105 protein-coding genes and 1 riboswitch (1 of these 106 running past the window's edge) are annotated in these 115,343 nt (G+C 57.0%); of the genes, 19 read left to right on the forward strand and 86 right to left on the reverse strand.

All coding sequences use genetic code 11. The annotated features are described in order from the left end of the window. Positions 1-55: 55 nt before the first annotated feature. The 8 genes from spoIVB to dxs form a co-directional block, all read right to left on the reverse strand. Positions 56-1,675 (reverse strand): SpoIVB peptidase, encoded by a 1,620-nt coding sequence (spoIVB, locus tag GTO89_RS09295; RefSeq protein WP_161261814.1) that lies wholly within the window; start codon positions 1,673-1,675, stop codon positions 56-58. A 280-nt stretch (positions 1,676-1,955) separates the two neighbouring features. Further along, complete coding sequence (gene recN / locus GTO89_RS09300) at positions 1,956-3,647, reverse strand: DNA repair protein RecN (RefSeq protein ID WP_161261815.1); 1,692 nt, start codon at positions 3,645-3,647, stop codon at positions 1,956-1,958. Positions 3,648-3,675: 28 nt separating this feature from the next. Beyond that, positions 3,676-4,131: an arginine repressor gene (gene argR, locus GTO89_RS09305; protein ID WP_161261816.1), complete on the reverse strand. Its 456-nt coding sequence runs from the start codon at positions 4,129-4,131 to the stop codon at positions 3,676-3,678. After that, a complete protein-coding gene (locus tag GTO89_RS09310; RefSeq protein WP_161261817.1) occupies positions 4,128-4,802 on the reverse strand; it encodes a class I SAM-dependent methyltransferase in 675 nt (224 codons plus the stop codon). The genes argR and GTO89_RS09310 overlap by 4 nt, the downstream gene beginning before the upstream one ends. Before the next feature lie 3 nt (positions 4,803-4,805). Continuing rightward, positions 4,806-5,657: an NAD(+)/NADH kinase gene (locus tag GTO89_RS09315; protein WP_161261818.1), complete on the reverse strand. Its 852-nt coding sequence runs from the start codon at positions 5,655-5,657 to the stop codon at positions 4,806-4,808. 80 nt (positions 5,658-5,737) lie between these two features. Next, positions 5,738-6,196 carry a hypothetical protein gene (locus GTO89_RS09320; protein WP_161261819.1) on the reverse strand — a complete coding sequence of 153 codons (459 nt, stop codon included), beginning with the start codon at positions 6,194-6,196 and terminating at the stop codon, positions 5,738-5,740. 116 nt (positions 6,197-6,312) lie between these two features. Beyond that, a complete protein-coding gene (locus GTO89_RS09325) occupies positions 6,313-7,185 on the reverse strand; it encodes a TlyA family RNA methyltransferase (protein ID WP_161261820.1) in 873 nt (290 codons plus the stop codon). Further along, positions 7,186-9,129, reverse strand: coding sequence for a 1-deoxy-D-xylulose-5-phosphate synthase (dxs, locus tag GTO89_RS09330; protein ID WP_161261821.1), 1,944 nt, complete (start codon positions 9,127-9,129; stop codon positions 7,186-7,188). Positions 9,130-9,352: 223 nt separating this feature from the next. Between dxs and GTO89_RS09335 the strand changes: the two genes are divergently transcribed. Next, positions 9,353-11,473 (forward strand): FHA domain-containing protein, encoded by a 2,121-nt coding sequence (locus tag GTO89_RS09335; RefSeq protein ID WP_161261822.1) that lies wholly within the window; start codon positions 9,353-9,355, stop codon positions 11,471-11,473. A 120-nt stretch (positions 11,474-11,593) separates the two neighbouring features. Here the strand turns inward: GTO89_RS09335 and GTO89_RS09340 are convergent, their stop codons facing one another. The 3 genes from GTO89_RS09340 to hcp all read right to left on the reverse strand — a co-directional run bounded on the left by GTO89_RS09340 (position 11,594) and on the right by hcp (position 16,634). Further along, on the reverse strand, positions 11,594-14,455 hold the full coding sequence (locus GTO89_RS09340; protein ID WP_161261823.1) for an FAD-binding and (Fe-S)-binding domain-containing protein: 2,862 nt from the start codon (positions 14,453-14,455) through the stop codon (positions 11,594-11,596). Positions 14,456-14,620: 165 nt separating this feature from the next. Beyond that, positions 14,621-14,767: a hypothetical protein gene (locus GTO89_RS09345; protein WP_161261824.1), complete on the reverse strand. Its 147-nt coding sequence runs from the start codon at positions 14,765-14,767 to the stop codon at positions 14,621-14,623. A 232-nt stretch (positions 14,768-14,999) separates the two neighbouring features. Next, the gene (gene hcp / locus GTO89_RS09350) at positions 15,000-16,634 is read right to left on the reverse strand and encodes a hydroxylamine reductase (RefSeq protein ID WP_161261825.1); all 1,635 of its coding nucleotides are present in this window, start codon (positions 16,632-16,634) and stop codon (positions 15,000-15,002) included. Positions 16,635-16,889: 255 nt separating this feature from the next. Between hcp and GTO89_RS09355 the strand changes: the two genes are divergently transcribed. Next, positions 16,890-17,024, forward strand: coding sequence for a desulfoferrodoxin family protein (locus GTO89_RS09355; protein ID WP_204758262.1), 135 nt, complete (start codon positions 16,890-16,892; stop codon positions 17,022-17,024). 197 nt (positions 17,025-17,221) lie between these two features. Here the strand turns inward: GTO89_RS09355 and GTO89_RS09360 are convergent, their stop codons facing one another. The 10 genes from GTO89_RS09360 to GTO89_RS09405 all read right to left on the reverse strand — a co-directional run bounded on the left by GTO89_RS09360 (position 17,222) and on the right by GTO89_RS09405 (position 25,576). Next, a complete protein-coding gene (locus GTO89_RS09360; protein WP_161261827.1) occupies positions 17,222-17,452 on the reverse strand; it encodes a hypothetical protein in 231 nt (76 codons plus the stop codon). 224 nt (positions 17,453-17,676) lie between these two features. Continuing rightward, positions 17,677-18,567 (reverse strand): polyprenyl synthetase family protein, encoded by an 891-nt coding sequence (locus tag GTO89_RS09365; protein WP_161261828.1) that lies wholly within the window; start codon positions 18,565-18,567, stop codon positions 17,677-17,679. 3 nt (positions 18,568-18,570) lie between these two features. Beyond that, on the reverse strand, positions 18,571-18,819 hold the full coding sequence (gene xseB, locus GTO89_RS09370; RefSeq protein ID WP_161261829.1) for an exodeoxyribonuclease VII small subunit: 249 nt from the start codon (positions 18,817-18,819) through the stop codon (positions 18,571-18,573). Continuing rightward, positions 18,789-20,162 (reverse strand): exodeoxyribonuclease VII large subunit, encoded by a 1,374-nt coding sequence (xseA, locus tag GTO89_RS09375; RefSeq protein WP_161261830.1) that lies wholly within the window; start codon positions 20,160-20,162, stop codon positions 18,789-18,791. Before xseA ends, xseB begins: the two co-directional genes overlap by 31 nt. 285 nt (positions 20,163-20,447) lie before the next feature. Next, positions 20,448-21,827, reverse strand: a complete 1,380-nt coding sequence (gene gltA / locus GTO89_RS09380; protein WP_170294462.1) for an NADPH-dependent glutamate synthase — start codon at positions 21,825-21,827, stop codon at positions 20,448-20,450. 20 nt (positions 21,828-21,847) lie between these two features. Next, complete coding sequence (locus GTO89_RS09385; RefSeq protein ID WP_161261832.1) at positions 21,848-22,702, reverse strand: sulfide/dihydroorotate dehydrogenase-like FAD/NAD-binding protein; 855 nt, start codon at positions 22,700-22,702, stop codon at positions 21,848-21,850. A gap of 212 nt (positions 22,703-22,914) precedes the next feature. Next, positions 22,915-23,961, reverse strand: coding sequence for a Kae1-like domain-containing protein (locus GTO89_RS09390; protein ID WP_161261833.1), 1,047 nt, complete (start codon positions 23,959-23,961; stop codon positions 22,915-22,917). Between the two features lie 3 nt (positions 23,962-23,964). Beyond that, on the reverse strand, positions 23,965-24,507 hold the full coding sequence (nusB, locus tag GTO89_RS09395; RefSeq protein WP_161261834.1) for a transcription antitermination factor NusB: 543 nt from the start codon (positions 24,505-24,507) through the stop codon (positions 23,965-23,967). Positions 24,508-24,540: 33 nt separating this feature from the next. Further along, on the reverse strand, positions 24,541-25,101 hold the full coding sequence (gene amaP / locus GTO89_RS09400) for an alkaline shock response membrane anchor protein AmaP (RefSeq protein ID WP_161261835.1): 561 nt from the start codon (positions 25,099-25,101) through the stop codon (positions 24,541-24,543). Between the two features lie 88 nt (positions 25,102-25,189). Continuing rightward, positions 25,190-25,576 (reverse strand): Asp23/Gls24 family envelope stress response protein, encoded by a 387-nt coding sequence (locus GTO89_RS09405; protein WP_161261836.1) that lies wholly within the window; start codon positions 25,574-25,576, stop codon positions 25,190-25,192. A gap of 244 nt (positions 25,577-25,820) precedes the next feature. Here GTO89_RS09405 and bfr point away from each other — a divergent pair, with 244 nt between their 5' ends. Further along, on the forward strand, positions 25,821-26,288 hold the full coding sequence (gene bfr / locus GTO89_RS09410; protein WP_161261837.1) for a bacterioferritin: 468 nt from the start codon (positions 25,821-25,823) through the stop codon (positions 26,286-26,288). Between the two features lie 258 nt (positions 26,289-26,546). On the opposite strand, the gene GTO89_RS09415 is transcribed toward bfr, so the two are convergent. The 4 genes from GTO89_RS09415 to GTO89_RS09430 form a co-directional block, all read right to left on the reverse strand. After that, entirely contained in the window at positions 26,547-26,924 is a 378-nt protein-coding gene (locus GTO89_RS09415) for a response regulator (protein WP_161261838.1), read from the reverse strand. A 79-nt stretch (positions 26,925-27,003) separates the two neighbouring features. Then, positions 27,004-29,058, reverse strand: coding sequence for a hybrid sensor histidine kinase/response regulator (locus tag GTO89_RS09420; protein WP_161261839.1), 2,055 nt, complete (start codon positions 29,056-29,058; stop codon positions 27,004-27,006). A 75-nt stretch (positions 29,059-29,133) separates the two neighbouring features. Continuing rightward, entirely contained in the window at positions 29,134-31,203 is a 2,070-nt protein-coding gene (locus tag GTO89_RS09425) for a hybrid sensor histidine kinase/response regulator (RefSeq protein WP_161261840.1), read from the reverse strand. 21 nt (positions 31,204-31,224) lie between these two features. Continuing rightward, complete coding sequence (locus tag GTO89_RS09430; protein ID WP_207708923.1) at positions 31,225-31,659, reverse strand: response regulator; 435 nt, start codon at positions 31,657-31,659, stop codon at positions 31,225-31,227. A 131-nt stretch (positions 31,660-31,790) separates the two neighbouring features. Here GTO89_RS09430 and GTO89_RS09435 point away from each other — a divergent pair, with 131 nt between their 5' ends. Continuing rightward, entirely contained in the window at positions 31,791-32,510 is a 720-nt protein-coding gene (locus GTO89_RS09435; RefSeq protein WP_161261841.1) for a LytR/AlgR family response regulator transcription factor, read from the forward strand. Between the two features lie 489 nt (positions 32,511-32,999). Further along, positions 33,000-33,329: a rubredoxin-like domain-containing protein gene (locus tag GTO89_RS09440; RefSeq protein ID WP_207708924.1), complete on the forward strand. Its 330-nt coding sequence runs from the start codon at positions 33,000-33,002 to the stop codon at positions 33,327-33,329. Between the two features lie 58 nt (positions 33,330-33,387). Here the strand turns inward: GTO89_RS09440 and GTO89_RS09445 are convergent, their stop codons facing one another. The 41 genes from GTO89_RS09445 to GTO89_RS09645 form a co-directional block, all read right to left on the reverse strand. Next, positions 33,388-35,820 (reverse strand): hybrid sensor histidine kinase/response regulator, encoded by a 2,433-nt coding sequence (locus GTO89_RS09445; protein ID WP_161261843.1) that lies wholly within the window; start codon positions 35,818-35,820, stop codon positions 33,388-33,390. Between the two features lie 188 nt (positions 35,821-36,008). Further along, positions 36,009-38,657: a hybrid sensor histidine kinase/response regulator gene (locus GTO89_RS09450; protein ID WP_161261844.1), complete on the reverse strand. Its 2,649-nt coding sequence runs from the start codon at positions 38,655-38,657 to the stop codon at positions 36,009-36,011. Between the two features lie 53 nt (positions 38,658-38,710). Beyond that, on the reverse strand, positions 38,711-39,334 hold the full coding sequence (locus tag GTO89_RS09455; protein ID WP_161261845.1) for a hypothetical protein: 624 nt from the start codon (positions 39,332-39,334) through the stop codon (positions 38,711-38,713). A gap of 152 nt (positions 39,335-39,486) precedes the next feature. Then, positions 39,487-40,848 carry an acetyl-CoA carboxylase biotin carboxylase subunit gene (accC, locus tag GTO89_RS09460; protein WP_161261846.1) on the reverse strand — a complete coding sequence of 454 codons (1,362 nt, stop codon included), beginning with the start codon at positions 40,846-40,848 and terminating at the stop codon, positions 39,487-39,489. A gap of 15 nt (positions 40,849-40,863) precedes the next feature. Beyond that, positions 40,864-42,792 carry an acetyl-CoA carboxylase biotin carboxyl carrier protein gene (gene accB / locus GTO89_RS09465; RefSeq protein ID WP_161261847.1) on the reverse strand — a complete coding sequence of 643 codons (1,929 nt, stop codon included), beginning with the start codon at positions 42,790-42,792 and terminating at the stop codon, positions 40,864-40,866. Positions 42,793-43,040: 248 nt separating this feature from the next. Next, positions 43,041-43,730, reverse strand: coding sequence for a SpoIIIAH-like family protein (locus GTO89_RS09470; protein ID WP_161261848.1), 690 nt, complete (start codon positions 43,728-43,730; stop codon positions 43,041-43,043). Then, the gene (locus GTO89_RS09475) at positions 43,727-44,326 is read right to left on the reverse strand and encodes a stage III sporulation protein AH (RefSeq protein ID WP_161261849.1); all 600 of its coding nucleotides are present in this window, start codon (positions 44,324-44,326) and stop codon (positions 43,727-43,729) included. The genes GTO89_RS09470 and GTO89_RS09475 overlap by 4 nt, the downstream gene beginning before the upstream one ends. Before the next feature lie 35 nt (positions 44,327-44,361). Next, entirely contained in the window at positions 44,362-44,961 is a 600-nt protein-coding gene (locus GTO89_RS09480; RefSeq protein ID WP_161261850.1) for a stage III sporulation protein AF, read from the reverse strand. A gap of 42 nt (positions 44,962-45,003) precedes the next feature. Next, on the reverse strand, positions 45,004-46,314 hold the full coding sequence (gene spoIIIAE, locus GTO89_RS09485; protein WP_235920368.1) for a stage III sporulation protein AE: 1,311 nt from the start codon (positions 46,312-46,314) through the stop codon (positions 45,004-45,006). Continuing rightward, positions 46,311-46,712, reverse strand: coding sequence for a stage III sporulation protein AD (spoIIIAD, locus tag GTO89_RS09490; protein WP_161261851.1), 402 nt, complete (start codon positions 46,710-46,712; stop codon positions 46,311-46,313). The genes spoIIIAE and spoIIIAD overlap by 4 nt, the downstream gene beginning before the upstream one ends. Before the next feature lie 17 nt (positions 46,713-46,729). Then, positions 46,730-46,927 carry a stage III sporulation protein AC gene (gene spoIIIAC / locus GTO89_RS09495; RefSeq protein ID WP_012281657.1) on the reverse strand — a complete coding sequence of 66 codons (198 nt, stop codon included), beginning with the start codon at positions 46,925-46,927 and terminating at the stop codon, positions 46,730-46,732. Between the two features lie 16 nt (positions 46,928-46,943). Continuing rightward, a complete protein-coding gene (locus tag GTO89_RS09500; protein WP_161261852.1) occupies positions 46,944-47,462 on the reverse strand; it encodes a stage III sporulation protein AB in 519 nt (172 codons plus the stop codon). Further along, positions 47,435-48,559: a stage III sporulation protein AA gene (gene spoIIIAA, locus GTO89_RS09505; protein WP_235920369.1), complete on the reverse strand. Its 1,125-nt coding sequence runs from the start codon at positions 48,557-48,559 to the stop codon at positions 47,435-47,437. The genes GTO89_RS09500 and spoIIIAA overlap by 28 nt, the downstream gene beginning before the upstream one ends. A gap of 114 nt (positions 48,560-48,673) precedes the next feature. After that, the gene (locus GTO89_RS09510; protein ID WP_204758260.1) at positions 48,674-49,147 is read right to left on the reverse strand and encodes a CD1247 N-terminal domain-containing protein; all 474 of its coding nucleotides are present in this window, start codon (positions 49,145-49,147) and stop codon (positions 48,674-48,676) included. 143 nt (positions 49,148-49,290) lie between these two features. Beyond that, positions 49,291-49,851: an elongation factor P gene (gene efp / locus GTO89_RS09515; protein ID WP_161261853.1), complete on the reverse strand. Its 561-nt coding sequence runs from the start codon at positions 49,849-49,851 to the stop codon at positions 49,291-49,293. A 158-nt stretch (positions 49,852-50,009) separates the two neighbouring features. Beyond that, the gene (locus GTO89_RS09520) at positions 50,010-51,089 is read right to left on the reverse strand and encodes an aminopeptidase P family protein (RefSeq protein WP_161261854.1); all 1,080 of its coding nucleotides are present in this window, start codon (positions 51,087-51,089) and stop codon (positions 50,010-50,012) included. Then, entirely contained in the window at positions 51,086-51,529 is a 444-nt protein-coding gene (gene aroQ, locus GTO89_RS09525; protein ID WP_235920370.1) for a type II 3-dehydroquinate dehydratase, read from the reverse strand. Before aroQ ends, GTO89_RS09520 begins: the two co-directional genes overlap by 4 nt. Before the next feature lie 73 nt (positions 51,530-51,602). Then, positions 51,603-52,949 carry a TldD/PmbA family protein gene (locus tag GTO89_RS09530; RefSeq protein WP_328793892.1) on the reverse strand — a complete coding sequence of 449 codons (1,347 nt, stop codon included), beginning with the start codon at positions 52,947-52,949 and terminating at the stop codon, positions 51,603-51,605. Between the two features lie 98 nt (positions 52,950-53,047). Then, positions 53,048-54,556, reverse strand: a complete 1,509-nt coding sequence (locus GTO89_RS09535) for a TldD/PmbA family protein (RefSeq protein WP_161261978.1) — start codon at positions 54,554-54,556, stop codon at positions 53,048-53,050. A 38-nt stretch (positions 54,557-54,594) separates the two neighbouring features. Next, positions 54,595-54,912 (reverse strand): late competence development ComFB family protein, encoded by a 318-nt coding sequence (locus GTO89_RS09540; protein ID WP_161261855.1) that lies wholly within the window; start codon positions 54,910-54,912, stop codon positions 54,595-54,597. Positions 54,913-55,002: 90 nt separating this feature from the next. After that, positions 55,003-55,551 carry a PulJ/GspJ family protein gene (locus GTO89_RS09545; RefSeq protein ID WP_161261856.1) on the reverse strand — a complete coding sequence of 183 codons (549 nt, stop codon included), beginning with the start codon at positions 55,549-55,551 and terminating at the stop codon, positions 55,003-55,005. Continuing rightward, positions 55,551-56,111 (reverse strand): GspH/FimT family protein, encoded by a 561-nt coding sequence (locus GTO89_RS09550; protein WP_161261857.1) that lies wholly within the window; start codon positions 56,109-56,111, stop codon positions 55,551-55,553. Before GTO89_RS09550 ends, GTO89_RS09545 begins: the two co-directional genes overlap by 1 nt. Then, a complete protein-coding gene (locus tag GTO89_RS09555; protein ID WP_161261858.1) occupies positions 56,054-56,560 on the reverse strand; it encodes a hypothetical protein in 507 nt (168 codons plus the stop codon). The genes GTO89_RS09550 and GTO89_RS09555 overlap by 58 nt, the downstream gene beginning before the upstream one ends. Beyond that, positions 56,515-56,985, reverse strand: a complete 471-nt coding sequence (locus GTO89_RS09560; protein WP_161261859.1) for a hypothetical protein — start codon at positions 56,983-56,985, stop codon at positions 56,515-56,517. Before GTO89_RS09560 ends, GTO89_RS09555 begins: the two co-directional genes overlap by 46 nt. Beyond that, positions 56,982-57,893, reverse strand: coding sequence for a type II secretion system protein GspM (gene gspM, locus GTO89_RS09565; RefSeq protein ID WP_161261860.1), 912 nt, complete (start codon positions 57,891-57,893; stop codon positions 56,982-56,984). Before gspM ends, GTO89_RS09560 begins: the two co-directional genes overlap by 4 nt. Then, positions 57,877-58,491, reverse strand: a complete 615-nt coding sequence (locus GTO89_RS09570) for a hypothetical protein (RefSeq protein ID WP_161261861.1) — start codon at positions 58,489-58,491, stop codon at positions 57,877-57,879. Before GTO89_RS09570 ends, gspM begins: the two co-directional genes overlap by 17 nt. Before the next feature lie 27 nt (positions 58,492-58,518). Continuing rightward, positions 58,519-58,977: a type II secretion system protein GspG gene (locus GTO89_RS09575; protein WP_161261979.1), complete on the reverse strand. Its 459-nt coding sequence runs from the start codon at positions 58,975-58,977 to the stop codon at positions 58,519-58,521. A 202-nt stretch (positions 58,978-59,179) separates the two neighbouring features. Beyond that, positions 59,180-60,412: a type II secretion system F family protein gene (locus GTO89_RS09580; protein WP_161261862.1), complete on the reverse strand. Its 1,233-nt coding sequence runs from the start codon at positions 60,410-60,412 to the stop codon at positions 59,180-59,182. Between the two features lie 3 nt (positions 60,413-60,415). After that, positions 60,416-61,741: a GspE/PulE family protein gene (locus GTO89_RS09585; RefSeq protein WP_235920371.1), complete on the reverse strand. Its 1,326-nt coding sequence runs from the start codon at positions 61,739-61,741 to the stop codon at positions 60,416-60,418. A 248-nt stretch (positions 61,742-61,989) separates the two neighbouring features. Then, entirely contained in the window at positions 61,990-63,135 is a 1,146-nt protein-coding gene (pilM, locus tag GTO89_RS09590) for a type IV pilus assembly protein PilM (protein WP_235920384.1), read from the reverse strand. Between the two features lie 48 nt (positions 63,136-63,183). Further along, positions 63,184-64,473, reverse strand: a complete 1,290-nt coding sequence (locus tag GTO89_RS09595; RefSeq protein WP_161261864.1) for a type IV pilus inner membrane component PilO — start codon at positions 64,471-64,473, stop codon at positions 63,184-63,186. After that, a complete protein-coding gene (locus GTO89_RS09600; protein WP_161261865.1) occupies positions 64,470-65,105 on the reverse strand; it encodes a PilN domain-containing protein in 636 nt (211 codons plus the stop codon). The genes GTO89_RS09595 and GTO89_RS09600 overlap by 4 nt, the downstream gene beginning before the upstream one ends. 87 nt (positions 65,106-65,192) lie before the next feature. Beyond that, positions 65,193-65,966, reverse strand: a complete 774-nt coding sequence (locus tag GTO89_RS09605; RefSeq protein ID WP_235920386.1) for a prepilin peptidase — start codon at positions 65,964-65,966, stop codon at positions 65,193-65,195. Between the two features lie 8 nt (positions 65,967-65,974). After that, the gene (locus GTO89_RS09610) at positions 65,975-66,499 is read right to left on the reverse strand and encodes a type II secretion system protein (protein ID WP_204758257.1); all 525 of its coding nucleotides are present in this window, start codon (positions 66,497-66,499) and stop codon (positions 65,975-65,977) included. 80 nt (positions 66,500-66,579) lie between these two features. Next, complete coding sequence (locus GTO89_RS09615; RefSeq protein ID WP_161261867.1) at positions 66,580-67,824, reverse strand: type II secretion system F family protein; 1,245 nt, start codon at positions 67,822-67,824, stop codon at positions 66,580-66,582. A gap of 179 nt (positions 67,825-68,003) precedes the next feature. Continuing rightward, the gene (locus GTO89_RS09620; RefSeq protein WP_161261868.1) at positions 68,004-69,095 is read right to left on the reverse strand and encodes a type IV pilus twitching motility protein PilT; all 1,092 of its coding nucleotides are present in this window, start codon (positions 69,093-69,095) and stop codon (positions 68,004-68,006) included. A gap of 17 nt (positions 69,096-69,112) precedes the next feature. Next, positions 69,113-70,843: a GspE/PulE family protein gene (locus GTO89_RS09625; protein WP_235920372.1), complete on the reverse strand. Its 1,731-nt coding sequence runs from the start codon at positions 70,841-70,843 to the stop codon at positions 69,113-69,115. 33 nt (positions 70,844-70,876) lie between these two features. Beyond that, positions 70,877-71,977 carry a 3-dehydroquinate synthase gene (gene aroB / locus GTO89_RS09630; protein WP_161261869.1) on the reverse strand — a complete coding sequence of 367 codons (1,101 nt, stop codon included), beginning with the start codon at positions 71,975-71,977 and terminating at the stop codon, positions 70,877-70,879. After that, positions 71,977-72,561, reverse strand: a complete 585-nt coding sequence (locus tag GTO89_RS09635; protein ID WP_161261870.1) for a shikimate kinase — start codon at positions 72,559-72,561, stop codon at positions 71,977-71,979. Before GTO89_RS09635 ends, aroB begins: the two co-directional genes overlap by 1 nt. A gap of 24 nt (positions 72,562-72,585) precedes the next feature. Beyond that, the gene (aroC, locus tag GTO89_RS09640) at positions 72,586-73,767 is read right to left on the reverse strand and encodes a chorismate synthase (protein ID WP_328793893.1); all 1,182 of its coding nucleotides are present in this window, start codon (positions 73,765-73,767) and stop codon (positions 72,586-72,588) included. Between the two features lie 122 nt (positions 73,768-73,889). Further along, entirely contained in the window at positions 73,890-74,783 is an 894-nt protein-coding gene (locus GTO89_RS09645; RefSeq protein WP_161261871.1) for a shikimate dehydrogenase, read from the reverse strand. A gap of 200 nt (positions 74,784-74,983) precedes the next feature. On the opposite strand from GTO89_RS09645, the gene GTO89_RS09650 reads away from it, so the two are divergent. Beyond that, entirely contained in the window at positions 74,984-75,124 is a 141-nt protein-coding gene (locus GTO89_RS09650) for a hypothetical protein (protein WP_161261872.1), read from the forward strand. A gap of 62 nt (positions 75,125-75,186) precedes the next feature. On the opposite strand, the gene GTO89_RS09655 is transcribed toward GTO89_RS09650, so the two are convergent. From GTO89_RS09655 to GTO89_RS09705, 11 genes are all read right to left on the reverse strand, one after another. Next, the gene (locus GTO89_RS09655; RefSeq protein WP_161261873.1) at positions 75,187-75,681 is read right to left on the reverse strand and encodes a YqeG family HAD IIIA-type phosphatase; all 495 of its coding nucleotides are present in this window, start codon (positions 75,679-75,681) and stop codon (positions 75,187-75,189) included. Positions 75,682-75,751: 70 nt separating this feature from the next. After that, complete coding sequence (gene pyrE / locus GTO89_RS09660) at positions 75,752-76,363, reverse strand: orotate phosphoribosyltransferase (RefSeq protein ID WP_235920373.1); 612 nt, start codon at positions 76,361-76,363, stop codon at positions 75,752-75,754. An 89-nt stretch (positions 76,364-76,452) separates the two neighbouring features. Beyond that, complete coding sequence (gene pyrF, locus GTO89_RS09665) at positions 76,453-77,199, reverse strand: orotidine-5'-phosphate decarboxylase (protein ID WP_161261874.1); 747 nt, start codon at positions 77,197-77,199, stop codon at positions 76,453-76,455. Positions 77,200-77,359: 160 nt separating this feature from the next. After that, entirely contained in the window at positions 77,360-80,485 is a 3,126-nt protein-coding gene (locus tag GTO89_RS09670) for a carboxypeptidase regulatory-like domain-containing protein (protein WP_161261875.1), read from the reverse strand. A 144-nt stretch (positions 80,486-80,629) separates the two neighbouring features. Then, the gene (locus GTO89_RS09675) at positions 80,630-81,343 is read right to left on the reverse strand and encodes a hypothetical protein (RefSeq protein ID WP_161261876.1); all 714 of its coding nucleotides are present in this window, start codon (positions 81,341-81,343) and stop codon (positions 80,630-80,632) included. Positions 81,344-81,356: 13 nt separating this feature from the next. After that, positions 81,357-82,205: a prepilin-type N-terminal cleavage/methylation domain-containing protein gene (locus GTO89_RS09680; RefSeq protein ID WP_161261877.1), complete on the reverse strand. Its 849-nt coding sequence runs from the start codon at positions 82,203-82,205 to the stop codon at positions 81,357-81,359. 5 nt (positions 82,206-82,210) lie between these two features. Then, positions 82,211-82,705 (reverse strand): type IV pilus modification PilV family protein, encoded by a 495-nt coding sequence (locus tag GTO89_RS09685; RefSeq protein ID WP_161261878.1) that lies wholly within the window; start codon positions 82,703-82,705, stop codon positions 82,211-82,213. A gap of 191 nt (positions 82,706-82,896) precedes the next feature. Next, positions 82,897-83,586 carry a spore coat protein GerQ gene (gene gerQ, locus GTO89_RS09690; RefSeq protein ID WP_235920374.1) on the reverse strand — a complete coding sequence of 230 codons (690 nt, stop codon included), beginning with the start codon at positions 83,584-83,586 and terminating at the stop codon, positions 82,897-82,899. Between the two features lie 15 nt (positions 83,587-83,601). Further along, entirely contained in the window at positions 83,602-84,033 is a 432-nt protein-coding gene (locus GTO89_RS09695) for a cell wall hydrolase (RefSeq protein ID WP_161261879.1), read from the reverse strand. A gap of 141 nt (positions 84,034-84,174) precedes the next feature. Beyond that, positions 84,175-84,930 carry an ABC transporter permease gene (locus tag GTO89_RS09700; protein ID WP_161261880.1) on the reverse strand — a complete coding sequence of 252 codons (756 nt, stop codon included), beginning with the start codon at positions 84,928-84,930 and terminating at the stop codon, positions 84,175-84,177. After that, positions 84,920-85,852: an ABC transporter ATP-binding protein gene (locus tag GTO89_RS09705; RefSeq protein WP_328793894.1), complete on the reverse strand. Its 933-nt coding sequence runs from the start codon at positions 85,850-85,852 to the stop codon at positions 84,920-84,922. The genes GTO89_RS09700 and GTO89_RS09705 overlap by 11 nt, the downstream gene beginning before the upstream one ends. Before the next feature lie 198 nt (positions 85,853-86,050). Between GTO89_RS09705 and GTO89_RS09710 the strand changes: the two genes are divergently transcribed. Both GTO89_RS09710 and GTO89_RS09715 read left to right on the forward strand, forming a co-directional pair. Then, positions 86,051-86,770 (forward strand): TrmB family transcriptional regulator, encoded by a 720-nt coding sequence (locus GTO89_RS09710; RefSeq protein WP_161261882.1) that lies wholly within the window; start codon positions 86,051-86,053, stop codon positions 86,768-86,770. Between the two features lie 133 nt (positions 86,771-86,903). Then, on the forward strand, positions 86,904-88,106 hold the full coding sequence (locus GTO89_RS09715; RefSeq protein ID WP_161261883.1) for an aminotransferase-like domain-containing protein: 1,203 nt from the start codon (positions 86,904-86,906) through the stop codon (positions 88,104-88,106). A 63-nt stretch (positions 88,107-88,169) separates the two neighbouring features. On the opposite strand, the gene GTO89_RS09720 is transcribed toward GTO89_RS09715, so the two are convergent. After that, a complete protein-coding gene (locus tag GTO89_RS09720; RefSeq protein ID WP_161261884.1) occupies positions 88,170-90,218 on the reverse strand; it encodes a methyl-accepting chemotaxis protein in 2,049 nt (682 codons plus the stop codon). 411 nt (positions 90,219-90,629) lie between these two features. Here GTO89_RS09720 and GTO89_RS09725 point away from each other — a divergent pair, with 411 nt between their 5' ends. Then, the gene (locus GTO89_RS09725) at positions 90,630-92,201 is read left to right on the forward strand and encodes an L-lactate permease (RefSeq protein WP_161261885.1); all 1,572 of its coding nucleotides are present in this window, start codon (positions 90,630-90,632) and stop codon (positions 92,199-92,201) included. Positions 92,202-92,278: 77 nt separating this feature from the next. Here GTO89_RS09725 and GTO89_RS09730 read toward each other — a convergent pair whose 3' ends face one another. Then, positions 92,279-92,491, reverse strand: coding sequence for a DUF3006 domain-containing protein (locus GTO89_RS09730; protein WP_161261886.1), 213 nt, complete (start codon positions 92,489-92,491; stop codon positions 92,279-92,281). A gap of 64 nt (positions 92,492-92,555) precedes the next feature. After that, complete coding sequence (locus GTO89_RS09735; RefSeq protein WP_207708925.1) at positions 92,556-92,741, reverse strand: hypothetical protein; 186 nt, start codon at positions 92,739-92,741, stop codon at positions 92,556-92,558. Between the two features lie 503 nt (positions 92,742-93,244). Between GTO89_RS09735 and GTO89_RS09740 the strand changes: the two genes are divergently transcribed. Continuing rightward, the gene (locus GTO89_RS09740) at positions 93,245-94,315 is read left to right on the forward strand and encodes a DUF4352 domain-containing protein (RefSeq protein ID WP_235920375.1); all 1,071 of its coding nucleotides are present in this window, start codon (positions 93,245-93,247) and stop codon (positions 94,313-94,315) included. Positions 94,316-96,383: 2,068 nt separating this feature from the next. On the opposite strand, the gene sigK is transcribed toward GTO89_RS09740, so the two are convergent. Further along, complete coding sequence (gene sigK, locus GTO89_RS09745) at positions 96,384-97,085, reverse strand: RNA polymerase sporulation sigma factor SigK (RefSeq protein WP_161261888.1); 702 nt, start codon at positions 97,083-97,085, stop codon at positions 96,384-96,386. Positions 97,086-97,464: 379 nt separating this feature from the next. Between sigK and GTO89_RS09750 the strand changes: the two genes are divergently transcribed. Continuing rightward, entirely contained in the window at positions 97,465-98,880 is a 1,416-nt protein-coding gene (locus GTO89_RS09750) for a leucine-rich repeat domain-containing protein (protein WP_161261889.1), read from the forward strand. A gap of 149 nt (positions 98,881-99,029) precedes the next feature. On the opposite strand, the gene GTO89_RS09755 is transcribed toward GTO89_RS09750, so the two are convergent. Then, entirely contained in the window at positions 99,030-99,788 is a 759-nt protein-coding gene (locus tag GTO89_RS09755; protein ID WP_161261890.1) for a slipin family protein, read from the reverse strand. 427 nt (positions 99,789-100,215) lie between these two features. Between GTO89_RS09755 and GTO89_RS09760 the strand changes: the two genes are divergently transcribed. Next, a complete protein-coding gene (locus tag GTO89_RS09760; RefSeq protein ID WP_161261891.1) occupies positions 100,216-101,748 on the forward strand; it encodes a Ppx/GppA phosphatase family protein in 1,533 nt (510 codons plus the stop codon). A gap of 143 nt (positions 101,749-101,891) precedes the next feature. On the opposite strand, the gene GTO89_RS09765 is transcribed toward GTO89_RS09760, so the two are convergent. Then, the gene (locus GTO89_RS09765; protein ID WP_161261892.1) at positions 101,892-104,117 is read right to left on the reverse strand and encodes an RNA degradosome polyphosphate kinase; all 2,226 of its coding nucleotides are present in this window, start codon (positions 104,115-104,117) and stop codon (positions 101,892-101,894) included. Between the two features lie 333 nt (positions 104,118-104,450). Continuing rightward, a riboswitch (Lysine riboswitch) is annotated at positions 104,451-104,624 on the forward strand. Positions 104,625-104,817: 193 nt separating this feature from the next. Here GTO89_RS09765 and GTO89_RS09770 point away from each other — a divergent pair. The 3 genes from GTO89_RS09770 (at position 104,818) to GTO89_RS09780 (ending at position 109,101) form a co-directional block, all read left to right on the forward strand. Further along, positions 104,818-106,281, forward strand: a complete 1,464-nt coding sequence (locus GTO89_RS09770) for an amino acid permease (RefSeq protein WP_161261893.1) — start codon at positions 104,818-104,820, stop codon at positions 106,279-106,281. Between the two features lie 398 nt (positions 106,282-106,679). After that, entirely contained in the window at positions 106,680-108,188 is a 1,509-nt protein-coding gene (locus tag GTO89_RS09775) for a hypothetical protein (RefSeq protein ID WP_161261894.1), read from the forward strand. Between the two features lie 40 nt (positions 108,189-108,228). After that, complete coding sequence (locus GTO89_RS09780) at positions 108,229-109,101, forward strand: dolichyl-phosphate beta-glucosyltransferase (RefSeq protein ID WP_161261895.1); 873 nt, start codon at positions 108,229-108,231, stop codon at positions 109,099-109,101. Positions 109,102-109,113: 12 nt separating this feature from the next. Here the strand turns inward: GTO89_RS09780 and GTO89_RS09785 are convergent, their stop codons facing one another. After that, the gene (locus GTO89_RS09785; protein ID WP_161261896.1) at positions 109,114-110,031 is read right to left on the reverse strand and encodes an MBL fold metallo-hydrolase; all 918 of its coding nucleotides are present in this window, start codon (positions 110,029-110,031) and stop codon (positions 109,114-109,116) included. Positions 110,032-110,209: 178 nt separating this feature from the next. Between GTO89_RS09785 and GTO89_RS09790 the strand changes: the two genes are divergently transcribed. The 4 genes from GTO89_RS09790 to GTO89_RS09805 all read left to right on the forward strand — a co-directional run bounded on the left by GTO89_RS09790 (position 110,210) and on the right by GTO89_RS09805 (position 114,025). Continuing rightward, entirely contained in the window at positions 110,210-110,941 is a 732-nt protein-coding gene (locus tag GTO89_RS09790; protein WP_161261897.1) for a (Fe-S)-binding protein, read from the forward strand. Between the two features lie 3 nt (positions 110,942-110,944). Then, positions 110,945-112,354, forward strand: a complete 1,410-nt coding sequence (locus GTO89_RS09795) for a LutB/LldF family L-lactate oxidation iron-sulfur protein (protein ID WP_161261898.1) — start codon at positions 110,945-110,947, stop codon at positions 112,352-112,354. A gap of 3 nt (positions 112,355-112,357) precedes the next feature. After that, the gene (locus tag GTO89_RS09800; protein ID WP_161261899.1) at positions 112,358-112,999 is read left to right on the forward strand and encodes a LutC/YkgG family protein; all 642 of its coding nucleotides are present in this window, start codon (positions 112,358-112,360) and stop codon (positions 112,997-112,999) included. A 225-nt stretch (positions 113,000-113,224) separates the two neighbouring features. Continuing rightward, positions 113,225-114,025, forward strand: coding sequence for a YwaF family protein (locus GTO89_RS09805; RefSeq protein WP_204758256.1), 801 nt, complete (start codon positions 113,225-113,227; stop codon positions 114,023-114,025). Between the two features lie 137 nt (positions 114,026-114,162). On the opposite strand, the gene GTO89_RS09810 is transcribed toward GTO89_RS09805, so the two are convergent. Both GTO89_RS09810 and GTO89_RS09815 read right to left on the reverse strand, forming a co-directional pair. Further along, complete coding sequence (locus GTO89_RS09810) at positions 114,163-115,113, reverse strand: nitronate monooxygenase (RefSeq protein ID WP_161261900.1); 951 nt, start codon at positions 115,111-115,113, stop codon at positions 114,163-114,165. Positions 115,114-115,240: 127 nt separating this feature from the next. Next, positions 115,241-115,343: the end of a DHA2 family efflux MFS transporter permease subunit gene (locus tag GTO89_RS09815; protein WP_161261901.1), read on the reverse strand. 1,448 nt of this gene lie beyond the right edge of the window; only the last 103 of its 1,551 coding nucleotides appear in the window; its start codon lies beyond the right edge, outside the window; its stop codon occupies positions 115,241-115,243.

Genomic DNA, 115,343 nt, shown 5'->3' on the forward strand with positions numbered 1-115,343 from the left:
TCAATCGAATGTTCTTTAACATTTTTTGTCCCGCCTCCCAGCATTTTCACTGCACTTAGCTTTTCGACAAGCCGATAGGATATCCTTCTGGGTCACCCGTAAAATCGTTCGCAAAAAAACGGTTAATTTTGACATTTATTACCATAGTTAAGGATGGCCGAAGCGCTTGTTTTTCGGATAATGAGGGAACTCCTCTGATTCTCGTTCGAATCTGAATGAAAGCATCTGAAAAAAATAAAGAACGCAGAGGAATGAGGCGAATGCTGGAACAAAAACGGAGACTGATCGTTGCAAAAAATCCTGAAAGGCAAAAAAATGCCCTGCCTTTTGGCAGAGCACCAACCTGCTGATTCCCAGGCCTCCACAGACCGGCTTCTTCCAACATCTTTTCGATAAGACATCCATATCCTGTAGTTGGAGAATTTATGAATACGTGGGTCACCGCCCCGACAATCTTCCCGTTCTGAACGATGGGGCTGCCACTCATGCCCTGGATGATGCCGCCGGTAATATTCAAAAGCCGCGGATCGGTTACCCGGATGACCATCCCCTTCCCGTCGGTGCGGTGGGGCATGACCCGATCGATGGTGATCTGAAATCGCTCCAGCTTGTCGCCTTCGACGACGGTGATGATCTCGGCCGGGCCTTCCTGCACCTGGGCCGAGAGGGCGATGGGCAGGGGATCGGGGTAGTAGGGATTGTTCAGCTTGCCCTCCAGACGGCCAAAGATCCCCACCATCGTGTTGTGCTGGATCGTGCCGGTGAAGGGAGGGTCGTCTTCCTGAAAGACACCGACCTTCTCGCCCGGAGCGCCCCGTTTGCCTTGCTGGATCGACTTGACCAGGGCCGGGATGATGCGTCCTTCGGCCACATCGATGCGCTGATTCGTATCGGCGTCATTGATCACGTGCCCAAGGGCGCCGTAGGTCTTGCTCTTCGGCTCGTAAAAGGTCAGGGTGCCGACACCGGAGGCGCGGTCGCGCACATAGAGACCGACGCGGAAGCGCTTCGTTTCGGCGCAACGGACCGGATCGACAGCGACCATCGTCAACTGTCCGTTGCGGGACATCTCGATCTCCAGCTTTTTCCCCGCTCTGCCCGCTTCATCGATGACGCGGGCCAGTTCGGCGTCGCTCTTGATCGGCTGGCCGTTCACCTTGTGGATCACGTCGCCCAATTGGATCCCGGCATCCTTCCCAGGGTAGTGCTTGGCGCCCTGTTCGTCAGTGATGGGCGCCTGTCCGACGACGATCACCCCCTGGGAGTGCAGGAGCACCCCGATGGAGTGGCCGCCAGTCAGCAGTTGCATCGGCGGGAGCACATCAACGACGATGTGTTTTAGAGGAATCCAGCCCAACAGGCGCAGGCTGATGTCGAGCCGGCCAGGTTCTTCCGTCGCGTTGGCCGGTGTGACGGCGATGGCGCCGGGAAACTCGTCAGGGGTCCATTCCGGTGACCGCTGGAGAGCGGCCAGATTCATCCGTCGCAGTTCCAGCGTAACATGTCGCAGCATGTTTTGGGGAAACATGCTGTTGATGGGGATTTCCTCACCGACCGTCGTGCGCAACCGTGACGGTGTCAGCCAGAGGCTCAGCGCCTCATCGGTGAGGCTTCCGGCAATCAACGACAGGGCCAGGAGCAGACCGATGCACCGTTTCAACCGCTCTCTTGCCATCCGCCACCTCCTCGGGGCATACTTACGGATTTTACAGGGCGCGCCACCAGAGCGCAGAGGACGCCGCCCATCGTTCGTTTACCGGTTTCTGGAGCGCTTTTTCATTGGGGCGTCTCTACTTTCTCCCCAATGAGCCGACCGTATCCCGCTAAGCCGTGGGTATCCCGAAAACCCTTGGGTATGACGAAATCTGCCTGCCAGAAAAACCAGCCGGCAGGAGAAAAAAGCGGCCCCGCCATCATTCGGCGGGGCCGCTCCGTTCCCAGAAATCCTTCTCTTTTTAGGAACTTTTTTTCGCCTGAGCAAACATCTCCCGGGCATGGCTGTGGGTCAGCGCGCTGGCCCGGTCGCCGCCGAGCATGCGTGCCAACTCCTTCACGCGCTCCTCTTCGTCAAGGGCGTCGATCCGAGTCATCGTCCGTTGGCCGCGAACCGTCTTCAAGATACGGAAATGGCTGTCAGCGTAGGCGGCCAGTTGGGGCGCATGGGTCACACAGATCACCTGCACCGCCTCGGCCACCTCGGCCATCTTCTGGGCCACCGCCTGCAAGGCTTGTCCGCCGATGCCGGCGTCGATCTCGTCGAAGATCAGCGAAGGGATGCCTTCCACACGGGCCAAGAGCGTCTTAAAGGCCAACAGAATCCGCCCCGTCTCACCGCCTGAGGCGATCTTGGCCAGCGGCTTCGGCGGCTCGCCCAGGTTCGGCGTAAAGAGAAACTCGATCTCTTCGGCGCCCGATGCCGAAGGTTCTGTTCGAGCATCGAGTCTCACCTCCAGCTTGGCCCGGTTCATGCCGAGAAAAGCCAGTTCCTTGCCCATCGACGTTTCCAACTTGGCCGCCATTTTCTTGCGCAGCGCCGACAGCTTGGCCGCCGCCTCCTGGTAGATCTTCCGGCTTCGTTCCGCCTGGGCCTGCAGTTCGGCAATCCGCTCGTCACGGTGCTCCAATTCCCCCAGTTCCCGGGCGATTTCCTCCCGGTAGGCCAGGATCTCGCCGATCGAGCCGCCGTACTTGCGCTTCAGCCGCCGGATCGCATCGAGTCGATCATCCACCGTCTCCAGCCGATCGGGCTGATACTCCAGATCCTGCCGGTAGTCGCGCAAGCGTTCCGCCGCATCTTCCGCCTGGTAGTAGGCGGTCTCCAGGTTCTGCACCAGCGCGGCCAGCACCGGATCAAAGGCGGCCGCTTCCTCGACGGCGCCTCGCGCCCGGTCGAGCAGTTCCAGGGCGCCGCCGGCCTGTCCCCCGAAAAGGGCGTCATAGGCGGCGCTGGCCTTATCGGTCAGCTTTTCCATGTTTTGCAGGCGCTTGCGCTCCTGCTCCAGTTCCTCTTCCTCTCCCTCGGCCAACTGCGCCCCGTCGATCTCTTTCACCTGAAAGGAGAGCATGTCCTGGCGCTGGATCCGGTCACGCTCACCCTGCTGCAACCGTTCCCGTTCCTTTTCCACCGCATCAAGGGCCCGGTAGGCCGCCTCGACAGCGGCCAACGCCTTTTCCCCGTCAGCGCCGGCCAGCCGGTCGAGGAGCACCCGGTGCTTGCGCGGGTTCATCAGCGACTGCTGTTCATGCTGCCCTTGCAGGTCGATCAGCCGGCCGCCGACCTCGCGGTAGAGCGCCAGCGGGGCGCTGCGGCCGTTGATGCGGCAGACGCTCTTGCCGCTGCGGGCGATCTCCCGCGTCAAGAGCAGGCTGTCATCCTCATCGACGTCGACGCCCAGTTCTCCCAGTTCCCGCCGCAGCTTGCCGCTATCGCCTGCCGGCAGCCGGAAAAGCCCCTCCATGCGGGTTTTATCTGCGCCGGCGCGGACCACATCGGCGGTGGCGCGTCCGCCGATCAACAGCCCCACGGCATCGATGACCAGCGACTTGCCGGCGCCCGTCTCGCCGGTCAAGAGGTTCATCCCCGGCGATAGTTCCAGTTCCGCCTCTTCAATCAGCGCAAAGTTTTCCACACGCAACCGTTCCAGCAAGGCGCTCCCCCCTTTGCCCGCCTGTCCTTCACTCGACCCAGCCCTGAATCTTGGCCATCAAGGCCGCCACCGCCTCGACCGGTTTGACGACGATGAAAATCGTGTCGTCGCCCGCCACCGTGCCCAGCACCTCGGGCCAGTGGCTGTAATCGATGGCGCCGGCTACGGCATGGGCATGGCCCGGAAGGGTGCGGATGACAACGATATTCAGACTGGAATCGACATGGGTCACCGTGTCCCGCAACAGGCGGCGCAACCGATCCGGCGCCTGGGGAACCTGAGCGGCTTCCGACGGCGGCGCATAGCGCGATTCGTCCTTGCTGACGGGCACCTTGATCAGGCCCAATTCCTTAATGTCTCGAGAGATGGTGGCCTGGGTGACCTCCATGCCTCGCTCGCGCAGAAGCTGGGCCAGTTCGTCCTGTGTCTGGACCACTTCGGCGCCGATGATCTCCAGAATCGCTCGCTGACGCCTGCTCTTCACGTCGATGGCACCCGCCTTTGAACGCCTTTTTTCTCCGCCACAAGCACATAGGGCGGATGGCCTGTCCGGTTGGGGAACCGGACTGACACTGTATCCCATCGCTGCGGCGGCAACTGCCGCCACCAATCGTTGACTGCCGCCACCTCGGCCTCTGCCCCGGCATGGCCCACATAGACGACGACGACAAGGCGACCGCCCTCTGCCAGCGCCGCCGCCAGGGCGTTCAGAGCGTTGAGGGTCGAATCGGCTCGGGTGACGAGGTGGTGATCGCCGCCCGGGAGGTACCCGAGGTTGAAAACGGCGGCCTTCGGCTTTTGATTGGTTCTCTGGAGCCACAGTCCCAACTGGCCGTGATCCCCTTGGACCAGGCGGATCGGGCGCTCTAAAGCCAGCGTTGACAGTCCGTTCACAGACAGCGTCTCTGACGAGAAGGGATCTTCGATCCTTACCATTTCGCCTAAGCCGGCTTCGGCCAATCGCCGGTTTGTGGCGACAATGGCCGCCTCTTGAATGTCGACCGCCAAGAGGGCGCCGCCAGGCAGCACCTGCCGCGCCAGAAAAAGGGCGTCATGACCGTTGCCGGCGGTGGCGTCGACAGCAAGGTCGCCTTGTTCGAGAACTTCGGCCAAAAAGCGGCGGGACCATTCCACCGCCGATGTGAGGGAGTTCATCCTTTACCTCCCCTGTTGCATTTTTTCCCTGAGGATGCGGAAAAAGGTGCGTTCACCCAGCCGGATCAACCGGCAGGCGACTGCCGCCTTTTGAATCAAAACACTGTCCCCGCAGACCATCGGCTGCCCCGGCTGCCCGTCGACGGTGACGACCGCATGGGAGTGTGAGGAGATGACGGACAACCGGACAGTCTGGCTTTGGGGGATGACAAGGGGTTTCGCGTCGAGAGCGTGGGGACAGATCGGGGTGAGCAACAGCGCGTGCAGCTCCGGCGAAACGATCGGACCGCCGGCGGAAAGGGAATAGGCCGTCGAACCGGTCGGCGACGAGACGATCAGACCGTCAGCCGAATAGGTCCAGACGACCTCCTCGCCGATGGCGGCTTCGACGCGGATCATCCGCGGATGATCGCCCTTGGTGACGACAACATCGTTAAGGGCATAATAAGGGGGCTGCAGCACGCCGTTGCGGACAAGACGCGCCTCCAGCATCATCCGCTCTTCGATCCGGTAGTCGCCGGCGACGATCCGCTCCAGCGCCGGAAACAGTTCGGACACCTCCACCTCGGTCAAAAAGCCGAGACGACCCAGGTTGACGCCGACGACAGGGATGCCGAAGGGCGCCACCAGCCGCGCCGTATTGATCAGCGTCCCATCGCCACCGAGAACAACAATCAAATCGAGTTGGGCCAGGCGGTCGCGCAATTCCGGCGACGGCGAATGGACCAGTTCGGTCACGCGGGTCAGCGGAATCCCCATGGGCACATTCCGCTGGGACAGCCATTGCGCCATCTGACCGGCTACCTCAAGGGCTTGCGGTTTGTCATCATTGAGCACGACGCCTACCGTTGGCACGAGACCCCTCCTAACTCCGGAAAACCCCTTTGCAAGGGCGAAACATTCGAACATAACGGCCATGACGGCGGCCGGGTCCGTCAACGAGGAAACTCAAACTCGATGCGGTGGATCTTTTGGGCGGCCATGTCGACCAACAACACCCCGTCAGTCTTGTAGATCAGCGAGTATTCCAACAGTTGCCGCCGCGTGTCGCCATTGGTGGGCCGCGGCGCCCAGTCGCCTGTTTTCACTTCAGCCACATAGGTTTTGCCGGCCCGCTGCACCAGATAATCGGCGCGCACACGGATGTTCACGGGCGCTCCGTCAACACGCATCACCATCTGAGCCGGCGCCTGGGCCTTGAGCACGGCATAACCCTCACGCTTCAACAACTTCGCCGCCCGCTCTTCGCCGATACGCCCGGCGCGCTGGCGCCGCCAGGTCAGCCAGCGATGATAGGCCTTATATAAATAGGAAAAAAGGAGCGCTCCGGCGATAACGGCAACGACAATCATAATGGACAAGAGGGTCCAGTCAAGGGTGAACGATTCCGGCACGGATGACCCTCCTAACAAAGCAAAGTGTTCTACATGCCGCGAAACGAGTCCTGCCTTCGCAGCAGGGAACGGAAAAAGAAAGGACCCCGCCGGGTCCCTTCTCGATCATCGATCGGCTATTCTTTGTTCCCGTTGCCCACCGCTTCGTGGGCGCGGCGGACCACAGCCGCTATGCCTTCCGGAGTAAATGACGGCTCTGCCCCCGGGGCAGCAGGCCCTTCCCTTTCTGTCGAGTCGCCCTTCGTCTGGGCCTCCGGCTTTTGCAACAAGATCAGGTATTCGATGTTGCCCTCCGGCCCGGTGATGGGCGAATAGTCGAGACCGAGCACCTGCCACCGCCGCTCCACCGCCCAGTCCACCAGCCGCTCGATCACCTCGCGGTGGACCTGGGGATCGCGGACGACCCCTTTTTTGCCGACTTTTTCCCGGCCGGCTTCAAACTGGGGCTTGATCAGTGCCATCACATGGCCTGGCTCGTCAAGCAGATTCGCCACAGCCGGCAGCACCTTCTCCAGCGAGATGAAGGCCACATCAATGACGGCGGTCTGGGCCTTTTCGCCCAGTTCCTCCGCCGTCAGGTGACGGATGTTGGTCCGTTCCAGGCAGCGCACCCGCGGGTCGTTGCGCAGCGACCAAGCAAACTGGCCGTAGCCTACATCGACGGCGATCACCCGGGCGGCGCCGTTGCGCAGCGCCACATCGGTAAATCCGCCGGTCGAGGCGCCGACATCGATGACCGTCCGGCCGGTCAGGTCGAGGGGAAAGACCTCCAGCGCCTTGGCCAGCTTGAAACCGCCGCGGCTGACATAGGGGCAAGCCTCACCGGTTACGGTCACCTGGGCGCTGTCAGCGACGAGCGTCCCCGCCTTGTCCACCCGCTGCCCGTCGACGTAGACGAGCCCGGCCAGAATGGCGGCGCGCGCCTTTTCTCTTGTCGGCGACAAGCCGTCATCGACGAGCCGCACATCAAGCCGTTTTTTTGCTGTCATTTAGCGTGATTCTCCGCGAAAAGCGATTTTGATCGGTGCCGGCGGCGCCTTGCGGATGCTGGTCCAAGCGCGGTCCGTGTCGGCCAGTTCACGGGCGGCGGCGGCCACATTGGCCGCTGTCAAGCCGTAATCTTCCCGCAGAACCGCAACGGTACCATGCTGCACATACTCGTCAGGGATGCCGATCCGCTTGACGGCGCAGTCGACGCCTTCCATCTCCAGCATTTCCAAAACGGCGCTTCCGAAGCCGCCGGCGAGCACATGCTCCTCCACGGTGACGATCTTGCCCGTTTCCCGGGCCTGCTTCAGGAGCAGTTCCTTATCGAGCGGCTTGATGAAGCGGGCATTGACAACGGCTGCCCGAATGCCCTCCGCTTCCAGTTGATCGGCGGCCTTCTCGGCGACGGCGACCATGGCGCCGATGGCGACGATCGTCACGTCGCTCCCCTGCCGCACCAGTTCGCCCTTGCCAAGGGACAACTCCGTGAGTTCCTCATCGAGGGCAACGCCCACGCCGCCGCCCCGGGGGTAGCGAATGGACACGGGCCCTTCGTGCCGCAGCGCCGTATGGACCATATGCTGCAACTCATTTTCATCCTTCGGGGCCATCATCACCAGTTCGGGGATGTGGCGAAGGAAAGCGATGTCAAAAAGGCCGTGGTGGGTCTCGCCGTCGTCACCGACGATGCCGCCGCGGTCGATGGCGAAGACGACAGGCGCGCGCTGCAGGCACACATCATGAAAGACCTGGTCATAGGCGCGCTGCAAAAAGGTGGAGTAGATGGCGACGACAGGTCGCAACCCCTGTAGGGCGAGCGCCGCCGACATATTCACAGCATGCTGTTCCGCGATGCCCACGTCGAAAAAGCGCGACGGGAAGGCGCGGGCGAAGGGCGTCATCCCCGTGCCGTCGGGCATGGCCGCGGTGACGCCGACGATGCGGTCATCCTGACGGGCCAACCGGAGCAGCGTGTCGCTGAAGACCTGTGTGTAGGTAGGCGGACCGGGGTTCTTTTTGACCTTCCCCGTCTCCACGTCAAAGGGACCGACGCCGTGAAAGACGCTGGGGTTGTTTTCCGCCGGCCCGTATCCCTTGCCCTTTTTCGTCAGCACATGGACGAGGATGGGACCTTTCAGCCGGCGGGCGTTCGTCAAAACCTCCCGCAGTTGGGTCAGGTTGTGCCCATCGATGGGACCAAGGTAGGAGAAGCCCAGTTCTTCAAAGAGGATCCCCGGCACCACCAGATGTTTGAACCCATCCTTCATCTTCTCCATGACCTTTAGGACATGATTGCCGATGGAGGGGATGCGCCGGACCATCTCCTCCACTTCCTCTTTATTGCGGAAATAGCGCGGATCCGTCCGGATGCGGGACAGGTATGTAGACATGGCGCCCACGTTGTCGGCGATCGACTTTTCATTGTCATTGAGCACGACGATCATATCGTTTCCGGCATGGCCGGCATGGTTCAAGGCCTCCAGGGCGATTCCACCGGTCAGAGCGCCGTCGCCAATGACGGCGATCACCGCGCCCTCCTCTTTCTTCAGGTCCCGGGCAAAGGCTAAGCCCAGGGCGGCCGAGATGGAGGTGGAACTGTGCCCGGTATTGTAGATATCGTGTTCGCTTTCGGAACGTTTCGGGAAGCCGGCCATCCCATGATAACGCCGCAGGGTGTGGAATCTATCGTATCGTCCGGTCAACAGCTTATGCACATAAGACTGGTGACCCACATCCCAGACAATCTTATCTTTGGGAGACTGGAAGACAAGGTGGAGCGCCATGGTCAGTTCGACGACACCGAGGTTCGGCGCCAGGTGGCCGCCGTTTTGCGATGTCGTCTGAATGATGACCTCACGAATCTCTCCCGCCAATTGTTCCAGTTCCGCCGCCGTCAGTTTTTGCAGGTCCCCGGGTTTAGAAATCTGGCCGAGAATTTGCGTCATCTATCGGGTCACCTTCCTCTACAGCGTTCAATCGTAGACGCCGTTTCCCGTCACTTGGTTTTTTTGACGACTCTTGTCACTCGTTCTCTAAAATATCTGACCCTGATTATATCACGAAAAAACAGCGTCATCAAAGATTGTGGAACCTTTTTTAAGCCGTGCGGTGGAGGATATCTGTGCTTTCGTGTCGAAACGGTTGACCGTTCAGACAGGAGGTTCGTCAATGATTTTATCGAAAAAAATACGAAAAGGGGTAGGCCTTGTCGTCTCTGCGCTGATTTTCGGCCAAGTCGGCCTGGTCAGCGCCGCGCAGGCGGCCGATCCCCTGCCACCGGATGTCTCCGTCGTCGAACTGGCGAAACCAGCCGTCGTCCAGGTTCGCGCCGGTGTGACAGCCACCTTCCGCTTTTCTGACCGGGCCTGGCCGGTAGCGGTCGGCGGCACGGCATCGGGGCTCATCGTCAACCCCGATGGCGCTGTGGTCACGTCCTCGCGCATCATCGAACTGCTGCAAAAGGATGAAACATCCATTCGCAACGCCCTGGCCGAGCGCTTTTTCAATGAGGTGCAGAAACAGGTGGGGCACCGGCTGAGCGAGTCGGAACGGCTGGGTGTGGCGGAAAATACGACACTCATGGAAGAGGTAAAGGTGTACAAGCAGGTCGTCCTGTCCGATGGTCAGGCCGTCGACTTCGACATCAAGTGGACCGGTTCGCCGCCGCCGGAGGCGGTGTCGACGAGCACCCCCGTCTATTCGGCCCGCCCGGTGCCGCGCATCCAGAAGCCGGTCGTGACGGACGAGGGCGTCGAGAACCTTGGCGAAGGCGTCTCGCCGGTGATCCCGGCGCCGCAGCCGGTCAAGGAACCGGAACCGGTGCAACCGCCCGAGCCGATCGTGCCCCTCAACCCGAACAAGGAGTTCGATCCCGTCCAGGAAGTGGCGATCCTCAAGATCAACGTCAACAACCTCCCCTCCCTGCCGCTGGCGTCTGCGAATAGCAGCGATGTGGGGCAAAAAGCCAGCGTCATCGGCTACCCCGGCAACGCCGACGCCACGGCGCTCCTCACGCCGGCCAGCCTGATGAGTGTGGGCGTCAGTTCCGGCAGTGTGGCGGCGGCCAAGTCCGGCAAAATGAAGGCCGACTACGGTCCACTCATCGACGTGGAGGCCACCATCGGTCCTGCCGGCGCCGGCGGTCCGGTCATCACCGACAAAGGGCAGATCATCGGTCTCTCAGGCCGGACGGCGCGGGCTGTCGGCGTCTATCCTGTGATCAACACCCAGGCGGTCCAGGAGGCGCTGGGCAAATCCGGCCTCGCCAACGCCGGCGATCCCTCGGAGGCGACACGGGTCTACGCCAACGCCCTGGATATGTTCGACAAGGGCCATATGTCCAAGACGATCAGCATCCTGGAGGATCTGCTCAAACTCTGTCCCCACCACGGACCGGCGAAAGAACTGATGACCGAAGCGCGCCAGCGCAAAGCCGCCGGTGAAGACAAGATCTACTGGCCCGACATGGCCCTCTACGGCGGCATCACCTTGGTGCTGCTCGCTGCAGTCGGCGGGTTTGTGATCCTGCGCTACCGCAAACTCGGTCCGTCGGCCTTCCCGGCGCTGACGCGATTCCTGCTCCGGCTGAAAGGGAAGCAACGGAGCGGCGCCGCAGGGAATGGAGGCGCCGGCGGCGCGGCCTCGACAGGACAGGGGCCGAAGGGCGGTTCGCCCGTGGGCCTGACGACAGAAAAACCGATTTCCTTTTATCTTCCCAAGGATACCCCTGCTTCTTCCGCCCCATCGCCTTCCGAGCCGCCCGATACCACTCCGTCGGTGCAAAAGCGTTCGGAACGCATGGTGGCTGCCGCCTCCGAATCGTCTGTCGTCGCCATGCCAGCATCGTCCTCGGCAGCCTCGGCAGCCTCGCCACCCCCAGCGCCGGGAGATCGGGCAGATTCTTCTATTCCCCCTGCACCCCCGGCAGCAGCCGGAAAGGTCGTGCCGCTCTGGCGACCTCAAAAAGCGGACGCCACGCCGGTCATCGAATTTATCACCGGCCCCTTGACCGGTCGTCGCTTCGATGTCCCGAAGGCGGGACTGCTCATCGGCCGCGACCCCTCCACATGCCAGGTGGTCCTCGACGACCCCTTCATCTCCAAACAGCACATCTTCGTCGGACCTGATCCACTGGATCCGACAGCCATCATCGTGACCGACAAGGGGTCGACCAACGGCACTTTCCTCGGTTCACCTGATGGACAGCGACTGGAGGGGACACGGACGTTGGAAAGCGGCGACCAGGTCTACCTGGGGCAGCGGAACGCCTTCGTCTTACGGAGGGAATAACCCTGAAAATGGCCGTCCGGACGCTAGAGAATATCGCTGAATAAAGATAAAATGGCCAATAGAAAGCGGCGCTGCCCGTCCTTTTGGGGATGGGCAGCGCCGCTTTTTGGTGATTACATCCTACTCGCGCGGGCGCGCGCAGCGATCGACCAGGTAAAGAATCGACTGGTAACTGATGCCGCTGTGGAGCGAAAGACCGATTTCACAGGTCCGGCTGTTCGAGTAGCCTGAAGCGCATTCGCCTTGCAACGCCGCTTTGAGCGTCGATAAGGCCGATTCATTCAACTCCGGGTAGGAAAACCCTCGATCCCCGGCAAAACCGCAGCACTTGACATCCGCCGGGAGAATGACCTTGCGGGCGCAGGCTTGGGCCAGGGCCATAAATTTATCTTTCAAATTCATCTTTGTGGCGCTGCAGGTGACATGGATGGCCACAGTCTCCTCAACAGGAGTGATCGCAAGGTGGGGAAGCAGGTAATCATAGACGAACTCGACAGGCTCATAGAGCTTCAAGGCTTTGTCCATGACCCGTTTCATCCGGTAAAGGCAGGGACTCGTATCACATAAGACGGGGATTTCTCCATTCCAACTATAGGCCAACAAGGCCTGCTCCAACTCTTTGCTCTTCCCGTCGGCCTCCGTAAAAAGACCCTTGCTTTCAAAGGGCATGCCGCAACACAAGCGCTCCCGTTCCGCCGGCAGAATCGCTTCATATCCCGCCTTTGCCAACAAGGATAGGGTCACCTCTGGCAAGGAGCGGAGGTCCCGATCATCGCGAGCCGGTCCCATGGTGCGACTGACACAGGCCGGAAAGTAGACGACTCGTTTCATCTGGCTCACCTCTTGGGGCGATTGCCTGATGCAAGGCGCCGCTTTCGGCATCCAGGGGTTCCATAGGGGAAGGCGTTCCCCGCTCAACTGGCGAGCAGCCTGGGCCACCGTCTGCATGGCGCCGGCGCCGATGAGGGAATGGGCGGCATGGGCGCCGCGCAAGCCCACCCTGACCAGCTTGGTCACCCCGGCGAAATGACCGGCGATAAACCGGGAGACACTCTTGGCCCGTTCACTGACCGCGGCGGCGCGGAGTTTTTTCGTATGGCTGCCCGTATCGATGGCGACTGGACAGGTGGTGGCGCAGAGACCGTCGGCGGCGCAGGTCTCTCTTCCCAGATAGGCATAATCTTGCAGCAGCCGGTGGAGCCGTTCCGGTTCGCGCCCGGACGTTCGCAGCCCAGAGATTGCCCGTTGCACCGTGATCCGCTGCCGCGGTGTTAAGGTCAGATGTTGCGAAGGACAGTTCACTTCACAAAAACCGCACTCGATGCATTTATCGACAATCTCATGAGTGGGAGGCAGCGGTTTCAGATTCTCCAGATGGGCCTTCGGGTTTTCAGCGATGATCACGCCGGGATTGAGGATGTGCTCCGGATCAAAGAGGTGCTTGATCTGGCGCATCAGCCGGTAGGCTTTTTTCCCCCACTCCCTCTCCACAAAGGGCGCCATGTTACGGCCTGTGCCATGTTCCGCCTTCAAGGAACCGCCATACTCGCCGGCAACCATGTCACAGACCTCTTGCATGAGCGCGTCGTAGCGTTGGACTTCCTTGTCAGTGCTGAAATCCTGAGTAAAGACAAAGTGCACATTGCCATCCAAGGCGTGGCCGAAAATGATCGAATCGGGATAGCCGTGGCGATCGAGCGATTCACGCAGGTCCAGTATCGCCTCGGCCAGCCGTTCTTTGGGATAGGCCACATCCTCGATGATCACCGTCGTGCCATTGTTTCGCACAGCGCCAACGGCGGGAAAAAGTCCTTTGCGGATGTTCCACAATTGGGCATATTTGTTTTTTACGTCTGTGAAGGTGATCGGTCGCACCGTAGGGATGCCTTGTAAGGCTTCGACTGTCCTTGCAATCTGGCTCTGTAATGCCGACTCGGTTTCCGCCGTCACCTCGATCAGCAAGGCGGCGGCTGTCTCACTGAGTCCCTTGAGGTATGCAGGCATGCCGGGTTTCTCTTCCACGGCGCGCAGTGACCGGCGATCCATCAGTTCGGCCGCCGACACCACTTCGCGGTCCAATCGCATGACGGCCAGACAGGCTTGTTCAATATCGGGAAAAATGACGAGAGCCGATGCCTTATGTACATAATCGATGACTGTTTTGTAGGTGATCTCGGCGATGAAGCCCAACGTGCCTTCGGAGCCGATCATCAGGTGTTTGATTATCTCGATCGGATCATCATAATCGACAAGAGCGTTTAGACTGTAGCCGGTGGTGTTTTTGATCTTGAACTTGTGGATGATCCGCTCGTTCAAATCGGGATCGTCAAAAATCTCGTCCCTGATTTTCTTCACTTCTGTAATGAGCGCCTGGTGGGTCTGTTGGAAAGCCGCTACAGAAGAGGCGTCGCCTGTGTCCACCATGGTCCCGTCAGCGAGGATGATCTTCATATCCTGCACAGTTTTGTAGCTGTTATCGGCGGTGCCGCAACACATGCCGCTGGCGTTGTTCGCGGCGATGCCGCCGATCATGGCATGGTTGATCGACGCCGGATCGGGACCGATCTTTTTCCCATACGGTTGCAGATGCCGGTTTGCCTCGGCGCCGATGACGCCCGGTTCCAGGGTGATCGCGCTCCCCTCACCCTGAACACGGCAGTTTTTCCACCCACCGTAGAGCAGCAACAGCACCGAATCGGATACCGCCTGTCCGGACAGGCTCGTCCCGGCAGCGCGGAAAGTGACCGGGATCGTCAATTCCGCAGCGGTGATCAGGATTTGATGAACCTCTTCGGTCGTTCTCACCTTGACGACGATCTTCGGGATGAGCCGGTAGAAGCTGGCATCGGTTCCGTAGGCAAGTGTGCGGAGGGGGTCGGTGATCAGCCTTTTTCGGGGAATGAAGGCGCACACCCTATCGTAAAACCGTTGATACTTGGCAGGCAAAGGGGCGACGTCGCCAAACCTTTCTGTGTTTTCCACGGCCAACACACCTTTCCAATGGACTCAAGTGAAACAGCTTCGGCGAATGACTCGACGAAGCTGTTTCACACCCGTTATGATTGCCGCCAAAATCCCTGCGTCTTTCCCCCGCCATTGATTTCACCCTGTTCAAAGGCGCCCGCGAGGCCTGCCTGTCTCCCCGCCTTATCCAATGTTTAACCGATAGGTATAACGTTCGGCGGCAGCGATGCCTTGAACGATGGTGAGCAACTGGGAAAAGACGTTTTCATCGATTTGTTTGGCTTTGCTCCACACCTGGTGGAAGTGTTTGGTGAAAGAGGACTTGGGCATGTTTTGCCTCATCGCAATCTCGCATTTGCAGATCCAAAGCCTTGCATATCGGTCAAACTGGTCTACCGTTAGATGGTTCACCATAAAGCTCACGTTACATCCTTCAGAAGCGAGTTCTTGAAATACCATTCGCTATCCCCTCCATACAAAAGATAGGTGGTACATTCATGCTGCTTCATCGCTTGGATGATTTGCTGCTTGTGTTTTCAAACCGAATGCACCGGCTGCTGGACTACTTTCCACCGATAAAGAGATCGATATCGGAATCAACTGTTCCGATGCCTGCGATGCCAAAGGTGTCCACCAATACCTTGGCTACGTTGGGCGATAAGAAGCCCGGAAGGGTCGGTCCCAGGTGGATGTTCTTTACTCCGAGATACAATAAGGCGAGGAGGACGATCACGGCTTTTTGTTCATACCAGGCGATGTTGTAGACGATGGGCAGTTGATTGACATCGTCAAGGCCAAAGACTTCCTTCAATTTGAGCGCCACTACGGCGAGGGAATAAGAGTCGTTGCATTGCCCGGCATCGAGGACTCGGGGGATGCCTCCGATGTCGCCCAGGGGCAACTTGTTGTAGCGGTATTTGGCGCATCCGGCGGTCAGGATCACCGTATCCTCGGGCAGTTTTTGCGCAAAATCGCTATAGTATTCTCTCGCTTTCATTCTTCCGTCACAGCCAGCCATGACGAAGAATTTCTTGATGGCCCCCGATTTCACGGCAGCGATCACCGGTTCGGCCAGGGAGAGCACCTGCCGGTGGGCGAAGCCGCCGACGATGCTGCCGCTTTCGATCTCTGTCGGCGCCGGCAATGTCTTTGCCAGTTCGATGATCGCCGAGAAGTCTTTCTTTCCATTCCCATTGGCTTCGATATGTACACAACCGGGATATCCAGCAGCCCCTGTCGTGAAGATCCTGTCTCTTACCGCTTCCGATTTCGGCGGAACGATACAGTTCGTTGTAAACAGAATGGGTCCGTTGAAGGTCTCAAACTCGCCGACCTGCTTCCACCAGGCGTTGCCATAGTTGCCAACGAAATGAGTGTATTTTTTGAATGCTGGATAGTAATGGGCCGGAAGCATTTCGCTGTGGCTGTACACATCGACGCCTGTGCCCTCTGTCTGTTCGAGCAACTGTTCCAGATCGGTCAGGTCGTGACCGGAGATCAGGATGGCAGGATTGTTCCTGACGCCGATATTGACTTTCGTGATTTCGGGATTGCCGTACTTGGCTGTATTGGCCTTGTCAAGCAGGGCCATGGCGGTCACGCCAAATTGACCGGTCTTCAAGGTCAAGGACACCAGTTCCTGGGCCGATAGTCCATCGTTCAACGTCGCTGCCAGCGCCTCATAGATAAACTGGTAAATGCCGCAGTCTTCCTCACCCAGTTGTAAGGCATGGTGGGTATAGGCGGCCATCCCCTTTACCCCATAAACGATGATTTCCCGCAGCGAGCGAACATCTTCGTTGATCGTGGCGAGCACGCCAACGGTCTCCGCTTTTTTCAGCATCGACGCCCTCGTGCTGACCTGGAAGGTCGCTGCGTCGTTTAATCCCGTTATTGCCGCTTGTTGTCCTAATTCGTCCCTGAAACCGAGTATCGTATAGATTTGTTTTTCTATGGCCGCCTCGTCAAAGTTGGCGTTGGTGATGGTGATGAACAGGCTCTTCAATACCTCATGATTGACCGTATCGAGCTCGTTTACATCCATTTTTGCGGTAACGATGATTTCCGAGATGCCTTTTAGGGAGTAAATCAGCAGGTCCTGAAGTTTCGCCACTTCTTCACTTTTTCCGCATACGCCTTTGATCGTGCAGCCCGCTCCTTTGGCTGTCTCCTGGCATTGGAAGCAGAACATACTCATATCCAGTTTCTCCTCCTTGTCGGGCATCAACGAGGGATCCATCCATGCCATCATCTTACTTGGCGTTAGTGAATCATGAATACATAGGGGCGACGAACGGTCATATCTAGAGTTAAAATTCCAACTCCTTCATATGACTCGCAGTAGCGCCGTTCGACTCCTATTGTGCAAAAACGAGCATTTTCGAATTAATGTGAATCTGTCAGCACGCACTGCTTTTCCCCAGCGAAGTGCCTGCGTCAATATGAAAAAGGAATGAAGGTGCATCGTATAAAATTAGAAGCCAGACAAGCGCCGAAAGCCCTCTTTCATGTCGGGGACGCGCAAGAAGTCGATCTGTATGCCTATTGCAACCTTCACGGGTTATGGAAAGCCACCGTTAAAAAATAATAAATGACAGCATTAAAAAAGCGTGACCTGATCCAGGTCACGCTTTCGTTTTTCCCAATATGGCTGTTCAAAACCCATCGGGAAAACGTCTTTTTTCTGTTTGCCATTCCGGTTTCCTTCGGTTCGACTTACGTCTGTTTGCATCTTCTCTATGTATGGCCAGTAGTCGTAACGAACGGTTGGTCGCCCGAGCAGGATTAAGGCAGGTTGATTCCTTTGGAATCGCCTTCACCTACGACGCCGGAATAAGTGACTCCATTTTGTTCCCAAACGATATAGAGGTATTTGCGGTTTCCGGGACTGGGATCACCCGTCCAATCGTTGCTCGCTAAAAAAGTTCTTTGTCCTTTGTCATAGGCCTTGCTGATTGCGGTTGTGGCATCATTCGTGCTGTTCCAAACACCGAAGCCTGCGTAGACAACTTTCATAAGAACGCCCTCCTTCAAAAATTTAGAATCGGAGTAATTGTCACCCACATATGATACTACGGCAACTCCCGCTTATGTTCAAGTGATTTCTATATCTTGTCAGGCGCCTTTTACGGCTTTTTAAGCCCTCTTTGCGCCTGACCTCCTCAGTGGCTAGAAAACAAACAATCACCCCCGATGACAGCGTTTTTTCCACAATCATCGGGGGTGATTCCAGGCTCATCTTAGTTTTCCCGAACCAACAGATACCGGGCCAGATCCCGCAGCAGTTCCGCCTGTTCATCGAAGCCGTCGAGGCTGTCTAAGGCCGCCTGAACGACCCGTTCCGCCTCCTGCCGCGCCTTTTCCAAGCCGAGCAGCGCCGGGTAGGTGGCCTTGTTGTTTTTCTCATCACTGCCGACGGGCTTGCCGATCTTCTCAGGATCGCCCTGGATGTCAAGCAGGTCATCGGTGATCTGAAAGGCCAAGCCAAGGTGATCGCCGTAGCGCGAAAGGGCCGCCACCTGCTCGGATGAGCCGCCGCCGAGGAACGCCCCGATGCGCAGGGAGGCGCGGATCAGCGCGCCCGTCTTGTGGGCGTGTATGTACTCCATGGTGGCCACGTCGATCTGCTTGTTTTCCGATTCCATGTCGACGACCTGGCCGCCGATCATGCCCAGGCTGCCGGAGGCTTCGGCCAATTCGGCGATCACTTGAAGGACGAGCGCCGGCGCTTGGCCGGAACGCAGGCCCTCCTCCGCCAAAAGGCCAAAGGCGCGCGTCAGGAGGCCGTCACCGGCCAGGATCGCCGTAGCTTCGCCGAAAACCACATGGTTCGTCGGCATCCCCCGGCGCAGGTCGTCATCATCCATGGCCGGCAGGTCGTCATGGATCAACGAGTAGGTATGGATCATCTCGAGGGCGCAGGCGGCAGCCATCACCGATTCCTCATCGCCGCCGACGGCGCGGCAGCCGGCCAGAACCAGCAGGGGGCGCAGGCGTTTGCCGCCGGCGAAGAGGCTGTAGCGCATGGCCTTGTGAATCGCCGGCGGCGCCTCATCCTCCGCCGGCATGAAGCGGGACAGGGCCGCATCGATCTTGACATTCAGTCGTTTCATTTCCGCCTTCAGATCCACCGCTTATTCCCCTCCCTCTATACGCTCTTCAACGATGGTCACGCCGCCGGGAGTCTCGATCAGTCGCTGCACTTTGGCCTCATAAGCGTCCAGTTGGGCGTGGCAATGACGGACCAGGCCGATGCCCTCCTGAAACAGTTGCAAAGACGCATCCAGGGGCGCGTCGCCCGTCTCCAACAAACGGACGACCTCTTCGAGGCGACCGATGGCCGCTTCATAGGTCAGTCCAGGGTTTCCTTTTCCATTTGCCACCGTCGATTCTCCCTTCTCTCTTCCACGCGGCAAGTCAGTTCGCCGCGCTGCAATACGATATCCACCCGTTCCCCTGCCGCCGCATCGCTGCTGGCGCGCACGACATGGCCCGATGAGTCGAGGCAAAGGGCGAAACCGCGGTCCAAGACGGCCAGGGGACTGAGGGCGTCGAGGAGCCCCGCTTGCATGGCCAGTTCCCTCCGCCGGTTCTGTTGCCCTTTTTGGGCGGCGGCGATGAGCCGGTTTTTCAGTTCTTCCGTCCGTTCCCGCTTCAGACGCAGGCGCTGGGGCGACGTCACCGAGAAGAGACGCCCCTCCAACTCCTTCAGCCGACCCCGCAGTTGGGCCGCTCGGGTCAATGACACGGCGCGGCGAAGGCGCTCCTCAAACTGGTCGACGCGCTGGCGCGGGATGCGCAGCCGCACCTGCGGGTGGGCCAGCGACGGTCGCCCGGACAGGGTCGACAGGGCCTGCCGTTCCCGCGCTAAGCGCACGGTGATGGCTCGTTGCAGTTGCCCTGTCAGGTCGTCGACACGACCCTGCAGGGCGCTGAAGAGGGGCACGACCAGTTCAGCGGCTGCAGACGGCGTAGCGGCGCGCACATCGGCCACCAGGTCGCTGAGGGACACATCCGATTCATGGCCCACCGCCGATACGACCGGAACAGGGCAGGCGGCCATGGCCCGGCAAAGGTTTTCATCGTTAAATGCCCACAGATCCTCCCGTGAACCGCCGCCGCGACCGATGATCACCACATCGACGCCAGGCACGGCGACGACCCGCTGCAAGGACCCAAGCAGGCTGGGCACCGCCTCTTCCCCTTGCACGATGGCCGGGGCAAAGACGATGTTCATGGTGGGAAAGCGACGTTGGATGACCGAAAAGAGGTCCCGGATGGCCGCTCCCGTCGGCGCTGTGATGATGCCCACCTTGCGGGGAAGAGGCGGCAAGGGGCGCTTTCGATCGGCAGCGAAGAGGCCGTCCGCTTCCAGCCGCTTTTTTGCCTGCTCTAAGGCGAGAAAGATGCCGCCCAGGCCGGCCGGTTCCATCTCTTCAACATAAATCTGATAGATGCCGTCGCGCGGGTAGACAGACACCTGCCCACGGACGATCACGTTGAGGCCGTTTTCCGGCCGGAAAGAGAGGTAGCGGTTTTTGCCGCGAAACATGACGGCCTTGACGACACTCTCGCCGTCTTTCAGGGTGAAGTACATATGGCCAGATGTATGGTGCTTGTAATTCGAAAGCTCCCCCTGCACCCATAGGTCGGCCAGTTGGGGCTTTGTTTCCAGGAGCCCCTGGATGTAGAGGTTCAACTGAGTGACAGACCAAATCTTTTCCATCGGCGGCCCCCCTTTGGCTTCAATGCGCTGGCAGAGCTTCATTTAGAACGACTAGACAGAAAAGGCAGCCGATCCTGGCGGGCGCGACTACAGGAACACTTGTTTTTTCGCGAACCCGGCCCATAAATCCTGCCGGGCGTTGTGTGCCATGTATGTTCGACGTGCTGGGGGCAAAGGCTCTTCTAAAAGGACTAGTGTGTCCATTTTACTCATGAAGCATGCCCATGGAAAGAAAAAAGCGCCGCAATGCAGCGCTTTTTTCGAAAAAGAGTTCCATACTTCAGCTTAGTTCGCCGCCTCGGCTGACTTTGCTGTGATATAGGCGTCGATGGCGCGGGCCGCTTTCTTGCCGGCGCCCATGGCCAGAATGACCGTGGCCGCGCCGGTGACGATATCGCCGCCGGCAAAAACACCGGCGATAGAGGTGCGACCCTCTTCATCGGCGACGATGTTGCCGCGCCGGTTCAATTCCAACCCCTCTGTCGACTGGGTGGCCAGCGGGTTCGGTCCGGTGCCGATGGCGACGATGACCGTGTCCATGTCCATGATGAACTCAGAGCCCGGAATCGCCACAGGCTTGCGGCGGCCCGACGCGTCGGGCTCGCCCAGTTCGTAGCGCAGGCACTTCATCGCCTTCACCCAGCCGTTCTCATCGCCGATGATCTCGACAGGGTTGGTGAGCAGTTTGAACTGAACGCCCTCTTCCCGGGCATGTTCGATCTCCTCGGCTCGGGCCGGCATCTCCTGGTCGGAGCGGCGGTAGACGATGGTGACCTCTTCCGCGCCGAGCCGCACAGCCGTGCGGGCGGCGTCCATGGCCACGTTGCCTGCGCCCAAGACGGCCACCTTGCGGCCCAACTTGACCGGTGTGCCGTATTCGGGGAAGCGGAAGCCCTTCATCAGGTTTGTCCGCGTCAAAAACTCATTGGCCGAAAAGACGCCGCAGAGGTTTTCTCCGGGGATGCCCATGAAGTTGGGCAGGCCGGCGCCGGTGCCGAGGAAGACGGCGGCATAGCCTCGTTCGTTCATCAACTCTTCCACCGTCACAGACCGTCCGATGACAGCGTTGAACTGCAGATCAACGCCCAGCCGGCGCAGGTTGGCGATCTCTTTGTCCACGATCGCTTTGGGCAGGCGGAACTCGGGAATGCCGTACATGAGGACGCCGCCGGCTGTATGCAACGCCTCAAAGACGGTCACAGCGTAGCCGAGCTTGGCCAACTCGGCGGCACAAGTGAGACCGGCCGGGCCCGCGCCGATGACAGCGACTTTTTCCCCATTGGCCGGCGCAGCTTCCGGCGCATCGGCGCCCTGGGCCATCTCCCAATCAGCGACAAAACGCTCCAGTCGACCGATCGCGACAGGCTCCGATTTGACGCCGAGGATGCATTTCTGTTCGCACTGGCTCTCCTGGGGACAGACGCGGCCACAGATGGCCGGCAGCGCGTTTTTCTCTTTCAACTTGACGGCTGCGCCGGCGAAATCGCGCTCGGCGACAGCTTTAATAAAATCAGGGATCAGCACCTCGACAGGGCAGCCTTCGCGGCAGCGGGGCTTTTTGCACTGGATGCAACGGGCCGCTTCCTTGACCGCCTGCTCTTCCGAGTAGCCGAGGGCCACTTCCTCAAAGTTGGCGCTTCGAACCTGGGGGTCCTGGCAGGGCATCTCCTGACGGATCTGTTCCTTTAATGACACCCGCAGCGCCCCCCTTCGTGGTGATGTTCCAGCGCCGCCAGGGCGCGCTTCTCCTCATCGCGGTAGATGGCGAGCCGTTTGAGGGCCAGATCGAAATCGACCAAGTGCCCATCAAACTCCGGACCGTCGACACAGGCAAACTTGGTTTCGCCGCCGACGAGGACGCGACAGGCGCCGCACATGCCGGTGCCATCCATCATCAGCGGGTTCATGCTGACGATGGTGTGGACGCCCATGGGGCGTGTCGTGTTGGCGATGGCGCGCATCATCGGCATGGGGCCAATGGCCCAAACCCGTTGCAGATCCCCGTTGGCTTCATAGAACTCTTTCAGGGCGTCGGTGACGAAGCCCTTGCGTCCATAGGAACCGTCATCGGTGCAGACGATCAACGCGTCGCTGACAGCGGCCATTTTATCTTCCCAGAAGAGCAGCTCCCTGTTGCGGGCGCCGATGATGGAGATGACGCGGTTTCCCGCCTCCTTCAGGGCGCGGGCGATGGGATAGATGGGGGCGATGCCGACACCGCCGCCAACGACCACGACAGGGCCGTCAAACCGTTCAATCTCTGAGGGCACGCCGAGCGGCCCCACGACATCGAGGACAGCGTCCCCGACTTCCAACTGGCCAAGCAGTCGGGTGCCTGCGCCGATCTCCTGGAAGATCGCCGTGATCGTCCCTTGTTCCCGGTCAAAATCGGCGATGGTCAGCGGGATGCGTTCACCCTTCTCATCGGCCCGAAGAATAAAAAACTGTCCGGCCTTGGCTTTGGCCGCCACCAGCGGAGCTTTTAAATCGAAAAGCTTGACACTGGCGGAAAGGATCTCTTTCCGCACGATCGGGTACATTCGCCTGCTGCCTCCTCTAAGCCATCCTGCCACACTACAAAGCTGCGTCCGGCCCTACATGTAGTTTGGATTCGTTGCCTCATGCCCATCTCCTGCAAACCCCGGGAGGGCATGATTTAAAAAATACGGACATAGCCCGGCCGATTTGTCGCCGGCAGCCTGTCCGCACACGTATGACACAATATCCAGTGTACACCGATTGCCTGCTCCGGTCAACGGGAAGCGGTGGAAGCGGAAAGAAACTTCGCCCCCAACAGGGCCACGCCCACCGCATTGTCGCCCGACAAGGCCGGTGTGGCAAACGCCAGCCGCCCGCCGACAGCGCGGTGCTCCAGGCGATCCCGCAACCGGCGGCGCAAAAAGCCGTTGGCCGCCACGCCCCCGACGATGAGCACATCGCGGCAACCGGTCTCCTCAATGGCCCGGCGCAGGATCTTTTCCAGCGTTGAAGCGAGACACCGTTCGATCCCCCGTGCGATGGCCGCCGGTGAAGGAGACGAGAATGTTTCACCGGCGTTGCAGGACCGGTCGATCAACCGCAATGCCTGCGCTTCTGCGCCGGAAAAGCTGACATTGTAGCCTTTTACTGAGGCGGGAAAGGTGACTGCTTCAACACCGTCAGACTGAGCGGCGAGCGCCTCCAGGCGCGGTCCAGCCGGAAAGGGCAATCCCAAGGCGACACCGACGCGATCGACCAGTTGCCCGGCGTGCAGGTCGGTCGTCGCCCCCATCTTTTCGATAGCAAAAGCCGCCCTGTCCGAGTCGAACCTTACCTGGAGCAGTTCTGTCGTCCCGCCGGAGAGGTGGACCGAGAGAAAGCCCTTTTCCAGCAGCATTTTTGCCTGTTCCCCCTCTTCCAGGGAGGCGATCCCTGCCATGATATGGCCTTCCTGGTGTGTCGTCGCAATGAAGGGGACGCCCTGCGCCGCCGCCACCGACCGTCCGACCGCCTCACCGGCCAAAAAGACAGGCAGATAGGCCCCTTCTTCCGGCCGGGGGCGGGTCGAGACGGCCACGGCTTCCACATGGACTCGCGCCCGTTCCCTCAGTTCTGCAAACAGGTCCTCCATCACGCCCGGCAGTTGACGGCCATGCAAAAAAAAGGCGTCTCCCTGGCGGAGACCCCTTTCTCCCGGCTTCACCGGCAATAATAACCGTTTCTGAGCCAGCAGCCTTCCGTCAAGGCTGGCGAAAGCGACCGAGGTCGTGTAGCAGCTCGTGTCGATGCCCAGGACCCCGTAAAGGATATCGGCCCTCATCGGTTACACCTCGTTGACACCAGGCGTCTGCTGTTCCTGATCAGCCATGGAAAGCCTTTCAGGAGACGCCGTCGCCTGGGGCATCACCGGGGTGGTCACCGTAGCGGCAACGGACTCCTGCGCCGGCGCTCTCTCGCCCCGCGCCTCGCGGAGTTCCCGGGCCAGTTGACCGAGAATGCCGTTGACGAACTTGGCCGACTCCTCATTGGCGTAGATCTTCGCCAACTCAATGGCCTCGTTGATGGCCGCGTTCAAGGGGATGTCCTTGCGAAAGAGCATCTCAAAGATGGCCACACGGAGCAGATTGCGATCCACATGGGGCATCCGCTCCAGATGCCACTCCTTGGCCAGGCGGCGAATGTTGGCGTCGATCGTCTCCCGATTTGTCACCGCCCCGTCGACCAATTCCTTGGCAAAGGCGGCGGCCGCCTCGCTGATCCCGAATTCTTCACTGGCGTACTGCAAGGCATATGCCGGGTCCATCCGGCCCACATCAGCCATAAACAACGTCTGCAAAGCAGTCTCCCGCCCTAGTCGCCTGCTCAAATCGCTCGCCCCTCCCCGTATTTATGATTATTCTTACCACAAACGTTTTTTTCTCTCTTCCTCAACCGGCTCGAAGGTGATCTGGATCTCCTTGGGCTCGATCCCAATGGCCGACTCCAGAATATGGCGCGTCGCCTGCTGGATCTTTTCACCGAGAGCGGGCAGGGCCGCCTTTAAATCAGAAGCTACATGCAACACAATAGCGATACCGCCGGAGACCCTGCGGATGCGCACCCGCAACCCACGGATGCCGACAAATCCGGCTACGGCGCCACGGATCAACCCCTCGACAGCCAACCGGCTGATCTGCACCTTCCCATCGGGTGTGCGCGCCAGCAAGGTCATCCCTTTCATCGGCCGAGGCCACGCCTTGAACAGAAACCAACTGACCAGTATGACATAGAAGCCGGCTCCAATGGCCCAGGTCGAGCGAGCGCCACCCTGCCGCCAAGCCGCCAGAAAACGTTCCACCGCATCGGGACCGCCGGCTTCCAATCCACCGGTCATCGAAAAGGCGGCAACCATGATGATGACGGCAAGCGCCGCCGGAGGAAGCGCCACCAAAAAGGCCAGCAGACGGCTCGGTCCCTCCATGCCTGACCCCTCCCCATTTATTCACCGCGGCAACAAGTCGGACGGGCAAAAACCCCCCTGAGATCTGTCGGTCTCAGGGGGGCCTCGATCATCTCACCCGGTCATCCTCTTTTGCTTCCGGTGTGGGGAAGTTCACCCCTTGAATATGCACGTTGACCTCGACGACAGTCAACCCAGTCATGCTTTCGATGGAGCGCTTCACATTTTCCTGAACGCGCTTGGCCACCTCAGGGATACGGCTGCCGAAGTTGACAATGATGTTTAAGTCAATGGCCGCCTCCCGTTCGCCCACTTCAACCTTCACGCCTCGGGTCAGGTTCTTGCGGCCGAGCATCTCAGCGATACCGCCACCCAAACCGCCGCTCATGGCGGTGACGCCTTCCACTTCCGTGGCCGCCAACCCAGCGATGGTCGCGACGACCTCCTGGGCGATACGGACGCTGCCGATATCCTGTTTGGATGTGATCGTTTCCATGTATACGGGCACCCCCTGGTGAGGATTTCCGATGGAGAGTGTCCATCATGTAGTATTGTACCAAAGTGAGGCAGGGTATACCAGCTATCAAACGATATGAATCAAAGATCCCGTCGTCCCAAGAAAACAAGGATCACCCTATTTGAAAGCTTTTTTTCACAAATATGGCGATTGATAGAAGGAAAAGGAGGCGCCTGCATAGAATTGATATCTCAATCACAATTCGAAAGGAGTAATGTTCTGAATGAAAGGAAATCCGCAGCTCATCCAGGCGCTCAATGAACTCCTGGCCGACGAATTAAGCGCAATCAACCAGTATATGGTGCACTCAGAGATGTGCGCCAACTGGGGATATGTCAAACTGCACGAGCAATACGAACGGCGCGCCATCGATGAGATGAAGCATGCTGAGAAACTGATCGCCCGCATCCTCTTTCTGGAAGGAACCCCCATCGTGTCGAGCCTGAAAGCCATCCACATCGGCGCCGACGTGGTCAAACAACTCGATAGCGATCACACGGCCGAGTCAGGCGCCATCGCCGCATACAATGCAGCGATCAAGTTGGCCGGTGAAGTCAATGATTTTGCCACCCGGGAGATGCTCGAACACATCCTCAATGATGAGGATCAACATATCGACAAAATCGAAGAACTGCAGGATCAGATCTCTCATATGACTCTTCCGATCTTTTTGACCACCCAAGTAGGGTGATTTTTGATCCAGAGAGTGAGCCGGGCGTGATGGAAACGCCCGGCTTTTTTTATCTTCATTTACTTCGTCATTTACTTCGCAAATGATTCACTACCCTTTTTCCGAAAAAAGACCAGCCTCGACGGCTGGCCAAACGAGAAGGAAAGATGAGGCGCGACAATGTTATTTTATTGAAGATACAACGATATTCATAGGTTTGAGAGGTATACAGGGATCTAGAGAGTGCAAAAAACGATCGGCAATCAGGTATGTCATCGCTCACGCAAGTTGTTGTTCATCGCCCATATGCCGCGCAATGGCATTCTTTACCCGTTCAAGATCAAACGGCTTGACTATGAAATCACAAGCACCAGCGATGATACAGTCTTTTACATGATCCATCTGCCCCATTGCGCTGACTACGATGATCCGCGCTTCCGGCGCTGTTTTTCGAATCTGGCGGGTCGCTTCAATGCCGTCCATCACAGGCATCGTGATATCCATCGTCACGAGATCGGGGAGAAGGTCGTGATACAACCGAATTGCTTCTTCTCCGTTACCCGCTTGACCAACGATCTCATGCCCCGCCATACGGATCAGGTTGGCAAGAGAAAGTCGCGCAAAAGCGGTATCGTCGACAACCAAAACCTTCCCCATGATGCCCCCTCCTTGCAGTCACAATCGATGCATTTTTTTTACTCTACTATACATCAGACATCGGCACTATTCGAAAAAGTTATTCTCTTCTATACAGAGTGGAACAACCATCACCTGGATCGCCATCCGCAAAGAGCGCCCGGTGCACCGCTGCATGCAGTTCTTGTTTTAAAAAAGGTTTGTACAAAAAGTCACAAAAGCAATTATGCTTAGATCTTTCGGAATCAGGGGCACCGGCGAAGCCCGTGCAAAGAATAATGGGCAAATCAGGGCGAATATGGTGGATCGAAGCGACTAACCGTTCCCCTGTCATCTTGGGCATCGTTTGATCGGTGATCACCAGATCCAACGATGCGACATGGGAACGAATATAGGCAAAGGCTTCCACACTGTCTGTAAAGGCGATGATCTCGCAGCAGTCCAGTTCCGATAAGAAACTTTCCGTCATCGCGACGATCGACGGGTCATCGTCCACAACCAGCACTCGGACAGCCCGTTCTCTCATCCTGCTGTTTTTGTGACAATGCTCTTCCTGTGTCGCACCATTCGTCTTTGGAAAAAAGATCCGGAAGGATGCCCCTTTTCCCTCATCACTTTTCACAAAAATATAGCCACTATGGCTTTTCACAATGCCATGAACGACGGCTAATCCCAAGCCTGTCCCTTCCCCGATCGGCTTGGTGGTGAAAAATGGTTCGAAAATTCGCTCAACCAATTCCGCTTTGATCCCATGTCCCGTATCGCTGATCACAAGGACAACATAGGCACCGGAAGGCATTTCGGGAAAAGGCGACGGATCGGTTTTGTCAACCGTATACAAGGAAACGCTAATCCGCCCGCCAGTGCCTCGCATGGCATGTTCGGCGTTTAAGCATAAGTTTACAATTAATTGATGCATCTGTGTCGCATCGGCTGTAATCACTTCATCAACATGCTTGATGTCCGTAACGATCTCGATCGTCGATGGCAGAATGGCTCGCATCATCGTCAGTGTTTCTTCAATCGTATGGGAAAGATGCATCGGTTTGTGGTCGGTAGAGACCTGGCGGCTAAAGGCGAGAATCTGTTTGACCAAACCGCGGGCGCGAATGCCTGCATGCAACACTTTTTCCATGCTGCTGATGGCGCTGCCCTTTTTTTCTTCGTTTAGCGCCATTTCCGTGTAGCCCAGGATCACAGCCAACATATTATTGAAGTCATGGGCGATGCCGCTGGCCATCGTTCCGATGGCCTCCATCCGCTGTACCCGCTCGGCTTTTTCCCGTAACCGGTTGCTTTCCGTGATGTCCCTCGCCACGATGGTAAAACCAAAGATGACTCCATCGGACTGAATCCTTGACCAGGAACAGAACAGGCTTACCGTGCTGCCGTCTTTTTTTATGATCGACGCCACATAATCTTTGATGTCATCCCCACGCAGCAGGGAGGCAAAGATCTCCTTGACGATTTGATGGCGCTCCGGTCTAACAATGAAGAGGAAGTCACGTCCCCGCACCTCGTCAGCGCAAAACCCGGTGATCCGCTCGGCGCCTTTATTCCATATCACCACTTTCCTGTCTTTATTGATGTGAACAACCCCATCATTCGAACAATCAATGATCGACGCTAACAGATGCAGTTCTTGTTCATTCTGTTTTTGTAGGCTGAGCAGCCGTTGATTCCGCAACGTTCGCTCGACAAGCAGGGCGTATTGCGTAAAGATAAACAGATCGCCTTCGAAAAAGGAATGCCCATGGATTGGTTTCACCATACCCATAATGGCGATCAACTGGGAATCTAAAAAAATAGGCGCAGCCAATTCATCCTGGGCCACATTTTTATCCATGAGGGATTTTCGCATGGCGCGGCCGCTCGCCCATACTTCCCCGACAATCCCCTGTCCCTTTGCACACTGGCGTAAAAATATGTCTTCCTCTCGCAATGTCGAAGCATGCAACCGCATGGCCCCGGTTTCATCAAAGAGGTAGGCATACCCTCCCGCTGCCTGTAACATTGGAGCGCCCTGTTCAATGGCTGACTTTAAAACGTCCTCCACCGTATCTTGCTGATCCAGTTTTTCTATGATTGTTGCAATGTGAGCGACGAATTGTGTCAAGGCGCTTTGGTGACCTTTATTTTTTTCTACATCTATCATCGACGAATTCACCTCTTGCCTATCGGCTTCTGACCAAACACCGCTTTGTCTGCCTGGGAGCCGTCGCGCTGCGCCTTAGGCCATCCTCTGGGTGGCCTGTTCTACTGCAAATAACAAATCTTTTTTCAGAACCGGCTTCATGATATACTGGCGGATTCCGATCATCTTTGCTCGATCCGGCGGAAAAGCATGGCTATAGCCTGTACAGAGAATAATCGGCATTCCGGGGCGCAAACACAGTATCTCTCTCGCCAGCGTATCGCCGGTCATCGTCGGCATTGTATAATCGGTGATCACCAGATCAAAGGCGTCGGGATTCTCCATAAAAATCTCTAAGGCCTGTGTGCTGCATTGGGTCGCTGTCACCTCATAACCGGCCTGGATCAGTTGTGATTGTAACACCTCGACAATCGCTTCTTCATCATCAACCAATAGGATCCGTAGTTTCACCGCCGGTGGTTGCAGCGCCGACTCCTTTATGTTCGACGTCGTTTCCGGCGCAGCGGGGAGGTATACCGTAAAAGTAGACCCTATCCCCAACAGACTGTCCACACTGATTGCGCCATCATGGCCTTTTACAATACCATACACAGCAGCCAGCCCCATTCCACTACCCTCACCAATCGATTTGTTCGTAAAAAAGGGGTCAAAAATACGCTCTCGAATATCTTGATCCATGCCGCTCCCATTATCGCTGACGGTAAGTTGAATGTAATCGCCGGGAGAGATCTGCAGTATTTTCGCTTCCTGTTCGTTTACCGCTGCTTCCGCAAGCACAATTTTCAGCACTCCGCCGGTTCCTTGCATGGCATGACCTGCATTGACACATAGGTTCACCACGAGCTGATGGATTTGCGACAAGTCACCAAATACCCGACCCGCTTTTGTCTTGTAATCGATGCATATCTTTACATTCGACGGCAAGGTGGCCCGCATAAACTTGATCGTTTCCTTGATCAGGGGTATCATGAAAATATTGCATTTTTCATTCTGACTTTCTCGACTGAAGGTCAAAATTTGTTGAACCAAGTCCCGTGCGCGCTCCCCCGCTTTTAAGACCTGGCTGAGATTCTTTTCCAAGGGACTATCGGTGACGGCTTCTTCCAGAGCCAATTCCGTGAAGCCTAACATGACAGCCAAGATATTGTTGAAGTCATGGGCGATCCCGCCAGCCAATGTTGCAATTGCCTCCATTTTTTGCATATGCAACAACTGATCCCGCATTTGGTTGCGCTCGGTTACGTCGCGCGCTATGACGTAGCAACCGCCAATCGCCCCTGTCTGATTCATTACCGGGGAGATGGACAAGGATACATCAATGCTCTGACCATCCCTCGTCAGATGTTTTGTCTCATAATGGTTTAATCGCTTCCCCTGCATGACCGTTCTGATTTCCTCTATCGCGTTTTGTTTATGGGCCGGCGATAGCAGGGCAAAGACATGTTGGCCACAGATTTCTTTGTCTTCATAACCATAAATTCGTTGCGCGCTCGGATTCCATGTCTGGATTCGGCAGTCTGGGGAAAGGCGAAAGATGGCATCGTCACTATCGGCAATCACGCTGGCCAATTGGAGTAAATCTTCTTGTTGTCCCATACATGGCGTCCCTGTCCCTGGAAAAGGGGGCATTTTTTTATCTGGCGCCTCATTCTGTTCAGAGACCATGGCAAGATAACTGGCCAAGGTAGTCAACGTAAACAACCGTTCTTGCGACCAGTCATGCGGTTCAGCGTACCCAAAGAGCAAGCATCCGCATCGACGACCTTCTGACGTCAAGGGCAACAGCACGACAGCTCCAAGTCCGAGGACGGTGAAAAAGTCCCGCCAATGGGCCTCCGTATCCATCTTGGAAACATTATGAACGATAAAGGGGGTATTGGTCTCAAGCGAAAATTCAACCCTGTCGCTATAGTGCCTGCGCATCTGTGCGCCGATTAAATCCTTCTTTGCTGCTGGGGCGCAGAATTCAACATAGATGTTGTTGGCGCTATCGACACTGCAATAGTAAGCGATAGCTCTTGAATAAAAAAACACAAGTCTTTCCATGATGTACCGGCATATGGTCAGAACATCGTTTTCCGTTACCATCATGGCCACGATTTGATTCGATAGATGCATGCGTGTTTCATATTCGTGATCGTACATGTTGTCTACCCCCTCGGGGCTCTAGTATTCAACCGCATTTTTTTGCAGGCACTCTTGAACAACAACGAGAAACTGCTCACGTCGAAAGGGTTTTCTCAGCGTGTCGAGAGCCCCCATCATTTTTGCCGTATTTAAGAAGGAGTAATTCCCCCGTTCCCCCCCGCCGGAGATGGCCACGATCGCCAGTGTTGGCGCTATGCGTCTCATCTCCATGATGGTTTCCAGACCCTCTTTTCCCGGCATAAAGATATCGGTAATAACCAAATCGACTTCCTGGGAATTGATGATGCGCAAACCCTCATCACCTTCTCTGGCCACGTATACCTCATACCCTGCTTGCTCAAGCACCTTTTTCATCAGCACCTGCATCAAATCATCATCATCAATGACAAGAATTTTTCGCATCACTACACCCCTTTTCGGAGTCCGCATTTTCCCAAAGGTAAAATTATCCATTTTTCATTTTTTTGTTATTATAATTGATTTTATTGTCAATTATGGTACAATGAGAATGATTCAGGGAGAAACACGCAGCGCTTTTGATGATATATTTTACCAACACTTCCATTTACAAGGATGTGTATGTTGTGAATCTATTAATTGTTGATGATGAACCGCAAATTTGTGAATTGTTGACAAGTTTTATCACCATGGTCCCTGATGCTGTGGTTGTAGGAACTGCCGGCAATATCGAGGACTTTGCTCTGGCCGTGGCAACCCATCGGCCCGATGCTGTTTTCCTCGATATCTCTCTCCAAGGAGGCGATGGCATCGAAGCAGCCAAGCAGATCATGACAGACTTCTCCTTTGAGGTGGTCATCGTCAGCGGTCACGACCTGCATGCCCTTCGCGCCTTCGATATTCGCCCCCTCGATTTTATTGTCAAGCCCTTCTTGAAAAAAGATGTGATGCGAAGCCTTATCCGTCTGAGGGAACGGCTGGCAGAAAAACAAAAGGCGCCAGAACATCGTCCAGGACGTATCCTCTTTCGAGAAACAGGTGGCTTTCGCTTCGTCTCTTGTGAAGACATCATCATGATCGAGGCGATAAAAAACGGTTGTTTGGTTCATGTCAGCAAGGAACCCGCACCTTTTCGCTTCAATGATGAATTGTGGGAGATCACGCGTCAACTCGAACGTTTTCCCAACTTATGCAGGATTCACAAAGGCTTTGTCGTCAACATCAACTATATTGATAAGCTGGATCGACAGGGGAAGTCCAACCTGGTCACCTTCCGCCATACCAAGGCGGTGGCCACTGTCGGCGAGAAATACTATCGCGCATTTCTTGAAAAATTCAGAGATTAGCCGAACGACCGGGAGAATCCCGGTCGACTTATTTTTCCGGGTAAAGATCTACATCGACTTCGCCGATGCAGGTCCGGAGACGCAACACAAGCGGGATTCGATTCAACAGAAGGGCTCTTTCCTGCTGCAATCCACATGATGCTCTCTCCCTTCTTCATGCGTTACGATTGGAGTATCCTTGTGTAGGTAATCATAACCCTAATTTGTACCAAAATACACATAATGGAGAGGAACAGGACTATCCAGAGTTATAGCTGTAGCAGCACCGTTTTTCCAGTGAACACGATCAGTACCTTGTTTATCCTTTCATTTTTATCTTTCTGTTGAAATTCCTATAAAGCTCTCATGTGTTTCGTTTTAACTTTCACTAGGCCGTTTTTACTTTCCTTTATTTTTTCTGGATTCCCATTCCATTATGATCACCCCAAGGACATCAGAAGAGCGAGTGTCAAATCGAAAAAACAGAGTGTTTCGAGAAGGGGTGGTAAAATGTATCGCTGTTCCGTATGCGGGTACATCCACGACGGTGACCACAGTCCCCATGTCTGCCCGAAATGTGGCGTTGCCTCTGACATGTTCCACGAAATCGACGAACCGACAAAGGCGTTAATTCTTCGTTCTCGGAAAACGAATGAACTGCATTTAAATGTGATGGCACAATTGACCAGCATCATGGAGCTTGTCCGTCAAGGTATTGATGACGATCTGGACGCCAATTGCGTGAAAATCTTTAGCCGGGTACATAGTAACGCCCATGAATCGATCCAATCGATCAAAGCCGAATTGCAGGCCCATATGAATCGCAGCAAATGGGGATAACACCATAAAAAAAGCACCCCGAAAAAGGGTGCTTTTTTTATGCCTATTTTTGAATTGGTCATGCTTCTCTTGCGGTAAGCAGCTTGTTTAATACCGTTTCCAGTTCATTCTTTAAAAGCGGTTTCTCTAAAAAGGCTTTGATCCCCAAGCTGTTTGCTCGCATTTCGTTTACAGAATAGCTAAATCCAGTGCATAATACGATGGGTACGTCGGGCCGGATTTTTAATAATTCACAAGACAGCTTATCACCTGTAATATCCGGCATCGTCTGATCCGTAACGACCGCATCATACTTGTATGGGTCAATGCGGAATAACTGTAATGCCTCGCGAGCGCTCGTTGTAGGAGTTACCGCATAGCCCAACGTTTCGAGCATTTTTACGCCATAGTCAACGATCAACTCTTCGTCATCAACAAACAGCACGGCGCCTTTTTTCTTCTTACCGGCGATTTCGCGTTCATACTCTGAAACGCTCATAACCCCATCAAGTCTGTTATTCCCACTTACACGCGGAAAAAACACATGAAAGGAGGCGCCCAGTCCATGATGGCTCTCCACCGTAATCGCGCCGCCATGTTCCGCCACAATACCGTGAACGACAGCGAGTCCCATTCCACTCCCTTCACCGGAGCGCTTTGTCGTAAAAAAGGGATCAAAAATACGTTCTTTTATCGTATGATCGATGCCGCTCCCAGTATCACTGATGCTTAGTTTCACATACTCCCCGGGCGGTACTTCGATTCGGCTTGCGTCGTTGTGTCTATGTTCGATAATTTGAAGCGCAATGGTCAGTTCTCCGCCTTGCTTACGCATCGCATGTTCTGCATTCGCACATAGATTCACGATCAGTTGGTGAATCTGTACCGGGTCGACCCACACAAAGTCATCGCCGGATTGATCGAGTTTGATGCGAACACTGATGTTCGTTGGCAATATCATCCGGACAAACTCCATGGTTTCTTTCACCATGTTCGATAACCGCACCAATTCTCGTTTGGCATCAGTTTGACGGCTGAAGGTTAACATGCGCTGGATTAAGTCTTTCGCGCGCAAACAGGTGGCCATGATCTTTTTATTGTTATCATGGAGTACGGTGCCGGCAGGAACCATTTCGAGATTCAATTCCGTAAATCCCGTGATAATGGCCAACATATTGTTGAATTCATGGGCAATCCCACCCGTTAAGGTCCCAACCGCCTCCATTTTTTGGTATCTGCGCAGTCTTTCCTCATTGTTTCTCTGATCGGTTATATCACGGATCGACAGTACGACCGCATCCCCATCGGGGATTAACCGCCCTTCTCTTTGACAATGCTTTTCGCCAACAAAAATATCGTAGTGCAACAATATAGGTTTTCCCTTAGTAATCGCTTCATCAAATATTTCTTTATGGTTCGTCATCTTGAAATCTTCCAGGATTTTTAAATAATGCTTCCCCTTGCAATAATTTTCCGTTAACATTGTTGGAAAGCCTTCTGGTATTTTGCAGTCTGCTACGATTCCATTTCGATGGATCAGCATAAATAAGTCAGGAAGAACATTGATGATCGCACGCTGTTTTTTCTCGCTTAATCGGTTTTCTTCCTCCATTCGTTTTACTCTGTTTAACTCCACTTGTAACCGTTCGTATAAGCAAGCGTTATTCACCGCGATTGAAGACAGCCTTCCTACCCCTTCGAGCCACTCCATCTCTTCCCTGCCAATTCGTTCCCCCTCAGTAACAAAGGATATGCCGATGAGCCCGATCAGTTGTTTGTTAAAGTGGAGGGGAATCAACGCGTATGACTTTACCCATGACACATCTGGATGTTCTGAATGGGTCGGGATAGAAGGTCTTTGACAGTACTTGATCTCTCCTTTTTCTAATTCATCGTCAAGCAAGGGATGGCCCAATGGCAATCCGATATGCTGTGTATGGCTTCCAATCGCATGGGCAATGATATATTCTTGTCTGGTCGGCTCCCACAAAGCGATAAAGCCATGATCCGTATCGATAAATCGAGTGACTTTATCCAAAATAGCTACATATCGTTCTTTCAAGCTTACATTCGCCATGATATCTATCGCCGTATCGTGCAATAACTGCAGGTACTTGTTTTGTTCGCTAATTTTATCTTCTTTCAGCATGCAATTCGTTATGTCATGGAATAGACAGATGGCTTTATTGTGTTGAAATAACACGATGTAAACTTTATACGTCAGGTCTTTATCCGTAGTAACTAAAGTCGATTCAAAAAAGTCACTTCTTTTCGTTGTTATCACATTCTCAATCACAGCCAGCAAATCATTGGCTATTTTGTCGGGGAATAGATCTTGAATTTTTTCCCTTGACAAAAAGGGGATGTTCCCCTCTTGGACGTCATGGGGGATCCGTTCAATCACGTGGCCTTCTTTATCTACGATAAGGCAATGATCTCCTAGGGAATGAAGGATTTGATAGAGCACTTTCTTGTGCTCTTTCGGTTTCCTTTTTAAAACTATCGTCCTCATTCTTTCATCGTCCTCATATCATCATAACCGGTACTTTCCCTTATTAATTCTACCTATATGTTATATCCTTTTTATAGAAGTGTCAATCTTCCTTTTTTAATATATGCAAAAACCACCCTGCCTTCAAGGTGGTTTTCGTCTGTTTGTAAAAAATTTTTGGTGATGACCTTCGCTGCCCTTTTGGGGTTTCATTCCTTTCTTGAACCTTCATGGAGAACCCGTTGAATCGCATTTTCCAGTTCCGATTTCAACAGCGGTTTCGTCAATTGTTCCTTAATTCCCCTGATCTGAGCCGTTTGTTCAATGTTTGTGGCATAGAGATAGCCGGTGCACATGATAAAGGGCATTTGGGGAACGATCTTTAAGGCTTCTCTGACGAATACATCCCCCGTCATTCCGGGCATTGCCTGATCCGTTATGACAAGGTCAAACTGATTTGGTGATAATCGTATCAACTCAAGCGCTTCTATGGCATCGAAACAGGTCACGACACTGTATCCCATACTCTCCAACAATTGTTTGTGCAAATCGACGAGCATCGGTTCGTCATCGACGAAAAGAATGGTGATCTTTTTCGAGGATTCCGTACTCATACAGTCATTTTCCACCCTTTTCTCCTGTTTACCGTCCTCTGTGTTTGAAACAGCAGGGATGTAAATCGAAAAATGCGTGCCCTTTCCGATTTCCGCCTCCACTGTAATGGCGCCACCGTGTTCCAATACGATCCCATGGACGACAGACAACCCCAGTCCGCTTCCTTCCCCAGCTTGTTTCGTCGTAAAAAAGGGATCGAACACCCTTTCTTTCACCCATCTGTCCATACCGATTCCGTCGTCCTTTACGGAAAGAGAAAAGTAATTACCCGGTTTGATATGCAATCCTTCTGAAAGGATCTCGTCTACCGTCGCCTGCGAGAGACCTATCTCCAACAGACCGCCTCGAGAACGCATGGCGTACTCGGCATTGCTGCACAGGTTTACCATTAATTGTTGAATTTGTACTGGGTCGACATAAGCTCGCGCCTCTGCGGGCAGTTGATTGGTTACCTTTACTTCAATATTTGTGTTGAGCAACATTCGACTTAGATCAACACACTCATGAATCAACTTGGGAAAGGCTACGAACTTCTTTTCACTGATCCCACGACGACTAAAGGTGAGCAGCCGTTGTATCAGTTCCCGGCCATAGAGCCCCATTCGAACGATTTGACTCTGGTAGTGCAGGATTTTCTTTTGACATAAGGGGGACTCGATGGTCATCTCGGCATTGCCGAGAATCACGGAAAGGATATTATTGAAATCATGGGCGATGCCGCCAGCCAAAGTGCCCAACACCTCTACTTTTTGCAGCCGGCGCATCTGTTCTTCTAACCTACGATTTTCGGTGACATCACGGATGATCATAACAACTTCTTGATTTCCGGCCCGGACGAGACGGGCTTCTCTTCTTCGCTTTTCCCCTGAAACCGTCACATCGTATTCAACGATTTGGGGCGCACCTGTCTTTATCAGCTTCTTAATCCTTTTGTTATAATATTCTCTTCGCCCCGGCGGGACGAAGTGATAAATATGCTGTCCCGTATTGATGGTTTCCGAAACGGTAAAATCCTGCGGAATGCTGCAGTCAATGATCTGTCCCTTCTTCGAAATTCGCATAACCACGTCCGGTATCGCATTCAAGAGCGCCCGCTGATTCTCTTCACTTTTTCGCAGTGTCTTTTCTATATGTCGCCGTTCTTTTAATTCTTTTCTTATATCCGCATAAAGTTGCGCGTTATCAATCGCGATAGATCCCATATTCGCGAGAAAGGAAAAGATCTCACTCTCTTCCAGTCCCGGTTGTCGTTGATCCGTAGGAAACACAACGGCGATTAACCCTCTTTTTTTCGATGAGCCAATCTTTAAGGGTGCGAGCAGATAATAGCGGCCTTCATAATAGGTTTTTGTGACATGAAAATGCTGTTTTTTTTCATTAGAGGCGAGGTGCTTGTATACAATACCCATTTCAATGCTGGAATCGTTCTTGTTTGAAAAGACCCTTGCTTCGATTGAAATATTTGCATTGCCATTGCTCTTTACAGCGATCACCCCTTGTGCCGCGCCAAGCAGGGTAACGGCCCGCTTAAGTAAAGAAAGCATGATCTCGTTCGGTTCTCGTCTCTTGAGCACTTCCAAAGCCGTTTGATTTAGGGCAAACAAATAGTTGTTCTTGCGGTGCAACGTTGCCTTGCTTTGGGTTTCTTCCGTAATATTTCGGACAAATCCGATTGCTTCATCATTTTTCAAAGGCACAATTCGCGCCTCATAGTTTTGTTCCACTCCTTGGATGGGCAAGGTGTAAAAAAACGTATGGATCGCGCTTCGTTCATTCATGTGAGCGAGTGTAGCGCAAAACTTATCGGCGACAGATACGGGCAATATTTCTTTAACGCTTTTTCCAATCTGTTCTTTGCGTGGCGCATAAAAATCGTTGGATGCCTTCGGCCAGATCTCTAGCAGTGTTCCATCTTTTTCAAAATGGAAAAACAGATCGGGAAAGCTGTCGAGAATGGTGGTTAGCTTCGTTGATGCGTCAGCCAGTTGTTCTTCGATTCTTTTTCGTTCTTCTCGCTCTTCTGTTAATTTTTTCTCGGCTCGATTCAAGTTGTCGAGTAGGGTCTTTCTTTCTGCAAGCAGTTTCTCTACTAACATTTGTTGATAACTCGGCAATAGATGATCATTCATATCGAATTGGCTTAATCCCCTTATCCCCTTATGCTTTTTACGCACGGCCAAGCTGCGGCAACGTCTTTTGCCTTTCCATTGAACAGTTGAAGACTCGTCTTGATGCTCCTTCACTGGTGGCCTCCTCCATTAGCCCATGATTGACAGAAGATCCTCTGCACCCATTCCTAGCGGATAAGCGACAACTCCTCAGCCAATTCTTCTTCCGGAGAGGTCAAGGCAAAGGTGAATGGAAAGACCCTTCCGCTTTCATAGTAGTTTTGCCAAATCCATTCGTAAATAGAGGCGAAAATGAAATTGAAAATTAAGATCTTATCAAGAAATTCTTTTTTCGGAGCGATATGCATAAGCAAACTGAGCGGCTGATTTAGTAATGCCAACAGCGCGCTGGCTATCCCTATCTGTATAGCCATCTCATGATTTTTAAATTGTAAGAAAAACCCTGTCGGAACCTCTATGCATTGCTGGCCCGGCTTATAGTAATTCACAAAACCGCAACACAAGACAACTCGTCCATGAGCGATATGTTTCGAATCCGGTTCTGCGAATAGGGCGTTCGATAGAACGATCAGTATATCCGTATTATCGATTTGTAGTGCCTGTCTGCTTTCACTTACTTCGATGCGATATACGCTATAGGGTCGTTTTGATGCGTACACGGTGCTGCTGTGGGCGTTAACGTAAAAACCGCGGAGAAGGAAATACTTCTTGAGCAGGCTTCCCAAGAACAGCACGGCCCTTTGGTTATAGTCGATGACCTCTATAACGACATTATCCTCGATCCGTTTCATATTTCCACCCCTACTTTTTTTGGGAATCATAGCATCCATATGTAGGGGTAGAAAATAATACGGGGTTAAATAGGGATATGGAGAGTTAAAACAACCCGGCTCACAAGGAGCCGGGTTGTTTAAGCCATCCTTATTCGATTATCAGAGGTTCTCTATTCTCCCAGCATCCGCCGCTGGATGAAATTGGTGTATACCTCACCGCGCTGGAAGAAGGCATTGCCCAACACTTTTTGTTGGAAGGGGATCGTCGTCTTGACGCCTTCGATGACAAATTCATCAAGGGCGCGCTGCATGCGAGCGATGGCTTCATTGCGATCACGGCCCCAGACGATCAGCTTTCCGATCATGGAGTCGTAGGTGGGCGGGATGCTGTATCCGGCATAGGCGGCGCTGTCAAGGCGGACCCCCGGGCCGCCGGGGGGATGGTAGGCCGTGATCTTGCCGGGGCTCGGCATGAAATTGCGGCTCGGATCTTCCGCGTTGATCCGGCATTCGATGGCATGGCCGTTGATGACGATGTCCTCTTGGGTGTAGCCCAAGGGCTCGCCGGCGGAGACACGGATCTGCTCCTTGATCAGGTCGATGTTGGTGATCAGCTCCGTGACAGGATGCTCGACCTGGATGCGGGTGTTCATCTCGATGAAATAATACTGGCCATGCTTGTCCAGCAGGAACTCGACAGTCCCGGCATTGACGTAGTTGACAGACTTGGCGGCCAGGACAGCCTGTTCGCCCATCTCCTTGCGCAGTTCCGGCGAAAGGGCCGGCGAAGGCGCTTCTTCCAGCAGCTTCTGGTTCCGCCGCTGGATGGAGCAGTCCCGCTCGCCCAGGTAGACCGTGTTGCCGTACTGGTCGGCCATGATCTGAAACTCGATGTGGCGCGGCTCTTCGATGTATTTTTCGATGTAGACGGCGTTGTTGCCGAAAGCGGCTTCCGCCTCCGCCTGGGCCGTCTGGAGGGCGTTGATGAGGTCTTTGTCGGAGTGGGCGATGCGCATGCCCCGACCGCCGCCGCCGGCCGATGCCTTGATCATGACGGGATAGCCGATCTCCTCAGCGATCTTCTCAGCGTCTTCCGCCTTGGTAACGATGGACTCGGAACCGGGGACGACACGGACGCCCGCTTTGATCATCGTCTCCCGCGCGACGGCCTTGGAACCCATCGACTCAATGGCCTTGGAAGTGGGTCCGATGAATTTGATCTTGCAGGTCTCGCAGATCTCGGCGAAGTAGGCGTTTTCCGAGAGGAAGCCGAAGCCGGGGTGGATGGCTTCGGCGCCGGAAACGGTGGCGGCGCTGATGATGTTGGGGATATTCAAATAACTGCGGTTTGAGGGCGCCGGTCCAACGCAATAGGCTTCATCGGCCAGTTTTACATGCAGGGCGTCCTTGTCGATCTCCGAGTAGACGGCTACCGTCTGGATGCCCAGTTCCTTGCAGGCGCGTATGATGCGGACGGCGATCTCGCCCCGGTTGGCGATCAGGATCTTGTTAAAGAAGCTGTGGTGTCCCATTTATTAGGCGCCCCCTCAGGCTTTTTCAACGAGGAAAAGGGTTTGGCCGTATTCGACGGGCGCGCCGTTTTCCACGAGGATGTCGACAATGGTTCCTTTGATTTCGGCTTCGATCTCGTTCATCAGCTTCATCGCTTCAATGATGCAGACCGTGGAGCCGGTGTCCACTTTGCTGCCCTTTTCCACATAGGGGCGGGCGTCGGGGGCCGGAGCGCGGTAGAACGTGCCCACCATGGGCGAGGTGATGGCGACGACATTCGGATTCTTGGCCTGATCGGCGGCCGGTTTCGGCGCCGGAGCGGCAGCTTCCGCTGCAGGCGCAGAGGCAACTGCGACGGGGGCGCTCACCATCACAGGGGCGGTGGCAGGCGCATGGATGGCCGATCCCTTGCGGATGGCGACCTTGACACCGTCACACTCTACTTGCAATTCGGCAATGTCCGTACCGTTCAGAACCTGAATGAGTTCTTTGATCTCTTGGACGTTCACCTTCATATCCTCCTTCTGCGCTTTCCCTCTAAGGGTTGCGGACTGGTCTCCCCCAGGCAGGGGAGCCGGCGGGTCTTCCTGATTCTGAACGATCGGGGCGACCACGTGGGCTTGCGGGTTTTTCCGATAGTCGAAAAACTTCAGCGCCACCTGCGGGAAGAGGGCATAGGAGAGGACATCCTCTTCGCTCTGGGCCAGCGGGCCCATTTCGCGACGGACGCGATCCATAGCCGGTTCGAGCAGGTCGGCGGGACGGCAGTCGATCTGTTTGTCGTCCTTGAGGATCTTGGTCACCAGGTCCTGCCGGATCGTCGCCGGCGGTTTCCCGTAGAGACCTTTCACATATCCCTTTACCTCGCCAGGGACCAGTTTGTACCGCTCGCCCGTCAGGACGTTCAGCACAGCCTGGGTGCCCACAATCTGGCTGGTGGGGGTAACAAGAGGCGGGTAGCCGAAATCGGCCCGCACCTTGGGCATTTCATTCAAGACTTCATTCAAGCGATGGCGAGCCTTTTGCTCCTCCAGTTGGGTGATCAGGTTGGTGATCATCCCGCCGGGGACCTGATGGTCGAAGACGAGCATATCGTTCAGGCCGGTGATCCCCCGTTTGTAGCCAAGGCGCTTGCGCAGGTCTTCAAAGTACTGGGTGATCTCGAAGATGCGATGGATGTCGAGGCCCGGATCGTAGGGGGTGTCGCTGAAGGCCCGCACCAGCGTCTCCACAGGCGGCTGGGAAGGACCGAAGGCCAAGGGCAGGGCGGCGCAGTCGATGATATCGGCGCCGGCTTCGACGCCTTTCAGGAGTGCGCCGACGGCCATGCCGCCGATGTAGTGGGTGTGCAGTTGAAGGGGAAGGTCCACCTTCTCTTTGATCATGGTGACCAGTTCCCGCGATTTGAAGGGCAGAAGCAATCCGGCCATATCCTTGATGCAAAGGGAGTCGGCGCCCATCTCGGCCAGTTGGATGGCCGTTTCGACGTAGTGCTCCATCGTGTGGACCGGGCTGATTGTGTAGACGATCGCCGCCTGCACATGGGCGCCGGCGTTTTTGGCGTGACGCATGGGCGCTTCCATGTTACGGATATCATTCAATGCGTCAAAAATGCGAATGATGTCGATGCCGTTTTCGACAGATTTGTGGACAAAGGCTTCAACCACATCATCGGGGTAATGGGTGTAACCGACGAGGGACTGGCCCCGCAGAAGCATCTGCAAGGGGGTGCGGCGAAAATGCTTTTTCAAGATCCGCAACCGTTCCCAGGGATCCTCATTCAGGTACCGCATGCAGACGTCAAAGGTGGCGCCGCCCCAAACCTCTACGGAATGATAGCCCACCTTGTCCATTTTTTCGACGATGGGGAGCATGTCCTCCAAGCGCATACGGGTGGCCCACAGGCTCTGGTGGCCGTCCCGCAGTGTCGTCTCGGTGATTTTAACTCTGCGTTGCTCTTGCACTGGATTCCCTCCGTCTTTCCGAGCGGCACACGTCCGGTTCCCTGGTTCCGCCGCTTCCGGACAAAATAGAAACTCAGGGCGTTGTGGGAGTAACAACTCTCCTGAGTTATACGCTAGCGACAATGCTAGACACTTACCATATATTATAGAGTTCGGACGATTCAGACGCAAGGCGTGGCCATCCATGTATACAGAATAACCGATTTTCCCCATGAAAATAAACGTTTCCGTCGAATAAGGGCAGCTCCTTACCGGTTCATGACGGCAACATCTCCCGCCTTCACCCCTGTCGAACGGGCAACCAGTTCGGCGATCTTTCCTTTGTCGGCCGGCGTCAATTCCCGGGCGGCGACGATGACCGACACGGTGTTGCCCTGGATCAGGGCAACGGCGTCCCGGTAGTCGTTGGCGATGAGCAACCGTTCCGTCTCCATCTCTTTTTTTATCTGCTCGCTGATCTGGAGCAGTTTTTTTTGGGCTTCTTTGCGCGTCTCACCGGAGGATTGGTCGTTGCGGACGATCTCCTGAAGGATTTCGATCTGCTGGCTGCGCACGCGCTCCCGCTCCATCCGGTATTCGGAAAAAAAGTCCGGCCCTTTGTGCTGGAACTGGGCGGGGTTGGGCAGCGCCGGCCCGGCCGACAAGGTCACCGCCCTGTTGACGGAAGGTGTAGGTGTCGTTGACGGTGTTGACGGTGTTAGCGGCGTTGGCGACGTTAGCGACGTTAGCGGTGTTGGTGGCGCCGAGGTTGCCGAATCGCCGATGATCCGACTGCTTTCTTTTAAAGCTTCGGAAAACACTAGATCACTCACCGAATAGACGCCCACACAACCGGCCGTCATGACGAGGAAGCCTGCCAGCAGGGCGAAAAGCTTACGGGCAGGCCACTGAGACGGTTCCGGCAGCCAGGACGGTTTTTTGACGATCCGGATCCTCATCGTTTTTCCTCCCGGGGAAAGACGCTGACCTTGTGGGCCGGGATATCCAGCAGGGTGCAGACGGCCCGGCTGATGTTCTGGCGCACAGCGGCGTCCTTGGCCCCCTCGGCGACAACGAGAACGCCGGCGATCTCGTAGCGCATCTCCCGCACTACGACCGGCTGCTCCTTGGCGGCGCTGCTCTCCTTGACCACCACGACCGTACGGCTGTCTGTGCTGTCCGAGGTTACCCGTGTGCCGCCGGATTTGTCCTTTTCCTCGATCTTCTTGTTGTTGGCGTTGTTGTTGGTGGCGTATTCAGACCGGGTGCCCTGAGCGAGGCTGACGACGACCTCAGTGGCGCCGACGCCCTCGATTTTAGACACAGCGTTGGAGACGCGGTCACTCAACAGCCGTTCTTGAGACGCCAGTTCCGCTCCCCGGCCGGTCTTGGCCACATCGACGGCTGGTGTCGACGACGCAGGCGCCGTCTCTTTCCCCGGCCAGATGCCGGCCCCCTGCGGGCGTTCGTCGGCCATCATCAGGGTGACGCCGAGAAGCAACGCAACGGCGAGCACGGCCAACAGCTTGTCTTTTGGCTGCTTCAGCCAGTTCATCGATGATCCTCCCCCGTTTCCGCTGGTTTTTCCTGTCATTCCGACTGTCTCCCTGATTCCCACAACACCCGAATCCGTTCGGGCGGGATGCCGTAGAAACCAGACAGGGTCCGGACGATCTCCTGGGCCGTCGCATCCCTCTTCGGCGGCGTCGTTGAGGTCGGGGCGGCAGCGGAGTGAATATCCTCCACCATCACCGACGCCACCGCTTCTTTCTCCCCTTCACGGGAATCATCAGGCCGCAGGGTCACGGTGATCTGGCCGATCCCTGTCTTGGACGCCGACTGCCCGCCCAGTTCCACCTGGGCCGCCGCCGCCTTCACCCCTGGCTTGAGCCCAACCAGCGCCTCCACCTGGCGCCGCAAGCGGCTTTGTGCCTCCTCGCGGGCCTGGGAAAGCCCTTCTTCGCGCAACGCCTCGCCCTTGCGACGAATCTCGTCGTAACCGTTGACCTCTTGCACAGGCATGTCCCCGCCCAGTGTGGCGGACCAATTGTTTTTATTCACCCAACTCATGATCGGGTTGAGCACGGCCACCATGATGAACAGTCCCGCCACCAACCGGACCAGCGACTGCAACCGGCCGTTGGGCAGGAGCATGTCCAGCAGCGTGCCCACCAGGATGATCAGCACCACCTGTTCAATGATCTGGCGAAGGATGTCCAGTCGGCTCCCCCCCTACCGCAACATAACCGTCAGGTTGCCGGCCCCGACGACGATGGTGAGCGCCAGAAAAAACATGAGCCCTACGGCGGCGACGGCGCCAAAGACCAGGGTCAGGCTGCCGCCGATCGTCTCCAGGCTGTCGGCGACAGGGCTGTCGCCGATGGGCTGGAGCAGGGCGCCCGCCAACCGGTAGATCAGCACCAGGGCCAGGAGTTTCAGTGACGGCAGGACGCAGAGGATGGCGATGATCACCAACCCGATGAGGCCGATGCCGTTTTTCAGCAGCAGTGAAGAATTGACGATCACCTCAAAACTGTCGGCGACGAGACCGCCCACCACTGGCAGCAAGGCATCGGTGGCATACTTGGCCGTCCGCAATGTCAGGCCGTCGGCAACGGCCCCTACAGCGCCGTAGATGCTGATGACGCCCAGGAAGATGGTGATGAACAGGCCCATGGCCAGCTTGTAGCCGTCTTTGATCAAGTTTTGCAGGTTTTTTACCTTAAACTGAGGCGACACATGATTGAGGATGCCCAGGGCGGCAGAAAACAGGATGAGGGGAAAAATCCAATCCTTGATCAAGGTGCTGATCAGGGTGATGCTCCCAAAAATGACGGGATGAAAGAGCGCCCCTGAGGCAAAACCGCCCATGGCCGTCAACAGGGTGAGCAGCACCGGCAGGACAGCCTGCATAAATCGAACCATATCCTCAATGGCCCCCCGCCCCGTCTGGAGCGCCGTATGGAAGCTGTGGATGGCGATGGTGATCAAGACCATGTAGCCCACGGCAAAGGCAACCTTGGAGACCGCTCCCGACTCAAAGGACGACTGGAAGTGGTTGAGGACGGCGACGACGACGGCCAGGATGATCAGTTCCCCCAGCAGCGCCGTATTGGCCAGCACCTCCTGAAAGAGGTACCCCATGACGCCGTGATAGACTTCACCGACAGAGAGGCTCACCCGCCCGCTCCGGATATCCTCCATGATCGTGCGCGGGTTGAGCGAAGGAAGGTATTTGCCCTTGTCCCGCTCCAACTCGTCGAGGACCCGCTGAAACTCCGTGAGGTCGACGGTCGGGGCTGGCTCGGGGCTGCCATTCGATGCCTCAGACCCAGTTGCAGTGGGAGAGAGATTGGCCGGCGCGGCAGACGCCTGGGAAAGCGGGAGCCCCTCCGCTAGGGCCGGTGAGGGAATCGTTGCAAATTGCGTCACCAGTAAAACAAACATCAATAGGCCCAAGATGGCTCGATAGGCCCCCCTGTCGCCGCTCGCCGGGTGCCAGAGGTGTAGAAGGCTCACCCGCCCCTGCGTTGCCCTCCTCATGAGGGACCACCCCGGGGAAGCAGGCTCATCAGCGAATCCATCAAAGCCAGCAGGATCGGCAACGCCAGCACCATCACCAGGATTTTGGCCGCCATCTCCACCTTTGTGGCGATCGTCGACTCACCGGCGTCCCGGCAGATCTGCGACCCGAATTCGGCGATATAGGCGATGCCGACAATCTTCAACAGCGTCGTCAGGTAGTACCGGTTGATCTGCGCCTTGTTGGCCAGATCCTCCAGGACTTGAATGACAGCTGAAATCTTGGCCAGCACAAACAAAAATAGGATCACCCCGGCGGCAATGCTCAGTTGGACCGCCAGTTCCGGCCGCTGCTTGCGCAGGATGACCAAAAAGATGGTCGCGATGATGCCCACCCCGACAACCTGCAGAATCTCCACGGCACACCTCCTCTCCGTTAATAGAGGGAGAAGACCGACCGGACCTGGTCAAAGAGGTCGCTGATCAGGCGAAGGACCATGAGCGTCACCAGCGCCACGCCGCTGATCGCCAGCAGTTGCGCCAATTCTTCCCGTTTTGCCTCTTTCAATATGGAATAAAAAATGGCGACGACGATGCCGATGCCGGCAATCTGAAAGATCTGCAGCATGTTCATTCCCTTGTCCTCCCCCTCACCAAATGGCCAGGACAACGGCGGCCCCGAACAGGACACCCCCGTAGGACCAGACTTTTCCCATCCGGTTCTCCGTCTCCCACGCTTCGCTCTCCAGACAAGTCAGTCGGTTTTTCACCTCTTCGATGCGGTGCAGCTGGTCCTCGCGCGGCGCGGCGCCCAGACCCAGGGCCAAACGGGCCAACTCTTCCCCATCGGATCCTTTCAAAGGCGTCGTGTGCAGCCACTCCTCCACCGCCAGCAGCCAGATTTCCGACGCCGCTTGTCCCTCTGCCTCGCGCAATCGACGGCCCGCCTCAGCAAAAAGCGCTTTCACGGGCGAACCGGCCGTTTCGCTGACCTGGGCCAGCGCCTCCGGCAGGCGGGTTGCCCGGAAGGCGATTTCCGTTGCCAACATCGCTAAGGCCGATTGCAACGACGCCAGGATCTGTTTTCGCCGCCGGAGATCCCTTGCCGTCATGAACCCGCCGGCCGAGAAGGCGCCGACGATCAGCGCCGCGCCGACCAGTTTCCCCATGGTTCCCCCTCCTCGATAGGATTTCCGCCGGCATCGTACAGCCCTTCAACGGTGCCGGGCCCTTCCCGGCGGCTGAGGACGACGAGGCGCTGAAAGACATTCCACCTCAACATCCGTTCCAACCCCGGACGTGTGAGGACTTCTTCCCGGCTTCGCCCATGGGCGGTGGCCAGCAGGGTGACGCCGCTATGGACGGCTTCCTCGACAGCCCGCACATCCTCTTCCCGACCAATCTCATCGGTGGCCAACACCTGGGGTCCCATCGAACGAAGCAGGCGCAGCAGCCCCTCCGCCTTGGGACAACCGTCCAGCACATCGGTCCGGGGACCGACGTCATTTTGCGGGCAGCCGTGATAACAGGCCGCCACCTCGGAACGCTCGTCCACCAGGCCCACCGTCATGCCTGGCAGACCGATTTCCGGTCGCCCCGCGCTGATCTGGCGGATGATATCCCGAAGCAGTGTCGTCTTTCCCCCGCCTGGGGGAGAGATGAGCAGGGTGGAAAAAAAAATCCCCCTATCAGCAGAAAGCAATCGGGGCAACAGGGGATCGGCGACACCGGGAAACTGGCGGGCGATGCGGATATTCAACGATGAAACGGGATGAATCGTTTTTACCCGCCCCGCTTCCAGAACCACCCGGCCGGCGAGGCCGACCCGGTGTCCGCCCGGCAATGTTAAGTAGCCCTGCCGGAACTCTTGCTCCAAAGCGTAGACCGAGCAATGGGCGATCAGATGGATGGTTTGGACGAGTTCTTCTTCGGAGACAGGTCGCAACAGTTGATCACCCATCCGGCCGCAGAGGGCCACCGGTCGGCCCACACGGAGTCGGATTTCGGTCATCTCATCGAGCCACCTCGGCTGTGTCGCCAATTGTTCCGTCAGGAGGGATCGAAGCGATGGCGCCAGGTAAGGGAGCAGCCGAACGGTCCAATGTGCATTGGCGCTCTCATGCACCACTCCCGGCAACGCGATACGTGCCCTTTCGTCTTCCCCTCGACCGTCTTGACAGACCTTGGTCGGATCCATTCGCCCAGAGGAGACCTGTTCATCGAAAATCGCCGCCCCATCAGAACCGCTGCTTAGGCGCCAACGCATCCTTGTCCCCCCTTCCCTACAAAAACATATGCCCACCTACCAGGATTATGCAAAAAGAGAAGGCCTGCGCCGTCCTCCGGCGTGGCCTTCTCTTTTTACAGGATTGAACTGCTTCTAATGGGTTTGGGGGTGATGAGCCCCTTCGTCGCAGTCGCAGTGGCACTCCTCTCCTGCGCCTGCGATGATCCGCTCTTCCATATCCTCGTCGCCTTCCTGGATGAAGATCACCTGCCGGCAGGAGGGGCAGGTCACTTCCAGGTAGTCATCGTCATCGAGCAACTCCGCGTCAAAGGTGATGTTCTCATGACAGGAGGGGCAGGCGATTTCGACGATATCGTCGTCATCATCGTCCTCCTCCTCATCATCTTCGTACATATCCTGCTCCAATTGGAAGAGGTCGTCGTCCATGCTTTCGACGATCTCATCCAGGCGTTCTTGCTCGGCTTTCAGCGTGTCGATGGAGTCAGCCATGTCGCCGAGCACTTGCAACATTTCCGTGAGCAGTCGCCCTTCCCGGGAACTGGCCCCTACGTTCATGCCCTCTGCCAGACCTTGCAGGTAGGAGATACGCTGGCGTAACTTCTGCAAAATAAAATCCCTCCCGGATCCTTCGGATTGCCATCGGCTATCCGTAGTATCTCCGGGAGGGATCGTTTCTAGGCGATGAATGTAGGCGCTTAGCGGTTCAATCCTGATTGGAGGCCAACCGCCAGGTAGGTCTGATCAGGTGATCAGGCGCGGGAAACGTAAGCGCCTGTCCGGGTGTCGATGATCAGCGTCTCCCCTTCATTGATAAAGAAGGGAACCTGAACGATAGCGCCCGTTTCAAGGGTGGCCGGCTTGCTGCCGCCCGTGGCGGTATCGCCGCGAACGCCCGGTTCGGTGGCGGCCACCTTCAGTTCTACCGTGTTGGGCAGTTCGACGCCCATCAGGTTGCCGTTCCAGGTGAGCACGTGGACGTTCATGTTTTCCTTCAGGAAGCGCAGTTGCTCTTCGATCTGCTTGCGCTGCAGGGCGATCTGCTCGAAATTCTCCACATCCATGAAGGTGTAGGACTCGTCGGCGTCGCTGTAGAGGTACTGCATCTGGCGGCGCTCCAGGCGGGCCTTGGGCACTTTTTCACCGGCCCGGAAGGTGCGTTCCACCACGGAACCGGTCTTGATGTTCTTCAGTTTCGTCCGCACGAAGGCGGCGCCTTTGCCAGGCTTGACGTGCTGGAATTCGATGACGACGAAAGCGTCGCCGTCGAGTTCGATCGTCGAACCCGTCCGAAAATCGTTGGATGAGATCATGGACGAAAAATGCTCCTTCCCCTTGTTAGATGCGAATCAGGCTGATGGAAGATGTATGATAATGAAAGCTTGCGCGCAGGTGCTGTGCATGAAAACCCGCTGCAGGCAACTTTCCTGAACCGCTTTCCGCGTTACTCCAGTGAACCGCTCTCGGCCGTTTACAGGATGAGCAGTTCTTTTTTCGGTGATGATGTCAGGTTGCGGTTGCCGTCGGCCGTGACGATGACCAGGTCCTCGATGCGGACGCCGCCCCAGCCGGGAATGTAAATCCCCGGTTCGACGGTGACCACATGACCCGGCTCGAGGATGTCCTCGGACAGGGTGGACAAACGCGGGTTTTCGTGGACAACGAGCCCAACGCCATGGCCGAGGCCATGGCCGAAGCGCTCGCCATAGCCGGCCTGCTCGATCACATCCCGGGCGATCCGGTCGATGGCCCGCCCGCTTTTTCCCGGCGCGATGGCGGCCAATGCCCGTTCCTGCGCCTCAAGAACCGTATCGTAGACCTTGCGCTGCTCTGCCGTCGGCCGGCCAAAGACGACTGTTCGGGTCATATCGGAACAGTACCCGTCGAGGATGCAGCCGAAGTCGAGGGTAAGCAAGTCCCCCGCCTCGATCACCTTGTCCGAGGCGACGCCGTGGGGCAAGGCGGACCGCTGACCCGAGGCGACGATAAACTCGAAGGACACCGCTTGAGCGCCCTCCCGCCGGAGAAAAAACTCCAGTTCCAGGGCTACGTCCCGTTCAGTCATCCCCGGCTTCATCCAACCCAAAATATGTTGAAAGCCCCGATCAGCCAGCGCCGCTGCGCCGGTGATCGCCGCCTGCTCCGCTTGATCCTTGACAACCCGCAACGACTCCACCATGCCCTTGCGGGAAACCCATTGGATATCCGGCAAAACCTTTTCCAGTTTCTGCTGCTGTTCCAGGGTGACCACATCGCTCTCAACAGCGATGTTTCGCCAGCCCCGATCGGCGACTGCCTCCTGGAGCGTTTCCGTCCAGGCGCCTCTTTGCCGGAGCAGCGTCCACTGGGGCGCCTGCTGGGCCGCCTGCTCCCAGTAGCGAAAATCCGTCGCCAGCCACTGGCCTTCCCGGTCGACGAGCAAAAAGCCAGCCGTCCCCGTGAAGCCGGAGAGATAGCGCCGGTTTTCAGGCGACAGGATCAGGAGCGCGTCGATGGCCCCATCCCATCGTTGCCGCAACTGGGCGAGGCGGGGCTGGACTGATCCCGTCACACCGGCACCCCCTTCCGGACCGTCAGGTAATGACGGGCCGCTTCCATGGCCAGCCGGTACCCGTCGGCGCCAAAACCGGCGATCTGGCCGACGGCGATGGGCGCGATGAAGGAGTGGTGACGGAAGGCTTCCCGGGCGTGGATGTTGCTGAGGTGCACCTCGATCACGGGAATGGCGACGCCAACGATGGCGTCCCGCAAGGCGATGGAGGTATGGGTGTAAGCGCCCGGGTTGATGATGATCAGATCCACTCGCCCGCAGGCGTTGTGGATACAGTCGATCAATGCGCCTTCATGGTTCGACTGAAAACAGACGACCTCCCAGTTCCAACTCCGGCCGAGTTCGCTGACGGCTTCCTCGATCTCCCTCAGCGTGGTCGTTCCATACTGGGCCGGTTCACGACGGCCCAGCAGATTCAGGTTGGGACCGTTGAGCAGCAAAATGCGCGCGTTCAGGCGAGATCCCCCATTTCCCTCAGCATTTTACCACAAAAACCACAGCGGCAACAACGACTTAGGCGCCGCTGATGGCCATTTCTTTGGCGCGCAGCGTCGGCGCGCCCTTGCCGATAAAGAAGGTCAAATCGCTGCCCACGCCGTCAATTCCCGTCAGCCAGTCAAGGAGGTTGCCGGCGATGGCCACCCCTCGGACCGGCCGCGTCAACCGGCCTTGCTCGATCAAGAGCCCGGCGGCGCCGACAGAGAAATCGCCCGAAATCGGGTTGGCGGTGTGCATGCCCATGACCTCAGTCACATAGAACCCCGATTCGATCTCGCCGATGAGCTCATCAGGCGGACGCTCGCCCGCCTGGAGGTAGAAGTTCGTCGTCCCTACCTCCGGCGTCCCCCGGAAAGACCCTCGCGATCCGTTGCCGGTCGACGCCGCCCCCTCTTTGGCCGCCGTGTAGGTGTTGTGCAGAAACGCCTCCAGCGATCCCTGGTCGATCAGCACCGTCCGGGAGGTGGGCACGCCTTCACCGTCAAAAGGCGCCGAGAGGATCCGCCCTTCCATGCGGCCGTCGTCGATGATGGTCACCTCGGCGGCGGCGATCTTCTGACCCTTTTTCCCGGCAAAGAGCGATTTCCCCTTTTGTACGGCTTCCGCCGTCAACGACGGCGCCAGGATGCCGAGAAACTGGGTCGCCACATAGGGATCAAAGACGACAGGGGCGCGCCGGGAGGACAGGGGCTTGGCGCCGAGCATGCGCAGCGCCTTTTCGGCCGCTTCTTTGCCGATCTTTTGCGGATCGATCCCGTCAAAGCTCAAGCCGTACGAAAGAGAGAACCCGGTCTGGCTCTCACCGTTTTCCTCAGCCACGAGGTAGGCGTAGCCGCCGCAGTACGCCCCCTGGTAGGCGGCGTCGACGCCCTGGGAGTTGATGATCGTCACCCTGTATTCGGCGTCAGAGTAGCTTGACCGTTCGATGATCTTGATTCGAGGATCGACAGCCTTGGCCGTCGCCTCGATCGTTTTAGCCAGTTCGATCTTTCGTTCCACTGGAATCCCAGCAATAGCCGGGTCGTGCGTATTCACCTCGGGATAGGCTTCCGCTTTGCCGGGCAATCCCCGGAAGCGATCCTCGGCGTTCCAGCGGGCATTCGCCAGCGCCCGGTCCACCGTGGCCTCCAGCGCCGTTTCCGACAAGTCGGACGTAAAGGAGTAGCCCATTTTCCCATTCTGAAAGACGCGAATGCCGATGCCGCGATCCTCGGCCAGCTTCATCGTCTCCACGATGCCCTTGGAGACATCGATGGACAGTTCTTTCGAGTCAAGGCCGTAGGCTTCGGACTGGTTGGCGCCCTTGGCCTGTGCCCGTTCCACCATCTGGCGGGCCAGTTCCCGCATCGCGATTTGACTCACCGCCACACCTCCCACTGTCAGTTTGCCCAGTCCGGCAAATCCCCTTGCTTCTGGGCAAAAAAGCCATACCCGTCAAAGCGGGCATGGCCCCAAGGGTCTTACAGACGCCGGATTCGGCCGGCGGGATGGTTCAACAATTCAAAAGGGGACAGACGGCGCAGCTCGCCGCCAACACCGCCGCTTCCGCCGGCAGGCGCGACAGCCGTCGCCTCATCGTCGTCTCCGCTCGCTGCGGCGCCGGTTCCTCCCACGATCAGGGAGGTGATGCGAAGTGTCGGCTGCGCATCCGACACGGGCGCCCCCTGTCCGTCTTTGCCGCAGGTGCCGATGGCAAAGCCGAGGTCGTTGCCGACGCGGTCGATCCGTCGCAGCACCTCCGGACCGTTGCCTGTCAGGGTAGCGCCGCGCACCGCCGCGCCGATCTCGCCGTTTTCAATCAGATACCCCTCGGCGACGTCGAAAACGAAGTCACCGTTGGTCGTGTTGACCTGGCCGCCGCCCATCTTCTTGACGAAGAGGCCGCGCTTGGTATCTTTGATGATCTTCTCCGGGATCTCATCGCCCGAGGCGATCAGGGTGTTGGTCATGCGCGGAATGGGCTTGTGCTGGTAGGACTCGCGCCGGCCGTTGCCGGTCGGGGAACATTTATCCTTCCCCGCGGTGAAACGATCATGCATGAACCCCTTCAGGACGCCCTTTTCAATCAGCACATTTTTCTGTCCCGGCGTTCCCTCGTCGTCAAAACGAAGGGTTCCGTACTTGCCGGCGATCGTGCCATCATCGATGACCGTCACCAAGGGAGACGCCACTTCCTGACCCTCCTTGCCGGCGTAGACGGAGAGCCCTTTTTGCACCAGATCGGCCTCCAGTCCGTGGCCGCAGGCCTCATGAACCATCGTGCCGCCGGCAGCGCTGGACATCACGACGGGCATCTTGCCCGATGGGGCCGGCTTAGCCGTCAGCATCAACAGCGCCCGGTCAACGGCAGCTTGGGCCAGCGCCTCGGGGTCGCGCTCTTCGAAGATCTCGAACCCCTTGGCGCCGCCCAGCGCCTCGTAGCCCGTCTGGATGACAGCGCCATCGGCGGCCACAGCGTGGACGACAAAGCGAGTGCGGATCCGCTCATCCTCAACGTAGTCGCCTTCCGAGTTGGCGATGGTCACTTCCTGAACGACGTCGCCGTAACCGACAGTCACCTGTTTGATCCGGTCATCAATGGCCCGGGCATGGCGATTGGCCCGCAGCACCTGCTCGACCTTGTCCTCCAGTGCCACCTGCTCCGGCCGCGACGCAATGACCATTTCCACCGGCGAAGAGCGCCGCGAAAGATCGATGGAACGAGACGACGCACCCCCGCGAGCGGCATGGCTGGCCACCTGGGCGGCATGACCGAGGCCGTCGAGACTCAAATCGTTCGTATAGGCGTAGGCCGTCGAATCACCGGCGATGACACGGATGCCCGCGCCGATATCGATCCCCGAGTTGATCCGCTCGATCTTGTTGTCCTCACAGCCGATCCCGTTGACCGATTTTTTTTCGATAAAGATATCGGCAAAATCGGCGCCCTGGCGCAGGGCGATTTGAAGCACATCCCGCAGATCGTCCATAGCGGGTCGATGAATCAAAGGGCTTCCCCCTCCAGTTCTTATACGTCGCCACCTGCGCGGGGCGGTTCCGCCGCGTCCAGGGTGACCTCCGGCTTCTCGTGACGAGGGTTCTTGGCGACGAGCATCATTCCATGGGCAATGGCGCCGATGACGTCGACATGGAATTGGCTGAGCAGCATATTGATCTTGGAATAGACTTCCCCTTTGTTGGTGACGACATACCGCGGCGGGAGGCGGTTCAAGGCCGCCGCCATGATATCCATCCGGCACTGGTCGCAACGGCAGACTTCGGGGTGTTGCGCCAGCAATTCATCGAGAAAGTTCTCGACGACGCCTTCCATAAGGTTGTGGAGCATCGTATACCTCCCCTCGGTTTGTACGGGAATGTATGGCCATCTTCAGGCGACAGCGTCATGGTGGGTCCCGTGGCGTTCGCGGTTCCCCTGTTACGGAATATCCCCGCGAGGAACGACTACGGTAGACAGTTCGACGAAGGAATGAGAGTTCCTTCTGTGACCGGCCTGCTTTACCATTATTTGAATGGGCGCTCCGACCGAGCCGGCGGGCGAAGCCATATTGGTGACACGCAATGATTCGATGCCTGAGGCGAGCGGTTTCTTATCGGCGCCTTCCTGCCGTTCAATGGCGCCAGCCTCCAGGGTATACCGGACATCGGTCCAGTAAAAGTCTCCTGACGTGTTCTCCACATAGACCTGACAATCGAGACGGCTGCCGCCTGCGGAGATGCGGATGTTTCGCCCGTAGCGCAAGTCCCGGGCCATCCAGGACAGGGCCCAGCGAACACCGCTGTTTCCTTCCAGGCGGTGGCTTTCTGTGTTGACGATGGACATGGTCGTGTTGACCAGTCGCATCCCCATCAAGAGCAGGATGCTCGCGATGGTCATCGCCAACACCACCTCGACCAGGGTCATCCCCGCTGTCGCATCCTTTAGGCGTAGGGCCTGCGCCTTCATCGTATCTATCCAATCCTCCATCACCACGGGATCTCGCCGCTCGGCGGCGGCGTCGAATCGATGCGCACCCGCCCGTTCCGCGAGACGATGACATAGCGGTTGCGTCCATTCGGTCCCCGCAGCATGACCGTGCCGCCCATGTTGGGCTTCCCGGCCCGTCCGTCGGCGGCGAAGATGAAGGTGTTTCGGTAAAAGGCGGTATTGACGTTAAAACTGGTCGTTTGAACGACGACACCGCCCGGCAAGGTCCGGCTCTGGCTGACCCGCTCATCATCGCTGTAGGTGATGCGGTACTTGGAACTGTCCAAGGTGAAAACCAGGGCGACCGTCCGTTGCTCCAACACCGCCTTGTCCCTGGCGGATAGCAGATCGACCTGCACCTGACGGGCAGCCGATTCTAAGGAAACCTGACCGTTCCAGCGCGTCAACAAAGGACCGCCAATCAGCAAAAGGATACCGAGCAAAGCCAGAACAAGGGTAATCTCGACCAGTGTATAGCCTCTCACATCAACGCTCTGCTGGGCTAAGGAACGCGAGTACTGCTCAACAAGGACGTCCTCTCGACCTGGGATATCTGCCAAAGTCCTGACGCCGCCTTCGCCATGCCGACGCGGGCCATCATGACAAATCGTCCCCCGTCGCACTCTGCCGCCGCGATCACATCCAACGCGCACGGCTGGCCGGACACGGTTCGATAGGTGAGTCTGACCCGGCCATCCCCCAGAGACACACCCGGCAGCCTCGCAGCGAGGTGACTGGCCAGCGCCGCCGCCTCCACCCGGTTCTCCGAAACCGGCCGGTTGCGCAGCCACTCGCCGATCCCAACCAGGGCCGCCTCGATGCCCGACTCGGCGCTGTACAGCGCCTGTTCCGCCCGCGCCTGACCGCGAACAGACGACCAGGCGTAATTCCCCATGACGGTCGCCGTCGCCGCCAGCGTCGCCAGGGCGGCAATGATAAAAAAAAGATAGAGCAGCCCGGCGCCTACCTCTCCCGGTCTGGCGGCGCCACCAGCGTAACCAAGACACACTTCGCTCCGGCCGCCACAGGCGTCGCCGGCGACGACAACGGGGGCTCCGCCCCGTCGCTCCTCGCTTCCGGTGGAAGCATCGCTTGATCCCATATCGTCACCGCCACCTCCTTCAGGCGCAACCCCGGCGGATCTGTCGCATCCCCTACGGTCAGGACGCAGCGAAACCCCTCTGGTATCGTGATTCCCGCAGGGAGGCGGCTGTCAACCTGCGTGGGGTCCCCTTTGATCAGCGCCCGTTTCACCTCCAAAACCTGCTGTGCCAGCGCCAGCATCTGGGCAAACCGTTCGCTCCGGCGCTCCAACCGTTCTGCCACGGTCATGACGCCGTAGAGGGGAAGGGCGATCAGCCCCAGCAACAGCAGCGCGATCAGCGCCTCCGCCAAGATGCTTCCCTTCTCTTTCCTCACCGGGCTGTCGCTCATCTCCCGCTCTTCTCGGCGCTCTTTTTCGGCTCAACTAGCGAATCTCTCATCTTGTCCTCCCCCTCTGCTCGTTCCCCCGCATGATCGAGCGAGAAAAAGACCAGCCGCAATCCGGCGAGCATGGACGGCGCCGCCGACAGACGTTCCTCCGGGCCTTCCCCTTCCCTTACACCTCCCCCACGTCCGCCTCTTTGACCGGCGCCGTCTGTAAGGAGTGCTTCCTTCCCAGCGCTATCCGTCTCAGAACTGTCCGTCCCGGCGTTTTCTGGACCGACATGGCCCGCCGTCCATCGATCATCTGTCTTCTCTTTCAGTTGCTGCAACAACGCCGCCGCCTCGGTCCAACGCTCCTTATTCAACAACCCCTCCCGCTCCCGGGCGCTCCGCTCGCTTGACCGGCGCCCCTCCGGAGCAACCCAGACAAGGGCCTGTACATAAAGCCCCGGTTCCCTTGCTTCCAAGGCCTTCAAAAAATCGCGCAGTTTTCGATAATCCCCGTCGATCATCACCGTAAAAGCGCGCCGGCGCAGCCGCCTCGTCTCACCATGGCCATCGGCGGCCATCCCGTCACCGCTCACCCTCCGGATCGTCACATGGGACGCCTCTGCCGCCTTGGCGATCGCCGACACCAGGCTGGCCCCGTCTGATCCATTGGCCAAAACCTTCAACGAATCCGCGCCGATAGGGGAACGGATTTTCTCAGCCGCCGCTTTCGCCTCGTCGGACCGAAACCGTTCTGCCATTGCCTTGGCTGTATGCAACCGTTCCGCATTCGTCTGATACCGACCCCACAGGGGTTCAAAGAGAAGCGTGTAGGCAACGGCAGCCAGCGCCGTCACTGTCGCCATGCGCAAAAGGATCTGCTCACGGCGGGTTCTGGCGACAAACCAGTCAAGGAGGACCTCCATGGTTTAGGCCTCCCTTCCCGGCTCCGCCGTTTGGGGAAAGGGGCACAACGTTCGGAAGGGGCGCCGCATCAGGCACTCGGCACAAGAGCCGGAATCGAACGTCACCACCCGCTCCATAGGCGCCCTCAAGCAAGGAGATCTCAGAAAAACCGGCTCTTCCTTTGAGCCCGTCCATAAATTCGCTGACAGTGTAGAGCCGGTTGCTCTCACCTTCCAGGATCACGGCGCCCCTTTCTCCCCCTTCCATCAACATCGCCGTCAAATGCAAAGGCTCTTCCGGGAAGGCGCCCTCTAGGCCGGACAGGCGTTTCGACCAAGACGGTTTCTCCCACAGCATGGCCGTCAAAAAGGCCGCTTCCTTCCCGGCAAGCCCGTTTTCCTCGCCCTTCGCTTGCTCTATCGCCAAGTTCGCTTGCAGATCGACAGCCGCCTTTTCCGCGGCGTCGGCTTTGTCAATCAAATCGTCCACACACTTTACTGCCCCCATGTAGAGGACGGCGCCTGCCAGCATCCACAGGGCCATTGACAAAATGATCCGCCGGAGCAGCCCCCTGCGGTTCAGCCGCAGCGCGCCGGGCAACAGGTTTATCGACGCCATAACAAGGCGCTCCCTCCCCCTGGGCCGTTAAAATCCGGACAGCGTGACGGTGACTTTACCCTCCACAATCGCGAAGGTCGCCGACAAATCGTCCCCTCCGGGCAGGCGATCCGGTCCATAGGACACCATCCGCGCCGTCGACGGCGCTGTCCAGAGGTTCTTGGGCTCATACAGGTAAGGCGTTCCCCAGGGATCCTTCCAGATATTCGAACCGCCTGGCGAAAGGGAGGCGAAATCCTTATCCAGCAGATTGGCGTACTGCAGATCGACAGCCGCCGGCAGCTTCCCCTGGTCGATGAAGTAATGGCGGACCGCCATTTCGACGGCGCGAACGTCATTGAGAGCTGAAGAAATCTTGGCTTTTTCCGGCGCAGCCGACAACCTCGGAACAAACAACAGCGTCATCAGACCAATGAGGGCCAACACCATCATCACTTCCAGAAGCGTAAAGCCCCCTTGACGCTTCTGGATCCGACGGGGCGCCATTACCGGGCGCGTTCCCGCTCGTCTGTGCGGAAGGTCTAGCCGGAAGGACACATCTGGCGGGCGCAACAGGCGCAGCTGGTTCAAAACAGGCTCCCGGCGCCCGAACTTTGGGCAGTTTCGCACCTTTCCCTTTCTCCCCCCTTTTTCCGTCGGTCAATCTACGGTCTTTCTTTCCGCTGTAAGCCCTGTCTGTCCACTCCGGCTAGAGCGGCCGGTCGATGGCCGCAAAGAGCGGCATGAGCAGTGACAAGGCCAAAAAGCCGACAACCCCCGCCACCAGAACCAACAACGCCGGTTCCAGCAGCACCGTCAGCCCTGTCACTGCGCCGTCGACGTCGGCGTCAAAATAGTCGGCCCCTTTCTCCAGGAGCACATCCAAGGCGCCGCTTTCCTCGCCAATATAGACCAGGTGGACGAACTCCGGCGGAAAGAGATCTGATTGCTCCATCCTTTGGTGCAGGGAATGACCTTGACCGACACCGCTGCGCACCCTTCGTACGGCTGCGGCCAGACTTCGATAGAGAGCCAGCTTTTCCACGATCACCAGCGCCTGCACGATGGGGACGCCGCTCCCGATCAGAATGCTCAGACTCCGGCTGATCCGCGAAATGGCGGCGCGGTGGATGACGCCGCCCAGGAGTGGGAATTTGAAGAGCGCCTTCTCCAGCGGTATGCGCAAAAGATCGGATCGAATACGCCGGCGAATCCCATAGAGACCCAGCGCCCCGAGGGGGATGAGCCACAACCCCCATTCCTGAATGAGCCCTGCCAGCGTGACGACAAAGCGGGTGATCGCCGGCAACTCGACACCCAGGCTGTACAACAACTGAGTATAGGCGGGGATGACATAGAATAGAAAAAACAGTGTCGACCCGCCGGCTGTCAGCAGAACCAGCGCTGGGTACAACAAGGCCGACCGGATCTTTCGCATCAATGTCGATTCCTTTTCATAGTGATCGGCGAGCCGGTGGAGGACCTGATCTAAAACGCCCGCCATCTCACCCATTTCGACAAGGCGGATAAACAACTCGGGAAAAACATGGCGCTGCTGCTCCAAGACGCTGATCAGCGTCTGTCCCTGGGCGACAGAAACGCTGATCCGCTGGGCCGCCCCTTTGAGCGCCGGCGGCGTCAGTCGTCTCGAAGCCATGGACAAAGCCGCGACCAAGGGGATGCCGGCGTCGACCAGCGCAGCCATCTGCCGGCAAAACCGCGCCAAATCGCGGGCGTCCACAGGCCGCGACCACCTCAACGACGCAGCGGCCAGGAAAGACCCCGCCGCCAACCGCCATCGCTCCTCTTGGCGGCGCAGGTCGATGACAAAGCGACCCGACGCTTGCAAATCCTGGAGGGCTGACTTTTCCGAGGATGCCTGCAACAGACCGACCTCGACATTCCCCGCCCGATCCCGCACCTTGTAGGCAAAAACCGGCATCGGTTATCCGTCCATCCGAAAGGCGACCCGCATGATCTCCTGCACCGTCGTCTCTCCCTGGATCGCCTTGTCCATCCCGTCGGCGACGATCCCCGCCATGCCCTCTTCGATGGCTTTGGCGCGGATCGTGTCGGCGCTGGCCTTGGCCATGATCAACTCGCGCAGGCTCGAACGGAGGATCATCACCTCATGGATGGCCAGACGCCCGTCAAAACCCGTTTGGTTGCAGCGGCTGCAGCCGGCACCCCTGTACAGGATGTCGGCGTGTCTGCTCCCGCTCGCCAAAAAGATACGCTCCGGCGATGATCGCGGCGGATGGTAGCTCGCCTTGCAGGACCGGCAGATCCGCCGGACCAACCGCTGGGCCACGATGCCGGAAACGGCAGAGGCGACGAGAAAGGGCTCCACCCCCATGTCGATCAGCCGTCCGACCGCGCCGGCAGCATCGCCTGTATGCAGCGTCGAAAACACAAGATGGCCCGTTGTTGCCGCTTTCACAGCGATATTGGCCGTCTCTGTGTCTCGAATCTCCCCAATCAGGATCACATCGGGGTCTTGGCGCAGGATCGCCCGCAAGCCGCCCGTAAAATCGATGCCCGCTTTGGCGTTGACCGGCACCTGGTTGATCCCGCTGAGGATGTATTCCACGGGATCCTCAATCGTGATAATGTTTTTTTCGGGGCTCTTGATGGCGTTCACTGTCGCATAGAGCGTCGTTGTCTTCCCCGCTCCAGTGGGGCCGGTCACCAGGATCATGCCGTCGGTGTTGCGCATCAGCCCCTGAAAGGTCTCGAGGGCGCCTTGTTGGAATCCCAACTCATCCAGTTGCAGGGGAGTCTGTTTCTTGTCCAGCAGCCGGAGGGCGCACTTTTCCCCGAACAGGGTCGGCAATGTAGAGACACGCAGGTCGATCTGCTTGTCCGGTAAAGTGACCTGTATCCGGCCATCCTGGGCGATGCGCCGCTGAGCGATATCCATGCGGGCGAGCACCTTGATCCGGGAGACCACCTGCCCGTGGAGCCCCTTGGGCAGCACCTGCTCATCACGGAGCAAACCGTCGACGCGAAAACGGACCACACTCTGCGTCTCCAACGCGTCAATATGGATATCGGTGGCCCGTACACGGGCCGCCCGGGCGATCATATCCTCCACCATTTCGACGACAGAAGGCGGATCGCCGCTCCAGCTTTGACCGTCTCTGTCGCCCAAGGCCGGATCGGCGCTCTTCGATGCAAAGATCACATCCTTCATGACGCCTCGGTGGTCCGGTTCCGACGCCGAGCGCCAGGGCGTGGCGACGCTTGGACGCACATTGGAGATAAATGTCATGCTTTTTCCCCTCCTGCTCCCCATATCCCCGAACGGCTCTTTTACCTACCTTAATATTTGCATTTCTACCTAAATTTGAAAAATCCTGTAAATTATTTTGATTTAAAATAAGAAAACCCCGCTTTATCAGCAGGGTTGCTATCATAAGAACATTTGTTCGTAAACGCCGGATAGGTTTCGTCAAAAAAACCAATCGTTCAACCGCTTTGCACCGCACTTCCCCGTGCGCGCCCCACCACGCCTCGCCGTCACTCTTCTTCGGGCGCCCGCAAGGCGAGACCGGTGACAACGGCCATATCGGGCGTCATCCGTTCGAGACAATCCGGTTTGATTTGCGCCACCAGGCTTGTCTGCATGTCCAAAACCGAGACGGGGAGCTTGAACTCCTGCGAAAAGTAGGTCTCAATCCCCCGCAGACGGGAGAGGCCGCCGCAGAGCACCAGATGGGCGAAGCTGTTGTCCCGGTATTGCAGGTTGTAAAAATCGAGAGACCGGCGGACCTCTACAATCAATTCGGAAAGAAAGGATTGCAGGAGAATCTGCATCTCCGCGTTCTGCCCGTCCATCCACCCTGCCGGCGCTTCATCCATCGTCACCGCGCCGGCGCTCGCCGAGGCATCCTCTGCGACAAGCCCTCCCAGCCTTTCCGTTTCGGCTGCTTGCGACGTGACAGCCGTCTCCGCCAGCATCTGCCGCAACGTCGCCGCTTCGACGGGAAAGATCTCGCGCAGATTTTCCTCCAGACGGGCGGCGCCCAACTGGATGTAGCGGATGAACTGCACCCGACCCTCCCGGAACACGGTCAGGGTGGAACGGTCATCGCCGATATCGAGGCAGCCATAGGTGCGGAGGTCATTCTCTCGCATCGCATTGAGGAGACGGCTGAGGGCAAAGGAGGCCGTCTCGACGGCGGTGACCGTCACCCCCGCCCCTTGGAGGCATTCGAAGTGCCGGACAACCTCCTCCTTCGGCAAGGCCACCAACAGCAGTTGGGCCATGGGGTCGCCTTCCACCTCAATGACGCCCTGATTCAGATAGTCATAGACGTAATCATCCGCCGAAAGGGGCACATACTTCTCCAATTCCCAGCGCAGCGATGCTCGCAATTCCGCCTCAGGCATATGAGGCATGCGGACCTGGCGCGAGATCAAATTGCGCGACGGAAAGGTCAGCACCGCCCGTTTGACTCTTTTTCGCACGCCGGCTAGGCATTTCTCGATCGCAGCCTCCAGCGCCTGCCAGTAGGCCTCTGTGGTCATGTCCCCCGCCGGCGGCGCAAAGGGCTGTTGTGTCGCCGCCACGATCTCGAAACGCCGGTTGCGCCGGGATACCTCGACCATGCGCACCGCCGCGCCGGCGATCTCAATGCCCAGGGTGTTGATCGGTCCAAACATCTTCCTCACCTACCCTATTCCTAAAAAGGCGTTCACTCAACAGCGCCGTTAGCCCGACGCGCCGGCCCCCCCCTGCTGCGGCGGGCGCAACGGAATCGGGGAAAGAACAGGCGCTGCGCCTCCCTTCGACGCGTTGGGGGTCAGGCTCGGCAGGAAGGGGAATCCGGGAATGTTCGGAAGGCTCGGGATGGATGGAATCGACGGCAACGTTGACTCTCCGGAAGCCTTCGGCTTCGCGCCTGAACCCATTCCCGAACCGGCTCCCGGACCGATTGCCGGCCAGGTTCCCTGAGTGGTCGCCCCATTCTGCCATTGAGACGCCGGTATGTCACCGATATCATGCAGCCAGGGGTTGGTGTCATCCCAGACATGGGGTTCAAAGGGGTTGGGGCGACCCAGCCGGTATTGCTCCAGATCGACCGCATCAGGGCTTCCGCCCAGCCCGACCTCGAAAAAGGAGACCGTGAAAGCCGCATTGAGGATGGTCGTCTTCGGCTTGTTCTTTGAATCGGGCGGATAGGCGGCCCTGGGCAGCCGGGTGGTCACATTGCCCACGCTTTTTTGTTGCACATCCACATCGCCGGAAGGGGTCTTTGAAAAGGTGGTTACGACAACGTCGATCAATTCCAGAAGCACGTTCACCGAGTCTTTCTTTCCGTCACTGCCCTTGTCTTTGCTTTTCGTCTCTTTTTCCTTTTCCCGGTTCTCCCAGGTGAAGGCAAAATTGCGCACCAGCGCGCCGCCGCGCAGGTTCTCTAACCGCGCCGAAAAATCAACCAAGGCGTCGAAGGTGCCTTCCACAACCATACTCACCGGCGTTTCGGCCACCAATTTTCCATTTGAATCGGGGCGTTCCAATTTGGACTTGGGAACGAAATACTTGACACTCACGTTTGCTGCCTTGGCCGCTTCGCCGACGAGCACGGCCATGGAACCGGTGGACAGTTCCGAGGGGTAGGCGCGAAAGAGTTGGCTGTTCCGAGTCCGGCTGTCGGCCAGTTGTTGTTCCAGTTGCGAAAGGTTTGCGATCCGCACCTTCGCCGACTCCAGCTTCTGTTTGGATGCAGGAAGCTCGTTCGAAAGGACCGTAAACTCGTCAAGCTGGCCCTCCAGCACAAAGATGTACAGGCTGGCGCTGACAACAGTGGCGCCGAAAATGCTCAAAAGCACCTTTTCCCGCTGGGTCCGCGCCGACCACCAACTGGCCTCGCCTTGACTGGTATGGGGAAACAACTGGCGCGATTGGTTCTTGAACCAAGCCACCAGGGACGACGCGCCCCCCTGGCTCGCTTTGAAGGAAAACCACCTGGAAAAGCGGGGGAATTTCGGCCCTTTCATCGCCGTTCACCCCCTTGGGCGCCGCTTTTTTTCGTCCCGTCCTTGCCGTTCGAATCCACCGGAACGACCTGCAACTCCGGCGGGATCGGCGCCAACAGGGCCTGCACCTTGAAGCGGGTCACCCACTTGAAATCGACATTTTTATCGCGGGCATCGATCAGTTCGACACTGGAAAAGTACGGGAAGGTGCGCAGTTTCAGGACAAAAACGCCAACCTGCTCAAAGGCCACCGTTTCCCCTTCGATCTCAAGCACCGTTTTCGCCGGGTCGATTGTATTTAATGTAACCGTGGCCAGCCAGAGGCCGTCGGGCGTTACCCCTGTCACCTCGTTGAAAACCTTTGACCAGGGCACGCGGGCGCTCTGGAGTTGATTCAACAATTCGGCCTTCTTCCGGTTGTCATTGATTTCTTTTTCAATGGCCTCCACCCGCCTGAGTTCGGGCTGAAGGGCAGCCATTTCCGCCGCAACGCGCTCGCCTTCTTTTTGGGATAGGTAAATCTTCGCCAGAAAAAAACCGTATCCGGCTAAACAAGCGAGCACGACCACGGTGACACCGCTGCGAATCAGCAAGGACCGCCTGTCCAGTTTTTTGGGGCGCAATTCGATAGGAAGTAGGTTGATCGACTGCACAATCGATGTCGCTCCTTAGCCGTGTTCTATTCGAAATCAAAAACAAGATGTGTCAAAGGATTAAGAAGCGACGTTTCATAAGGTTCGCTACTCCAAAAAGCGGCGAATGATCTCGCTCCATCGGCTGTCCAATAACAGAAAGACCGCGAAGTAACCGATCGCTAAGAAAGGACCGAAAGGCACCTCGGTCTTGCGCGTCCATTTCCCCGCGACCATGCCGGCGATGCCGGCGATGCTGCCGATCAGCGCGGCCAATGTCAGCGCCCACAGCGCGCCGGGCCAACCGAGCATCAGCCCGAAGACAAAGGCAAACTTCACATCGCCCAGCCCGAGTCCACCGTTGCTAAACCAGAAAACAGCGAAAAGCATCGCTGCGCCGAAAACTGCGCCCAGAAGACTGTTGAGGATGAGGTGGACATCGCCGCCGGTCCCAGAGACCTTCCAGCCCAGCCAAAGGGCGATGAATGGGAGCGCAGCCAACAACAGGATGTTGGGAATGATCTTGTGTTCGATGTCGATGCCGGCGATGACGATCAGGAAGGCGGCAAGAACAGACGCCGCCGCCCAGTCGAGCGACAGGCCGCCGTAAAAGGCGGATAATGCCGCAAAGGCGAGGCCGGTGAAACCCTCCACCAGGGGATACTGCCACGATACGTCTGCCCCGCAACCGCGGCACCTTCCCCGTTGCAGCAGGTAGCTGGCGATGGGAATAAGCTCTGCGGGCGACAGAAGCCGCCCGCAGGACACACAATGGGAACGGGGGAAAAGGATCGACTCGCCTCGCGGAATGCGACAGATGCACACATTCAGGAAGGAGCCGAGGATAGCGCCGAAAAAAAAGGCGACGCCGATGTCAAACATCGTGTCCACTAGAATCCATTGTAGGAAGTCGCCAACGCGTTGTTGTTTGCCGGGTCAACATAAATGATCATTTGAAAGTTCGTCCGGTTTGCAGCAGTCGCTACAGCCGCTGACGTGTTGGTGCAGCCGATTGTAATCCCGGTCGTTGGGCTACCGCTAACCGCGGGAGTAAAGCCTGTCGTCGCAGGAAGGGAAGCGGTATAGGCATAGGCGTTTGTTCCCCACGGGTCGATTGTATCGGTAATCTCCCGGTCCAGATACCGCCCGTTCATCAGTACTTTATCCGTGCTGATTTGAGTAGCGGTCGGCAAGGTATTGTTATGTTCAATATAGTAGGAGCGAATCGCCGTCTCAAAAGCCTTGAAATCATTACGCACGCCGGCAGCCCGCGCGCGGTCTGTCGTGTTCCCCAACCGGGGCACCAACACCGCAAAGAGCACGCCGATGATCGCCACGACAATCATCAGTTCGATCAACGAGAAACCCTTTTGCTCCCTCGCTTGCTTCATCTTTTTCTGCCAAAATTCCAGCATGATGATTCCTCCTTTGTTTTTGCAGTCAACGTTGCTTTATCCTTTTGAAAAACTATGGTGACACGCCTGGTCTTCTCCGTTCATTTTGCGCCGACGCTGCTGATCACCTCGAAGATAGGCAACAACATGGCGATGACCAGCATAGCGACCATCCCCCCCAGAACGACGAGCATGATGGGTTCAATGACGGTGGACAGGCGGCTGACAAGTCCGTTGACCTCCATCTCATAGTAATCGGAGACCTTTTCCAACATGACGTCCAATGCGCCGGTCTCTTCTCCGACGGCTACCATCTGCACCACCATGGGCGGGAAGATGCCAGTCTTGCGCAGCGGGTCAGCCAGGCCCTGGCCCTTGCGGATGCTTTCCCGGGTATTCATCACCCCCTCCGATACGGCCTGATTGCCCGCCGTCTTTTCAACGACCTCCAGCGCCTGCAGCATGGGGACGCCGCTGCGGATCAGCGTGCCCAGGGTGCGGCAGAAGCGCGCCACAGATACCTTGAGCAGCATATCGCCAAAGATGGGGATTTTGAGCGTGTACCGGTCCAGCAGCAGGCGCATCTGCGGCGTTTTGCGCAACTCGCCGAAAATAAGGTAGAGCGCCAGCGCCGCCAACAGGGCCGTCCACCAGTACCCTTTCACCCACTCCGAGAGGTCGAGGACCCGTTTCGTCAACGCCGGCAGTTCCGCGCCGAGGCTGCCCAGGGCGCTGGTGAAACGGGGGATGACAAAGCCGAGAATGAAAGTGACCGCCAGGATCCCGATGGAAAAGACAACAGCCGGATAGGTGAGCGCCGATTTGACCTTGCTTCTCGTCTCGCTGTCTTTTTCAAAGTGAGTGGCCAGCCGTTGCAGCACCTCCTCCAGCACCCCGCCCAGTTCGCCCGCCTCGATCATGTGGACAAACATCTCCGGAAAGACATTGGGGTGAAGGCCCACCGCCTGGGAGAGGTTGTACCCGCGCTGCAGATCGGCAGCGACACGGAGCAGCGCTTGCCGCAAGGCGGGGTGTTCCGTTTGTTGGGTCAATATGGATAAGGAGCTGTGAATGGGAACACCAGCATTTACCAAGGTAGAAAGTTGCCGGCAAAAGACAGCCAAAACCTTGGCCGGCGTCTTCCGGCGAAAGACGGAAAAGGCGGATCCGGCTGCATCACCTGCGCCGGCGGATTTCGCCGCTCCACCCTTCTCCTCTCTCACCTCAACGACAAACAGTCCCTGTTCTCGCAATGTCAAGGCGACCGACTTCTCTGATTCTTCCTGAATCGTGCCTTCCCGCACCGTTCCCCGACTATCGCGCGCTCGATACCGGTATGTAGCCATGTTGTTCCACCTCAGCGTCGGGGGTTCACAGGAGACCCACGGAAAATGGGCCTCAAATCCTATTGACAGATATCACCTGTGTAAATTCATTTTAAATCCATCGGTCTCTTTTTGCAAAGTGATTTTTTACCAATTACACGAATTTTAATGAATCTTAAACCAAACCTTCGACACCATGGTCAATACATATCCATCATATACCGCATCAAGGCATCGGGATCGGCGGACTTCTTCACCGCTTCCTCCCGGGAAACGAGTCCTTTGGTCACGAGATGCTTCAAGGCCATATGCATGGTCTGCATGCCCAGCTTGCCGCCTGTCTGTATGGCCGTAGCGATCTGGTGGGTCTTGCCCTCGCGGATCAGGTTGCGGATAGCGGTCGTGCAGACCATGATCTCCTGCGCCACGACCCGTCCCTTTCCGTCGGCGCGAGGCAGCAGTTGCTGGCATACGACCCCTTGCAGCACCGTCGCCAGTTGGATGCGGATCTGCGCCTGCTGGCCCACATCAAACACGTCGATGATCCGGTCGATCGTCTGGGAGACATCGTTGGTGTGCAGTGTGGCCATGACCAGGTGGCCCGTCTCGGCGGCGGTGATGGCTGTGGCGATCGTCTCCAGGTCGCGCATCTCGCCGACGAGGATCACATCGGGATCCTCCCGCATGGCCGCCCGCACCGCGCCGGCAAAGGAGGTCGAGTCGAGCCCGATTTCCCGCTGGTTGACGATGCTCTTGTTGTGGCGGTGCAGAAATTCGATGGGATCCTCCAGGGTGATGATATGTTCGGCGCGCTCCTCATTGATCAGATCGATCATGGCGGCCAGTGTCGTCGACTTGCCGCTGCCGGTGGGACCGGTGACCAGCACGAGCCCGTTGGGACGGCGGGCCAGGTTGGCCAGCACCTCCGGCAGGCCCAATTCCCGAAAGGAGGGGGGCTTGAGCGGGATGATCCGCAACACCATGGCGGCGCTGCCCCGCTGGCGGAAGACGTTGACCCGGAATCGCCCGATCGTCGGCACGGCGTAGGAGAGGTCCGCCTCACCCTTCTGCTCGAACTGGGCGAGTTGCTTTTCATTGAGGACCTGGCGGACCAATGCGTCCGTGTCCGGCGGCATCAAGGGGCGCAACCAGCCGCTGTCGATGGGCGCGCCCAGTTCCTGGAGCAGCGTCAGTTTGCCGTTGATCCGGAAGGAGGGCATCCGGCCGACGGTGAGATGTACGTCAGAGGCGCCTTTGGCGGCGGCAAGCGCCAGGATATCGTTGATCTGCATGGATGACCCGCTCCCCGCTATTCATTGACATCAGCCACACGCAGGATCTCCTGGACCGTTGTCTGCCCCTGCAGCACCTTGCTCATCCCGTCCTGGCTGATCGGGATCATCCCGTCCCGCACAGCTTGGGCGGCGATGGCGTCGGCAGAGGCCCGCTCCAGGATCAGCTTGCGCTGCGCCGGTGTGATGGTCAGGACCTCGTGGATGGCAACCCGTTTCCGGTAGCCTGTGTTGTTGCAGGCGACACAACCGCGCCCTTGGTAGAGGGTCAGCGGGGCGTCATCGGGCACGTCGAGATAGATCCGTTCCGGCGAACCCGGCGCAGGCGTGTAGGCCCGCTTGCAGTTGGCGCAGACGCGCCGCACCAGCCGCTGGGCCACAACCCCCACGAGGGAAGAGGCGACCAAAAAGGGCTCGACGCCCATATCGATCAGCCGGTTGACGGAACCGGCCGCGTCATTTGTATGTAAGGTTGAAAAGACAAGGTGTCCTGTCGTCGCCGCCCGGACGCCGATCTCCGCCGTCTCCCGATCACGAATCTCCCCGACGAGGATCACATCGGGGTCCTGGCGGAGGATGGACCGGAGGCCGCTGGCAAAATCGAGGCCGGCCCGCAGGTTGACCTGCACCTGGTTGACGCCATCAAGGACATACTCGACGGGATCCTCGATGGTGACGATGTTTTTCTCAGGTGAATTGATCTCGTTGATCGACGCGTAGAGGGTCGTCGTTTTTCCCGACCCGGTGGGGCCTGTGATCAGGACCATGCCGTAGGGGGTGCGGACCAGTTTCTCATACCGTCGGAGCGTCTCATTTTGGAAACCCAACTGGCGCAGATCGAAGAGCACATTGCTCTTGTCGAGCAGGCGAATGACGCATTTTTCCCCATGGATGGCCGGCAGCGTGGAGACGCGCAGGTCGATCATCTTGTCGCCCAACCGGGTCTGAATCCGCCCATCCTGGGGAAGCCGTTTTTCGGCGATGTTCATCTTTGCCAACAGCTTGATCCGCGACAGCAGGGCCGCGTGGGAAGCCTTCGGCAGTGCCAGCACATCGCGGAGGAGGCCGTCACAGCGGTAGCGAACGCGAACAGCGCTCTCCTGGGGCTCGATGTGGATATCGCTGGCGCTCTCCTTGGCCCCCTGTTGCAGGATCGTGTTGACCACCCGGACAATGGGCGCATCGTCGACAGCCGTCATCCGTTCCAGTTCAGACAGGTCGATGATGGCGCTTTCCTCTTCGACGCGGTTGGCTTCGACCTCCAAGCGCCGGATGTCCGCTTCCTGGTCCTCATTCAACCCGAAGATCTTTTCAAAGACCTGATCCATCTCTTCCTCAGAGGCGATGGCCTGGTCGATCTCCAGGCTGGTGGCCAGTTTGATGTCATCGAGGGCCAGCAGGTTCAAGGGGTCGGCCATGGCCACGGTCAGCCGGTTTCCGACGCGCTTGACCGGCAAGCACTTGTGGCGCCGGCAGAGGTTCTCCGGAAGCAGCTTCAACACATCTGGGTTAAGTTGATAATGGAGCAGGGAGATGGTCGGAATCCCCAATTGAAATTCCAAGACCTCATTGATCATCTGGGTGGTTACAAAACCGAGGCGAACCAAGGCCTGCCCCAGGCGATCCCCTTTGTGCCGCTGCTCTTCCAGCGCCTGTTGGAGCTGCTCCTCTGTGATCAGGTGGTATTCAAGTAACAGGTCGCCTAACTTTCGTCGGATCGCCGCTGCCGCCATAACTGCCTCCTCCATTGCGCGACCTTCGCCGTCTCGCTCCTCTGGCGTCTATTCCGCTTCCGTCATTTCATGGATCACAGCGAGCGCCAGAGAGAGAGGGATATCGGCGCGCACGAGTGATTGCCCGATCGCCGCCGGCACGATGAAGGTCACCTGATCGTCTTGGTTCTTCTTGTCCATGGCCAGGGCCTTTCGCCATTCCTCGGCGGAAAAGGCGGGAAACCGGACGGGCAGATCGGCGGCCTGGACGAGGCGGCGCACTCGATCGGTCACCGTCTCCGGCAGGCCTAAAACCGTCTGGGCCAAGCGGCAGGCGGCGATCAACCCGACAGCGACCGCCTCGCCGTGGCGGTAGGTCTGATAATGGGTGAGCGTCTCCAGGGCATGGCCGAAGGTGTGGCCGAGGTTTAATATGGCCCGTATCCCCGCCTCCCGTTCGTCCTGTTCGACGACGCCGGCTTTCGCCCGGCAACAGGCGGCGACGACGCGCCGGAGCGCCGCCGCGTCAAGGCGCAGCACATCGGCGCCAGCCGTTTCGAGGAAGGCAAACAAGTCCGGGTCTCCCAAGAGGGCCGTCTTGATCACCTCGCCATAGCCGGCGCGCACCTCTCGGACGGGAAGCGTCGAGAGGGTGTCCGTATCGATAATCACCCGCTTGGGTTGATAAAAAGCGCCGATCAGGTTTTTGCCGTCCCGGTGGTTGACACCCACCTTGCCGCCCACACTCGAATCGACCTGGGAGAGCAGCGTCGTCGGTACCTGAACAAAGTCGATGCCTCGCATATAGGTGGCCGCCAGAAATCCGGCCACATCGCCCACGATGCCGCCGCCGAGGGCGATGATGGCGGATGTGCGATTCAACCGCGCTGCCACGCAGGCGTCATACAAGGACGCTACGGTTTCGATGCGCTTGTGCGTCTCCCCGTCAGGGATCTCCGTTATGGCGACAGAAAAGCCGGCCTCTTCCAGGGACCGGCGCAAGGGAGCACCCCAATGATGATTGACGATCCCATTTGTGACGATCAGGACTTTTTTTCCCCGCAGGACTCCTGTCAGCCCTTGGCCGGCTTGCGTGAGCAAACCGGAACCGATGTCGATGGGATAGGCGCGATCGCCGAGGCCCACCTCCACTTGGGTGATCCTTTCCATCAGAGCGCTCCTCCTCCCTCGCCGCTTTCTTCTCCCACTGTCCAATCCTCTCCCCGCTCATTCGCCCGCTCGCGCAGGTACGCGAGGATCGCCTCGACAATCTCCGGCACAGACCGTTCCGAGGTGTCTACGGTCACATCGGCGCAACTGTAATAGGGGGTTCGCCTGGCCATCATCTCCCCAATGTCTTCGACGGTGATGTCCCTTTTGATCAGGGGCCGGTGGCTGCGGCGGACCACCCTCGACCAGATCACCTCCGGCGTCGCCTCCAAACCGATGAGCACACCGCTGGAACGCAAGGCCGCCACATTTTCCGGCTTAAGCACGATCCCGCCGCCTGTTGCTACGACGACCCTTTCCATGGCGGCCATTCGCCTCGCCGTCAGCGTCTCCTCTGAGCGAAAGCGCACCTCACCGTATTGGTCGAAGATCTGGGCGATGGTCATCCCTGTCACCTGTTCCACTTCCACATCGGTGTCCACGTACCGGTAGCCCAAGCGGGCGGCCAGTCGGCGACCCACCGTGGATTTGCCCGTACCCATGAAGCCGATGAGCACGATGTTTTGTTTCTGCTGTCTCTCCATCTTTCGACACCCCATCTCCACCGGTCAGAACCGCAGCGCCTGTTCGCGCATCTCATCGACACGCCGGCGCACCTGCTCGATCGTGTCACCGCCAGTCGTCTCCAGCAGGCTGTCGGCGATGACATGAGCCAGGATGGCTTCGGCCACGACAGCCGCCGCCGGAACGGCGCAGGCGTCAGAGCGCTCCACCGACGCCGCCACAGGCTGGCGGCTGTCGATATCGACGGTCATCAAGGGCTTGTATAAGGTGGGAATCGGTTTCATGGCGATGCGCACAATGACAGGAGCGCCATTGCTGATCCCGCCCTCGATCCCGCCGGCGCGGTTGGTCGCCCGCCCATAGCCGGTTTTATCGTCATGGTGAATCTCGTCATGGACCCGCGATCCGGGGCGCAACGCCGCAGCAAAACCGAGGCCAATCTCGACGCCTTTGATGGCCTGCAGGCTCATCATGGCGCCGGCGATGCGGGCGTCGAGGCGCCGATCCCCCTGAACATGACTGCCGACGCCGACAGGCATGCCCAGGACAGCCAGTTCTATGACACCGCCCAGGCTGTCGCCGGCCCCTTTGGCCGCATCGATGGCGGCGATCATCGCCTGTTCCAAGGCGGCGTCGATGCAGCGAACGCTGGATCGCTCGGCCCGGACGGCTGCATCGGCCCATTCCCTTTCGGTCCGGTCGACCGGTTCGCCGGTCGCCGCCGCGCCGCCGATGGCCGTCACATGGGAACAGATCCGGATTCCCAACTCATCCAAAAACCGGCGGGCGACGGCGCCGGCGGCGACACGCGCCGCCGTCTCGCGGGCGCTGGAGCGCTCCAGGATATTGCGGATATCCCGTTGATCATATTTGATGGCGCCGGCCAAGTCGGCATGACCGGGACGGGGCTGGGTCACCCGTCGTTGCGCCACATCCGCCTCTTCCCCGGCGGCCATGATGGCCGACCAGTTCTTCCAATCGCGGTTCTCGATCTGCAAGCAGATGGGGCTTCCCAAGGTTCGTCCGCCCCGGATCCCCGAAAGGATGGCCGCGCGGTCTTTTTCAATGACCATGCGGCCTCCTCGGCCGTGTCCCATCTGCCGCCGGGCCAAATGCGCGTCAATATCCTCGGCCTTGAGGGGAAGACCGGCCACCATGCCCTCGACAATCACCGTCAACGCCGGCCCATGGGATTCGCCAGCCGTCAAATAACGCAACGCCGCCATATGTCAAAAATCCCTTCTTTAATTCGAATCTGCCAATGGATACTACCCGAATGCGTGAAGATTCCACATTTCTCGTATCTTTTCCTGCTCTCTTCGGGCCAGACTAGGAGGAGCCTGATTCCTTAATTTCCTCGAACAGCCAACAAGGCGTCAGCCATCACCGGCGTTGGCGCTTCCAGGCCAGTCCAAAGGCGGAAGGCGGCGGCTCCCTGGTGAAGCAGCATGGGCAGACCGTTTTGGCAGCGGCAGCCCAGAGAACGGGCTACGGCCAGCAGTTCCGTTTCTGGCGGGTTGTACACGAGATCACAGACAAAAGGGCCAGGGGCGAGCCATTGTTGCGGCGGGATCGGGTAGGCGATGTGGCTCTCTTCCTTCACCATCCCCGATGAGGTGGCGTTGACGATCAGATCGGCCTTCTTGGCGCTATCGCGCAGGAAGTCCGGCTCCCACTCGCCGGAGCGCAGTGTCACCCCATCGGCGCCCCACTGGCGGAGGGATTGCAACAAGGCTTCCGCCTTGTCCCGCCTTCGATTGACAACCGTGAGGGAGCGAACACCGCCGTCAAGCAAGGCAAAGGCGACAGCCCGGGCCGCGCCGCCGGCGCCCAACAGCATAACCGATGCGCCGGCGACAGAAAAATTGTCCTGCTGCAACCCGCGCAAAAAACCGGTTCCGTCCGTATTGTACCCCTTCGTTTTTCCATCTTCGGAGATGACGATGGTATTGACGGCGCCCAATCGTTGCGCCGATGGATCGACCGCATCGAGCCATCGAATCGCCTGCTCTTTATGGGGAACCGTCACATTGGCCCCCCGGAATCCCAGCGCCGCCAATCCTGCGATCCCTGCGCCAAGGTCTTCCGGCTTGACCCCAAGGGCGGCGTACCGCCAGTTCAGTCCCAGCCGTTCAAAGGCGGCATTGTGCATCGCCGGTGAAAAGGAATGCTTCACCGGATAGCCCAGCAGCGCAACCCACTGTGTATGACCGTCAATGGCGCCAACGTTCGGGCGATTCATTCGTCATTCCTCCTATCTCCCAGTATCGCTGTCATGTCGCCAGCGCATCGTAAAGCGGCACAGACTGCCGTGTCAGCGCAAGCCTGCGCTCAGGGTCGTCGATCTTCGCCGGTCACTCCAGCGAGAGTAGGGGCATGAGCCCCACCGGAAATGGTTATCGTAGACATGAGACTTCAATGATAGAAAGGAGGCGCTTCTCCATGGATAAACGGATGCCCTTCGCCAACCTGAGCGAAGACCAGTTGCAAGCGCTGTACAAGGCCGAACAGCAGATCAACGCCCAGTTGGCTGGCAATGACGAGATCATCGTTCTCGCCTATAAAAACGAAAAGCCCCGGTAAAGACAAGAAGGGTCGACCGTTACGGTTGACCCTCCTTTGTTTTTAACGAAAAAACGCTGGCGCTATCGGTGGGGCTGGCGCTCCCGGAGGACGAGGCGCTCCAGTCGGCGGACGAGACGGGTGCCAAGAAACTCCCGGCGGCTGATCGGATTGACCAGAATGGTGTGCAGGCCTGACCGGTTGCCGCCGAGGACGTCGGTGAACACCTGATCACCGATGACGACCGTATGTTCCGCAGTGATCCCCAATAGGCTCATGGCCCGCAGAAATCCGCGCCGCCGGGGCTTGCGCGCATTGGAGATGTAGGGCGCGCCACAGGCTTCAGCAAAGGCCTGGACACGTTTTTCCTTATTGTTGGACAAGATGCAAATCTTGATTCCGTGCCGCCGCAGCTCTTCGAGCCAACGGGCGATCTCTGGGCAGAGGTGGTTCTGATTCCACTCGGTCAGGGTGTTATCGAGATCGATGATCACACCCTGGACACCTTGAGCGGCCAGTTCCGCCACATTCACCTGAGGAACGGCATCGACCCGCCGGGCCGGTTTGAGTATCTTCACGGTCTTTCCCCTTCCCGGATTTCGCTGCTGTCCCCGCTTATCACGAGAGCCCTTCGGGCCGCAAAACCCTTCAGGTCCGGCTGCCCGGTTTTACCGCCGGTGTGCCCTCCTTGCACAGAGGGCACTCCTCCGGCGGCCAGGAGACAACCTCCATCGACAGGGCGGCGCGGAAGGGGACGCCAAAGTCGACCTGACCGTTGGAGCGGTCGACCAAGGACGCCACCGCCAACACCCGGCCGCCAGCCGCCGTGGCCACATCGATGACCTCACGCACCGACCCCCCTGTCGTCACTACGTCTTCACAGACGACGACCGTCTCGCCGGGGCGAACGGCGAAATTGCGCCGCAATGTCATGGTTCCGTTTTCACGCTCCGTAAAGATAGAACGAACGCCCAGGGCGCGTCCGACCTCATAAGCGACGAGGATCCCGCCCATGGCCGGTCCGATCACCACATCGGGAACACCGACGGTTTGTCGCAGTTGGGCGGCCAGGTGGCGGGCCAGGCGTTCTGTATGGTCCGGGTGCTGCAGAACCTGGGCGCATTGGACATACCGGTTGCTGTGCCGGCCCGACGTCAGGCGGAAATGCCCCTCCAGCAGCGCCTCACTCTGGCGAAAAATCTGGAGAACCTCTTCATGGCTCAACAAGCCCTTGTCATCGTTCATTTGCCTTTGCTCCATCATCCATCATACTCCTTTATTTCATGGGCCGGCTTTCGCCGGTTCAAAAAAATCTGGCTGTTTCCGCGCCCACTGTCTTACGGTACCTTTCATTTTACCCGGCGGGCCAAACCCTCGGCCATTTCCTCTGCGACGCGGCGGGCCGCTTCAGCCCGGTCCGGCGCAGCCGTGATCGGTCGCCCCACGACAAGATAGGAGGCTCCGGCTTCCATCGCCTCGGCCGGCGTCATCACCCGCGCCTGATCGTTGGTGGCGGCCCAGGTTGGACGCACGCCCGGCGTGACGATGACAAAATCGTCGCCGCAAGCCGCTCGAATCGGCTCGATTTCCCGGGGTGAAGCGACGACACCGGGCACCCCTGCCGCTTGGGCGAGGCGGGCAAAGCGCACCACGTTCTCTTCCACCGTTCCCCCATAGCCCACCTCATCGTTGAGAACACCTTGGGACAGGGACGTCAAGACAGTGATGGCCAATACCAGCGGGACTCCCGCTGTCCCAGACCCTTGGGCTTTTTGCGCTTCTTGCGCTCCCTGGACAGCTCGCCGCAGCATTTCCTGTCCGCCGGCGGCATGGACCGTAAACATCTTCACGCCGCGCCGGCTGACCACCGACGCCGCCTTGCCGACGGTGTTCGGGATGTCGTGAAACTTCAGATCCAAAAAAACGGGGTAGCCCAGGGCCATGATCTCTTCGGTGACAGAAAACCCGGCGCTGTTGTGCAACTGCATGCCGACTTTGAAGAGGCCGCAGTGGGCGCCCACATCACGAACGATGGCCATGGCCTCGTCACGGCTATCCACATCTAATGCTACGATCAGCCGATCTTTTGCTTTCACATTCCGCTCCCCTTTTCCCCTTGCCTCAGCGATTCTTTTTTCCTAGCATCCTATTGTTCCCCCTTTTTTCGCCTTTGGCAAGGTTTTTTCCTTTTTTGCATCTTTTGCCGCAAAAAAAGACCCCCGCATCATCGGGGGCCTGTCGTCATCCATTGTTCTATCAGTTGTTCCACTGGTTGATATCGATGGAAGATCGTGATTCGATATTGCCGGGATTGGCCAGCGCGGGGGGAAGCAAGACACCGACCGTATAGGTCCTTGTCGTCGTTCCATCCTGCGCAGTGACGACGATCTTCAGCCAGTTGACGCCTCCCGTCAATGCGGTGAGGGCAAAGGGATTTTCTCCCCGTCCATCCTTCGGCACCGGCAGACCGTTGACGGTGATCGTCGCATCCGGGTCAGACGCCTGCAGGATGATAGGAAGGTTGTAGTTTTTGGTCGAGGAATTCAACAAAGGCGACCAGTCAGTCACATCGATCATGTAGTTGTCTCCTTGACTGTCTGCGACCGGCTTAAGGGCCGGTTTCAGTTCGCCGCAATAGACGGTGGAACCGTCACGATTCCAACCCGGAATCAGCTTGCTGAGGTCGGCGTTCTGCTTTAATTGGACCGTTACATTGGCGCTGGCGGACTTCTCACCGTAGGTTGCCACGATGGACGTGACGCCGCCGCCGACGCCGGCAATCTTACCTTCTCCTTTGTTGATAACGGCGACTTCTTCGTTGTCTGACCGGTATGTCACCGCCGCGTCGCTTGTGATGTCGATAACCGTATCGTCCGTCAATTCCGCTTTCAACTGAAAGAGCCGGGTGTCGTTCTTGTACAGTTCATACTCTTTTTTATCCCAATAGATCTGCCGCAACGTCGCTTCCACGACGCTAACGGTCGCTGCTTTTTTGGGCAAGCCGCTGACAGTGGCCCGGATCTCCGTTTGTCCGGCCCGTTTCCCGGTGATCACGCCTGGGTTCACCGACGCCACAGCATCGTTCGCGGATTCATAGGCGGCCTCGCTGGTGACGTCAGCCGTACTGCCGTCCGAGTAGGTGGCGATGATGCGGAAGGGTTGCTGCTTCGAGACAAAGACCGTGTAAGGGGCTCCCTCCCAACTGATGTCCTTGATCACCGGCGCGCCCACACGGACCGTCGCCGCCTGGCTGACGCCGCCGAAGGTGGCCGTCAGCACCGTCTGGCCTTGGCTGTGCCCGCTGATCATGCCGCCGGAGGCGGTGGCGATTTCGGGAGCGGCCGCGGTGATGGTGATGTTGGGGTCTGTCGTTACATCGAGGGAGGCGCCATCGGTATAGAGGGCGCGGATCGTGAAGGGTTGTTGATCCCCTTTCGCGACGGCGTAGCTCGGTTGGTCCCAAGTTAGCGCCTTAACCGCCGCAGCGGTGACGGAAACGGTGCAGATGGTGCTTTTCCCGCCGTAGTTGGCCGTCACGTTGGTCGCGCCGACCCCCTTGGCGGTGATGACCGCTCCGCTGATTGCAGCGATGCTTGGGTCGTTGCTTTTATAGCTGATCGCCGGATCTTGGGTGACATCCCGGCTGGAGCCGTCGCTGTACTGCGCACTCACCGTCACATTCTGGGTGGCGCCCTTGGCCACGGTGTAGTTGTTGGAACCCCAAGTAATACCAGTGAGCACCGGAACGCCGACGGTTACGCTGGTCGTCGCGCTCTTGCCGCCATAGGTCGCTGTCACGGTGACCGTGCCCATCTGGACGCCGGCCACCGACCCGCCCGCCACGGTGGCGATCGCGTTGTCACTGCTCTGATAGGACGTATTGCGGTCGCTGGACACATCGAGGCTGCTGTTGTCGGTGAAATAGGCGATCACTTTGACGTTGGCTTTCAACCCGGCCGCCACGCTGTAACTGCCTTGTTCAAAGGCGACGGAACTGACCTGGGGCACAAAGGTGATGGAAGCGGCAGCGGTGTCGCTCACGTTGTTGGCGCCGTCTTTGAACTGCACATAGACCCACTTGAGACCGCCGCTTCCTGGCAAGGTATAGGGGCGCGTCGTAGCGTAGGCCTCCCACTGGGTCCAGTTGACGCCGTCATCGGAGAACCGCATCTGCTGCACGCCCGTGCCGCGCGGACCGGGATCGGTGGCCGACAAAGTCAGCGAGACGGCAGGGGAACCGGTCGACTCGGCCCCTCCGTTGATGGCAATCGTTCCGCTGGGCGCCGTCACATCGCCGCCATAATGAAGCGGAAAATGCAACTCCACCGTCTTCCCAGCGCGAACATCGATGTTTTGGGTCAAACTCTCATAACCGGGTTTGGACGCTGTGACAAAGGCCAAGCCCGCCGGCACATTGTTCAGGAGATAGTCGCCGTTGCGATCGCTCGTCGTCGACATCAGCCCCGGTATCTCCACGGTGGCCCCTTCCAGGTTGCCGCCGTTTTCCTTGTCCTTCACCTTCCCGCGGATCGCGCCGGTGCTGGCGGTCTTTTTCACGCCGATCAGGAGTTTGGCAAAATCGATGGCAAACCCGTCAGGGTAGCCTGTCTCATCATCATCAAACTTGAGCGTCAGCCTGCCGCTGAGCAACAACGGTTGGAATTCCTCCGGAATAGGAATGGTGACCAACTGCCCCCGGGGACCGCTCTGGGCGAGGGAGTTGATCGCCGGCTCCATAAAGTAGGCCCGCTGGTTGTTGATCCAGACTTTGTACTTGGTGCCGAAACGGGTCGCTTGAAAATCATCGAGATACAGTTGCAACAGCGCCCTGTCGATCCCCTGTTTGTAAATCACGTCTTTGTATTGGGAAAAATCGATGGTGATCGGCACAGCCGTCATCGCCGTGGGGGTTCCTTGGCTGACAACCGTGTAGTTGTTGCCCGCCTTTTTAATTGTCGCCGTCATTCCGCTGTAGCCGTCATACCCTTTGTGCTCTTCCGCATCCAAATTGGGGCGAAGCACCGGTTTTGTCTTCGCCTTGGAACCGATCATGACCACATCGAAGCCTGTCGGTTCATCGGCAGGTTGGCTGCGCGGCGGAAAGGTATGGGCGTTCGCCGTCTTTTCGCCGCTAAACGGATCAAAGCCTTGATCCCAACCGGTGGCGAAGTTATCAATATCGCCCACACGGAACATATAATCGGCTTCGGGCGTCTTTTCCTTTACGACATACTTGTCCCGCCAGTTGCCGTTGTTCGCGTCTTCCGACGGCCCATAATAGCGGACACCGCTTGCCGCCCACGCGGGCGACATCGCCGTCACGGTGGCCATCGAGAAGGCGCACAAGGTGATCAGGCTGAGCAGCTTCTTCCAATACCTCATCGCTCGTCTTCGATCCCTTACTGCGGAAACGAAGACCTCACCTCCTTCTACTCTTTTTTCGTTTCTCGTTTCTTATCTCTTGTATCTTTTCATTAAAATCCCTATAAAGGCCAACCAGTCCACCCGGCAATCGTCGCTTTGTTTTTATTTCAACATTTCAAAGCCCCATTCCATTGTCCAGTCCAGTCCGTTGTTCATGTACCGCAGTTGTTTCAATTTGACGTTAAAAACAGAAGTAACCTCTAGGTCGCGGGAGACGCCGGCAGCCGTAACGGCGGTAATGGTATATTTCAACTGAAAAGAATCTATCGGTTCACTACTCATGTTCGCAATGGTGGGCAAATACATCTCGGGATCTTTTTGAGGGTCCTTTGACACCGAGGCGCTTTCTTCCTCGCTCGAGTTGTTGGTGATCTCGATCGGCGATTTTAAGAGAAAATATCCGCCATCCGGGAGCCGATTGCCCGAACTCGTCGTGGTCCATGGGAAGTCCGTGTTGTCGTCAATGCGTGAAACGTCCAGGTATGTATAGCTTGAGATATCTTTTTCGTGTCCGGAAGCATCCTCCTTTGTCCACCTGGTGCTCCCGGTCATCTGCGGGGGGGTGATCGTGGTGTGACTGCGCAGGGTGCTCTTATTCTGCCGGTTTAATTCGCTAACCACTTCATATAAATATTGTTCCGCCCCGGCTTCCGCCGCATAGCGGGCCACAATATCGTTCTGCCGGTTCCTGTCCGCGAAGAATTCCGAGAGGGTGCCCTGGATCAAGACAGCGGCCGTCGTCATCACGATGATCACGATCGGCAAAACAAGGATGATGGAACCGCGCTCTGGGTTGTCCCCTTTCCACAACGTCAACCACCGCCCCCTTTCATTCTCCGTAGATGACGATCTCATAGTTGACTTTATCTTCGTCTTTCATCTCTTCGGCCGGTAAATCCGGCGACATGGTGATGACCAGTTTGTTCTCCCCGGCTGCCAATGTGGCGACACTCTTTGCCACGCCATCGGCCAGTTCCACTTCTGGTCCCTTTACCGTCGGCGTCGTTACCACAGCCGTGGTTTTATAGGTCTTGTCGTCAAATTCCCCATTTACAGAGAGCGTCGCGCCCGCCCGTCCGGTGGCCGAGTAGAAAAATATCGACGGCGTAAACTGTATATTTTTCTGCAGTCCCGATAAGGTCAAGCCCTCCATGCGAGCCAGGGGGCCATAGACCCTGCTGGCGATGGATGTCTCCAGAACCGTTTCCGCGCCGTTGGCCGATGCCTCGCGGTAGCTCATGACGACAGTGAGCGTATTGTCACCATTCATGGAAAAAAAAGGGCGTCCATCTACGGCGTTCACTCGCAGCCCCAAAACCTCTCTCCCGTCAACAGAGAGGGCATAATCCCTCCCGTCGCCATCGGCATCGGTCAATAGGTAGGTCTTGATTCCGTTGGGCCGGAACAGTTCGTTGTGGAGCGTCAACTGAACGCGGTTTGGCGCGGTGAGGTTGCGGATATCGGCTCGGCGCGCTTTTTGAGCGTCCCGCAAGAGTTCGTTCAGTTGGTCGAAAGCGCCCGACCGCGCTTCCACGCTCTTGCTTTCCCGTTCCAGCACGCGCGTGTTCATCTGCATCATCCCGTAGATGGCGGAAAAGGAAATGGATAAGATGGCAATCACGGTGAGCATCTCCACAAGTGTCATGCCGCTTTCGTCGCGGACCATTCGGCGTCCCATATCCATTACCTCGTTTTGACAAAGGTCGTCAACCGCACCGATTGACGCTCCGCCGGGGCAGCCGATGCCGGCCAGGAGACATCAACGGTCAATTGAAACAGTTGATTGTCCTGTAAAGACGCCCCCACCCCACTGCTGCCTACCGTGGGAGAGTTCTCATCGATTTTCCTGGATGTCACTGTCAGTGCCGAAAGAAAAACCATATTGTTACGGGGAGCGCTAGCGGGGATCGCTGCGACGGTGTATCTCGTCCATTGACCGTTTGTCCCTTTATGATAGAGAAGCCCGTCGGCATCGAAGAGATAATCGCGAGAAAATTGTTCTTTATACCGTTCCAATTGTTCCGCCGCATAGGCCAGCGCCGTCGTCTTGTTCTGCGCATCTTTCCCTCGAAAGGCGGCGAAAACATAGGTGTTCGTGGCGGCAAGCACGACGATGGACAAAATTGTAAGGGCGATCACTGACTCCAAGATGGTGAAACCCTGTTCCCGTTTTTGCATAAGACCCTCGTCCGTTTTCATTCGTCAAATTTCACTATTTTTTTCATAGTATCATTTCCTAGCGTAACGGTCTAGGGTCGTTATCTCCTGTCACCACATTAGCCTGTTGTCACAATCGTATCATTGAGCAAAGAGGATCCGAGGCAGAAAAACGGCCTGCATGCCATTCGGCTGCAGGCCATCCTCAATGATCAACGCTGGCGGACAGGCGGCGCTAGGTAACCGGGGTAGTCATAGTTGATGGGCTCATCAAAGGTGACGTAATCGACGTTCACCATCAGCAGGAGGTAGCGTTTCCCCGTTTTGGGGTCGCTGAGGATGATATGGTCCCGTCCGGCCGCCTCAATGCAACCGCGGAAACACTTGGCGTTCCATTGCACATTATTTTCGAAGGTCATGTAAATGGTGGCCACCTTGCCCCTGTTGAGGCGGAGGATATTTTCAATGTATGACTGTTCCAGAGGCAGCATGCCCGGCACCTCAGGCCCCTCGGGCATCACAGCGCCGCCAGGGAGCATCCCGCCACTGGGGGGATAGGGAACCGTCGGCATCGGGTAGGCGCCAATGGGGCTGACCATCCCCGGCGACATCCCTGGCATCATCCCCGGCATCATACCCGGCATCATACCCGGCATTTCGTGCATCATATCGGGCATGCAACCGCAACCCGGCATCATGCCCGGCATCATCCCGGGCATCGGCCCGCCTGCAATCGGTCCGGTCATGGGCCCTGGCGACGGCATCTCCGGCAAGGGGTACATCGGTTCGGCAGGACGCGGGCAGGGTTCCCGGCGGCAGTCGTCTTGGTCACAAGGACCCGGTTGGCTCACATACTCCGGTCTCCCCACAATCGGTCTCTCTTCACGCAGTTCGCGGTCCATGAACGCACTCCCTTTCTATCCTCGGTACACGTCAGGGCAATTTGTCCGCAGCGGCGCGAAAAAGCAGTGTTTTTTGTGTTTGCCTGTGTTCGGTTGCCTGTACCAGACACCTGGGCAGCCGACGGTTCCCGGCCGGAAAAACCACAGGGCGTTGCTGGCCGGACGCACCCGCTCCCCGTTGACGACACGCCGCGCCAGTCGGAGCTCCTTTTCTCGCGCTCTCTGGTAGAAATAGGGCCGCTGCACCGCCTCAAATCCGCCGGGCGACTGGTAGATCATGCGCTGGATCGAGCGAATGCCACGAAAGTCGAGGCAGTTGGCTCGCACGCGGTTGACACCGACATTGCCAACCATGAGCATCCCCTGTACGCCTTCCCCTTCCGCCTCGGCGCGCATCAGTCGGGCCAGCATTTTCACCTGGTCCGCAGGCGCCTTGATGACAGCCATTTTCTCACCTCTTTGATCCTCCATTGCGCTCCCATCATATTCGAAAGGGAGATAAAAGGTGAACGGCAAGGAAAAAGGCGCTCCCAGATCATCACCGGAAGCGCCTTTGCTTTAAAAATCTCTTTGTCCGTACAGATCAACTTACTGAATCAGCCGCTTCTCCATCAACCGCACCGGCGCCCAAGCCAGGGCCGCAGAGAGCAGCACCAGCACCAACAGGTGCAGCAGCAACACCGGTTCCGGTCGACCTAACCCCAGTTGGCGGACCACCTCGACACTGTGGTAAAGGGGGTTCAACCAGGCAAGCGTCTGCGCCCAGCCGGGCAGCGTACCAACCGGGAAGAAGATCCCCGAAAACAGGAAAAGGGGCGTTGAGAAGAGGGTGATATAGTAATTGAAATAATCGATATGCTTGCTCCATCCCGTAAAGGTGAGGGCAACCGTGGCAAAGAAGAAGCCATGAACCGGCAAAAAGGGCAGGATGCACAGCGCCCAGGCCGAGTGGACGAGGCCAAGTCCGGTGACGACGATCAGGATGACGGCGCCGAAGATCAGGCTTTTCAGCGAAGCGAACAGCAGATCGCCGAAGACCACATCGGCCACTGTGGCCGGCGCTGCCAGCATGGCATGGTAGGTTTTTTGATAATGGAGCCGCACGAAGCTGCCGTAGGTGGCTTCAAAGGTGGCGGCCCACATGGCCGAAGAGGCGATCATGCCGAGCCCGATGAATTGCAGGTAGCTCACCCCTTCGACCTCCTGCACCAGGTTGCCGAGGCCAAATCCCATGGCCACCAGGTACAAAAAGGGTTCGATAAAATTGAACATCAGGTTGGTCATCCAGGTCTTCTTCAACAGGTGGAGGTGGCGGCGAAAGACCCGCCATGCGTTAATCGTCATGACCCAGGCTCCCTCCCGTCAGGGTGAGGTAGACGTCTTCCAAGTTGCTGGGGCGATGGATGCAGCGGCGCGGATTGAGTCCCAGCGCCGGGAGTTGCTCCCACAGCCGGTCGCCCTCGGCTGTGAACAAAAAAGTCATCTCGCTGTGGATGACCGGTTGAGCGCCCAGTCGCTCCGCCGCTGCGGCCAAGCCCTCCGGCAAGGCGTCGGCGGGGATGTTGACCTGGATGACCTCCGGGGGGATGTAGGTCTGCACAAGCCAAGCCGGCGCCCCTTCCGCCAAGATGCGCCCCTGATTGATGATCACCAACCGGTCACAGAGTTGACTGGCTTCCTCCATGTAATGGGTCGTCAGGAGCAGTGTGATGCCGCGCTCCTTAAGTTGGCGCAGTTTCTGCCAGACCAGGTGGCGCGCCGCCGGATCGAGTCCTGTCGTGGGCTCGTCGAGGACGACAATCTTCGGGTCATTGACAAGGGCGCGGGCGATGACAAGGCGGCGTTTGAGCCCGCCCGAAAGGCTCTCCACAGGGGCGTCGGCCTTCTCGTCAAGCGCCATGAAATTCAACAAATCCCTCGTCCGCTCCGCCGCCTGGCTAGCGGATATCCCATAGAAAGAAGCGTGGACAAGCAGATTTTCCCGAACCGTCAGGTCGGGATCCAGGTTGTCCTCCTGGGGGACGATGCCGAGGTGGGCCTTCAACGCGGGCGGCGTGAGCGTCACCCTTTGCCCCATCACGATCAGTTCCCCCGCATCAACGCGGGACAGGCCATACAGCATGCGCATCGTGGTGCTCTTGCCGGCGCCATTGGGACCAAGGAAGCCAAAACACTCGCCTTCCTGGATGCAAAAAGAGATGCCGTTGACGGCGGTAAAATCGCCGTAGCGCTTGACCAGGTTCTTCGCTTCAATGATCCCTTTCACAGGCGCCCCTTCTTCTCGTTTCTTCCTATGTGATCGCACTCGTGGGATAACACTCTCCAGTATAGACACGAAAAGGCCAAACATCAAATTCGGCATTTTCCTCTTTACAGATTTTTACGAGAGGAGTAAAATACGCCCATTGGCGTTACTACGTTCGTAGTTACTAGGTAATGGAGGTATTCTGACGGAGGTATTCCCATGATCGATGAAAAGCTGGTTTCGCTGTTGCAAGCCCTGGGCTTCTCCCGCTACGAAGGGCTCGCTTATCTGGCCCTGCTGAAAAAGCATCCGGCGACCGGTTATGAGATCAGCCGATTGTCCGGTGTGCCCCACCCGAAAATTTACGAGACGATGCCTCGTCTGCTGGAAAAGCAGGCTGTCCTCTTACTACCTGGAGAACCAGCGCGCTACCGGCCCCAGCCGCCAGAGACGGTATTAGATCATCTCCGGCAATCCTTTCTGGCCGACCTGGCGCGGGCGCAGATGGCCCTTGAACGCTGGGAAATCACCACTCCCCCGCCGAGCCCCGCCTTGTTGACCTCTGGGGAAGAGATCCTCAAAGAAGCGGAGACGCTCCTGCTTACCGCAGAAAAACGGGTTTGGATACAAGGGCCCGCCTCATTTCTCCAGCCCCTCGACGGGACACTCGCTCATCGCCGTCGTTTGGGTTACCCTTTTGAAATCCATCACTCCCCGGGGGAACAGGTGCTCCTCTGGGCGGAAGAGGGCCCCGTCATCACCGCCTCCTGGTCAGATTCCCCGAGCGGGATGTGCGGTAGCCATAGCGCTTTGCAGGCCTTGGCCCGTCAAGCCTTTCCTACCGCCGCTGCCCTGAAGCCAACGCTGCCTTCAAAACATCCGGCGCCACCCCCAGACCCCATCGACCTCTTTGCCCATCCCTTGCGCCGGCTCCAGTAGATCCCACAGTAGAACCTGCTGTAGATTCTGCAATAGCCCCTGCGCTTGCCCCTAACAACAGCCCCTCCGGTAGCGCCGATAGGGAATCGCTATCGAAGCGCCCTGTCTCCCCAATCAGAAAGGAGTGCCCACAATGCCCTTCTCCTACGCCGAGCGGATGCAATCGGTAAAAGCATCGGCAATCCGTGAAATCCTGAAGGTGACCCAGGCCCCGGACATCCTTTCTTTTGCCGGCGGTCTGCCCGAGCCCGCGCTCTTTCCCGTTGACGCAGTCAAGGAAGCCACACAAAAGATCCTTGACCGGGATTCCCACAGGGTCTTGCAATACAGCCCGACAGAGGGATGGCCAGCCTTAAAGACCTATATCGCCGAGCACTACGGCGTAACGCCCGACTGCATCCTGCCTGTTTCCGGTTCCCAGCAAGGGCTAGATCTGATCGCCCGCAGCCTCCTCGATCCGGGCGATGAGGTGATCGTCGAACGTCCCGGCTACCTGGGCGCCCTGCAGATCTTTCAAGGATACCAGGCCCAGTTGACCGAGGTGACTCTTGACGATGACGGGCCCGATCTGACCGCCTTGGAGGCCGCCTTTCAACGGGGCCGGGCCAAACTGTTCTACACCATCCCCAACTTTCAGAATCCCACGGGCATCACCATGAGCCTGGCGCGACGCCGTCAGGTGATCGAACTGGCCCGCCGCTACGGCGTCGTCATCGTGGAAGACGACCCGTACGGACAGATCCGCTTCGCCGGGGAGTCGCAACCCTCCCTTTGGTCGCTTGCCGGCGGTTGCGCGGCCGATCCCGATCTCGCCATCGTCCATCTGGGCTCTTTTTCCAAAATTGTGGTCCCCGGTTTCCGCGTGGGCTGGGTGCTCGGACCCGCTTCCTTTATCTCCCGTTTGGTCTTACTAAAGCAAACGACCGATCTGCATACGGGCACCTTCGTTCAAGCGCTTCTCGCCGAGATGATGACCGGCTTTGACTTTCCCGCACACCTGGCATCGCTGCGCAAGACCTACGGCAGCCGGGCCTCATCGATGCTGGCGTCGTTGCACCGTCATCTTGACGGTGTAGCCCAATGGACAAAACCGCAAGGCGGCATGTTCATCTGGGTCCGCCTGCCTGCCGGTATCGACACGGCAACGCTGTTGCCCCTCGCTGTTGCCGAGGCAAAAGTGGCCTATGTCCCAGGCGCTCCCTTCTACGCCAGCAACCCTGAACTCAACTGCCTGCGGCTAAATTTCTCCAATGTGCCTGAGGCCTCGATTGAAGCGGGCATGGAGCGGCTTTGCCGTTTGCTCCGCAAGGCGGCTCTGGGTAAACTCGCTTCGTAGAAAACCAAACCAAATGCACCCCAACCGCAACGGTTTGGGGTGCACTGTTTTTTGCATCCGTTATTATACGCTGAACCGCTTGATCTTTTCCAACAAGTCAGCGGCCATCCTATCCAGTTCCTCCATGGTCGCGCCGATTTCCTGCAAGGTGCTGGCCTGGAACTGCACGCCTGTCGCCATCTGCTGGGCCAAGGTCGCCGAGGTTTGTGTCGAAGCAGACAGGTCGCCGATCGTCGCCGTCATCTCTTCGCTCAAGGCCGACTGTTCCTGAGCGGCGGCGGCGATTTCCTGCATCTGGCTGTTCACTCGGCCGACAGCGGCGACAATCGATTGAACCTTCGCCGTCATGGCCTGAACCTGCCCAGCGGCTGTGATGATCTGTTCACCGGTCTTGTCGCTCATCACCACCGCATCGCGGGTCTTCGCCTCCATGCCGGCGATCGCATTGACGATCTCCTGGGCCGATTTCCCCGACTGCTCCGCCAGTTTGCGCACCTCTTCGGCCACAACGGCGAAACCGCGGCCCTGTTCACCAGCCCGAGCCGACTCGATGGCGGCGTTCAGGGCCAGCAGGTTTGTCTGTTCGGCGATGCCGGTGATGATGTTGACGAAACCGGAAATGCCTGCCGTCGCTTCCACCAGTTGACCGACGACACTGGCGATCTCCCGCCGGCTCACGTCCAGGTTTTCCACTGTGCCAGCGACCTGCTCCATCGTTGTCAGCACCTCTGCGGCCTCTTGACTGACAACGGCGCTGTCCTGCGAAGCTGATGCCGCCGATTCGGCTACATGCTGGGATGTTCTGGCCACCTCGTCGGCGCCCTTACCCGCCTCTCTCAGCGCGTCGGCGTTATGAACAGCGTCACGAGACACCGCTTCCACACCGGTAGAGACCTCAGCCATTCCCTGATTGGCGCTTTCCGCCGCCTGAGCGACCTGGTCAGTGGACTGTGACATCTGATCCACTGCATTGCGCAACTCCATAATCACATCATGATTGGCCGTGATCATGGTGTTGAAGCTCCGCGAGAGGTCGCCGATCTCGTCACCGCTATCGATATCTGACCGGATCGTCAGATCGCCGCGGCTTGCCGTCTCCATAGAGGCCTTCAACCGATAGAGGGGCTTAACAAGAGAGTTGGCCAGCGCCAGTGAAACTGCCACGGCGGTGCCGGCGATGAGCAACCCGGCCAAGCTCAACGTCATAAGCAGGCGTGACGCTTCGGCCCGCAAGTCGTCCAGATTGACACTGGCGACGATATACCAGTCCCACGGTTCGAAGTAGCGGAAAATGGACAGCTTCTTTTTCCCCTCATAGGTGTATTCCATCTCACCGTTTTTCTCTTTGATCATTTGCTGGATGAAAGGCAAATCGCTGCCGTTTTTCCCCTTCAAGGTCGGATGAATGATAAAGTCGCCCGCTGTATCCATGACAAAGGCATAGCCGGATTGGCCGATTTTGATGTCCGCCACCGCTTTTTCGAGGATCGGATCCTGTTCCTTGACGCCTACATAAAGGGCGCCGATCACATTCCCTTGCCCATCAAGCAAGGGGGTATACCCGGCGATGTACCAACCTGTGACAACAAAGGCGCGTCCCTGAAAGGGCTGCTTGCGCATGATTGCCTGATATACAGGAGAGTCGCTCTTGATCGATGTGCCGACAGAGCGTTTTCCTTCCTTATTGAGCACATTCGTGCTAACCCGCACAAGTTCATTCTCGTGGAATAAAAAGACCGTGGCTGTTCCGCCGGCCAGTTGCTGCAGTTTATCCACAAATTCCGTATCCAAGGTCAGCCGCCGGTTGCCCGCGTACAGAGCGGGCAGGGTGTAGTTGCCCACTTGCAACAATTCACTGGGTACGACGCGCGGTTCGCCCAAATAGGCCAATTCATTCTTGGCCTCTTGGATGTTGCTCCGCAGTTGTTCCGACATGGCGGCCTGGCGGATGCCCACCATACTCACGATCGATTCCGTAATGTGTTCGCTGTCTTGCATCGCCGCCCGGGTAATCGCCTCGTCCGACTTGACGCCGGCCAGAATGCCGGTCACGCCAGCGCAGACCACGGTCAAGACAACAAAACTGACGATCAGCTTGTTTTTGATCCGCATAACGCCATCTCCTTTATTTTAATGGCAAGATCCTGTTGGCGACAGGACTGCGTCAGAACAGCAAAGGCCGCCTATTCGTGTTTATCTTTTTTATCACTTTATTTGTTGTTAACTCATACGCATACAATCCATATACAATCATTATTCAAGGAAAAGAAGACCACTTCTCGAATGATGCATTTATTATATATCCTTTTTCGTGATTCAAACAACCTCTTAATATTTCCTCATTGCCCCCACCATCTCAAGTATAATTTCCGACCCCCATGTACGACTTTTTTCATAACCGCCTGGAGATGCATGAAGCGCCCTAAAAATGCCAAATATCGCCCTAAACGGCAGGGCGACGCCTAAAGCGCCAGGTCTATAATTACATATATAAACTTTTGTGTAAAAAGGAGGCGAGCAAGTGTGACGTTATCTATTATTCCTACCCTACTGCCTATCCTCGTTATCGTCCTGATGATCGTCTGGAAACGGATTCCGGTTCATATCAGTGGAATGGTCGGCTGGGTGCTCACGATTCTGGTATCCCTTCTCTTTTTAAATACCAGTTTCGAGGCCTGTCTTCGCTCCAGCCTCTCCGGTTTCGTGTTATCATTGCCCGTTTCACTGATCATGCTCACCTCTATTTTGCAAATGTCTTATATGGAACAGACAGGGGCGCTCCGCAGGATTGTCGTTTTTCTGAAAACGCTGGCGCCCGGCAACAAGCCTGTCCAAATCATGCTTTTGAATATCGGCGCCGGAACCGCCATGGTCTCCATCGGCGCAACGCCAACATCGATCCTGCCACCGTTGCTCGTGGCCCTCGGTTATTCGCCGTTCGTCTCTGTCGCCATGGCGACCCTCGGTTTTGACGCCCTCTGCACCTATGCGTTGATCGCAACCCCTCTCGTCGTCTACTCCGACCTTTCCGGGGCATCGCTGATCCAGGCAGCGCAGATCTTTGCCCTCTACCTGCCCCCCATCTCGACACTGCTTGGCTTCGGCATGCTCTGGCTCGTCGGCGGCTGGTCGCTCATGAAGGAAGGATTTATTCCCTGCATCATCACCGGATTGACAACAAGCGGCATCGCTATCGCGATCAGCTATATCCCATTCTTTGCGCCAGCCATCGTCCTCACCGGCATCATCTCCGGGCTCGGTACGATTGTCGTCATGCTGCTGTATTTAAAGCTAATCGGCCAGCCAATCCATGACCGTTCTCTACTCACGCCAGAGGATCTTAAAGTGGAACGGCAGCTCTCCCTGCCAGCGGCCATGTCGCCGTGGCTGATTCTGACGTTCTTCCTCGTAGTGACCAACTTCTATCCGCCCATCTTTGACCTCCTGTTCAACCAGTGGTCCATGCCGATCGAAGCGATTCCAGGCAAACCGATCAAGACCCGCGCCCTCTGGAATGCCTACACCTGGGCACTGATCAGCACCGTCGCAGCCATGATTTGGTTAAGACCCTCCCGGGAGATCCTTCGAAAAACGCGCGAGCGCTGGCTCCATCGCGCGATAAAACCGGCCATTTCCGCTTTCGTCTTTTACGCCATCGCTTACGTAATGAACAACTCCGGCCTTCAAAACGTAGACGGTGTCTGGAAAATCGTCGACCCGGAAACAAACAACATGATCTCCATCCTGGCCGGCGCCTCCGCCGCCGCATTCGGTGTCCTCTATCCCTCAGTAAGCGCCTTTTTGGGGCTCTTCGGCGGCTTTGTCAGCAGCAGCCAGGGTTCTGGCATCGCCATGTTCACCAAGTATAACCTGCTCACCTCTGAGGCGCTCAAGGTCGACGGCTTGATCGTCAACGCAGCCGCCTCCATCTGCAGCGGCTTGGCCAACGCCATCGCGCCGGCCAAGGTGCAAGGATCGGCGGCCACCATCGACGCGCTGGGCATCGAGTACGCCGTAATTCGGAAATCCTCCATCATCATCGTGGGCATCACCGCTGTCATCTCAACGATGGCCTTGGTCTATGCATATCTCTGATGACAGGTGATCTCCCTAGAAATAAAACAACCCCGCCGTCCGTTTACAGGGATGTGCGGGGTTGTTTCGCAATTGGGTTATGACCAAAAGTCATCCATTCGTTTGTTCGCTTCTGCGCGGAGGCGGTTCGTCTCCTCCCGGTCGATCGCATATTTACCGTCCCTCGACTGGAGCACATCGCCTTCCTTCGCTTCCACAGGGAGGTTTTTTTTGGGGATATCAATCGTTTTTTTGCCGTCAACTTCGACAACGGCAAATTCACCTTCAAAGCGATCGATAATCATTGCCATGGATGCACCTCAAATTACGGGTATTGTGATCTTCGTACGAGTGAGTCTTACAGGGGGCACGGGTTTATTTCCCGATCGACGTAAAGGCGGGTACGGTAAGATTATTCTTTTCGGCTAACGCTTTTAGTTGCTCTGTAAACTCCTTCTCTTTCTTTGTTGAAGCATCCAACTGAGCCTTCGCCTGTTCAATCGCCTGGTCCGCTTTTTTCATGGTCTCGCTCGATTTATCCATCTCGTTGCCAAGCCGCATGAGCGCGTATTCATATCGCCCCTGTCCAACGCTTCCATGGCCATTTTCTTGACTGGATTTGTCAATGCGTAAACATTCGCTAACGATCGGATTTTTCCTTCCATGAATTTTTCTTTATTCCAAATTATTTAAAACAATGTCTCCTGTTTTTAAATTCGCCCGAAAACCGGGTAGGCATGCTCGTTCGTAAATGTATATTGTTTCCCCGATCGTTTTCTTTAAGGGCCGGAAAAGAAAAACCACCGACTGATTCGATATCTATGGGTACAAATCCTCATCATTTTAACTAACTCGGGCCTTGCTTGCTAAATCGGACATCAACTTTATGATCGCCCGTCTCTCAATTCGTGTGCAAGGGTGCAGATTAGTACCCCTATTGGAAAAGAAAACATCAAAGAGAAATTTAATACATTTAGCGAAAGTAAAGGGTTGGTACGTGCAGGAAAATAAGTATTAATGTCGAAATCTTAATTCCCAAAATCAGATTAAGGAGTGTGTGGAAGTTGCGCAAACTGATGAGCTTAGTAATTACTATCGGATTGTTTTTGCTTGTGGGTTGCTCTAATTCTCCTAAGCCGGAAACTACGGTAACCAAGTTCATCGAAGCCGGAAAAAGTTTTAATTTTGAGCAAACAGCACAATTTATCAATTCTGCAAATCCAAATAACAATGACAGATTTTTGAAAATAACAAAACCAGATAAAGAAGATATGAATAATTTTCAATACTTTGTAGACTATTTTAAAGACAATGCGGCAAAAATTACTTATTCCATAAAAAGTTCGACCATAGAAGACGACAAGGCCACTGTTTCAGTAGATTTTAAGTATATAAATGGCGGTCCGCTTCTCAAGGCAACTGTTGGAGAAGTTTTTACTAAAGTACTACCGTTAGCCTTTAGCGGAGTTGAGATGAAAAAAGAAGATATGGGACCGCTGTTTGCCGCAGCCTTGAAAAAGCAAAGGGAGGTCATTCCGGAATCTTTTGCAGAAAAAACGATAGATGTCAAATTGATTAAACTGAATAACCAGTGGCTCATAAATGAGACAAGCGATGAGTTGGTCGATGTGTTCATGTCTAACTTCATTTCTGCAGGCAAAGAAATTGATAAAAGTATGGGATCTACTTCCGGTTCAAATCAGTCGTCGGCCGTGGGGAAAACAAAAAAGACCTTCATTTCAAAAGCAATTGGTGAAGAAGTAGTTCTTGCAACGATTAAGTTTAAAATTAACAGCGTAGAGGAAAAATCAGTACTCACTTCAAAATATGGCTCGTCTAAAACTGCTAAAGAAGGAGCAAAGTTTATAATTATCAATGCAGACATCACAAACATAACGAATGCACCTATAAACGCCCCAGCCGATTTGGATGTTATAGACAATAAAAATCGCCAATTTCAGCCTTATTCCGGTAGTATTGGTGTCGTTGATAATCTTTTAGATTATCGCAATCTTTCCCCGAGCATTAAAGAAACGGGATGTTGGGTCTACGAATTGCCACAAGATGCTTCTAGCTATAAACTTGTTTCAGGAAAGATGGGCACAAATGAAGTTTATCAGGTTACCTTGAAGTAGCATAGCCAAAAGCCCAGCCCATCTCATAATCGAGCCGGACTGGGCTTTGCTTATTCGGTTCCTCGGTACTTGTCCACCGTTTGCTTCAACCGATCAATCTCTTGAAAGCTCCCATCGTTCCCCCTCCGAGCAACCAAGCCGTATGATCCCTTTGCACTCGTCAGCCGACTGCTAGGCAAGAACACAGGGAATGTAAAAAGCTAAACTTTTCGTTCCATCGGCCATTTTGCGGTCATTTAATCTTCCTGCACGCATTGTAACCAAAGGCGAGGGTCCGTAATTTGACTATCGCTCATAAATCACTCTTCCCTCGCTCAATGCTTCGTTATAGCACATGTCGGGTCGCTCACCGTAATCCCTTTTTCAGGAGTAGCTACCAGAACCCGCATAACCAAATCCAAACCATCCTGGTCCAAATTAGTCACAATTTCGACCATCTTCGAAACTTTTTAAAAGGGCAGTCGAGTATTACCAAGATTGCCAGTTCATCATGCTCTTCAGCGCAAGGTTTCATCGCATCTCCAAATGCAATTACTTTTATGCGGTTGATACTTTTTCATTATGATATCAGCGATTTTTTGCAGTTGGGTCTCTGATACGCTCATTTTGATTTCCCCCTTCAATTCTTTCGCAGCTGATTTCTCTCTAGCCTCCGGTTGTGTCTTCCCACCCATATCGCCTCGCCCATTGTGATTGCGCGTTCAACCATGTCACAATCACAGAAACGCGGTACACATGATCTTTTATCTAAGACAATGATTTCATTGAATTTGTTCCTTTAAATTCAGAACCTTTATTGACAAACACCGCAGGTGCCGTGGTCTTGGAAATCAAGTGTGTTGTGGGAACTGTTAATATCAACCCTAAAATGTTACCTCTAACAGAAGAGGCCCCAGTCCAATTAAAACAGGACCGGGGCTTCTTCTGTTATACGCTTAGACAACCAACCACACTCAATTCGCCTCGGGCGTTTCATCCTTTCGTTTTTTCAGGCACCCCTGCGCCGGTCGAGGAGCAAACGGCCGCGAAATCATATCGTTGCCAAACTGCATACCAACGATCATACGCCTCGGAACGATAGCCAAATATAATGGCCATTACTCTTATTGATCCGAACAGATGGGCCAGTTCTTCATGGCGCTCTGCCGTCAGTTCTTGAGGATACATTTTCTGTGTTACCATCGTCTCCAGGAAGTATGGGGGATCGCAGTAAAAAGAGAGTAGACAGGCTATCATAACTACGGACAAAATCGGCAAAGTCGAGGCATTCCAGGGCTCTCTCACAAAATATCATGCCGAACTCATAGATGCGTTTTTCGATGGTCAGTCATTTACTAAGTAGTTGCCCGGATAACCTATACCCCCAATTGTCGTCCGTGACCTTCAAATCTGAGAGCCCTCATTACCGGATTTTTGGGAGGCGGCATTTCACAAAAATGACGAAAGATACGCCAGGATTATGGTGCCCGTTGGAGCAGTTTGTATTGAGATACCGGATTGCGCATGACGTTTAGAAGGCTTACCACCTCCTCGTTCCTGTCATTATATACCCTGAGAAGAATCTTTCGTTTTGTTACCACTTCCCAACATCATAATGGCACCACGATTGCCGTACTTGCGCTACGAAAGCAGGTGTATCAACAAGCCCGGAATCGGCAGCCAGAATGTTTGTCGATACATACCTTGTAATTGTACCCTACCAGAAGAGGTCGCGTTAAATCCGAATTCATAAAACCGGGAATGTACTACCGGAAGACAAGATAGGAAATATCCCACAACACTCCGCAACCCCTGCCGTTAACCGCCTTATGGACTTCCCCATAAAGGCTGGTGTCTGTCAAGGGACGCTGAAGGCGGGCCTTTCGCCCTTACCCTTGACGGGCGACGGTCTTTAGAGCCCCCCGAGAGGCGGTGACGGACGGACCGTACGAGAACTTTTTTCACTAATAATTTTATATCAAAGTGGACAACTATCTTGACAAAGACCGCTTCTTCAGTGGCCACATTTTAGAGAAACCACCGACTGATTCGATGTCGATGGCTGCAAAACTTCATCATTTTAACCAACTCAGGCCTTACTCGCTAAATCGGACATCAACTTCATGATCGCCCGTTTCTCGATCCGGCTCACATAACTCCGCGAAATTCCCAGATTTCTGGCAATCTCCCGCTGCGTCTGCCGACAACCGCTTAACAAGCCATAGCGCAGTTCAATCACATAGCGCTCCCGCTTGCTCAACTTTTTCAGCTTGCTCAACAATCGAGCCTGTTCGAGAGCGTTTTCCACCACATCAGACACTGATTCCGGATCGGTGCCCAGGATATCGATGAGGGTGATCTCATTGCCTTCCTTATCAACACCGATGGGATCGTAGAGAGAGACTTCACCACGCATCTTTTTCATGGCACGGAGATGCATTAGGATTTCATTTTCGATACATCGAGCTGCATACGTGGCGAGCTTCGTCCCTTTTCCTGCATCAAAGGTATTGATGGCCTTAATCAGTCCGATCGTGCCGATAGAGATAAGGTCATCGTTGTTCTCACCGGTGCCGTCGAACTTCTTGACCAGGTGCGCCACAAGCCGCAGGTTATGTTCGATCAGCTTGTTCCGGGCTTGTTCATCCCCTTCTTTGAGGCGGGCGAGGCAGTGTGCTTCTTCCGTTTCCGACAGAGGCTGCGGGAAGGCGTTGTTGGAGATGTAGCTCAACAACGCCGTGAGCCCTTTGATAAAGGGGACAATCAACGCACCTACAAGGGTTGGGATCATCCGGTCCACCTCCGGTCGAAATGCTGTCTTACATAGTATGGAGACGCCCTCCCAGAGGTGCTTATCCACGTCTTCCCAAAATAATACAATCACAGCTGATTAATCGGGGAACATGACCTGTTTGTATGCTGGCTTCCTTAAAATTAAAAACTGTATAATATCCAAAAATTAAACCGCACTTTATCTCACTGGATAGAAATACATGGTATAATAATTAAATAAAGGATATTCACGAAAGACCTTTTATGGAATACATAACCTTTTAGGCCTCGCATTTAACTTGCGTATTGCCCAATCATATCACAAGCCATTGCGGGCCAAGACCAATGTCAAATGCTGAAAAAATGTCGCAGGGGGATAAGAAAGGAGGAGCCCTATTATGAAATTGTTACCAAAAATCCTGAGCATTTTTACCATTACAATAGCGCTTATTATCGGCTTTAAAAGTACGGTTTTTGCTATCGCTCCGAGTGATTTTGTTGTTGAAAACGGAATTTTAACACGCTATGCAGGTGTTGAACCTGTTGAAAGTGGTGATATCTCAGAACCTTATATAGAACCCAATAGGGTCGTAAATATACCAGACAATTTAGGAATTACCACAATTGGTCCGATGGCATTCAGTTATCGACCAGGTATCTCATCGGTTGTAATCCCCAACGGAGTAACATCTATTGATGAAGGTGCCTTTTCGAATTGCACCGGGCTAACCGAAGTTGCCATTCCTGTGACGGTACGCTCCATCGGAAAATATGCATTCAGTAGTTGTAGCAATTTAATGTCAATCAATATTCCAGATGGTGTGACTTCTATTGGTGAAGGCGCCTTTAGTAATTGCAATCGTTTAACCACAATAACGCTACCAGAAAGTATTTCATCCATCGGCAGCTATGCCTTTAATGAATGTAGTAATTTAACCACAATAACCTTAGGGAGTGGTTTAACATCTATAGGAGAAAAGGCCTTTGCAGGAAGCAATATCTCTTCTTCTGTGATTATTAACGGTGGGAAAATACTGTGCTATGTCCCTCCGGGATTATACAGTTATTCCATACCCGACACCGTGACGACAATAAACAACAGCGCTTTTTTTGATTGCAGCAACCTCACTTCCGTGAATATTCCAGATAGTGTAACAGAAATCGGTGATAATGCCTTTGAGGGGTGCATCCAACTTAAGTCGATTACCATCCCAAATGGCGTGACTAAAATTGGCAATAGACCATTTTATAATACAGGTCTTACTTCACCGATTATAATCAACCAAAATAAAGTCCTATGTTATGTTCCAGTCACTTCCACCGACTATGCCATACCGGATACCATAACAGAAATAAACGCTGGCGCATTTACCAATTGTAGGAATCTTCAAACTATCACTATTCCGGGGAGCGTAACCAAAATTGGCGATGATGCATTCTCCGGTTGTACTAATCTGACATCCATTCACCTAAACGATGCAATCAAAACCATAGGGAGAGGAGCATTTGATCAATGCGCTAAATTAACGGATATAGCACTTCCCCCAAATATTACTGCAATAAACGAAAGCATGTTTCATAGTTGCAAGAGTTTAACCTCGGTCACCATTCCGGATGGAGTGACCTTGATTGGGGATACTGCATTTTACAATTGCACCGGTCTACTATCCATCACCCTTCCCAACAGCGTAACCTCTATAGGGAGAATGGCATTTGAACAATGCGACATGCTTACGATCATTTGTACGAGCGGCTCTTATGCGGAGCATTATGCCATTCAAAAGGCGATTCCCTTTGCCAGCGATGAAAAGTAAACATATGACCGCTGACTGTCCCGATACGGTTTTTAGTGAGACAAACAAATGATTTCGATTCAACCTCAACCATGCCTGGCGAAGATCACCAAGAAGCTGTTCATCCTAATGAAAAAGGACCGCCAAAAGCGGACCTTTTTTCATTCCCATCACTTCTCCTTCTTCTGCTGCAAGAATGACAGCAGTTCGAGCGGCAGCGGGAATAATATGGTGCTGTTCTTTTCGACAGCGACCTCTGTCACCGTCTGCAGGATCCGAAGCAAGGCGCCTGTCGGGTTTTGGCTGATGACCGCCGCTGCCTCCATCAGTTTCTCCGAAGCCTGGTACTCCCCTTCGGCCGAGATCACCTTGGCTCGCCGTTCCCGCTCTGCCTCGGCCTGTTTGGCCATGGCGCGCTTCATCCCTTCAGGCAGATCGACCGCTTTGATCTCCACACCGGTCACCTTGATCCCCCAGGGATCGGTTGCCTTGTCCAACTGCTCCCGGAGCACCCCATTTAGCTTATCGCGGGCTGTCAGCATCTCGTCCAGATCATGGGAACCCAGCACAGAGCGCAAGAGCGTCTGTGCGTAGAGGGTTGTCGCTTGGCGAAAGTTCTGGACATTCAGGATGGCCAGTTTAGGATCGAACACCTGGAAGTAGACGACGGCGTCGATGGCCACCGGCACGTTGTCGCGGGTGATGATGTCCTGACGGGGCACATCGATGGTGGCCGTCCGCATGTCCACATAGATGGCCCGGTCAATGCCGAAGGGAATGATAAAGTTCAAGCCCGGCTGCAGTACGCCGTTGAACTTGCCCAGTCGCAAGTGAACGGCTCGCTCATATTGCCCCACGACCCGCAAGCCCAACGCGACGATCACTATCACCGGCAAAGAATAGAAGAGAAGCCCAAGAAGTGTTTCCATCGTCAATCCTCCTTTGATCGTTCCAGCCAATTCGTCGCAACCATGTAATCGCGACCCCTGTCATTACGACCCCTCGTCATTGTGACTTTTCTATTTTTTTCATTCCCTCGTGAGATATCTCGCTGTCCTCATGGTAGATCCTGTCGCTTCATCTCAACATCCCCCGTCAAGACGCTGCTGTCAAAAACAATCCCCCCTTCGATTCAAAGCAGGAACTGGCGACCCGGTGTGTAATAATTCATTGATGTCTAACATACAGCGATTGCCCGAGCGGTTACCGGCGACGTAAATCGCGCGGGTAGGAAGCGCCGGGATTACAAGCCATATTCTAACATTCACCTAGGGAAACCTGCCATTTCATTAAAATCTGTCTCTTAAGATGAGACTAGTCTTCAGCGACAATCTTAGTGGACAAGGAAGAGAAGACGTGGAAAAAGTCGGAATCATGGATTTAGGCTCAAACTCAGTCCGCCTCATGATCGTCGGCATCGCCCCCGACGGTTCCTACAAACTCATCGACGAGGCCAAAGAAGGGGTTCGCCTCAGTGAACACATGGGGCCGGAAGCGACGTTAAAACCGATCGCCGTCGAGCGGACCATTGAGGCGCTGCGTCTCTTTCAGCACCTCTGCCAAGCCCAGGGCATCACCCGCACCGTCTGTGTGGCCACCGCCGCCGTCCGCCAGGCCAGCAATCAGAGGGAGTTTCTCGAACAAGTCAAACAAGCCACCGGCTTTGACTTTCGCGTCCTCTCGGGCCGCGAGGAGGCTGAAGCCGCCTACAACGGCGTGATCAACACCATCGACATCGACAGGGGGATCATCGTCGACATCGGCGGCGGCTCCACCGAGGTCATCCGCATTGAGAACCGCCGCATGGTCCAGTCGATCAGCCTACCCTTCGGCGCTGTCACCCTGACAGAGAACCGGCTTGATTCGGCGCGGGGGGCAAACCGGCCCGGCGATGAGCAGGTGAAAAACCTCGAAAACTATCTTGCCGAACAGTTTGCCGCCATCGAGTGGCTGAAAGATATGGCATCGCCGACCATCGTCGGCTTGGGCGGCACTGTCCGCAACCTCTCCAAGATCGATCGCAAACGCAAAAAATACAGCCTCGACATCACCCACAACTACCGCATGGCGCCCAAGGACGTTCACGAGATTTACCGTTCCGTCAAAACGGTCAGCCTGGAACAGCGCAAAAAAATCGCCGGCCTCTCCAAGGACCGCGCCGACATCATCGTCGCCGGCCTGGCCATCGTCAGTTCCCTTATCAGCGCCGCCCAGGGGGGAGAACTCGTCGTCAGCGGATCCGGTCTTCGCGACGGTCTCTTTTACCAGTACCTGCTCCGGGAGCAACCGAAACCCATCGTTGATGACGTGGTCCGCCACAGCGTCAACAACCTGATGCGCTACTACCGCCTTGAACGGGGCCACTCCTGCCATGTGGCCTCCCTGACCCTCTCCATGTTCGACCAACTGAAAGCGCTCCATGAGATGGGGCCCTTTGAGCGTCGAATCCTGGAGGTGGCCTCCCTGCTGCATGACGTGGGAATCCAGGTCAACTACTACGATCACCACAAGCACAGCTTTTACCTGATCACAAGCACCCGCCTTAACGGCCTGACCCACCGGGAAATCCTAATGGCCGCTTTTGTCGCCATGGCCCACACCAAATCCTTTTCCGGGAATCTTCTCTCCTATAAGGACATCCTCAGCGATGAGGACGGCCGGACGATTCGCAAGCTCGGCGTCTTGTTGCGCATCGCCGAAGCCTTAGAGCGCAGCGAGGCTGGCGTTGTCAGCGAGGTGCGCATGCACCAGCATGTGGAAAACGTGCACCTTATCGCCCGCACCCGCGACTCGGCCGATCTGGAGATCTGCGACGCCTACAAGGTGGCGCCGGACTTCAAAAAAGTCTTCAATCGGAATCTTCTCGTCTCCGCCCAGGCGGGTGGATGAACCGCTGCAGTTCCCGTATAAACAAAAGCGCATAGACAAGCTAAAACGCAAAAACAGCGGGCAATCCTGGTTCGGGATTGCCCGCTGTTTTTGCGTTTGTTTTTTACTTTTTATCGAATCGAAATCTTGTTCTTTTCTTCGCCTTAATGCAACAGTTTCTTTCCGTTCTCCTCACCCGATTCCTTGCCGTTCTCCGGATTAACGGGAGAAGTGGTCAACGTCCGGTTCCGCCTAGCGCTGCGTCCGCCCCTGCGCTTTGAATGCTTGAGGAAGTAAACCTGGCTCTGCAGGACCTCCTCTCCCTCCCGGCAAACCCGCACGTAGGTCCCATCGGGAAGCAGACGGCGCGCCTTGATGTTGTCTTTCAGCATCATCTCCAGAGTGGCCTTTACCCGCTGGGCCAGGGACGGCGCTTTGACAGGGAAAAGCAGTTCCACGCGCCGGTCCAGGTTGCGGTCCATCCAGTCGGCGCTTGACAGGTAGATCTCTTCACTGCCGCCGTTTTGGAAGTAATAGGCCCGGTGGTGTTCCAGGAAACGTCCGACGATGCTGGTCACACGGACATTCTCGCTCACGCCGGGAATCCCCGGACGAAGACAGCAGATGCCCCGGACGATGAGGTCGATCTGCACGCCGGCGCAGGATGCGCGGTAGAGCATCTGGATCATGCGCTCGTCTGTGAGCGAGTTCATCTTGGCAATGATGCGGCCGGGTTTCTCAGGCGTGCTCGCCTCGATCTCCCGCTCGATGAGCCGGTAAAACTTCTTGCGAAGACCCAGCGGCGCCGCCTCGATCTCCCGCCACTGGGCCGGCACGGCGTAACCTGTCACCTCGTTAAAAAAGTCGGTGGCGTCAGCGCCAAAACTTTCGGCGCAGGTCAGCAGACCAAAATCAGTATAGAAGCGCGCTGTCGCGTCGTTGTAATTGCCGGTGCCCAGGTGAACATAGCGCCGGATCGTCCCTTCCTCCTGGCGCACCACGAGGATGATCTTGGCGTGCGTCTTCAAGCCCACCAGCCCGTAGATGACATGGCACCCGGCCTTCTCCAGCGTTTTGGCCCAGGCGATGTTCTTCTCCTCATCAAAGCGCGCTTTCAGTTCCACCAGCACCGTCACCTGTTTGCCCTTGCGGGCCGCCTCTGCCAGAGCCTTGACGATGGACGAGTCGCCGCTTACCCGGTACAAAGTCTGCTTGATCGCCAGCACCCGCGGATCCCGCGCGGCCTGGGCGACCAATTCGACGACGGGATCGAACGACTCATAGGGGTGGTGCAAGAGGATATCCTTTTTGGCGATAGCGGCAAAGATGTTTTTCTCGCCGACCAGGTCTTCCGGCTCCTGGGGCGTCATCTTCTCATGGCGCAAATTGTCGTAACCGGGCAGGTCGACGATGCGCAAGAACACGGTCAGATCCAATGGGCCGGGGACGGTATAGATGTCCTCATCGTCCAATTCCAGATCAGCCTTCAGGTACTCCCGGATGGCCGGGCTGACGCCAGCCTCCACCTCCAGGCGCACCTCGGCGCCCCACTTGCGTTTCTGCAGCTCTTTCTCGATGGCCTCCAGGAGATCCTCGGCCCCCTCCTCATCGACGGTGAGGTCGGCGTTGCGGGTGATCCGGAAGGTGGATGAATGAAGGATATGGTTGCCCCGAAAGAGCACTTCCAACTGGCTCTTGATCAGGTCTTCAAGCAAGACGAAGGCTTCGCCGTCTGCGCAAGGAACCTCAATGAAGCGTGGCAGCACAGAAGGCACCTGGACAACGGCAAAGAGCTGCCGCTTGGTCGCCAGGTTGTTTTCCGGTTCCAAATAGACGGCAATGTTGAGACTTTTGTTCGCCAGCAACGGAAAGGGCCGGCTCTGGTCGACAGCCAGCGGCGTCAAGACAGGATAGATGACATGCTCAAAGTGGTTCTCCACAAAGATCCGCTGATTGCGATTCAGCTCCTGACACCGCAAAAAATGAATCCCTTTTTCTTTTAATTCCGGCAGGAGGTTGTTCATCAGGTGGGCGTACTGATCCTCGACCATGCGGTGGGTCCGCTCGGCGATCAACTTCAACTGCGCTGACGGCGTCAACCCGGAGGGATCCCTTTTCTGCAGTCCCGCTTCCTTCTGATCCTGCACGCCGGCAACGCGCACCATGAAGAACTCATCCAGGTTAGAACTGACGATCGCCAAGAACTTCAAGCGCTCCAGCAACGGGTTGGTCCTGTCTAGGGCCTCTTCCAGCACCCGTTGGTTGAACTCAAGCCAACTCAATTCCCGGTTGATGTAGTATTCAGAGCGGTTGAAGGTCTTCCGCTCCGGCGCGCTGTCAAGGCTTGCCCCGTTCGCATTCGGTTCGGCGCCCATGCTTTTTTGGCACATCCTTTTCTCTCTCCACATCATGTAATCAAAGTCCGGGTCTTTTCATGGCAGCTAGTCATATTTCTATAATACCTGAAAAAACACCGGGATCGCTATATTTTTTGAACCGAATAAGGCGCGCGACTTGATTTCCGCATTCTCAACGGCATGGTACGGAGTCTTGTCGTGAACGTATCGATTATAGCGAAAACGCCCCTGTCCATGGTAAAATCGACACTTTTTTTGTGTAAAATTAACATTCTTAACATGTTGTATAATTATTCGATCAAGCTGCATGTATATTCTCATTGACACTATCGATGCTTTGTATTAAATTTTTTACATAACAATAGAAGATACGATAGAGGCGCGGATGACGAAAAGTACAGTCCAGGAGTTCCCCGGGCGATGACCGGACTGGAAAGGCGTTTCCGCCGAAGCGACCGTCTTTACGGGAAAAGCGGCCGCTGGGCATGTCTTGAAGAGGGACATGACTGTCACCCGGTGAGGTGGAGCGCTATCGCCAGACTGTAGTCGGAGAACTGCGGAAATGGTTGTGATGGTGTTCACAACCATTTTTTTGTTGTCAAACATCCCCCAAATCGCCATGGCCAGGGATACCACAACAGCAACGGCACACCGAAGCGACCACCGACACAAGCGAAGCGTCCCCCCTACATCAGTACAATCGTATCCCACATCAAACATTGGAGGTACGCAAATGACAACGCCCACCGTAAATCCAGAGCAGTTGATCCCGGAAAAACAGGGACTCCGCCGTGACATGAAATCTCGCCACCTGATGATGATCTCAGTCGGCGGCACCATCGGCACCGGCCTTTTCCTCGGCTCCGGCCAGACGATCCACCAGGCCGGCCCCTTCGGCGCTATCCTGGCCTACGCCGCCGGCGGCTTGATCATGTTCCTCGTCCTGCTCTGTCTGGCCGAACTGGCCGTCGCCATGCCGGTCGCCGGCTCCTTCCAAAGCTACGCCTCCCGCTTCATCTCCCCTGCCGCCGGGTACACGACCGGCTGGCTCTACTGGGTCAACTGGGCGCTCTGCATCGCCGCTGACTTCACCGCCGCCGGCATGATCATGCACAACTGGTTTCCCCAGGTCGATGTCTATATCTGGTGCGCCGTCTTTGCTGTCTCTCTGGCGCTCTTAAATCTGATCTCCGTCAAGGCCTACGGCGAAGCGGAATTCTGGTTCGCCAGCGTCAAAGTGGTCGCCATCATCGGCTTCATTATCGCCGGCGCCGGTCTGATCTTCGGTTTTACAGGAAATGAAGGGGCCATCGGTCTTTCCAACTTCCAGACCGGCGGTGAAGGTCTTTTTCCCAACGGCTTTTACGCAGTCTTCCTGACGATGATCGGCGTCGTCTACTCCTTTCAGGGCGCTGAACTGGTCGGCATCGCCGCCGGCGAATGCGAAGAGCCGGGCAAGCATGTCCCCCGGGTGATCCGCGGGATCAGCCTGCGCATCGTCATCTTCTACGTTCTCGCCGTCACCGTTCTGGCCGGCACGATCCCTTGGGCCGAGGCCGGGGTGCAGGAGAGCCCCTTCGCCACCGTCTTCGGCCGGATCGGCATCCCCTTTGCCCAGCATGTGATGAGCTTTGTCGTCCTCACGTCGGCCCTCTCTGCCGGCAACTCGGCGCTCTACGCCTGCTCGCGACTGCTCTGGTCGATGGCCAAAGAGAAACAGGCGCCCTCCTGGCTCGGCCGCCTCAACAGCCGCGGCGTTCCCTTCTACGGCGTGATCTTCACCCTGGCGCTGGCTTGCCTGTCCTTGCTCACAGAACACTACGCCGCCGATACGGTCTACCTCTGGCTCATGTCCAGCACAGGTCTTACAGGCTGCTTGATCTGGATCATCATCGCCTGGTGCCAGATCAGCTTCCGTCGCGAATACACCCGTCTCGGCGGTTCTGCCGACCAGTTGGCCTTCCGCACGCCCCTCTACCCGCTGGTGCCGATCGTGGCGGCGATCCTGAACATCGGCGTCATCGTCAGCCTCTACTTCGACCCGTCCCAACAGATCGTCCTCTACGCCGGCATTCCGGTTCTGCTGCTCATCTACGGGAGCTACTATCTCTTCATTGGAAAAAAGCGCGAAGGATTTGCGACCGCAGGCCAGGCTCAAGCACCAGCACAAGGGCAACCACAGGCGCAAGCGGACTGACCATACTTTACCCACAGTGTTATCCACAGGCCCTGATGTTAATTGCACAACGATTTGTACCCCCGGAGATCTTATATCAAAGATCAACGGGGTTTTTCTTTTTTCGCCAAATATTTCTGTGGATAACCGCGTGTGGATAAGGTTCCTTCCATCACATTGTGGATAATGTGGATAAAACCGTGGGTAACCCGCAAACAGGGCTTTTTTCAAAAAAACGTTGTGGATAACTCTTGCGCTTTTTCTCCCGCCGTTTGTAACCAACTATTGCCAATTTTACTACAGTACTACTAGAGTCTGCCCATCGCTCTCGCATGGACAGCCGCGCCCTATCGCACCAAGCTGTCTCCACTCCGGTAACGCTGTTCCCGGCGAATCTTGCCGCAAGGTCGGTGATGGCTGTGTTCCGTAAAATGACCGCAATCATCGCCGCGACGGGGCTTTCCGCGCTGGAAGCGGCCGCCCTCTTCGTCTCGCTGGGATGGATGAGCCGCTGGCTGAGCGCGCCCATGCACGACCCCGATTTTTTCTGGCACCTGCAAGCAGGACGGTGGATCTTGGACAACGGGCGCATCCCCCAGGTCGATCCCTTCTCCTTTACCATGACCGGAGAGCGCTGGGTCGCCCACGAGTGGCTTTTCGAGACAATCCTGGCGGGAGTGGAGCGTCATCTGGGCTATACCGGTCTGGTCTGTCTCGGCCTCGGCCTGTACGCGCTGTTTCTCCTGATGCTGCGCTGTTGGGTGCGCCGCGCGGCGCCCCAGACCAGTGACACGCGGCGCAGTTTGGCCATCGTGGCCACGACAGTGAGTCTTTTCCCCTTCTGGAGCCTGCGACCGCAGTTGTTCTGCTACATCCTCCTGGTCGGATTGCTGCTGCTGTGTGAACAACGGCGCCTCAACGGCGGTCAAACGGTCGCGCTGGCCTTGGGTGCCGCCTGCTGGGCCAACAGCCATGGCTCCTTTTTGCTGGCCCCGGCATTGGTTGCCCTGCGGGTTCTGCGAACGGGCCCTTTCCTGACCATTCCCCCAACCGCATCTCGGCTGCAGTGGCTGGCCCGAATCAGAGATGACGAAGTGCGTCATTGGTTGGCTCGTCTCGTCCTGGTGCTGGTCGCCGGGTGCATCACCCCTTGGGGACCGACCCACTACCTCTATCCTTTTCAGGTCACCGGCGACGCCCTGGTCATCGATAGCATCAGCGAATGGCAATCGCCGAACTTTCACCATCCCTATGAAAAATACATCCTGGGCGGCTCGATCGCGCTCTTTTTTCTGGCAGCCGCATGTCGGCCCTTGTCGGCGCTGCGGTGGGATCTCTATTTCCTATCGGTCCTGTTTCTGCTGATGACGTTAACCGCTCTTCGCCATGCCCCGCTCTTTTTCATCGCCTTGACCGCCCTCTTGATGGGGGCGTCTTCGCCGACGCCTCCCCCCTCACCCGGCACTAACCACATCCCCTCCGGCGTAAAAGTCGCCACATTGCTCATCGCCGCCGGCGCCCTCTTCTATGGATTGGCCGGTCTGCCGGGAAAACGTCTCGCCGACCATGTGTCCCCCCAGTACCCCGCCGGAGCCGCCTCCTATCTAGAAACCCATCCAGTGACCGATGAGGACGGTCCCGTGCGGTTGTTCAATCAGTATGACTGGGGCGGCTACCTGATCTGGCGGTTGCCCCATCAACCGGTCTTCATTGACGGCCGGGCAGACCTTTATGCCGGCGCTGTCTTCCCCACCTATGTTCGCATCATGAAACTGGAGGAACCAGAGCCGTTGTTGGAAACCGAGGGTGTCCGGCGTGTTCTGCTGGCGCCGGAAAAGCCGCTGGCCCGCTGGCTGCGCCTGCATCCCGCCTGGAAGGTGGAATACGAGGACGAAAACTCGGTTCTCTTCCGTCGATCCGTCCTTTAGGAAGAAGAGTAACCGCCGGGGACGAGGAGGATGCATCGCCATGCCGCCATCCCTCTCCATCGTCATCCCCGCCTATAATGAAGAAGGACGTCTCGGTCCCACCCTCGCATCGGTGCAGACCTTCCTCAACGTCCTGTATCCCAGCTATGAAATCCTCGTCATCGACGACGGCAGTGACGATGCCACGGCGTCGATTGCGCAAGCCGCCGCAATCGCCAACAGCCGCATCTGCTGCCTCCAAAACGATAAGAACCATGGCAAGGGGTACAGTGTCCGCAAGGGGTTGCTGGCAGCCAAAGGGGACTTTATCCTCTTCAGCGACGCCGACCTGTCCACCCCGATCGAGGAGTTGCCCAAGTTGCTGGACTGGGCCGGTCGGGGCTACCCACTGGTGATCGGCTCCCGCCGCGATCCCCATCAGATCCTGCGACCCCAGCCGTTTTACCGGCGCTGCCTCGGCAAAGCCTTCAACCGCTTCGTCCGCTGGTGGGCCATCGCCGGCATCGAAGACACTCAGTGCGGCTTCAAGCTCTTCCGGCGCGATGTGGCGCGACGGTTGGCGTCGCTGCAACAGATCGATCGCTTCGGCTTTGACGTGGAACTGCTCTACCTGGCCCGCCGCTGCGGCTACGCCATCGCCGAGACGCCCGTCCTCTGGCGCGACGCCGCTGGGAGCAGTGTTCGCCTCTTTCGCGATGGCTTGACCATGCTCGCCGATCTGCTGCGCATCCGCGTCGCCGATTGGCTGGGTCACTACGGCTCGATCATTCGTGATATTCAAGAACAGGGCATCGGTCATCGGGCTGATCCGGAGCAACCTGGGACGGCTGTCTGGGAAGTGGCAACAGAAGATGTTCGGCTCCTGCTCGGTGAGACCTGTGGCGACGAAGGCGGCCAGGGATCGGAGCGATGACAACTCGGGAGATCATCGCTCCTCCGGGGCGTCGCGGGCATCCAGGTAAGCCCGTTCCAGGTTTCTTGCGTGGGTATCGCGATCACAAGGGCGCAAGCCGCTTCCTTCCGGTGACGCCGATGCCGGTGTCGAGGGCGGGTTCAACGCCGAAGTGCCGGCGCGTCTCGCAGGCGAATCCATCGCTGGCCGGAAAAAGACCTCGACGGGAATCTCGAAGAGGCTTTCCAGCGGCTCTTTTCGCCGTACTGCCAAACGGGCCATCTGCCAGACCTGGCGGACATAGTACAGGTTCCGCTCGATCAGATCCGGTCCGGAGAGGGGACCGTGACCGGGAATGACCGTCCTGATGGTCTTTCCCCGCAAGGTGAGCAGGTTGCGCAGGTACCGTTCCGTCCCCCCTTCCCACTCCAGCATCGGAAAGGGATCCTCCAGGCTGTCGCCGGCCAGCAGCAGCCCTTCGCCGGGAAGGGTGACAAGCAGGCTGTCGTCGGTATGACCGGGGAAATGCAGCAGTTCGAGGCGGCAGTCGCCATCGTGAAGAACCATCCGGTCCGTAAAGGTGAGACCCGGCAGGACCAGGGAAACCGCGTCGTAACGGTCATCCTTGGACCGGTACTGGCAGAGGACAGCCGCACCGCCGGTCTCCAACCGCCGGCGGCAAAACTCATGGGCGATGATGGGGCTGCCGGGAAAGGCGCTGTTGCCCCAGACATGATCCCAGTGGTGATGGCTGTTGATCACCCAAAGGGGCAGCTTCTCCCGCCCCCGCTCACGCAAATGGGACCAGAGGGGGTCCATCCGCTCCGGCAGTTCCATCGTGTCGACGACGACATTGCAGCCCGGCAGCAAGAGCAGGGCCGCCGTCGTGAGATACCCTTCCACTTCCGTCTGGAACAGGGTCAGCCTTTCATGAGGGCGGATGATGCGCATAGTATCTCCTTATCGGTCGCTTCTTTCCCTTATGCTTTACTGTATGCCCTACTGTTTCCACATAAAAACGCCTTCACCCTGCTTTCCCCGTCCGCCGGCATAAGGGAACGAAAAATCACGAACACTGAAAGGGAATGAGAATGATCCATTGACCTTGAATCACGGAGGTCTCCCCAACATGAACGTCTCCCTCATGATCACCTGTCTCTGCGACAGCTTTTACCCTGAGGTGGGCGAGGCCGTCGTCCGCGTGCTGCGCCGATCCGGCGCCCAGGTTGCCTTCGCGCCAGAACAGGTCTGCTGCGGCCAGCCGGCCTTCAACGCCGGTTACCACGACGACGCCCGGCGGGTGGCTCGCACCTTCTTGCGCGCCTTTCAAGACGCCGAATACGTCGTCAGCCCCTCGGGCAGTTGCGCCGAAATGGTGCGGGAAAACTTCCTCCGCCTTTTCGACACGTCGCCGGCGGAACTGGAACAGGCCCGGCGGCTGAGCAAAAAGACCTACGAATTCAGCGAATTCCTCGTCAAGGTGCTCGGCGTCACCGCCATCGGCGGGCGCTTTGCCGAGGTGGTCACGTACCACCCCTCCTGCCACATGACCCGCCTTCTCGGTGTCATGGACGAACCGTTAAGCCTCCTGCGCAGCATCAACGGCCTCGAACTGAAGGAACTCCCCCGCGCTTACGACTGTTGCGGTTTCGGCGGCACCTTTTCCGTCAAAATGCCCGAGATCTCCGAAGCCATCGTAACGGAAAAAGCGGAAAACGTCTTGAAAAGCGGCGCCCACCTTCTCGTCGGCGCCGATATGGGTTGCTTGATGAACATCAAAGGCCGTCTCGAGAAAATGGGCCATTCCCTGCCGGTGATGCACATCGCCCAGGTGATCGATCAGGCCCAGGGAGGCAGGTGAACCATGGCTGTCAGCAACAAAGACCTCCATGACCGGATCCAGGCCGCCTTTCGCCATCCCTTTTTGCGCAAAGCCGTCCGATCAGCCACCAACACCCTTAGAGACCGCAAAGCCGTCGTCGCCCACGACCTCGGCCACTGGCAGGAATGGCGCGCCATCGGCCAACAGATCCGCGACCATGTGGTGGACAACCTCGATGTGTACCTGAAGCGCTTCGCCGCCAACATGGCCCGCCAGGGCGCCCAGGTGCACTGGGCTTCTACAGGAGACGACGCACTCAAGATCTTCCTGAATATCGTCGACGCCCACGGCGCGAAACTCGTGCTCAAGTCCAAGTCGATGGTGTCGGAGGAACTGCACGTCAATCATGTCCTGGAGGAACGGGGCATCCGCGCCGTGGAGAGCGATCTCGGCGAATACATCATCCAATTGGCCGGCGAGACGCCCTCCCACATCATCGTTCCGGCCATTCACAAGACCCGGGGCGAGGTGGCCGAACTGTTCGAACAGGACTCCGGCGAAAAGCAGTCACCCGAGACGGCCTCCCTCACCCGCTATGCCCGGCACAAGATGCGGCAGATGTTCTTTGATGCGTCCATCGGTGTCTCGGGCTGCAACTTCGCCGTCGCCGACCCGGGGGCGATCTCCCTCTTTACAAATGAAGGCAACGGCCGCCTCGTCACGACGACACCGCCGGTCCATGTCGTCTTCATGGGCATGGAGCGCATCGTGCCTACCTTCCAGGAACTGGACGTCATGGCCAAACTCCTGCCGCGCTCAGCGACAGGCCAGAAGATCACCTCTTATATGTCGGTCATCCGGGGACCGGCCGCCACAGACGAAAGCGACGGTCCAAAAGAGATGCACATCATCATCGTCGACAACGGCCGCTCCCGCATCCTGGCGAACCCCAAGTACCGCGAGGTGCTCCGTTGCATCCGCTGCGGCTCCTGCCTGAACGTCTGCCCCGTCTACCGCCAGGTGGGCGGCCACACCTATGGCTGGGTCTACAGCGGACCCATCGGCGCGGTGCTGACGCCCCTGCTGCAAAACGAACTGAAAGACTGGGGCGAGACGGTCAACCTGACGACCCTCTGCGGCGCCTGCACCGAGGCGTGCCCCGTTCGCATCCCCCTCCATGAGATGCTCATTCAACTGCGTCTGGAGCGGACAAGCCAGGGATACACACCGGCCCTCGAAAAGACCGCCTTTCGCCTCTGGTCCGAAACCTGGGACAAGCCCACCCTTTACGGCCTGATGATGCGCGCCGCCGCTGTCGGCCAGTTCCCCTTCATGAAAGACGGTCACTTAGAGGGCGGACCTACGCCATTATCGGCATGGACCAACTCGCGCTACTTCCCGCCCGTGGCCGGGCGAACCTTCCGTCAACGCTGGAAACGAGGGGAGGTGTAACCCATGGCGGAAGCCGAATTCCTGCGACACCTGGCCGAGGCGCTTGGGCGGCCAACGCCCCCCAAACCGGCGCCCTTGCCAGACTACCGCCTGCCTCCGCGCGCCGTCGACAGCCTCGACGAGGCGCAGCGCTTAGACGCCTTTGTCCTGGCCTTTGAGGCCGTCAATGGCCGTTTTTTTCGCGCCCATGACTGGGACGAGGCCACCGGGATCGTCCGGGCGCTTCTGGATGAGTTGGCGATCGACGAAGGGCAGGCGGCCGTCTGGACCGGACCGGAACTGGAACCGCTGCGCCGCGCCTTTCCGGACTTATATAGCGGCGGTGAGGCCACCGGGATCGCCCGGCGCGAACTCGGCATCACCTGGGCCCATGCCGCCATTGCCGAGACGGGCACCCTCGCCCTGATGGCCGGACCGGGCAACGGGCGTGCCACCAGCGTGCTCCCGCCGGCCCACCTGGCGATCTTTTCAAAAAACGAGTTGGTCGGCACGATGGGCGAGGTTTTTGAACGCCTCGGCGACCAGCCCTTCCGCGCCCTCAACTTCATTACTGGTCCGAGCCGAACCTCGGATATCGAGATGGATTTGACGATTGGGGTTCATGGGCCAGCGCAAGTGATCGCGCTGTATCTGGAGACGCGATGATTCACTGAATGACGGCGGGTAAAGGGATATACCTCTCAAAAAAGCGAAAGGCCCTATGGTTCCCTTTGATTACGGGGATCCCATGGCCTTTCGTTTTTATATTTCCCTTTCCGAATGCGTTCACTTGCCAATCCCTAGACGCTTTCATTCCTCCCCACCCGATGGCATAATGGGCTTACATCATCGCCATCCAACGCGGTCTGGACACACGGGAGGGTTGACCTGGTGAGCGCATTCCTCGTTTTTGAACCGACTGCCGAACCCTTTATCCCCTATTCCCTCTCCCACATCATCGTCCTAATCCTTCTTGCCGCCATCATCGTCGGTCTCTACCTCTGTCGAGACCGCCTGAGTGAGACTTTTCGGCGGCGATTCCGCTTCAGCCTGGCGGCAGGTCTCTTTTTGCAAGAACTGTTCATACAGGGGTGGAACATCGCCGGCGGCTTTTGGTCGCCGGACGCCTCCTTGCCTCTGCACCTCTGCAACGTGTCCTGCCTCCTCTGCGGTGTCATGCTGCTGAAGGGCAACCAGACCCTCTATGAGATCACCTACTTCTGTGGGCTGATCGGCGCCGCCCAGGCGCTGCTCACACCCGATCTGGGGCCTTTCGCCTTCCCCCATGTCATCTTCTACCGCTTCTTCTTCGCCCATAGCGCCATCATCATCGCTTGTCTCTACATGACCTTCGTTGAAAAGTATCGCCCCTACTGGGCCTCCATCGGCAAGACCGTCGTCATCACGAATCTGTTCATGCTCTTCGTGGGCGCCGTTGATTACATAACCGGCGGCAACTACATGTACCTGCGCGCCAAGCCGGACAACCCGTCGCTGCTCGACATCCTCGGCCCCTGGCCCTGGTACATCCTCTCTCTCGAAGCGGTGGCCCTGTTTCTGATGGTCATCTACTACCTGCCCTTTGCCTTCGGGGACTGGCGAAAGGCTCGCCGCGAAAAGGCGCAGATCGAAAAAGCCCAGGAGACTGCTTCCCCGCGTTCTTCGCAAGGTCAGCCGCCCCTGGGCATGTGAGCAAAAACCGCCCTTCTCCGCGATTCAGCGGTGAAGGGCGGTTTTTCTCAATACAGCTGTATTTCCATTTAATGCGCTAACCCTGCCTTGTTCACGGGCTGCTTTTTAATGCCATTCAAAACTGTGACTCAGGGCGTCTACTCGAACGCGGCGGCCAGCCGGGCCGCGCCTGCCAAGGCTTCCCGCGTCTGAGCCATCAGTTCATCCATGATCGCCTGGGTCGGCTTGATCTCCCTCAAGGGATGCAGGCTCTGACCGACCTGAACCAGGCCGTTCTCGGTGTCGCCTTCGATGGCGGCCATCCGGTTCGTGCCGATGGCCAGTTTGTCCAAATCGCCTTGGGGAGCGCCGATCCGCTCGAGTTCCAGGTACTTTTCGGTCATGCGGTTTCTCAGGCCGCGCACGCCATGGCCACGGGAGTAGCCGGTGACGATGGAATCGGTGTCGACCGCCTCGATGATCCGCTTCTTGGCGTTGGGGTGCAGGGCGCACTCTTCGGCCAGAAGAAAACGAGAGCCCATCTGCACGCCCGCAGCGCCCATCAGCAGCGCCGCGGCAATCCCCCGACCGTCGGCGATGCCGCCGGCTGCGATGACAGGGATGGTCATCTCAGGGACAACGTTGGTCAGCAGCGCCATCGTCGTCAGGGTGCCGATGTGGCCGCCCGCCTCCATGCCCTCGATAACGACGGCGTCAGCGCCTGCCCCTTCGACCCGCTTGGCCAGCTTGACGCTGGGGACGACGGGAATCGCCTTGATCCCGGCGCCTTTCAATTTCTCGAAAAAGGGAACCGGATTGCCGGCGCCGAGGGTGACGAAGGCTACCTTTTCCTCGCAGACCACTTCGACGATCTCGTCCTTGTTGGGCGCCATCAGCATGATGTTGACGCCAAAGGGCTTGTCCGTCAGGCTGCGGGCTTTGCGGATCTCCTCGCGGACCCACTCTGTCGGCCGGCCGCCGGTGGCGATGATGCCCGCCCCACCGGCGTTGGAAACGGCGGCCGTCAGGTTGGCTTCCGAGACCCAGGCCATGCCCCCCTGAATGACGGGGTACTGAACCCCCAACAGCGCTGTCAGTTTCGTTTTCAAGAAAGAAATCCCCCTTCTTCTACCATTCCCGATCATCTTTTCTTTATGTCATGCGTCGGTATGTTACTAATATAACAAAAGAAAGGGGGTAACAAAAGAGAGGTCCCTATCGGCGCGTCGTTTTCTTCTACTCCGCCGTCACCGACGGTCCGCCCTTGCCGCCGCCTGTTCGCCTCAACAGCATCGCCATGGGGACCACAAAGACGACAGAAAGGGCGAAGGCGAAGAAC

The sequence above is a fragment of the Heliomicrobium gestii genome (assembly GCF_009877435.1).
In the GTDB taxonomy this organism is placed as follows: Bacteria; Bacillota; Desulfitobacteriia; order Heliobacteriales; family Heliobacteriaceae; genus Heliomicrobium; species Heliomicrobium gestii.

Coding starts and splice junctions, on each gene's coding strand:
- spoIVB (WP_161261814.1), bottom strand. CDS start 1,675: ATGGCAAGAGAGCGGTTGAAACGGTGCATCGGTCTGCTCCTGGCCCTG.
- GTO89_RS09310 (WP_161261817.1), bottom strand. CDS start 4,802: ATGAACTCCCTCACATCGGCGGTGGAATGGTCCCGCCGCTTTTTGGCC.
- GTO89_RS09325 (WP_161261820.1), bottom strand. CDS start 7,185: ATGACAGCAAAAAAACGGCTTGATGTGCGGCTCGTCGATGACGGCTTG.
- dxs (WP_161261821.1), bottom strand. CDS start 9,129: ATGACGCAAATTCTCGGCCAGATTTCTAAACCCGGGGACCTGCAAAAA.
- GTO89_RS09335 (WP_161261822.1), top strand. CDS start 9,353: ATGATTTTATCGAAAAAAATACGAAAAGGGGTAGGCCTTGTCGTCTCT.
- GTO89_RS09345 (WP_161261824.1), bottom strand. CDS start 14,767: ATGCCCAAGTCCTCTTTCACCAAACACTTCCACCAGGTGTGGAGCAAA.
- hcp (WP_161261825.1), bottom strand. CDS start 16,634: ATGAGTATGTTCTGCTTCCAATGCCAGGAGACAGCCAAAGGAGCGGGC.
- GTO89_RS09355 (WP_204758262.1), top strand. CDS start 16,890: ATGAAGGTGCATCGTATAAAATTAGAAGCCAGACAAGCGCCGAAAGCC.
- GTO89_RS09360 (WP_161261827.1), bottom strand. CDS start 17,452: ATGAAAGTTGTCTACGCAGGCTTCGGTGTTTGGAACAGCACGAATGAT.
- xseA (WP_161261830.1), bottom strand. CDS start 20,162: ATGGAAAAGATTTGGTCTGTCACTCAGTTGAACCTCTACATCCAGGGG.
- gltA (WP_170294462.1), bottom strand. CDS start 21,827: ATGCCCTGCCAGGACCCCCAGGTTCGAAGCGCCAACTTTGAGGAAGTG.
- GTO89_RS09385 (WP_161261832.1), bottom strand. CDS start 22,702: ATGTACCCGATCGTGCGGAAAGAGATCCTTTCCGCCAGTGTCAAGCTT.
- GTO89_RS09390 (WP_161261833.1), bottom strand. CDS start 23,961: ATGAGGGCCGATATCCTTTACGGGGTCCTGGGCATCGACACGAGCTGC.
- amaP (WP_161261835.1), bottom strand. CDS start 25,101: ATGGAGGGACCGAGCCGTCTGCTGGCCTTTTTGGTGGCGCTTCCTCCG.
- GTO89_RS09405 (WP_161261836.1), bottom strand. CDS start 25,576: ATGGAAACGATCACATCCAAACAGGATATCGGCAGCGTCCGTATCGCC.
- bfr (WP_161261837.1), top strand. CDS start 25,821: ATGAAAGGAAATCCGCAGCTCATCCAGGCGCTCAATGAACTCCTGGCC.
- GTO89_RS09415 (WP_161261838.1), bottom strand. CDS start 26,924: ATGGGGAAGGTTTTGGTTGTCGACGATACCGCTTTTGCGCGACTTTCT.
- GTO89_RS09420 (WP_161261839.1), bottom strand. CDS start 29,058: ATGATAGATGTAGAAAAAAATAAAGGTCACCAAAGCGCCTTGACACAA.
- GTO89_RS09425 (WP_161261840.1), bottom strand. CDS start 31,203: ATGTACGATCACGAATATGAAACACGCATGCATCTATCGAATCAAATC.
- GTO89_RS09430 (WP_207708923.1), bottom strand. CDS start 31,659: ATGGATAATTTTACCTTTGGGAAAATGCGGACTCCGAAAAGGGGTGTA.
- GTO89_RS09440 (WP_207708924.1), top strand. CDS start 33,000: ATGTATCGCTGTTCCGTATGCGGGTACATCCACGACGGTGACCACAGT.
- GTO89_RS09445 (WP_161261843.1), bottom strand. CDS start 35,820: ATGAGGACGATAGTTTTAAAAAGGAAACCGAAAGAGCACAAGAAAGTG.
- GTO89_RS09455 (WP_161261845.1), bottom strand. CDS start 39,334: ATGAAACGGATCGAGGATAATGTCGTTATAGAGGTCATCGACTATAAC.
- accC (WP_161261846.1), bottom strand. CDS start 40,848: ATGGGACACCACAGCTTCTTTAACAAGATCCTGATCGCCAACCGGGGC.
- GTO89_RS09470 (WP_161261848.1), bottom strand. CDS start 43,730: ATGAGGATCCGGATCGTCAAAAAACCGTCCTGGCTGCCGGAACCGTCT.
- GTO89_RS09475 (WP_161261849.1), bottom strand. CDS start 44,326: ATGAACTGGCTGAAGCAGCCAAAAGACAAGCTGTTGGCCGTGCTCGCC.
- spoIIIAE (WP_235920368.1), bottom strand. CDS start 46,314: ATGAGGAGGGCAACGCAGGGGCGGGTGAGCCTTCTACACCTCTGGCAC.
- spoIIIAC (WP_012281657.1), bottom strand. CDS start 46,927: ATGAACATGCTGCAGATCTTTCAGATTGCCGGCATCGGCATCGTCGTC.
- GTO89_RS09500 (WP_161261852.1), bottom strand. CDS start 47,462: ATGGGGAAACTGGTCGGCGCGGCGCTGATCGTCGGCGCCTTCTCGGCC.
- spoIIIAA (WP_235920369.1), bottom strand. CDS start 48,559: ATGCGTTGGCGCCTAAGCAGCGGTTCTGATGGGGCGGCGATTTTCGAT.
- efp (WP_161261853.1), bottom strand. CDS start 49,851: ATGATCTCATCCAACGATTTTCGGACGGGTTCGACGATCGAACTCGAC.
- GTO89_RS09535 (WP_161261978.1), bottom strand. CDS start 54,556: ATGGACGATCTGCGGGATGTGCTTCAAATCGCCCTGCGCCAGGGCGCC.
- GTO89_RS09540 (WP_161261855.1), bottom strand. CDS start 54,912: ATGCTCCACAACCTTATGGAAGGCGTCGTCGAGAACTTTCTCGATGAA.
- GTO89_RS09545 (WP_161261856.1), bottom strand. CDS start 55,551: ATGGAGGATTGGATAGATACGATGAAGGCGCAGGCCCTACGCCTAAAG.
- GTO89_RS09560 (WP_161261859.1), bottom strand. CDS start 56,985: ATGAGCGACAGCCCGGTGAGGAAAGAGAAGGGAAGCATCTTGGCGGAG.
- gspM (WP_161261860.1), bottom strand. CDS start 57,893: ATGGAGGTCCTCCTTGACTGGTTTGTCGCCAGAACCCGCCGTGAGCAG.
- GTO89_RS09570 (WP_161261861.1), bottom strand. CDS start 58,491: ATGGCGTCGATAAACCTGTTGCCCGGCGCGCTGCGGCTGAACCGCAGG.
- GTO89_RS09575 (WP_161261979.1), bottom strand. CDS start 58,977: ATGGCGCCCCGTCGGATCCAGAAGCGTCAAGGGGGCTTTACGCTTCTG.
- GTO89_RS09580 (WP_161261862.1), bottom strand. CDS start 60,412: ATGCCGGTTTTTGCCTACAAGGTGCGGGATCGGGCGGGGAATGTCGAG.
- GTO89_RS09585 (WP_235920371.1), bottom strand. CDS start 61,741: ATGACATTTATCTCCAATGTGCGTCCAAGCGTCGCCACGCCCTGGCGC.
- pilM (WP_235920384.1), bottom strand. CDS start 63,135: ATGTTTGGACCGATCAACACCCTGGGCATTGAGATCGCCGGCGCGGCG.
- GTO89_RS09595 (WP_161261864.1), bottom strand. CDS start 64,473: ATGAAAGGGCCGAAATTCCCCCGCTTTTCCAGGTGGTTTTCCTTCAAA.
- GTO89_RS09605 (WP_235920386.1), bottom strand. CDS start 65,966: ATGTTTGACATCGGCGTCGCCTTTTTTTTCGGCGCTATCCTCGGCTCC.
- GTO89_RS09610 (WP_204758257.1), bottom strand. CDS start 66,499: ATGCTGGAATTTTGGCAGAAAAAGATGAAGCAAGCGAGGGAGCAAAAG.
- GTO89_RS09615 (WP_161261867.1), bottom strand. CDS start 67,824: ATGGCTACATACCGGTATCGAGCGCGCGATAGTCGGGGAACGGTGCGG.
- GTO89_RS09620 (WP_161261868.1), bottom strand. CDS start 69,095: ATGCAGATCAACGATATCCTGGCGCTTGCCGCCGCCAAAGGCGCCTCT.
- GTO89_RS09625 (WP_235920372.1), bottom strand. CDS start 70,843: ATGGAGGAGGCAGTTATGGCGGCAGCGGCGATCCGACGAAAGTTAGGC.
- aroB (WP_161261869.1), bottom strand. CDS start 71,977: ATGGAAAGGATCACCCAAGTGGAGGTGGGCCTCGGCGATCGCGCCTAT.
- GTO89_RS09635 (WP_161261870.1), bottom strand. CDS start 72,561: ATGGAGAGACAGCAGAAACAAAACATCGTGCTCATCGGCTTCATGGGT.
- aroC (WP_328793893.1), bottom strand. CDS start 73,767: ATGGCGGCGTTGCGTTATTTGACGGCTGGCGAATCCCATGGGCCGGCG.
- GTO89_RS09645 (WP_161261871.1), bottom strand. CDS start 74,783: ATGAATCGCCCGAACGTTGGCGCCATTGACGGTCATACACAGTGGGTT.
- GTO89_RS09650 (WP_161261872.1), top strand. CDS start 74,984: ATGGATAAACGGATGCCCTTCGCCAACCTGAGCGAAGACCAGTTGCAA.
- pyrE (WP_235920373.1), bottom strand. CDS start 76,363: ATGGAGCAAAGGCAAATGAACGATGACAAGGGCTTGTTGAGCCATGAA.
- GTO89_RS09670 (WP_161261875.1), bottom strand. CDS start 80,485: ATGAGGTATTGGAAGAAGCTGCTCAGCCTGATCACCTTGTGCGCCTTC.
- GTO89_RS09680 (WP_161261877.1), bottom strand. CDS start 82,205: ATGGGACGCCGAATGGTCCGCGACGAAAGCGGCATGACACTTGTGGAG.
- GTO89_RS09685 (WP_161261878.1), bottom strand. CDS start 82,705: ATGCAAAAACGGGAACAGGGTTTCACCATCTTGGAGTCAGTGATCGCC.
- gerQ (WP_235920374.1), bottom strand. CDS start 83,586: ATGGACCGCGAACTGCGTGAAGAGAGACCGATTGTGGGGAGACCGGAG.
- GTO89_RS09695 (WP_161261879.1), bottom strand. CDS start 84,033: ATGGCTGTCATCAAGGCGCCTGCGGACCAGGTGAAAATGCTGGCCCGA.
- GTO89_RS09700 (WP_161261880.1), bottom strand. CDS start 84,930: ATGACGATTAACGCATGGCGGGTCTTTCGCCGCCACCTCCACCTGTTG.
- GTO89_RS09710 (WP_161261882.1), top strand. CDS start 86,051: ATGATCGATGAAAAGCTGGTTTCGCTGTTGCAAGCCCTGGGCTTCTCC.
- GTO89_RS09715 (WP_161261883.1), top strand. CDS start 86,904: ATGCCCTTCTCCTACGCCGAGCGGATGCAATCGGTAAAAGCATCGGCA.
- GTO89_RS09720 (WP_161261884.1), bottom strand. CDS start 90,218: ATGCGGATCAAAAACAAGCTGATCGTCAGTTTTGTTGTCTTGACCGTG.
- GTO89_RS09730 (WP_161261886.1), bottom strand. CDS start 92,491: ATGGCAATGATTATCGATCGCTTTGAAGGTGAATTTGCCGTTGTCGAA.
- GTO89_RS09735 (WP_207708925.1), bottom strand. CDS start 92,741: ATGCGGCTTGGCAACGAGATGGATAAATCGAGCGAGACCATGAAAAAA.
- sigK (WP_161261888.1), bottom strand. CDS start 97,085: ATGATCCCAACCCTTGTAGGTGCGTTGATTGTCCCCTTTATCAAAGGG.
- GTO89_RS09750 (WP_161261889.1), top strand. CDS start 97,465: ATGAAATTGTTACCAAAAATCCTGAGCATTTTTACCATTACAATAGCG.
- GTO89_RS09755 (WP_161261890.1), bottom strand. CDS start 99,788: ATGGAAACACTTCTTGGGCTTCTCTTCTATTCTTTGCCGGTGATAGTG.
- GTO89_RS09765 (WP_161261892.1), bottom strand. CDS start 104,117: ATGTGCCAAAAAAGCATGGGCGCCGAACCGAATGCGAACGGGGCAAGC.
- GTO89_RS09770 (WP_161261893.1), top strand. CDS start 104,818: ATGACAACGCCCACCGTAAATCCAGAGCAGTTGATCCCGGAAAAACAG.
- GTO89_RS09780 (WP_161261895.1), top strand. CDS start 108,229: ATGCCGCCATCCCTCTCCATCGTCATCCCCGCCTATAATGAAGAAGGA.
- GTO89_RS09785 (WP_161261896.1), bottom strand. CDS start 110,031: ATGCGCATCATCCGCCCTCATGAAAGGCTGACCCTGTTCCAGACGGAA.
- GTO89_RS09790 (WP_161261897.1), top strand. CDS start 110,210: ATGAACGTCTCCCTCATGATCACCTGTCTCTGCGACAGCTTTTACCCT.
- GTO89_RS09795 (WP_161261898.1), top strand. CDS start 110,945: ATGGCTGTCAGCAACAAAGACCTCCATGACCGGATCCAGGCCGCCTTT.
- GTO89_RS09800 (WP_161261899.1), top strand. CDS start 112,358: ATGGCGGAAGCCGAATTCCTGCGACACCTGGCCGAGGCGCTTGGGCGG.